An 82,668-nucleotide genomic window follows, 5' to 3' on the forward strand; every position below is an offset into this window, starting at 1 on the left:
GGCGGGTCCAACCCGAGCGTGCTGGCCTACAAGCGGACCTGGATCCGGCCGGACGGGCGGCTCGACATCGTCCTGTGTGTGAATCTGCGCCGGCCCCACGCCCCTCGGCCTACTGGCGAACCGCGGGCGCCGTACCAGCCCGGCGGATCAGCCGGGGCGCGATCAGATGATCCAGGCTGAACCGTCCCCCGCCGACCGCGGCGAGGATGAGGGCCGCCGCGGCGAGCGTCAGTACGAGCTCGAAGCCGTTGCCGCTCACAAACACGCCGTTGCCCGCGTGAACCAAGACGAACGCACCCACCATGTCGAGGGCGAGCAGCAGACCGGCGACAGGGACCGCGAGCCCGGCGACCAGCGCGGCGCCCCCTGCCAGTTCAACGAGGGCCGCGAACCAGGCGCTGACCGACGGCAGCGGGACGCCCATCTGCCCGAACGCGGCAGAGGTGCCGGCAAGGCCCCACTCGGTGAACTTCTGCCACCCGTGTGCGACGAAGATCAGGCCGACGGCGGCCCGGGCCACGAGCACGGCAAGGTCGCGCAGAGCACTCTTGTTCATCGAAAACGCCTCCGTGATACGCCCTGGTCAGGAGATGACGGCGAAGCCGCCGGTCCAGGCCACCTTGTCGGCGGCCGCCAACGTGATCTGCAGGAAGCCGATGGCCTCCAGCTCGCGAGCCCGCTTGAGCGCGCCGGCATCGATCGCGCGTAGGCCCGCACCCGTGGCCAGCTCGGCCACCGCTGTTTTGGCACCGGCGTCGTCGCCGGCGACGAGCACGGTGGCCGGCGTGCCGCCGACCGTGCCGTCGGCCAGGGTGGCCGCGAAGGTGGTGTTGAACGCCTTGACCACGCGGGCGCCCGGCAGGGCCGCGGCGATCTCGGCGGTCGCGGAGCTGTCGGCCGGAACAGTCAGCTCGTCGAAGGTCTCGAAATTCAGCGGGTTGGTGATGTCGACGACGATCTTGCCCTCGAACTGGCCGGCGCGCTGCGCGAGGACGTCGGCGACCGCCGGATAGGGCACCGCGAGCACCACGATGTCGCCGGTCACCGGCTTGCCGGAGTCGGTGCTGCCGAACACCTCCGCCGTGTTGCCCGACTTCTCCACCAGGCCCGCGATGGCCTTCCCCATGTTGCCGCTGCCGATGATGCTGACGTGCGTCATCCCGGATCCCTTCTGCTAGCTCATTGGTTGTTGCTACAACTATCTCCTCTCAACTCGGTTGTAGCAACAACCATTCCGATGGCATCCTGTGAGGGTGAACACGGAATACCTCGACCGCGACCAGTTGGCCGCATGGGTGCGCCTGGTGGCGATCCTGGAACTGCTGCCAGGCGTTTTGGACACCCAGCTTCGACGCGACGCCCAGCTCACCCATTTCGACTACTACGTCCTGGCGATGCTGTCGGAAGCGCCGGGCCGCGTTCTGCGGATGACCGCCCTGGCGCAGCAGACGGGAGCGACCCTCGCCCGCCTGTCCCACGTCGTCCAGCGGCTCGAGACCCGTGGACTGGTCGAGCGTTTTCCATGCCCAGAGGACAAGCGCGCCACGAACGCCCGCCTCACCGACGCCGGGCGGCAGAAGGTCCAGGACAGCGCCCCTGGCCACGTCGCCACCGTCCGGCATTACGTGATCGACGCGCTCACCCCGGAGCAGATCACGCACCTGACCAGCATCGGCGACGCCATCCTGAACCGCCTCGACCCGGACGGCAACCGCGTCGCGTTCTACCGCCGGTACGACACGCCGTAGGCGTCACCACCCTGCCCAGCCGAGCGCGCCGCCACCGCACGCGGCCTCCGGCCAACACGCCGTTTCCTGCGGCCAGCCGAAGTCGTCGCCCCACAGCATGGCGGGGTCCTGCGCGGTGAGCCTGTTCACTGCGTCCACTACCCACTCCCTTCACAAAGTGCTGGGGCTCCACCCCCGATGCAGAAAAGATCGCGGCGGCGCGGTCAGCGCTGACCGCCGAAGGTGGCGGAGTGCACGTGGCAGGATGGCTCGGATGCTGCCCGGAGCAGCCCGTCGGCGTCGAGCGGCTCACCCGAGCGCCGCTCCGCGCGGCAGGGACACCCGGCGACGGGCGGGCCAGACACCGCGCAGGCAGGTCTTGACCGGCGATTCCACGCGAACGGCACCGCGCGATCCGCCGGCAGCCGCGACGACCTCACCCATCGCGCTGCGCTACCCCTGTCAGAAGGCCGGGCCGGTCAGCGGTCCAATGGGGAGTGCTGACCGTGTCGCAGCGTCTCGTAATCGCGCCGGTAGGTCGGCTCGTCGATCTCGCCGCGGGCGAAACGGCCAGCAGCTGCTCCGGCGTCGGACGGCTCCGGCCCTCCGGTTCGGACCGACGCTGCACGGCGCGGAACAGCGTCACGACCGCCACGATCATCAACGCCGACAGGGCCACATTGCCGAGGGTCATGAGGGCGATGCCCCAGCCGCTCATCCCGCTTCCGGACCAATACATCTTCGCCGGCTCCTTTCCGAGGCGCTCTCCAGCGTGCGCGTCTCCCTCAACGGCCGGGGATGGGCCAAGGTCGCAGCCGTGGGGAACACAAGGGCCCGACAGCGGACGCGTACCGCCTGATCTGCAAGATCTCGAACTCGACGATCGCTGCCCGGTGGGGTCACGACCGCCCGGTGGCGACCTTGATACCCCCGGGGGTACCGTGGACGCCAGCGGACCAAGGAGGTTCACCGATGTGTCGTCGTGTGACGTGTGGCCGGTGCGGCAAGGCCACCTACGCTGGGTGCGGCCAGCACGTGGAAGAAGTGCTTGCGGACGTGCCGGCCGGGCAGCGCTGCCGGTGCGAGCCCGAGGAGCGGGGCGGGGCGCTGCGGCGCCTGTTCGGGCGATGAGCGCGCGGCAGGCGGAGGTGGCCTGATGGAGATGGGACCCGAACTGACCGGCGACGCCCTGGTGCGGCTGCGCCGCGCGCAGGGCCAGCTGGCCGCGGTGATCAGCATGATGGAGAACGGCGGGGACTGCCAGGAGGTGCTGACCCAGCTGGCCGCGGTGTCCCGCGCCCTGGACCGCGCCGGGTTCAAGATCGTCGCCAGCGGGATGCGGCACTGCCAGGCCGCACGCGACCGCGGGGAAGAACCCCCCATGACCGAGGCCGAGCTGGAGAAGCTCTTCCTGGCCCTGGCCTGACCCCCGGCGCCGTTCCCGCGGCGCCGGGGTGTCGTCGTCGCATACCCCCCGGGGTACAAACCAGGACGAACCGAAGGAGGAAGGCCATGCTGGATGTACAGGTGATCGAGACGTCGTCGCTGGGCGACCGCAGCTACCTCGCCCACGACGGAGAACTCGCGGTGGTGGTGGACCCGCAACGCGACATCGACCGAATCGCCGCACTGGCGGGCCGGCTCGGGGTGCGCGTCGCGTGGGTGCTGGAAACCCACGTGCACAACGACTACGTGTCGGGCGGGCTGCACCTGGCCCGGCTCACCGGCGCGCGCTATGGGGTCTCCGCGGCCGACGACGTGCCGTTCGAGCGCGCACCGGTGCGCGAGGGGGACGTGATCGAGGTGTCCGAGCGGATGCGGATCCGGCCGGTCGCCACCCCCGGCCACACCTTCCACCACCTGTCCTACATTCTCGACGGACCGGACGGGCCGGAGGGCGTGTTCACCGGCGGCTCGCTGCTGCTGGGCACCACCGGCCGCACCGACCTGCTGGGCCAGGACCACGCGCACGAACTGGCCCGCCACCAGCACTCGTCCGCCCACCGCCTCGCCGACCTGCTGCCCGACGGCGCGGCCGTGTGGCCCACCCACGGGTTCGGCAGCTTCTGCTCGGCCACCCAGGCCGACAGCGAGGCCTCCACGATCGGCCGCGAACGACGGCACAACCCGGCGCTCACCTTGGCCGAGGGCGAGTTCGTCGAGCAGACCCTGGCCGGTTTGGACGTCTACCCGGCCTACTACGCGCACATGGGCCCGCACAACGTCGCCGGCCCGGACCCGATCGACCTCAGTCCGGCCCGCACCGCGGGCCCGGACGAGCTGCGCCGGCGGATCGACGACGGCGAGTGGGTGGTGGACCTGCGCTCTCGCAAGGCGTTCGTGCACTCGCACCTGGCCGGCACGATCAGCTTCGGCCTCGACGGGCCGATGGCGACCTGGCTGGGCTGGCTCATCGACTGGGGCGCGCCGATCACGCTGCTCGGCGACACCCCGGACGAGGTCGCACGGGCGCAGCGGGAACTGGCCCGCATCGGCATCGACCGGCCCGCCGCCGCAGCCAGTGGCGGTCCCGGGGAGTGGTCCGGCGGCAGGCCCGAGCGGCTGGCGAGCCTGCCCGCCGCGTCGTTCGCCGACCTTGCCGCGGCCCTGCAGCACGGTCACGCCGGTGGCTACCCGCAGCCCGCGGTGGTACTGGACGTCCGCCTGCCCCATGAATGGCGGGACGCCCACGTGCGCGACGCCGTGCACATCCCCCTGCCCGAACTCCCCCGGCGCCTCAGCGAACTCCCGGAGGGTCCGGTGTGGGTGCACTGCGGCAGCGGCTACCGCGCCACCGCGGCGGCCTCACTGCTCGCCCGCGCCGGACGGACCGTCGTCCTCATCGACGACCTGTTCGCAAGCGCCGCCCACGCGGGCGTGCCGATGGCGGCCTGACCGGTGCTGGTCGTCGTCGCCTTGGCCGGGCTGCTCATCGGGGTGGCGCTGGGCGCGCTCGGTGCGGGCGGATCGATCCTCGCGGTACCCGCCCTGGTCTACCTCGCCGGGCAGCCCCTCGCCGCCGCCATCCCCACCGCGCTGATCGTGGTCGGGCTGTCCTCCGCGGCGGCGTTGGCGCCCAGGTTGCGGGCTGGCGTGGTGCGGTGGCGGGTGGCGCTGGTGTTCGGCGTGGCCGGCGTCCCCGCCGCATTCGGGGGCGCCGCGCTCGGGCGGTCGCTGTCCCCGCGGCTGCTGATGCTCGGGTTCGCCGTGCTGATGGCGGTCGTCGCGGTGCGCATGCTGCGGGACCGCGCGGGCAGCGGCGGTGCGTGCCGCACCACGAGCGGGCGTGTCAACTGGCGCACTTGCTTGCCGTCGGCCGTGGGCACCGGCGCCGTCGTCGGCCTGCTGACCGGGCTGTTCGGGGTCGGCGGCGGGTTCCTCATCGTCCCCGCGCTGACCCTGCTACTCGGCCTGGACGCGGCCGCGGCGGTCGCGACCTCCCTGGTCGTCATTGTCATCAACTCGGCGGCCGGGTTGCTGGCTCACGCCGGAGCCCCCATCGACTGGGGCGTCGCCGCCGTCTTCGGTCTCGCGGCCGCGATCGCGGCGGTGACGGGCGGGCGCCTGACCCGCCGCCTGCCCTCGCACCTGGTCCGACGGGCGTTCGCCTCGGTGGTCCTGCTCGTGGCGGCCGGGCTCGCCGTAGCGGTCACGATCGCCCCGGGCTCCCTGCCGGTGAGCTGACACCGGGTGATCCGCCGTGGTGAGCCGGAGGTGCGGGGTGAACAGTCGTCGGCGTCGGCAGGCTGACTTAGGTCCCTGCGATCGGAGCCGTAGGTCCATTTCTGCCCAGGCCTCTCGCCGCCCACGCTGGACGTGCACGTGAGGCGGAGTGGACATGGCACAGAAACACCGGCACTGGCGCGACCTGAGCCGCACCGAACAGGGAGCGATCGTGGCCGCGGCCACCCTGCGGGTGGCACTGGCCGCCGACGCGTGGTGGGACCTCTCACGACGGCCCGCGGAATCGGTGCGCGGCCCGAAGGGCGCCTGGGCGATGGCAATTGCCGTGAACTTCATCGGCCCGCTCGAACACCGGCGCTTCGGGCGCAAGCCCGTCGTCGAGCCCGAACCGGCCCACCCGTGAAGGGCCAGGTCCTGGGCCTGGCCCTGATCCTGACGGCCACCCTGGTCGTCGCCGCGTGCGCGGCCGGGCCGAACGACGCCGTGCAGTCCAACCCGCCCGCCCCCGCCGGGTTCTGGCTGGGCGTGTGGCACGGGATCATCTGCCCCATCGCGTTCATCGTCTCGTTGTTCAACGACAGCGTCGGCATCTACGAGGTGCACAACAACGGCAACTGGTACAACTTCGGCTTCGTCGCCGGAATCGCCCTGATGGGCGCGATCTTCAGCCGACCCGCGGTCGCCACCCCCGTACGGGCACGCAGGCGGAAGCGATGAACAGAAGTCCCCGCCGCTGGACCGAAAGTCCCGTCCGAGGGAGGCGCAAAGGCCACAGAATCTCGGGAATTCCGGCCGTGTCGGCGGACACGCCGGCGTGGGGAGATTGGGTGTAGCACCTCGTCGAGAGGAAGGACCGGGACGATGTCGACCCCCATCACCACCGCGCACACCCGCCACACGCCCGACCACTATCCCGACCTCGCAGACCGGCACCTCGCAGCCACGTTGCCGGCGGAGAACCGGGCGGAGGACCCACGGCTCGATCCGTTCGAGCGTCACCTGTCGGACGCACCTCCGCCGGCTGCACCAGTGCGTCGCGTCGCGCAACACTTCGTGGTCGTCACCGGGCACCGGTGGTGCCGGGAACGTGCCTGTGCCGCCACGGTGATCGTGGACGAACTGACCGGCGTCTGCCTACGCTGCCACACCACACCCGACACCCGGGCGGCCCGCCAGCCGGTGTGCTCCTGCCGAGGGAGCCTGGCCGCCGCCACCGAAGCGCGGAGTTGGTGAAGGAGAATCGATGCTTTCCCACGAACCCCTGCCCCATCGAACGGCATGGCGCGCCGTAGCTTCCTGTGCCGCAGAGACCGCGCGCATGCTCGCGAGACGGGAGATCCACTTGTCACGGCGGCACCTCGGCGAGCGGCTCACTTTCGCCGACGGGAGTTCCGGCGTCGTGTACCGCGAGACCACAGTGGACAGCCGGCCGGCGGATCCCTGCGTCCTCGTCGTCGTGTTCCGGTTGCGGTGGATACGCGGGCGCGGCCACACCCTGTTCCGCTGGGAAAGCCTGCTGAACACTCCCCTGTTCGTGGGGTTCCCCGGTTTCGTGTCCAAGCTCTGGCTAACCAACGACGATCAGGACCGGTACCGCGGGGTGTACGATTGGGACGGTCCGGAGCGGGCGAAGCGCTACGCCCGGTCGTTATGGCGAGTGCTCGCCCTGGTCAGCGTCCCCGGTTCCATCGACTACCAGGTGCTCCCCGGGCAGCGGTGCGACGACGTGCTCGCCCACTCCGACCGCCTGGGCGCCCCGGCCGAGCGGAACTCCTGGTGGCGACCGGTCTGACGGCAGACGTCCTCGTGGCCGGCGCCGGGCCGACGGGGCTCACGGTCGCATTGCAGCTGCACGACCACGGCGCAGGCGTCCGGATCGTGGACCGGCGGCCGGAGGCGTTCCGGCCCTCCCGCGCGATGATCGTGCAGCCGCGCACGCTCGAGGTGCTTCGGCCGCTCGACGTAACGGACGCGCTCCTGGACCGTGGCGACCGGGCCCCGCAAGCCTTGCTCCACCTCGGCCGCCGCCAGGTGCCGGTCTCGCTCGGCGACCTCACCCTGCCGGACACGGCCTTCCCGCACCTCACGCTCCTGCGTCAGATGGACGTCGAAGAGGTCCTCATCGAGGCGCTGGCGCGGCGCGGTGTGGCCGTCGAACGCGGCACCGAACTGGTCGGCATGCGGCCCGATCCCGGGTCGGTGCTGGCGACACGCCGCTCCCTGGCGGGCACGCAAGAGGCCCGCTTCCGGTTCCTCGCGGCGTGTGACGGCCAGGCCAGTAGGGCGCGGACGCTGGCCGGCATCGGCTGGCACGGCGGCCCCTACCGGGAGGACGCGGTGCTGGCCGACCTCGAACTGGACACCGAACTCGCCCCCGGCGTCGGGCACGTCGTGGCGCCGCGCGGGGCGCCGGCTGTCCCGTAAACCCGCACGACCCGCTCGCCGGCCGCCATGGTGGCCTCGGCGACGACGCGGTCGGCACGGGCGGGCACGCGCAGTGCCAGGTGCACGCTGTCCACCGGCTGGGGATGATGCGACGGGAGGTGACGTAGCTGGTCGAGGGCGTAGCCGAGGGCAGCGGGACCCACCTGGCCGGCAATTTCCACGTGCCCGCCCGGCTCGCCAAGTCCGGGCGCGGGCAGGCCGCAGAAGCAGATCCGTACGGTCACGCCTCCACAGCCCTGGACCGTTGTGGTAGCGGTCAGGGGAATTGGTCAGTGCGTGGCAGGGACTTTCGTCCACCCCGGCCCCATTGGTGACCTTGGTCCCTGGCGGAGGTGACTTCCGCCGTGCCCGGTGCGGCGCCCGGGACCCTACCGTGGGGAGATCACCACTCCCAGGAAGGTGAAACTGCCGTGATCACAGTGTTCCTCGTCGACGACCACGAGGTCGTCCGCCGCGGCGTCGGCGACCTGCTCGAGGCCGACGCCGAGCTGAAGGTCATCGGCGAGGCGTCGACCGCCGCGCAGGCGATGGCCCGGATTCCGGCATTGCGGCCGGACGTGGCGGTTCTGGACGTGCGCCTGCCGGACGGCAACGGCATCGAGCTGTGCCGCGAGCTGCGATCGCGGCTGTCCGAGCTCAACGTTTTGATCCTCACCTCCTACACCGACGAGGAGGCGATGCTCAACGCGATCCTCGCCGGTGCCGGTGGCTACGCCATCAAGGACATCGCAGGCATCCAGCTGGCCGCCGCCGTGCGCGAGGTGGGTTCCGGCCGTTCTCTGCTGGACACCCGCGCGGCTGCGACCCTGATGGCCAGGCTGCGTGCGAACGCCGCCGACGACGGCCCGCTGGCCGGCCTCACCGACCGGGAGCGGACCCTGCTCGACCTCATCGGCGAGGGACTGACCAACGCGCAGATCGCGAAGCGGATGTTCCTCGCCGAGAAGACGGTCAAGAACTACGTGTCGCGGCTGCTGGCCAAGCTCGGCCTGGAACGCCGCACGCAGGCCGCTGTGCTGTCCGCGAGGCTGAGCGCGCGGGAGCATGCCGACGGCCCTCGCTGCGACACCTGGTCACCTGTGGCGCGCTGAGGCGGCGCCCGCCGAAAGGGGCTCCGGCCGCGGCCGGAGCTCACGTGCTCTCAGCTGGCCTCGAGGGCCGCTCGAGCGCCCCGTAGCGTGAGTGTGATCAAGTGATCGGTGACCTTCGCCCCGGCGGCGAGCTCCCGGTAGGTGTCGTCGACGATGGCTCGCACCCGCGCCGGGTCGGCGGCGGGAAAGGCCCGCCGCAGTTCCTCCGCGACGGCGCCCAGCTCGTCGGCGACCAGGTGGGAGCCTGCCGGAGCGGGCGGGCGCTGGCGGTAGGACTCACTGGCGAAGTACCGGCGCATCGACGCCTCGGCCAGGTCGACCGCCCCATGACGGTCCGCAGAATCCCCTGCCGGCGCGTGCCAGGTGCGCAGCGCCGTGACCGAGGTGCCGTACAGCGCGGCCATTTTCATCGCGTACCGGGCCGCGGCGACGCTGCCGTCGACCCCGGCGACGATCGATCCCGCGTCGGTGACGCGGCCGCGGACCACCACGACCGGGCGGCGGCCGTGCACGGCCAGCGCCAGGCCGCAGGATCCGAACAAGAGCCTGCTGGCCCCACCGTCGCCGTCGTGCCCGAGGACCACCTCCGCGGCCCGCCGCGACTCGCGGCGCAGCACGACCCGGGGATCGCCCTCACGCAGCCGCTGCTCCACCCGCACTCCGGGTGCTGTGTCCCGCGCCACCGCTTCGGCGGTGCGGCGGCGGTCGGCGCCCCAGGCGCGCAGCTCCGCGCGTACTTGCTCGGCTGTCAAGCGCAGGGCGGAGTAGTCCCGCTCGCCGCGGGGGTAGGCGTGGACCAGGCGCAGCGGCACGCCCAGGCGGGCGGCGTCACGGGCGCCCCAGCGCACCGCGTCGAGCGCCGAGCCGGAGCCGTCGACGCCGACCGCGGGCGCGGAGCCGGCGGTGAGCGCGCCGACGACGGCGGGCACCGCGAACCCGGCGGACTCGGCCAGGGTGACGATCCAGAACCAGCTCCGCGTGAAGGCCCGGCCGTGCACCGGCTTCCACTCCGACAGGTCGATCGCGACCAGCGGCGCCTCCAGGAGCGCGGGCACGAGCAGCCAACGCTGCCGGTACACCGCCACCGCTGCGGCGCGCTCGGCTTCGTGCAGCATCCGGCCGGTCCCGGCCGACCACCCGTCGGACAGCCGCACGCCGACCGGTACCGCCGCGCGGAAGTGGCGCCAACACGACTTGCCGGCGGCGCTCCCGGCGACGACCAGCACCCGGTTCCCGGCCCGGGTGTACTGCACCGGGAACACGACCGGCTCACGGGCGGGGCGCGAGCGGTACCGCAGAGCGCACAGCCGCCCGGCGGCCAGCGGGGCGCGCGGGGCGAGGGCGAGCGCGGAGTTCAGCAGCCGCAGGATCATCCGGTGGACCGCGGGGCCGCGGACTGCCGCGTGCCGGTGGACCGCCGGCACGGAGGTGCTCACTTCGATTTCCCCGCACTGGCCGGGATTGTGGCGCGAGCGGGCGTGGCGGTGACCGGGTAGCCGATCCGCAGGATCGCCTGCGGGTATCCGGGGAGGTCGAGCTTTTCGATCAGCCCGGCGCGCACCTCGGGCAGGTGCAGCGGCTGGGTCAGGACTGAGCCCACGAGGCCCGCGGCGATGGCCGCCAGCCACGCCCGCTCGAGCGCGGCGCCGGCCTGCAGGTGGTCGCGGCGGGTGTCGTCCGCGGTGAGCACGATCAGCAGGGATTCCGCCGCGATCCGCTCGGTCAGGGTGACCGTGTCGGGCAGGTGGGTGTCCGCCCGCACGAGACCCGACCAGGGCAGCGTAGTCTCCTTCGACGGCCGGTGCCGGAACCCGGCGGACCAGGCGGTGAGTTCCCGCTGGTAGGCCCGGTCGGCGCGGAGCACCCCGCCGGCGTGGGTGAGCAGCTGGGCCAGCGGCGCCGCCTCGGTGCGGGACTGGACGAGGCGCGCTTCGGTGCCCGGCCCCGCCGCGGCGTCGCCGAGCAGGCGCAGGACCCGGGGCGGCACGTGGTGCAGCGCGAACGGCGAGCGGTAGCTGCTGCGCTGGAAGATCGCCGAATAGTGGTCGATCTCCGCGGGGAGGGCGTCCCGGCGGTCGGCGACGCCGATTTCGGCGACCAGGTCCGGTCGTGTCGCCGACGGCAGCAGTTCGACCTCGGGCCGCCAACCGAGCACCCGCACCGCGAGGTCCAGGTTGGTCAGCGCGGTGCCGCACGAGAGCACCCGGTCCTGGCCGGTGGGGTCGTGCCGGGGCAGCGACACGTCGAACCGCTCGTACAGCCCGAGGACGTCGCCGGCGACCTCGAGCACCCAGGGTTGCGAGTTGTGGACGGACGGGGCGCAACTCGCGGCGCGTGCGAGCGCCCCGACCTCGACCTGGGACCAGTGCATGTCTCTCCTTGGAACTTCGTCAGCGGACCAGGGCGACCGGGCACGGGCTGTGGTGGAGCAGGGCCTGGCTGGTGGAGCCGAGGCCCATGCCGTCGGGGGCGTGCCGCCCGCGGGAGCCGACCACGATCAGCTGAGCGTCGCGGGCCTCGGCGAGCAGGCCGCGCACGGGTCGGTCCCGCACGGCGCGCTGCCCCAGGTCCACGTCGGGGAACTTCTCCCGCCACCCGGCGAGCCGTTCGGCCAGCAACCGGCGCTCGTCCTCGGCGACCTCGGCATAGTCGACGTCGATCGGCAGCACCGACCAGGTCTCGCCGAGGGTCATGTCGGTCCAGGTCCAGGTATGCAGGGCGATCAGCGGCGCCTGCCGCCTGGCGGCGGCGTCGAAGGCGATGGCCGCGTCGCTCGACGCGGAGGCGTCCACCCCCACCACCACGGGACCCCGTTGCGGCGGCGCGTCCCGCACCACGACGACGGGACAGGGCGCGTGGGTGGCGAGCGCGGAGGAGACCGAGCCGAGCAGCATGCCGGGGAAGCCACCGAGCCCGCGAGAGCCGAGGACCATCAGGCGGGCGGTTTCCGCCTCGTCGATCAGGGAGGCCGCGGCCGCCCCGGTCCGTAACCGGGTGTGGATCCGGACGCCGGGTTCGGCCGCCTGCGCCTGCTCCTGAGCTTCCCCGAGGCAGGCGCCGGTGGTGCCGACGTGCACAAGCCGGAGGGGCAGTGGCCGCAGCGCCGCCTCGTGCGCTGCCCACCGCGCCGCGTTGAGCGCGGAGGGCGACCCATCCACACCGGCGACGATGGCAGGTTCGGTCGATTCGGTCATGTCTCGATCGTGTCCGGCGCGCCCGGCCGGCGGGCAGAGCAGACGGACCCCAGCGGCGGGGCACTTCGGCTCTTTCCGGCGTTCTGATCGCCAGAGCACGCTGGCCCCATGCTGCGAACCCAAGCCACGCCCGTGGTTTCCCCGCCGGTGACAGCCGGCGCGCCGTGGGCGGACGTGCACGAGACCCACATCGGGGCGGTCTTCCTCGTCGGCGACCGTGCCTACAAGCTGAAGAAGCCCGTGGATCTGGGGTTTCTCGACTTCACCACACGGGAAGCCCGCGAGCGGGTCTGCCACCGCGAGGTCGAGCTGAACCGCCGGCTGGCGCCCGATGTCTACCTGGGCGTGTCGGACGTGCGCGATCCCTCCGGCGAGGTGTGCGACCACCTCGTCGTCATGCGCCGCATGCCCGAGGGACGCCGGTTGTCGTCGCTGGTGCGGGCGGGCGAGCCGCTCACCGGCACCGTGCGCGCCCTCGGCCGGCAGCTGGCGGCCTTCCACGCCGGGACCCGGCGGAGTCCGGAGATCACCGCGGAGGGGTCGCGGGATGCGATCCGGCGGCGGTGGGAGGCCAGTTTCGCGCAGGTCCGCCCCTTCCACGTCGTCCTGCACCCGGAAACCGCCGCGGAGACCGAACGGCTCACCCGGGAGTTCCTCGCCGGGCGCGAGGCCCTGTTCACCCGCCGGCAGAGCACCGGGCATGTCGTCGACGGGCACGGCGACCTGCTCGCCGACGACATCTTCTGCCTCGACGACGGGCCGCGTGTGCTCGACTGCCTGGAGTTCGACGACCACCTGCGCTGGGTCGACGGGCTCGACGACGTCGCGTTCCTCGCGATGGACCTGGAACGCCTGGGGGCCGGCGAGTTGGCCAGGACGCTGATGGACAGCTACGTCGAGCACTCCGGCGACCCCGCGCCGCCCGCGCTACGCCACCACTACACCGCCTACCGCGCGTTCGTCCGCGTCAAAGTGGCCTGCCTGCGCTTCGCCCAAGGCGACGACGTCGCCGCCGAACTCGCGCGCAGGTACGCCGCTCTCGCCCTGAGGCACCTGAGGCTCGGGCGTCCGCGGCTGATCCTCGTCGGCGGGCTGCCAGCGTCCGGGAAGTCCACGCTGGCCGACGCGAACGCCGGGCGGCTCGGCGCGACGGTCCTGCGCACCGACCGCATCCGCAAGGAACTCGCCGGCATCACGCCCGGGGACAGCGCCGCCACCGGGTACCGGGAAGGGCTCTACGACCAGGCGCGGACCGACCGCACCTACGCGGAGATGCTGCGCCGGGCCGCGGATCTGCTCGCCCTGGGCGAGACGGTCGTCCTGGACGCCTCCTGGTCCGACGCGCGGCAGCGGCTGGCCGCGGCTGAGCTGGCGCAAGCCGCCAGCTCCCCCGTCCTGCCGCTGCGATGCTGGGCGCCGGAAGCCGTCGCCGCGCACCGGCTGGCCACCCGCACCGGCTCCATGTCGGACGCGACCCCGGAGATCGCCCGCCACATGGCGAGCGACGTGCACCCGTGGCCGGAGGCGCACACCGTGCTCACCACCGGGACACCCGAGGACTCACTCGTGCAGGCTTTGTCCTATCTGGACTGATACGTCCGTGGCCGGGCGGCGGGGCACCCGCGGTGCCGGAAACCCGTAGCCGATGCGCAATAGCGTGTGCGGCTCGCCCTCGTCGCGGAACAGGGTACGCAGGGAGGCCCGCGTGGCCGGGACTTCCAGCGGCTGGGACAGGAACGAGGCGCTCAGCCCGAGTCGGGTGGCGGTGAGCAGCACCCGCTGCATCGCGAACCCCGCGCTGACCTGCGCAGCGGGGCCGTCGGTCCGGGTCAGCACCGCACCGAGCAGCGGTTGCTGCTCATACTCGCGCTCGCGCAGTTCGGACTGGCCGGCATAACGCCGCAGTGCCAGCACCGGCTCCGGGATCGGCGGCGGCCCGGCGGCCCGTGCCGGCACCCCGTCGGGCTCGCCGGGGCGGCGGCCGGTCCACCGCCGGGTTTCGGCGAGGAACCGCTCGTCGGTGCCCTGGAGGTGGTCGGCCGTGCGCACCAGCTCCGCGATCCGGTCGTAGCGCGCCCAGTCCACCACCAGGTGCAACGTGGCCCCCTCGGCCGCCGCTGCAGCGGCCAGCTCCTTCCGCACCGGGTCGGGCAAGCCCCGTTCCAGGAAGGGGCGGCGATTGGTGCGGCGCTGGGCGATGTAGCGGCCCAGCCCGGTTTCCGGCGCCGCGGTACCGGTGATCCGCACCCGCACCAGCAGCTCGGGTCGCTGGGGATCGGGCATGACCCGGGTGGTCACCCGTCGGCCGGAGGCGCGCAGGCTCAGCGTGAGGTTGCACGCGGCCGCCCCGCACGCGAGCCTCGCTTCTCGGCCGTCGGGGTCCGCGACGGGCAACACCCGCGCCGGATCGAGCAGGACGTCGACCCGGTCGCCGCACACCTCGAACAGCCAGGGTTGCGTGTTGTGCGGCGACGGCGCTTGAACGGCGGCGGACAGGGCACGCTCGACGAGCGTGCCCTGGTCCGTGGTCACCGCTGCCCCGCCAGCGACGCGCCCCACTCACGGGCGCGTTCGCGTTCCCCGGCGTGCAGATCGCCCGGTTCGGCGCCGTCGACGAAGAAGCTGGCCGGTTCGGCGGCGAGCGCGTATCCCTTGCGGCGCAGCCCCTTGGCCGCACCGTGGGCGGCGGAGCCGACCAGCCACGCCGGCTTGTCGATCCGGGTGTCGAAGGTCGCCGCTCGCGTGCCAGGTGTGGGCGGAGCCAAGCCGTCCATCCACTCGCGCAGTCCCGAGCGGGACCGGATGTCCGTGACGGCCTGTTTCCTGGCGCTTTCTCGCGTCGAGGCACGGCTCATCCCGTGCACGTGGGTCGGCCCGCCTGCGACGACGAGATCAAACCCCTCCGGCTGCTCCGGGGCGTCGTCGACGTTGGTCACCTCGACCTGCATCGCGGCGGAGAGTCCTTTCGCGATCTCCCGGGCGATGTCCTCGGTGCTGCCGAACATCGATTCGTACACGACGAGTGCTCGCATGGTGTCGTCCTTTCTCGGTCAGGATGTGGTCCGGGCGGGCCGCTGGGCGGTCCGGCGAACGGGGACGGCGATGAGCGCGACCCCGCCGGCCAGGAACAGCAGCCCGGCGCCCAGCAGGGCCCACGCGATGGGTTCCAGCCCGGGCAGGGTGGCGCCGATCTCGGCGCGGACACTCACCACGGGTGAGCCGTCGGCGTTGGTGACGACCACCGTCCAGTCGCCGCTTTCCATCGGCCACACCACGGTCTGCGTGCCGGGACCACTGGCCTGCGCGGCCCAGATGCCGGCGGTCCGCGGTGCGGCGAGCGTCCGGTTCCCGGTGTTCTGGATGGCGGCACCGCCCGCCCAGTCGGTCACAGTCGTGTACTGGGAGCCAGCGAGAAAGCCGTCAGCCGCGGTGGCCGGGGCGATTCCGACGAACACCGGCGTGGCCGGGTCGGTCGAGGTGACCCGCAGCCGGACGTCACCGACCACCTCGGCGATGCGGTCCCAATCGGCGGGCGTGCCGGCCAGCTCGATGTCCTCACCCGCGATCGCGTACCCGGTGGAGGTGACCGTGCGGGAGGTCGTCACGTAGCCCTCGGCGTCACGCTCGGATCGGTCAGCCCACAGCAGCGTGCTGCCACCGGTGACCAGTCCCATCGCGCCGAGCGCCAGCACCGCGCCCACGACCACGGACACCACGCGACCGGGGGTCCAGCGGTGGGCTGAGGGCTGCCAGGGAGCGGGTGAGGTCGTCACGCGCCCGGACGGGTCGTGCCCGCCGGGGTCGAACCGGAACGGCGGGTAGGCGTCGGTCATCAGGGCCGCGTAGGCGGCGACCCGCAGCACCCAGCGGTCCATGCCGAGCACGAAGTCGAAGATCGACCGCGGGTAGCGGCCGGTGAACAGCAGCGCGACCGCGGCGACGAACACCAGGATGGCGATCAGGCCGCCACCACCCCAGGTGAAGCCGTTGTCGTCATAGCCGGCCAGCCACAGACCGCCGCCGGCGAACAGACCGATCACCAGGTAGTGCGGCAGGGCGAGCAGCCACCACTTCACCAGCACCAGGCCCCGCGACAGCCGCCCGGGGTAGTCCACCTCGATGCGTGCGGGGTAGCCGGGCACGTCGGCGAGGGTGAACGGCGGGTAGAGGTCGGTGCCCAGGGCGGCGTAGGCGTAGAACTGCACACGCCAGGTCCATCTCAGCACGCCGACGTTGAAGTCGAAGATCGACCGCGGGTACCGACCGGTCAGCAGGATCGCGAAGAACGCGACGACGGTCAGGACGCAGAAGGCCGGCCACAGCAGGGCCAGCACCACCGCGTGCGGGAAGACCAGCAGCCACTTCACCAGCCACTGCCACCGCGACACGGCCGGGTCCAGGTTCCCCTCGACACGGACGGGATAGGACATCGGAGAACTCATCGGGCAACTCCTCACTTGACGTCTGGTGTCCCGACGCTCCCCCGGCGCGCGCGGTGGTCACCAGGACCGAAAGTCCCCTCAGCACGGGGATTCCGGCCCCTGCCCGGGCGGAACGACCATCACCGGGCACGCCGCCGCTCCGGTCACGATGCGCCCGGTCGAGCCCAGAAGCAGCCCCGGCAGTCCCGACCGGCCCCGGCTGCCGACGACCACCAGCTGGGCCCGATGACTCCAGCGCACCAGGTGGTGCGCGGGCCGGTCGGGGACGACGACCCGCCGCACCTCGACGTCGGGATGACGCTCCTGCCAGCCGGCCAGGCGCTCCGCGACCGAGCGGTGGTGCTCCTCCGCCGCCCGTTCCCACTCCAACCTCGGCGTCGCGGGAGTAGTCGCGGTGCGGTACTCGGCACTACTGCGCGCGTGCAGGGCGACCAGCGGGACGCGCCGGTGCGCCGCCTCCGCGAATGCCGCGGCGATCGCGTGCTCCCCGAAGCCGTCGGCGTCCACTCCGGTCACTACCGGACCGTCCGGGCCGTCCCGGCCTCGCACGACCACCACGGGACATCGTGCGCAGGGCGCGGCCACAAGCGTGGGCGAGTGCAGGGCGCGATCGAACACACCGCTCCGACCCGACGCGCCCAGAACCAGCAGGCGCGCCCTAGCGGCCCGGTCCACAAGCACCGTTCCCACTGGCCCCGGCACGGCCTCAGCCCGCACCGGTGCGGCGCCCCGCGCGGACGCGCTCATGACCGCGTCCGCCAGCGGCCGCTGCCCCGCATCGGGAACGCCCGCGAAAAGCAGAACCAGGGGCAATCGCCTGGCCGCAGCGAAATCCGCAGCCCAAGCCACCGCTCGCACTGCTGCGGCGGAAGCAGTCACCCCGACGACGACCTCACCGCTCATGCGGACCCGGCGCCCCGAAATCCTTCAGCCCCGCGACCAGCACGGCCAACCCCGCGAGCGCACACGCCGGCTGCAGCACGTTGTACGTGCGGATCACGCCGATCTCCACGACGATCCAGCCGATCAGGGCAGCACCGGCCAGCACGGCGGCCGGACTGGTACGGGTGTCGCGCCGGGCACCGAGGACGGTCACCACGGTCATCGGGACACCCACGATCAGCGCGAGGGACAATCCGGCGAAACCCGTGCTGTGGAACGGAAGCCGCTCGATCACCACGGCACCCAGGTCGACCGCACCCGTGACCAGGCCGATGGCCCCCGCCCAGGCGAACACCGCGAGCAAAGCGGTGCACGCGGCGAGCCACGGTCGGCGGCGGGCGATCCGGCTGTCCCTGCGCCACAACGGTTTCCAGTCGAGTTCCGGCATGGTGGCCTCCTTCATCGGGTGCGCTTGGCCCGGACGACTTTGTCGAGTTCGACCAGCACGAACGCGGCGATCGCGGCTCCCGCCACGGGCAGCCACGAGCCGAGCCCGAGCGGCGCGGTGTGGAAGACCGCGTTCATCGCGGGCAGGTAGGTGATCGCGGCCTGCAGCAGCACCGTCAGCCCGATACCCACGGCGAGCAGCCGGTTGCGCCCCGGCCAGGCGCGCAGCACGGTGCGGTCCAGGGAGCGGCAGCTGAGCAGGTAGGCGATCTGCACGGCCACGAACACGTTGACCGCCACCGTCCGCGCTTCCTCCAGCGACGCGCCAGCGGCGAGCGCCCAGTGGTAGCCGGCGAACCCGGCGGCCACCAGCAACGCGGACACCAGCCCGGTGCGGCGCATCAGCGCGCGCGTCAGCAACGGCCTGGACGGCGGCCGCGGCGGACGGCTCATCAGGCCGGCCTCCGTCGGCTCGAAGGCCATGGTGAGCCCGAGGAACACCGCGGTGGTCATGTTGATCCACAGGATCTGCACCGGCACGATCGGCAGCACCGCGCCCAGCACGACGGCGACGAGGATAACCAGGCCCTCACCGATGTTGGTGGGCAGGGTCCAGGCGATGAACTTGCGCAGGTTGTCGAACACCGCGCGGCCTTCCTCGACGGCCGATTCGATCGCGACGAAGTCGTCGTCCAGCAGCACCATGTCCGCCGCCTGGCGGCCGCATCGGTACCGCCCCGGCCCATCGCCACACCGATGTCCGCCCGGCGCAGCGCCGGGGCGTCGTTGACCCCGTCGCCGGTCATCGCCACGACGTGCCCTTGCCGCTGCAGGGACCGGACCAGACGGAGTTTCTGCTCCGGCGAGACCCGCGCGAACACGTTCGTGCGCGGTACCGTCTGGTCCAGCGCGTCGTCGCCAAGTTCGTCGAGCTGCCGTCCGGTGAGGACGGTCGCGGAACCGGCGAAGCCGACCTGCTGGGCGATCGCGCGAGCGGTGCCTGCGTGGTCGCCGGTGATCATCTTGACCGCGATCCCGGCGTCGTGGCACGCCCCGATGGCCCCGATCGCTTCCGGCCGCGGCGGGTCCTGCAGAGCTTGCAGACCCAGCATCGTCCAGTTTCCGCTCGCCTCGAGCGGACCGGCCGGGGTGAGGCGGGCGAAGGCCAGCAGACGCAGCCCCCGCGCCGAGAAGCCCGACAGCGCCCGGTGCACCGCGTCGCGGTCCATGGGACGCAAACCGTCGTCAGTCAGCTCGCTGTCACAGCGGGCCAGCACCTCCCCGGCCGCGCCCTTGACGTAGCCGACATCGCCATGAGCGGTGATCATCATGCGCCGTTCGGAGTCGAAGGGCACCACACTGGTGCGCGGCCACCGGCGCCGGACCTCCCCCGGCGTCAGTCCGGCGTTGTCCGCGGCCGCCAGCAGCGCGGTCTCGGTCGGGTCACCTTCGAACCCGCCCGACGGCGACAGCCCGGCGTCGTTGCAGAGGACCCCCGCGACGAGGCACTCGCGCAACGCCGAGGATCCCGCATCCGGGCCGAGCATCCGGCCACCCGCGTAGACGGCGGTCACGGTCATCCGATTCTGGCTCAGCGTCCCGGTCTTGTCGGTGCAGATCACGGTGGTGCTGCCGAGGGTCTCCACCGTGGGCAGGTGCCGGACGACCGAGCGGCGGCGGGACATCCCGACCACGCCGATCGCGAGCACGATCGACACCGCAGCGGGAAGCCCCTCCGGGATCGCCCCGACCGCCAGCGCCACCGCCGCGGTGAACATCTCGGCGACCGGCGTGCCGCGAACGATGCCGAGCGCGAACGCCGCGGCGGCCACCAGCAGGATGCCGACGCTGAGCTGGCGGGAGAACACGCCGAGCTTGCGGGTCAGCGGGGTGGCCACGGTCGCCGTGGTGTCGACCAGCCGCTGGATGCCGCCGAGTTCGGTCCGCGCGCCGGTGCCGGTCACGACGGCGCGCCCGGAACCGCGGGTCACCAGGGTGCCGGAGAAGAGCATGCCGGTGCGGTCGGCCACGACGGTGCCGTCCGTCACCGCGCCCGCCGTCTTGGACACCGGAACGGACTCGCCGGTGAGGGCGGACTCGTCGGCTTCGAGCGGGTTCGCCTGCCACAGCCGGGCGTCCGCGGGCACCCGGTCCCCCGCGGCGACCTCCACTCGTCCCCGGGGACGAGGTCCCGGGCCGGGAGGCGGCTGGTGGCGCCGTCGCGGACGACCGTCACCTCGGCGGGCACGAGCCGGGCGAGCGCGTCGAGCGCCCGCTGCGCCCGCGATTCCTGAACGTAGCCGATGATGGCGTTGAGCTGGACGACCGCGCCGATGACACCGGCGTCGACGTAGCCGCCGAAGACGGTCGTGACCGCCGCGGCGCAGAGCAGGATGTAGATGAGCGGGCTGTGGATCTGGCGCACGAACCGTCGCACCGGGCCCGGCCCGCGGGCCGCGGACAGGGCATTGGGTCCCATCCGCTCCAGCCGCGCTCGCGCCTCGGCGCTGGACAACCCGCGCGTGAGATCAGTGCCCAGCGCGGCGGCGACGTCCTCGGCCGGCTGCGCGTACGGCGGCGCGACCGCGGTCACGTGCTCCCCGACGTGGGTCATGACCTGGCGCTCCGGGTGTCGAAGCGCCGCCAGTCCTCGTCCCAGTTCGCCGCACGGCGCCGGTCAAGCCACATCCGCACCAGCCAGTACACGGCACCGCACAAGACGATCACGCCGAACCAGCTCGCGAAAGCGACGGTCACCGCGTTGCTGATGGCGACGCCGGCGGTGATCGGCTCGGTGACGACCCGCCCGTCCCGGTCGAGCCGGATGGTGACCGTGTCGCCCGCCTGCGCGCCGCGGGTGGCCGTGACCTCACCGGTGACGAGCAGCCCGTCACGCCCCTGCCAGGTGGCCTCGACGCGGGCTGCCCCGCCGTAGGGCGCGCCGTGCGGGTTGGCCGCCTGCGGCGGCGCGTCCGCCAGCAGGGTCGCGGTGGCCGGGTAGCGCGTGGCCTGCTCGATCCTCATCTGGTCGCGCTGCTGGCCGTAGATCTGCCCGCCCAGGAGACCGGCCACCGGCGCGGAGAGCAGCACGACACCGAGCAGCACCAGCAGCAGGCGGCGTTCCGTCCGGTCCGACACGCGGGCCAGGGGGTTGCGGCGCGAACGGAAGATCCACCGCGCTTTCGCTGCCATGTTCATCGGGACTCCTCCAGTCCGCGGGACCTCCAGTGCCCCCAGGCTGGTCCCCCCGGGTGCCCGCGCGAAGGGCCGTCCGTCCTCGCCAAGGTCCTTCGCGTCCGGGACGTTGTGCCCTGTCGGGGCTTCCTCGCGGAAGTGAGGATCGGCGCATGCGGATCAGCGACTTGATGAGCTCACCCGTTGTGGGGGTCACGCCCAATACCACACCGGAGGAGGCGGCCGCGACGATGCTCGAGCGCGGGTACACCACGTTGCCCGTACTCACCGAGTCCGGTGAGCTCGTCGGCCTGGTGACCGAGTCCGACCTCGGCGCCGCACGGCTCCTGGCCCGGGGCGGACCCGACGACGGCGCCATGCTCGGCACGGTCCCGGTGTCGGTCGCGGCGATCATGCGGCGGCCGGTGGTCACCGCCGATCCGGACGCGGAGGTGGCCGATGTGGCCGCCGCCCTGGTCGACTCGCGTCAGCGCTGCCTGCCGATCACGCACGCGGGACGGATCGTCGGCATCGTCAGCTGGCGTGACCTGCTGGCGCATCTGGTCGCCGCGCACCGCTGAGCAGGGCCTCGGCGCCGCGGGCGAGTTCGAGGTCCTCCCGTGCCGTCAGGATCAGCACCGGGACTTCGCCCGTGCTGACCACGCGATCGCCTTCCGCCGCCAGCTTCCCGGGATCGGCCGTCAGGCCCAGCAGGGCGCAGCCGGCCACGATCTCGCCCACCACCGCGGGCTGGTGTTCGGCCACCCCGCCGGTGAACACGACCGCGTCCAGCCGCTCGAGGCTCATCGCCATCGCGCCGATCTCGCGGCGGAGCCGGTGCCGGTAGACTGCCAGCGCGGTGTGCGCGTTCCGGTCACCCGCGCGATCGGCCGCCAGCACCTCCCGGAGGTCGCCGGACGTGCCGGTCATCCCCGCCAACCCGGACTCGCGGTACAACGTGTTCCTCAGCTGCGGGAGGGTGACCTCACTGGTGCCCAGGACGTGCAGCAGCAGACCCGGATCGACCGAGCCCGACCGGGTGGCCATCGCCGCACCCTCCAGCGCGGTGAACCCCATCGAGGTGTCCACACTGGACCCGTCGCGGATCGCGGTCACCGAGACGCCGGCGCCGACGTGCGCCACCACCAGGCTCAGCTGTTCCTCCGCGCGGCCCAGCAGCTCGGCGGCGTGCCGCAGGGCGTGGCGGCAGGACAATCCGTGGAACCCGTAGCGCCGCAGCCGGTTCTGGCTCGTCCATGCGTGCGGCAGGGCGTAGCGGGCGGCGGCGTCCGGCAGCCCGCTGTGGAACGACGTGTCGAAGCACGCGATGACGGGCGTGCCCGGCAGCAGCGCCCGGACCACCCGGGCGGTGTGCACCGACAGCGGCTGGTGCAGCGGCGCGAGCGGAGTCAGCCGTTCCAGCTCGCCCAGCTCGTGCTCGTCGAGCACCACGGGACGCGGCCGTGAACCGCCGTGCACGAACCGGACCGCGACGGCGTCCGGTTCCGGCCATTCCTCCAGCGCCCGAGAGATCGCCTGTTCGTCGGCCGTCGCGTCGGCGGCTTCCCACGTCCGTGTGGCGGTCGCGGCGCCGTCGGCGTGCATCGCGGCCTTAAGACTGGACGAGCCTGGGTTCAGCGTGAGGATCCGCATCACTGCTCCCATGTCCAGTTCCGCACCTCGGGCAGGTCCTCGCCGTGTTCGCGGATCCAGCGGTGATGCCGGTGCCGGGCCGCGGTCATGGCCTGCCGGACGGTGCCCGCGGTGCGCACCAGGCCGGGCACGCGGTCGATCACGTCGATCACCAGCTGGAAGCGGTCCATGTCGTTGAGCACCAGCATGTCGAACGGCGTGGTGGTGGTGCCGCGTTCGGTGTAGCCACGCACGTGGAACTCGTCGTGATTGGTGCGGCGGTAGGCCAGCCGGTGGATCAGCCACGGGTAGCCGTGGTAGGCGAAGATCACCGGCCGGTCCGGGGTGAACAGCGCGTCGAACTCGCGGTCGGTCATGCCGTGCGGGTGCTCGGTGCCGGGCTGCAGCCGCATCAGGTCGACCATGTTGACCACGCGGACAGCCAGCTCCGGCAGGTGCTCGCGCAGCAGGGTGACCGCGGCCAGCACCTCCAGCGTCGGCGCGTCACCGGCGCACGCGAGCACCACGTCCGGCTCCCGGTCGGGGTGAGTGCCCGCCCACTCCCAGATGCCGGCGCCCTGGGCGCAGTGCACCGCCGCCTGCTCGACGTCCAGCCAGTTCGGGGTCTGGTTCTTGCCTGCCACGATCACGTTGACGTAGTCGCGGCTGCGCAAGCAGTGTTCCGCCACCGTGAGCAGGGTGTTGGTGTCCGGCGGCAGGTAGACGCGGACGACCTCGCTGCTCTTGTTCGCGACGTGGTCGATGAACCCTGGGTCCTGGTGCGAGAAACCGTTGTGGTCCTGCCGCCACACGTGCGAGGTCAGCAGGTAGTTCAGCGACGCCACCGGGCGCCGCCACGGGATTTTCCGGGAGCTGCGCAGCCACTTGATGTGCTGGTTGACCATCGAATCGACGATGTGCACGAACGCCTCGTAGCAGGAGAACATCCCGTGCCTGCCGGTGAGCAGGTAGCCCTCTAGCCAGCCCTGGCACAGGTGCTCCGAGAGCACCTCCAGCACCCGCCCGTCGCGGGACAGGTGTTCGTCGATGGTTTCGAGTCCCGCCTGCCAGCCCTTGCCGGTGGCGCCGTAGACGGCGTCGAGCCGGTTGGAGGCCGTCTCGTCCGGGCCGAACAGCCGGAAGTTCCGGCTCCGCGCGCTGCGCTCGAACACCGCACACAGGTAGCGGCCCAGTACCCGGGTCGGCTCGGCGGACGTCGCGCCGGGCCATTCGACCGATTCGGCGAACTCCCGCGGATCGGGCAGATCGAGGGGGCGCAGCAGAAGACCGCCGTTGACGTGGGGGTTGGCGCCCATCCGCCGGTCGCCACGCGGGATGAGCGCGGTGACGTCCGGGCGCGGGCGGCCGTCGGCGTCGAACAGCTCATCCGGGCGATAGGACCACAGCCAGTCCTCCAGAGCCCGCAGGTGATCCGGGTTCTCCCGGACCGCGGGCAGCGGCACCTGGTGGGCGCGCCAGGTCCCCTCGACCGGCACACCGTCCAGGTGGGACGGCCCGGTCCAGCCCTTGGGGCTGCGCAGCACGATCATCGGCCAGTGCGGCCGTCCGGTGGCGGCACCGGTGCGAGCTGAGTGCTGGATGTCGCGGATCTCCCCGACCACGTCGTCGAGCGCTGCCGTCATCGCCTGGTGCATCGCCTCCGGCTCGTCGCCCTCGACGTAGCGTGGCGCGTAGCCGTAGCCGCGCAACAGCTGGTCCAGCTCCTCGTGCGGAATCCGGGCCAGCACGGTCGGGTTGGCGATCTTGTACCCGTTCAGGTGCAAGATCGGCAGCACCGCGCCGTCGTGCACCGAGTCGAGGAACTTGCCGGCGTGCCAGCTCGTCGCGAGCGGGCCGGTCTCGGCCTCACCGTCGCCGACCACGCACGCGACCAGCAGGTCCGGGTTGTCAAAGGCAGCACCGAAGGCGTGGGCGAGGGAGTAGCCCAGCTCGCCGCCTTCGTGGATCGAGCCGGGCACCTCGGGCGCCACGTGGCTGGGCACCCCGCCCGGGAAGGAGAACTGCCGGAACAGCCGGGCCATGCCCGCGGCGTCCTGCGCGGCACGGGGCTCCACCTCGGGGTAGCTGCCCTCCAGCCACGTGCTCGCCAGCAACGCGGGGCCACCGTGGCCGGGACCCGGTGACGAAGATCGTGTTCAGGTCGTGGGCGAGGATCGCGCGGTTGAGGTGGGCGTAGACGAAGTTCAGGCCGGGCGAGGTCCCCCAGTGGCCGAGCAGTCTCGGTTTGATGTGCGCGGTTACCAGCGGTTCGGTCAGCAGCGGGTTGTCCATCAGGTAGATCTGGCCCGCCGTCAGGTAGTTCGCCGCTCGCCATTGACTGTCCACCTGGGACAGCTCGCCCGCGGTCAGCGGCTGGCGGACCGCCGTGGCGGTCACTGCGCCGGTCCCGGACGCACGATCATCACCGGGCACTGCGCGTGGTGGATCAGGGCCTGGCTGGTCGAGCCCAGCAGCAGCCCGCTGAACCCGCCACGGCCCCGGCTGCCGACCACGACCAGTTGCGCCCTGGTGCTCCAGCTCAGCAGCTGGTGCCGGGGCCGGTCGCGCACGACGACGCGCTCGACCTGCACGTCCGGGTACTTCTCCTGCCACCCGGCCAGCCGCTCGGCCAGCACCCGATGCTCGTCGGCCTCGACCTCCGCCCAGTTTACGGCCAGCGGCATCGTCGCGTAGTAGGCGGTGAACTCGTCGTCGCTCCACGCATGCACCGCCACCAATGGTGCGTTGCGCCAGCATGCCTCCTCGAACGCCATCTCCAGCGCTCGCTCACCACCGGGACTGCCGTCCACGCCAACGACCACGGGTCCCTCGTCAGTGTCCCGCCCGCGGATCACGGCGACGGGGCAGGCGGCATGGGCCGACACCTGCACCGTGGTCGATCCGGCGAGCATGCCCGTGAAGCCCCCGGTGCCGGAGCACCCGAGGACGACCATGCGGGCACGGCGGGCACGGTCGAGCAGCACGGGAGCCGGAGGATCGTTCGGCATATCCGAGGTGATCCGCACCTTCTCACCGGCGGTTTCCCGCGCTGTCCGCACGGCGTCCTCCAGCATCGTCCGTCCGGCGCGCAGCAGCTCCTCGTAGGCGCTCTGCCGCACCGGCAAGCCGGCACCGTAGGCCCCGGCCAGCGGCGCGAAGGCGTACACGAGGTGCAGAGGCTCGTGGCGTACCCGCGCGGTCCGGGCCGCCCACCGGACGGCCCGGAGGGATTCTTCGGAACCGTCGATGCCGACCACGACGGCGGCGTCTCCTGCGTTGCTCATTCCCGGTCTCCCGTCGCCGTGACCGTGCGCGCCTCCACGACCCCGGGCACGGCCTCGGCCAGCAGGGTCGCAACGTGACGGTCGGTTTCGTCGTCGTAGTCGTCGGCGATCCGCACCACGCCGTCGCACACATCCACCTGCCACCGGTCCGGTCCGCCGTAGATGCTCAGGTGCCGCCGTACGTCGGCGGCGATCTCGCGGTCGCTGCGGGCGAAGACCCGGACGATGTCACCTCGGGTCACGATGCCCACGACACGTCCGCCGTCGGCGATGGGCATGGCCCGGATGCCGGCGTCGAGCAGTGCCCGGCTCAGCGTGGCCAGGTCGCAGCCGGGTGCCATCGCGGTCGCCGGGCTCGACATCACCTCGCCGACGGACGCGCCGGCGTGGCGCTGCTCGCCGGCGGGGCGCGGGAACCGGGGATCCGGCGGTACGCGGTCGCCGATCAGGTCGGCTTCGGTGACGATGCCGACCAGGCGCTCGTCGTCGACCACGGGCAACGCGGTGAACCCGTGCGCGGCCAGGATCCGGGCGGCTTCCTTCGCCGGGGCATCCGGGATCACCGTGACCACCGGCCTGCTCATGATGTCGATCGCTCGCATGGGTCCGACGCTACGACTGACAAGCCGCCGGGACAGCAGGCCATGGTCACCGCCGGGAGGGACTTCCGGCCCTGCCGGGTGCAGGAGCGCGGACCGCGCCAGCGCCACCGTGCTCACCACGATCACCGCCGCGGCGACCACCTCGGCCGCGACCCACACCCCGTCCCGGACCTGCTCGCCGGACACCGCGAGCCCCCGGGCCACCGCCACCAGCGGGCTGGCCAGGGTGAGGCCCGGCTGAGACACGACCAGCGGGCCGGCGCGCAGCATGTTCTGCAGCAGGAAGAACCCCAGCGGCCCGGCGACGAGCATCCCGTAGATCTGCCAAGTGATGAACAGGGCACCGTGCCGCGCAGCGCTGGTGACCGCCGACATCAACACGGCGCTGAACCCGAACCACGCCCCGGCGGCGACACCCAGCAGCGACGCCGGCCCCACCCCGGGCCGCATCCGGGCGCTCACCCGGACCAGGAGCGCCACCACGCCGACCGTGGCGGCGCACCCCACCACCCAGCCGCCTCCGGGCACCTGGAACGGATCGGTGTCGGTCGGGCGCATCGAGACCATGAGCGTGGTCACCCCCGCGGCAAGGCAGGCGATCGGCAGCCATTCCCGCGCGCGCAACGGCGTCCGCCGGTGCACGCCGGTCAGGACCAGGACGAAGGCCAGCTCGCCGATGAGGATCGGCTGTACGAGCACGATCGGCCCGATCGCCCCCGCCGCGGCCTGCAGCGCGGAGCCGAGCAGCATCACCCCGATGCCTGCGCCCCACCGTGGCTGCCGGGCCAGGTCTCAGAGCATCGCGACGGTGAGACGCCCGTCCGGGCGTTCGTGCCGCGCCGCACCGCGCTGCAGGATGGTGCCGCCCGCGTTGGCCGCCGCCGCGAGCGCAGCCAGGATCGCGCTCAGCAGCATGGTGTCGCCCCGGGCTCACGCCGGAGATCCTCGGCGTCGGGAGGCACGGGCAGGGGGAACATCGTTCTCGCGATCTGTGCGGGCTGCGGCTGTCTGGTCCGACCGTGCGGCACGAGCCCCATAGGCACCAGTGACTTTCCTCCCCGCCGCGTGCCCGATGGTCTCTCGCCGGATCGGATCGGCCTTGCTGGACTCGTTGACGATGACCGGCCACGAGGACGGACAGGGACATCATGTCCAGACCACCAAGCACGTCCACGCGCCCGCCGGCGCGCTGGCACCACTGGCCCAGCGGCGCCGCTGGCCCGGCGGCACCGCCTGATCGTCACCACGGCACCGGCCCGCCGGTGGGCCTGCTCGCGGTGGGTACCGCCGGCGACGGCTGGCAGGTGCACCCGGACGGCTCCTCCTAGCAGCGGGTCGTGCCGTCGCCCGAACCGGCCGACGGGTTCGGACGCCCCCTGATCCGGCTCGTCGCGGACAGCGGCGCGACCGTCGGCTGCGCCGGAGGTGGCGGGGTGCCGGTCGTGGCCGGCGCCGACGGGCGGCCGCACGGCGTGGAAGCGGTGGTCGACAATGGCCTCGCGGCGGCGCTGCTGGCCTCGGCGCTGCGCGCGGACGCCCTGCTGCTGCTCACCGACGTCGCCGCCGTCGAGGACGGCCACGGCACGCCGCCGCGCGCCCCATCCGCCACGTCCGACCCGCCGACCTGCGGGCCCACACCTTCCCTGGTGGGTCGAGGAGCCGAAGGTGGAGGCCGCGTGCCGGTTCGCCGACTCGGCGGCGCGCTAGCGGCGATCGGGCGCCTGTAAGACGCAGAAGCGGTGCTCGCCGGCACCACGGTCTCCGCCGACCGCGACCGCTAGGAGATCGGTGCCGCCCAGGTCAGCCGAGTCCCGCCGTCCTCGCCCGGCGCGATCGACAAGGTGCCGCCGGCCTGGGCGGCGCGTTCGGCGAGGTTGTGCAGTCCACTGCGGGCCACCTTCTCCGGCATGCCGAGGCCGTTGTCGGCTATCTCGATGACCAGCTCGTCGCTGGCGGAGACGGTCACCGTCAGCGCGGTGGCCCGGGCGTGCCGCACCGCGTTGGACAACGCCTCCCGCAGCACCGCTTCCGCGTGCTCGGTGAGCTCCGGCCCGGCGACGCCGACCGGACCGGACATCCGCACCGTGGTGCGCAGGCCGGTGTCGCCGGTGACCTCGGCGATGATGTCCTTGAGCCGTTTGCGCAGCTGCCCGGTGCCCTGCAGGCCGCCGTGCAGGTCGAAGATCGCGGTGCGGATCTCGGCCACGATGTTCTGCACGTCGTCGATCATGTCGGCCAGCCGCCGCTGAATGTCCGGGTTGCGTGACCGCATCTGGGTGCTCTGCAGCGCCAGCCCGTGGGCGAACAGCCGTTGGATGACGTGGTCGTGGAGGTCACGGGCGATGCGGTCGCGGTCGGAAACAACCTTGAGCTCGTTGATGGAGCGCTGGTCCTCGGCCAGCTGCAACGCCAGCGCGGCCTGATCGGCGAACGCCGCCGCCAGCGGCACCTGGGTGGAGTCGAACGCGTCGTCGCCCTTGTGCCGGGCCACCACCAGCACGCCCGAGACCGAGGTGCGGGACGCGCGCAGGGGCAGCACGAGCGCCGGGCCGAACGCCGCGGACAACTCGAACTCCAGGTTGCTCACGCGCCGCGGCTGGGCATCGGTGAACGCCGCCCCGCAGGAGGACGCCTCGACCGGAATCCGCCGCTCGCGCAATCCGCCGCGATCGAGCCCGGCGTGCACGGTGACAACCAGTTCCCTGACGTCCTCGACCGGGACGTCAGGGTCCTCGGGCTGCGCGATCAGCGCGTAGTCTGCGCGCGCCAGAGTCAAGGCGCGGTCGGCGATGAGCGCGAGCACATCGGCCGGATCGGCGGCGGCGAGCAGTTCGGCGCGGACCTCGCTGGTGGCCTCCTGCCACCGCTGCCGCAGCCTGGCCTCTTCGAACAGGCGCGCGTTCTCCACCGCGATTCCGGCCGCGGCGGCCAGTGCCTGCACGACAACCTCGTCGTCCTCGGTGAACGGCTGCCCGTTCGCCTTCTCGGTCAGGTAGAGGTTGCCGAACACCTCCTCGCGTACGCGCACGGGCACCCCGAGGAAGGTTTTCATCGGCGGGTGGTGCGCCGGGAACCCGGAGGACGCGATGTGCTGGGACAGATCGTCCAGCCGGATCGGCTTGGGCTCCTGGATCAGCAGTCCGAGCAGGCCGTGCCCAGTGGGCAGGTCACCGATCTCGCGGCGGGCGGCCTCGTCGATGCCCTCGTAGACGAACTCCGCCAAACCTTCACGGTCCTGGTTCAGCACGCCCAGCGCCCCGTAGCGGCAGTCCACCAGGTCGATGGCCGCGTGCACGATGCGCCGCAGGGTGGCGTCCAGTTCCAGCCCGCTCGCCACCGCCAGCATCGCCTCGAGCAGCCCGTCCATCTGGTCGCGGGACTGCACCAGCTCCTCGATCCGGTCCTGCACCTCGCGCAGCAGCTCCCGCAGCCGCAGCTGCGATAGCGTCTCGCGCAGCGGCCGGTCCTGGGCGCGCTGATCCTGTCCCGCCATGAGGACATCGTGCCCCACCCGGGCACTCCCGTCACGCGCCGTGACTCCAGACCTGGCGGAGGCCGAAGGTCCCCGGCAAGCGGGACTACGGCCCGTAGTGGCTAACCAGGCGCGCACGGCCGCTGGTGGCGACAGGAGGTGGTCACCGTGACCGATATATCGAATCCGAACGGCGCGAGCACGCCGTGGCGCGGCTCAAGCAGAAGCGCGACTACTACCAGCACGTGGCCGTGTTCGTCCTCATCAACGGTCTCCTGGTCGGGATTTGGGCGTTGACCGGCACGGTTTTCTTCTGGCCGGTGTTCCCGATCGACATCTGGGGCGTCGGCTTGATCATGCACACGTGGAACACGTTCTCGCCCGGCTCACCCAGCGAGAGGCGCATTCGGCGGCAGATGGAGCGGATGGACTAGCCGGCGACGCGCGACGACCGCCCCGGTTCCGGCCGGAGCGGTCGTCCTTGTCGTGCCGGAGTTGCGCAGGCCGAAGGGCCCGGTGCCTGCCGGACGGTGGTCGAACGCAGCACCCGGACCACCGGCTTGCTCATGATTTCCCACGCGTGCGTCGCCTGCTCCTCGCTCTCACGTGACGTCCTTTCGCCAGGCTCGTCCCGAGCGGCCCGGCAGGGCCCAACAGCACCGCGCCCAGGGACCTTCGCCGCTCCCCGCGCCGGGCCGGTCGCGCTTAGCTGGAGCACGCAACCGAAGAAAGACATCCCAGGAGCTGGAATGCCAAGCCGCAATGTTTTCGGCGTGATGCGACCAGGCGGTCGTCTCGTCGTAGCGGGTGCTGGTTTTGAGGCAGCCGTGCAGGATGCCCACGAGGCGGTTGGCGAGTTGGCGCAGGGCGGCGTTGTGCCCGGCTCCACGGGCGTGCTGCCGGTCGTAGTAGGCCCGCGCGCCGAGCGAGGCTTTCAGTGCGGCGAATGCCTGGGTCATCAGTGTGTCGATCAGCCGGTCGTTGTGGACGAACCGGGCCAGGGCGACCTTCTTCGTGCCCGACGCGCTGGTGATCGGCGAGGTGCCGGCGTAGTTCTTGCGGGTCTTGGCTGTGGCGTAGCGGTCGGGGTTGTCGCCGAACTCTGCGAGCACCCAGGCGCCGAGGACCGGTCCCAGGCCGGGCTGGGAGGCGATGATCTCAGCGGCCGGGTGCTGCCCAAAATGGGTCTCGACCTGCCCCTGCAAGGTCTCCACCTGCGTGTTCAGCACGGTCAGGACCGCGATCAGCGCCTGGACCGAGGCGGCGTAGGCGTCCGCCACGATCTCGGGCTGGCCGAGGTACTCGGCCCGCAGCGCGGCCTGGATCGCGCCGGCTTTCTCGGCGACGTTGCGGCGGCGCGCGCGTGTCAGCGCGCCGCTGATCTGCGCAGTGCTCAGTCGGGCGGCCCGCGCCGGAGTGGGGGCCTTGGCCAGCAGTTCCAGGGCGTCGGCGGCGTCGAGGTCGGCAAAGGCGACCAGCGCGGCCGGGAAGTAGTCGCGCAACGCGTGCCGCAGCCGTTGGGTGTGACGGGTGCGCTCCCAGATCAGCGTCTTGTGGGTGCGGGTCACAACCTTCACCGCTTCGGCCAGCGCCGAGTCCCCAGCGACCGGCCGCAGCTCGTGAGCGTGAGTGCGGACCATGTCGGCCAGTACGTGAGCGTCCCCGGCGTCGCTCTTAGCGCCGGAGACCCCCAGCCGGTCACGAAACCTGGCCGCCTGCAACGGATTCACCGCCAACACCGTGTACCCGGCGGCGACCAGCGCGGCCACCCACGGACCCAGGTCGGTCTCGATCCCGACCAGCACCTCCACATCCTCGTCGTTGGCCTCGCCCAGCCGCTCGCCGATCATCGCGTGCAAGCGGGCCTCCCCGCCACGCCCTCGGTCAGCCGGGCTTTGCCAGCAGGCACCCGAGCCGTCCATCAGCTCGACTTCGTGATGGTTCTCGGCCCAGTCATCCCCTACGAACAGTCGCAACGGTCCTCCCCTCTCGATGCCGATCACCCTGCGCAGCCCGCGGGAGAACTATCAGCGACCTAATCAAGCAGTGCTTCCCGCCACGAACACGCGGGGCACGACATCCCAGAAGCGATCAACTCTCCCGGCCTACCGGCAGGGGCACTGTCTTTCATCAGAACTCGACGTCCAGGACACACGAGTGCTCACCCACCGGCCGGCTACCACCAGGAGTGTGCCGGATGACGCACTCCCAGAACTGATTAGGACAACCACCATGCGCACACCCCTGATCACGATCGCGGCCGCCGGGCTCGCGCTGGTGGCCGCCTGTGGCGGCGGCGGGCCCGCCACCGCACCCCCCCGCGGCCTCCAGCAGCGCGTCCCCCATACTCGGCACCAGCGGCCCCGCCGCGCCCCATGGACCGATGGGCCGCGGCCCCCCGCGGACCGCGACCCCGGCCCCCGGCGGCTGCGGCACGACCGCGGGCTGGAACACCGCACCTCAGGAGTCGAGCGCGATGGCGCCGGAGGCGCTGTACCTGGTGCGGGCGGGCCGGCACGGCTGCTTCGACCGGCTGGTGTTCGACATCAACGGCCCGGAGGAAGCGGGGTACGCGGTGCACTACGCCGACGTGGTAACAGCCGACGGTTCCGGTGAACCGATCCCGGTGGCGGGCGGCGCCGCACTGGAAATCGTGGTACGGGCACCCGCGCTCGGTTACGACATCTCAGGGCACGCACCGGGAGGTCTCCTCGCCATCGTCGGCGAGCGCCTTTACCCGGCAAGCCAGTTGCGGGGCTGGACCGCGTTGCGCGAGGTCCGCTTCGCCAGCTCGTTCGAGGGGCAGAGCACCTTCGCCGCCGGCGTGCGCGAGCAGCTGCCGTTCCGTCTGTTCACCGTGCAGGACGACTCCTACCGCCGGGTCGTCGTCGACATTGCCCACTGACGTGCGCCATGGACCTGGCTCAACCCGCTGGACGCGTTGTTCCTCGCCATCGAGGACGACGGCCCGTCAGCCTCGCTCGCCATCGGCTCGAGGCGATCTTCTGTCCACGTTCGTGATGATCGGGCAGAACCGGCAGGCGGCCTTCCAGCAGATGAAGGCCGGCCACGATTTCGTCCAGCAGAAACTGGAACTCAAGACCAACACCGAACGGCCCCGGTCCATCCACGCCATGATGCCCGAGCTGCACCGGCGGTTGCTGGCCGGCGAAGGGTTCCTCACCGTCGCGCCCGACCTGTACTACTGGGGCAGCAGGCTCAGCTGCCTGCGCACGATCATGCGGGACATCGGCGCCCGGCGGGGGCGGACCTTCCACGACATCGAGACCGCCCGCAGTCTGCTCGCCGCAGACGACCGGTGCACTGGCGCGGTCGGTGTCATCGGCTTCTGCATGGGCGGCGGGTACGCCCTCGCGCTGGCGCCGGACCACGGTTATGCGGCCGCGGCAGTCAACTACGGCGGCTGCCCCGCTGACGCCGAAGCGTGGCTCTCCGGCGCCTGCCCGGTCGTCGGCAGCTTCGGCGGCGCGGACCGGTCCCCCCTGGGCGCCAAGACCGGACTCCGGCTCGACGACATCCTCACCCGGCTCGGCGTGCCCCACGACGTCAAGATCTACCCCGGCGCCGGCCACGGGTTCATGAACGACCACGACCAGGCCGACCTGACCTTGATGTTGCGGGTGCTGGGGCGCATGTCCGGCACCCGGTACGACCAGGCCGCGACCGCCGACACGCGACGGCGGATAGTCACCTTCTTCCGCAACCACCTGCGCTGACGAGGGGCACCGGCCCTGCTCGACCTCATCGGTGAGGGCTGACGAACCGGCAGCTCGCTCAGCGCATGTTCCTGGCCGATCGTGAAGAACTACGTCTCCCGCCTGCTGTCGAAGCTCGGTATGGAACGGCGCACGCAGGCGGTTGTGCTGACGACGAAACTGCGCGAGGACCGGCGTACCCCGGACTGACGCGCTGACACACCCGCCGCGTGCGCCACAAGCCGGCCGGCCTAACACGGGGGGCTCAGCGGACCCGGCCGGCGCTGCCTAGCACGATCATGCGAGCGTTGCGGGACCGTTCGACGAGTAGCGGCGCGGCCGGCTCGTTGAGCATCTCGGAGGTGATCCGCACGTGCTCGTCCGTGATCTCCCTGGCCGCGCCGACTGCCTCCGCCACCACGCGCTCGCCGGCCCGCACGAGGTCGTCGTAAGCGTTCTGCAGCATTGGCATGCCGGCCCCGTAGAAGCGCGACAGGGGCGCGAACCCGTAGACGATGTGCAGTGGCTCGTGACGCAGCCGCGCGGCGGCGACTGCCCAGCGGACGGCCGGGAGCGACTCCCCGGAGCCGTCGATCCCAACGACGATCGCGTACTTCGCGTTGCTCGTGTTCATGGCACCGACGCTAGGAACAGCGGGCCGGGCGCCGCTGCGGGCCATGGTCATCCGCGGCGAGGACTTCCGGCCCTGCTCATCCGCACGTCGCGCGAGCCCGTTGCGGACGCACCGGCAGGCGCAGCGACTCCCGGGCTCAACCCGCCGCGGGGATCCTGCTCACCGACCTCCACCCCGAACACTCCGCAACGGCTCGCACCCTGGCGCGGCAATGGGACGTTCCACTCTGCCTCAGCGCCGCGGAACTGCCGCCGCTCGCGGCCGGTTTCGGCCCTCCTTCCACATGCCCCGAGATGCAGAGTGATAACCGGTGCCGTCCGGGGGGACGCAGGATGCCATCCGCCCAGCGATGACACCCCTTCCCCTACGACAGCTCAAAACGTTTTCGCTGGTAGAGCGCGTGTGCGTAATGGTCAATACGCCCCTCGGACACACTTTCGTGGCAGTTCTGCCACATCTGACGTACCAGTGCCTGAGTGCACTCCACCACCTGACTGCGGCATGTAGGCCGCGTCGGTGTGTCTTCTGGCGGTGGTCCTCGTGACCGGCGCCGTGATCAAGCCGGTCATCCCGGCTACTCCTTCCCCCCACGATGGCTGTACCGCTGTCGGCATCGGGACGACCCGTCGAACGCTGCCACTCCCCGCCATGCCGGCGCCCCGAACGAACAGCGTCGTCTACGGGATGGCGGCCGTGGACTGTCGGGGCCGCGTCGCCGACCGGGCCACTCTGACCGCACTCTCCTGGACGCCAGGCACTCGCTTGGACATCCGCGAAGCGCGCGACCTCCTCCTCATCCGCCGCGACGACTACGGCATGTTCACGGTGACCAAGCAGGGCCACCTCCGCCTGCCCGCCACCATCCGGCACCGCTGCCGCCTGATCGCCGGCGACCGCGTCCTCCTGGCCACTCACCCACAGCTGAATTTGCTCATCATCCACCCGCCCGCAGCGCTCGACGACCTCCTCGCCCAGCGCCACACCGAGGTACTGCGCGGTGATCCCGCATGACGACACCGTCCTCAGCCGACCTGGACGCCGCGCGCCTGCTGCTAACCCGCATGGGCCTGTCCCCCGAGGACCTCCTCGCAGCGCCCGCCGCACGGCCAACGGTGCCCACCTTCGCCGAGTACATCCCGATCGTCTCAGCCGCGGTCACCGACGGCACCCGCCGGGTCTACGGCTCCTACTGGAACCGCATCGACGCCCACTGGGGACACCGCCGTCTCGACGAGCCCACCCCATCGGAAATCAAGCAACTCGTCGAGCACGTGAAGATCAACGTCGTACCCCGCCGCAATGCGCGCGGCGGACGCAGCGCCGGCGAACACCTCATCGCCGCCCTGCGCTGCCTCTACCGCCACGCCGAAGACGACCGACTGATCGATCCGGCCGACAACCCCGCCAGCAAGGTCGCCAAACCCCGCCGCCTGCCCTCCACCCGCCGCGCCGTCGCCGACACCCGCCTCGCCGAGATCAACCACATCGCCGCCACCACCGGCAACGACCCCGCCCTCGACACCCTGATCCTGCGCCTGCACACCGAAACCGCCTGCCGCCGCGGCGGCGCACTCGCCCTCCGCCCCCAAGACCTCGACCCCGACCAATGCCTCATCTTCCTCCGCGAGAAAGGCGACACCGTCCGCTGGCAACCGGTCTCACCAACCCTCATGACCCACCTCCAACAGCACGCCACCCACCGCCACGCCCCACGCGACGGGCAACTCCTCCGCTACATCGACGGCCGGCCGATCACCACCCGGCGCTACGACCACCTCTGGACACGACTCGGCAAACACCTCCCCTGGGTCGCCACCCAGCAAATCTCCACCCACTGGCTCCGCCACACCACCCTCACCTGGGTCGAACGCAACTTCGGCTACGCCATCGCCCGCGTCTACGCCGGACACACCAACCAACACAACGACGCCGGAACCACAACCACCTACGTCCGAGCCAGCATCCACGAGGTCGCCGCCGCGCTCGCCACCCTCACCGGAGAACCACACCCCCTCGCTAGCCCACGGACGTCGTGACCCTTTAGGTGTGAACTATGTACGTAGTACCGCGCTGGCCTGCGGAGATTCCACTCCTGCAGGTCAGCGCGGGTCGTTCAGGTCCGTTGAGCCTCGCTCCGGACCGTTCAGCTCGCAGTCCTGCTCCCAAGTTGCTCCCCACAGTGCTCCCCGCGCCCGTGTGGGCTTTTGGCGGGCTTCGGACGCCGATGAGCACGTCCTCTGAATTAGGACCGTTGAGGTACCGACACCACCTCGGCTCCCGCTACGACTCGCCCCCTCCCCTGGACATCTGAAACACCTCGACCGGAGCGCCGCCGTTACCGACGCCTAAACGCTGCGAGCCGCGCCGCTGGACAGGTGAGCGTTCGCGACGCAGCAGTAATGTGGGCCGAACACCGCACCGATTCCCGAGCCGGAGCCCCTCAGTGGCACGATGCGCATCCAGCTCCATAACGTGCCTATCGTGTGCGATACTCAAGCTGTGCCGGAGGTCCCGCAGCTTGATCTCGGCGCCGGAGATCTTCTCCCGCGCTGCGATAAGTGCGTACGGTCGCCGACCTCACTGGATGAGGTCAGGTCGACACTGAATCTGACGGCGGCGGTTTCGGGTATGGGGTTGCGGCAGGTCCACGACGCAATCTACGCAACGTTGGCCGACTCCGCTGTTTCGCCACTTCGTCCTTGACCAGATTCCGGCCGGACTTCCGCTCACTTCCGGACAGTCGAGGTACCTCTGTCGACGGTCGTCGACCGGCACGGATCCAACTTGGCTCCGGCGCCGGGAAGACACATTCGGCACTATTCACCCTACTGTCCTGGGCGCAGAACTCTACGTACGTGCGTTTCGCGACCGATCTGAAAGACCGGCGAGACGTCGGTCAAGCTTTCACGCCGCTGCGCGTCCGGTTACTCAGTGCCGCAGACGCCTTCAAGGCCGCAGCATCCTCCTTGGTCACGCTCGCCCGCCGCGCAGCAACACCCCTGCTGTGGCGGCGTTTGCTTGCTGCGGTGAAGCGAAGGTTGTATCTCGTTTCCTGGTCCGCCGAGCCACCCGGACAACACGTTGCAGCGTCACGCCGTCCGCCCCGTGGCCCCGACTTCGCGCGCATGACCCCAACCGTCATCCGCGGAGTCCCGCACCTGCCTGCCCGTATAGGCGGATCGGCTCTCCCGCATCATCCCGAGGGAGCCGACCGCCATGGAAAGCAAGACAATTCCCAACTTTCTGGTCGCCGCAGGTGCGCCGCCCTGGCTAGCGGTTGTTGTCGCTTGCCTCGGACTCTGCTCATTGCGCTGGTGCGCACGATCCGCTACATCTCACGAATTTCCCCTGACCTCGCGAAAGAGATCATCGGCTATCTGGGGCGCCGCCGATATCGGATGGCAAAACCACTGCGCACCACCCGAGGTGTACACAATGGAGGAGCCTGCCCGTCACCATGCCGAGCCTAAAAGCAGGCACTTGCCCGGAGAAACCCGGGGAACCCACGAAATCCTCGTGCACGGTGCTTGGCCAGGTGGTGGAAAACCCTTGTGGCCCCGGACATTCCGATCAGTATTCGTAGGGATCGGCGGGAACGGGAATCGGCGTCACGCTCGCTGCGATGAGGGTCGGGTGTAGTTGTTCTCCGGTATCGCGGTGCCGGGCACCACCGTGCCGGTCACTTCGACCCACTGGTCCTGGACCAGCGGCGGCAGCCGGTCCCCGCGCAGGGCGATGGTGAGCGGGAACGCGTCGGCGGCACAGCAGTTGAGCGCGACCTTGGCGAGGTAGGTGGTCTTCGGGCGCGGGATGACGAACCCGGTGACCCGGACCGTGCGGCCGGTCAGCGAGCCGGTGGCGTCCCACCCCGCCCGGGTCACCACGTCCTTGACGCGCATGGGCAGCACGTCGCCCGCCGGCAACGGAGGGAAGTCGCCCTTGGCCGTGCGGGCGCCGGCCGCGCTGGTGTTGTCCGGCCGGAGCGGTCGACGGCGTCGGAGCCCAGCGCCGGGGGCGCGATCAGGAAGATCGCCAGGACCGGCAGGACCAGCATCCAGGTGCTGCGCGTCGGGCCGTGCGTGTGCCCGTCGTGCGTGACCGCGGCCTCGGCGCGGGCGTTGGCGATGTCGCGGCCGATCGCGACCGCCGCGAGCACCAGGATCACCGCACCGGCGCCGAGCAGCCACGGCTGGTGCGCGGACCTCACATAGCGCAGGTAACTGCCGTCCAGGCCGATCTTGAGCAACGCGCCTCCGAGCAGGAGCAGGAGGATGTTCTGGGTCTCGCGGCGCACGGGTGGAGGCGTCCTTTCAGCCGGCCGCGTGGCCGGTGTCCTCATCGGTGGTGATGTGGTGCTGGTGGTGCGGGATGCCGCGCACCGCGTGGTCGGCGAAGTCCCGGCTCGCGCACGAGGTCGAGCACCGGCTCATTCACGAGGTCCCGCGCCTGACCGCGGCCGTGGTGCACACCGAACCCGTCACCGGCGCCGACACCGCCCACGAACTCCTCGCCCACCACTAGCCGGACCTTTCCCGCCCCCGTCGGCGACCAGCGCAGTGGCCCGCTCCGCCGCCCGTCCGCGCACGGAATCGGCGGCGCCGCCGCGGGCACGAGCGCGTGGGAGTGCATCCCCCTCGGCATCGAGCACGTGCTCCTGGGCCGGGACCACCTGCTGTTCAACGCCGGCGTCGTGGTCCTGGCCGTCGAGCTGCGCCGCGGCGCCAAGCTGGTCTCGGTGTTCGTGCTCGGCCACAGCACCACCCTCATCGTTCAGTTCCTGCCCTGCGGCTTACGCCGCCGTCGCGTTGGGGCCCTCGGAATCTGGCGCCTCGGTCATCTCCTCATTCACCGCGCTTTCCACACGTTCTTGGTGAACGGGCTTCAACAGCCCGTTCGGGTCCCCCTCCGCTGCCGGGCCCGGCGTGTGGGTCAGACGGGTTCCGAGTTCCGGTGCTCGCTGGGCCGGGTGCCGCGCAGCCGCTTGAACGCCACGCTCAGCGCGTAGGCGTTGGCGTAGCCCACCTTTCGCGCGATCGTGTCTACCGTGTGGTCGGTCTCCCGCAGCAGGTCCGCAGCCAGGGTGATCCGCCAGTTCGTGAGGTAGGCCATCGGTGGTTCGCCGACCAGCGTGGTGAACCGCCGGGCGAGCGCCGCACGCGATACTCCGACCTCGGCTGCCAGCTGCGCCACCGTCCAAGGGTGGGCGGGTGCGTCGTGCAGCAGCCGTAGCGCGGTGCCGACCACTGCGTCGTCCAGCGCGCGGCACCAGGCCGGGACATCGGCGTCCGGATTGTCGAACCAGTTGCGCAGCGCGGAAACCAGCATCAGGTCCAGCAGCCGGTCCAGCACCAGCTGCTGTCCCGGTCGGTCTCTGGCGATTTCCGCGGCCACGGTTCCCACCGTGAAGGGACTGTCCTTCGTCGGCGCCACCAGCACGGCCGGCAGGGCCTGCAGCAGTCGTTCGCTGAGCTCTCCCCGGCGCTGGAAGGCTCCGCTGAGCAGCACCGCGGCCCCGTCGACCGGCGTTCCGCAGGTCCGCGCGGCCCCGGCGGCGCGCTCGACCCCCTCAGCCGATGAGCAATAGTCGGCGGTGGTCACCAGCAGCGAGGGTGTGGTCACGGGGTCATCGGCCACCACGTAGGGCACGTCGCCGCGGACGACGGCGACATCGCCAGTCTCGATGAGCACCGGTTCGTGCTGGTCAGGAACAATTCACGCGTGACCGCGCAGCATCGTGGCCAGCGTCAGCGGGGCCCCGACGGCCATCCGCAGGGCCCAGGGAGGTCGCATGATCGCCTGCCGGAAGACGGCGCCACGAGCCCGTACGTCCGACAGCAGCTCCGACACGACGTCCATGCCCTCAGCGTAGACGGCCAGACATCAAGTGGAGCTTCCTGGCCATTGAGGATCTCAATGCCGGCTGATTGGCTGAGGTCATGCCAGACCATCCGATTCTTGTCACCGGCGCGACCGGCAAGTCCGGTCGCCGCGTCGTCAGCCGACTGCGGGCCAAGGGGCTGCCGGTTCGCGCGGCGGCCCGCAACGGCGAGCACGTCTTCGACTGGACCGACAGCGGCACCTGGGATGCCGCTCTGGAGGGCGCACGGTCCATCTACATCGTGCAGCTGGACGGCACGAGGTTGGTTCGCCCATTCGTCGAGCGGGCCGTGCGACACGGGGTTGAGCAGATCGTGCTGGCCTCGGGGCGCGGGATCGACAACCCGGACTACGCGAAGGACAGCGGCGGAATCTTGGAGGGCGTCCTTGACAGCGAGGCCGCTGTGCGGGAAAGCGGTCTGAAGTGGACGATCAGCAGGCCGGGCTGGTTCTCGCAGAACTTCAGTGAGGGCTTCTTCGTCCGTGACATCCGCGCCGGTGAGCTGCGGCTGCCCGGTGGCGACGGGGCGGTCAGCTTCATCGACGCCGAGGACATCGCCGAGGTGGTGGTCGCTGCGCTGACCGAGGACGGGCACTCGGGACAGATCTACGAGTTGTCCGGCCCCAGGGCAGTGACGCTGGCCGAGGCGGTCGCCACGATCTCTGAGGCCGCCGGCCGCGAAATCCGCTACGTGCCGCTCTCCGTCGAGAACTACGTCGCGGAACTCGTTCAGCAAGGGCTGCCGCGGGCGGACGCCGAAGCCTTCGCGGACGTCATCGCGCCGATCAGGTCGGGTGCGGACGAGTACGTCTCCGACGGCGTGCAGCGCGCCCTCGGGCGCCCGCCGCGGACCTTCGCCGAATTCGCCAAGTCCACTGCTGCCGCAGGCGGTTGGTCGGCCTGACCGCCTTCACCGGAACCGACACGGTGAGGCGGCGTCGCATCGGACGGCGGGTACCCCTCACACTTCCGCGTAACCCTCCCGGTGCCCCGCGGATCCAGCCATGGCGCGGCGTGCCGCGCGGTCAGCGTGTGAGCGTGGGCTGCGGCGGCGGCACGTAGCACCCCTCCCGCTCGGCACGCACGGCTGCCAGGGTCCTCGTCGAGGTGTCCAGCTTGTGCAGGATGTGCTCCACGTGAGCGGCCACGGTGCGCGTGGCGATGGCGAGCTGCCTCGCGATCTGCTGGTTCGACCGCCCGTTCACCAGCAGACCCAGCACCTGCAGCTCGCGCGGCGTGAGGCCCCGGCAATCGGCATCGGGGGTGAGCAGGAGGGTGCCCAGGACGAAATCGGGGACCTCCGTCGCGGTCAGCATCGTCATCCGAACGTGGCCGGTCGCCGCGGCGCCATCGTCCGCCGGCCACAGGAACGACCGGTACACCTGACCGGCCAGGAGCGTCCCGCGGGCGATCTCCACGACGGGCGAGTCCCGGGCCAGGAGCGAGTGGTCTTCGAGTCCTGGCAGTGGATGGGTGGTGCCGTCGCGGAACAGGGCGGCACCCGATGTGGCGCCCTGGACCAGTCGCGCGGTACCGAGTAGGGAGCGCATGGGCGACACACAGCGGGCGACCAGCGGCGCGAGCTGCCCGATGCGGTCGCGGAGACCGTCGGACGGTGCGCCCCGGCCGGAGAAGAGCAGGGTGAGCAGCCCCAGGTACGGGCCACCGGGCTCGAACAGCGGCACACCCAGACCGTCGCGGAATCCGGCCTGGATGAGGCAGTCCGCCCAGGTGGGCAGCTCATCGGCCGGGACGGCGAGCTCGGCCAGGCTGACCGATGGCCGGTTCCGGTCGAGGTCGGCCAACCGGATCTCGTGCGAGACCGACGGACGGTCGAGGTAGTCGAGGACGGATCGCTGCAGCCCTGTGCTGCCGACCGTCGCGTAGGCGTTCGTCCCCGGGGCGGTCAGAGCCAGCCAGCTCGCTTCGGCGGGCAACCGCCGCTGAAGCGTGTCCAACAGGGTCTGAGCTCGCTCGAACAAGGGGATGTCGGTGGCGGCGATCTCGATCATGTCGGCAACGATCGGATCGTCCGGCATGGCAACTCCCTTCGACGGCGCGCGAGCAGGGGCGTACGGAGCACCGGCGATCGGACGCTCTTGATCCGCTGCGACCGTCGCGACTGGATTTGCCTTGCGGTACCCACTACGACGACGCCCAACCCGCCCGGTCTGGGTGGATGCCAGGCCGGTATGGGCATGTCTGCCGATACCGGCCCGCGCGTCCGCTCCGTGTAATGGAAACTGCCGCCCGACCGCGGGCGGCTGGAACCATCCGGCACGAGGGAGCAGGCACGATGAAGGCAGTGGTGTACGAAGGGCCGCGGCAGGTGAGCGTCAAGGACGTGCCGGACGCGAGGATCGAACGACCCACCGACGTCCTGGTTCGCATCACCTCGACGAACATCTGCGGCTCCGATCTCCACATGTACGAGGGCAGGACCGACTTCGAGCCCGGTCGCTGGTTCGGGCACGAGAACATGGGGCAGGTCGTCGAAGTGGGCGACGGGGTCGACAAGGTGCAGGTGGGTGAGTACGTCGTACTGCCGTTCAACATCTCCTGTGGACACTGCAAGAACTGCGAGCGTCAGCTCACGAACTACTGCCTGACCGCGCAGCCGGAACCGAAGATGGCCGGCGCCGCGTACGGCTTCGCGGACATGGGGCCGTGGGCCGGAGGACAGGCCGAGCTGCTGCGCGTGCCGTGGGGCGACTTCAACTGCCTGCGGCTCGGCGAGGACGCGGAGGAGCGCCAGAGCGACTACGTGATGCTCGCCGACATCTTTCCGACCGGCTACCACGCCACGGAAATGGCCGGCGTGCAGCCCGGCGACCAGACCGTCATCTACGGCGCGGGCCCGGTGGGGTTGATGGCCGCCCTGTCGGCGAACCTGCGCGGCGCGAGCAAGGTCATGATCGTCGACCGGCACCCCGACCGGCTCCGGTTGGCCGAATCGATCGGCGCGATCGCCATCGACGACTCGAAGGTCGACCCGGTGCAGGCCGTCCTCGACGAGACCATGGGGCTGGGAGCGGACAACGGCTGCGAATGCGTCGGTTACCAGGCGCACGAGCCGGACGGTCAGGAGCAGGCGAACCTGACCATGAACCGGCTGGTCGGCTCGGTCCGCTTCACCGGGAGGATCGGCAACGTCGGTGTCTTCGTCCCGCAGGATCCCGGCGCCAGCGACGACTTGGCCAAGCAGGGCCAGCTCGCCTTCGACTACGGCCTGTTCTGGTTCAAGGGCCAGCACATCGGCAGCGGCCAGGCGCCGGTCAAGAAGTACAACCGGCAACTGCGCGACCTGATCGCGGGGGGCAAGGCCGAGCCGTCGTTCATCGTGAGTCACGAGCTTCCCCTGGACCGGGCGCCGGACGCCTACGAGCACTTCGACAACCGCGACGACGGCTGGACGAAGGTCGTCCTGCACCCGGCGATGGCCGCGGCGGGTGCCTGAGATGGCCGGAACGCTGGATGGGGCGCAGGGTGGCCATCCTCGCCGCCGACGGGGTGGAGCGGGTCGAACTGGAACAGCCGCGGCGGGCGCTGGAGGACGCCGGCGCGCGGACCGACGTGGTTTCCCTCGGCAACGGCGAGATCCAGGCACGGGACCACGACCTCGAGGATGCCGGCACCTTCCCCGTCGACCGCGTGGTGAAGGAGGTCTCCCCCGACGACTACGACGCGCTGCTCCTGCCAGGCGGGACGGTGAACCCGGACAAGCTGCGGATGGAACCCGCCGCCGTCAAGTTCGTCCGCGACTTCGTGCAGTCCCGCAAGCCGGTCGCCTCGATCTGCCACGGTCCGTGGAACTTCGTGGAAGCCGGCGTCGCGCGGGGCCGGCGGCTGACCTCGTGGCCGAGCGTCCGCACCGACCTGCGCAACGCCGGGGCGGAGGTGGTTGACGAGCAGGTCGTCACCGACGGCAACATCACCACCAGCCGGTCACCGGACGACCTGCCGGCGTTCTGCGAGCGCATCGTGCAGGAGTTCGCCAAGACCCCGGAGCCCGCGGGCGGCGGAGGCGGCGCATGACCTCGTCGGCCGGGAAGCTGGTGTTCCATGCTGTTCACGCCGGCGGAACACTCGTCCGTGGTGTCCGGGCGGCCATCGACCCGTCGGCACGAAACCCGGCCGCCGCGGGCCGTCCGGCGTCGGGCTGGCTGGCGGTGACCGTGTACCGCGAGTGCTCCGAACTCGAGTCGGCGGCGCTGCCCGCGCCGCTGGCGGAGTTCGGTGACCGGATCGAAGTGCGGGTCCGCCCAGCTCCCGGAGGCAAGGGCACCGAACTCGCCGCACGGATGCGTGACGGGCAGCCACCGGGCAAGGCGCTCAACCGGCTGAGCGGGAGCGACCCGCAGGCCGACCTGCGGGCGGCTCTCCGGCGCGCGAAACAGGTCTTCGAGGTGGGTGAGGTGCTGGCTGTGGATCCGGCGCCGCACGGAAAGCGGTCCGCGACGCCCGGCGGGGCGCTGCTCGAGGCGTGGACCAGGGTGGCGCCCAAGGGAGGTGTGCGGTGAAGGCGGTGACCTGGCGCGGCGTGAACGAGATCGGCGTCGAGGACGTCGCGGAGCCCGCGATCCTCAACGACCACGACATCATCGTCGAGGTGGGGCTGAGTGCGACCTGCGGCTCGGACCTGCATCTGGTCGGCGGCTACATCCCCGCCATGCGTGCGGGTGACGTGCTCGGCCACGAATTCATGGGCACGGTCGCCGAGGTCGGCTCCGGCGTGACCAAGCACCAGGTGGGTGACCGCGTGGTGGTGGTTTCGTTCACGAGCTGCGGGCAGTGCTGGTACTGCCGGCAAGGGCTCTGGTCGCTGTGTGACAACGGCAATCCGAACCCGGGGATCACCGAGGCGCTGTGGGGCCAGTCGATCGGCGGCTGCTACGGCTACTCCCACGCGATGGGCGGATGGGCGGGGAGCCACGCCCGCTACATCCGGGTGCCCTACGCCGATCAAGGGGCCTTCGCCGTCCCCGACGGCGTCTCCGACGAGCGAGCGCTGTTCGCCTCCGACGCGGCGCCCACCGGTTGGACCGGGGCGCACCAAGCCGGTGTGCGACCGGGGGACGTGGTCGCGGTGTGGGGTGCCGGAGGAGTGGGTCAGATGGCGGCCCGCGCCGCCATGCTCATGGGAGCCGAGCGGGTGGTGGTGATCGATCGGTACGAGAACCGGCTGGAGCAGGCCCGTACCTTCGTCGGGGCGGACACGCTCCACTACGAGGAGGTCGAGGTCCCCGCGGAGCTGCGCGAGATCACCGGCGGCCGCGGACCGGACGTCTGCATCGAAGCGGTCGGCATGGAGGCGCACTCCCCGGGCCCGCAGCACCTCTACGACCAGGTCAAGCAGCAGATGCGCCTGCAGACCGACCGGCCGGCCGCCGTGCGCGAGGCGATCTACGCCTGCCGGAAGGGCGGGACGGTGTTCACGCTCGGCGTGTTCGCCGGCCTGGTCGACAAGTTCCCCCTCGGCGCGGTGATGAACAAGGCGCTGACCCTGCGCGGCGCCCAGCAGCACGGGCACCGCTACATCGCGGAGATCCTCGATCACATGTCCCGCGACGAGGTGCGGACCGAACATCTCGCCACCCACGTGATGTCGCTGGACGACGGACCGAAGGGATACCGGATGTTCAAGGACAAGGAGGACGGATGTGTCCGCGCCGTGTTCCGCCCCGGCGCATGAGACGGTGACTGCCCTCCGCCACGGACCGGAATGCTTCACCCGGTCGGGTCCGCGCCGTCCGGCTCGCGTCGCGGAGCTGGACGGCGCGGCCGCGCCTCACTCGGTGGGCAGCAGTGGTGACTCGTTCCGGGTCGCCGCTCCCGGCCGGTCGGCCAGGTCCGATCCCCTGGTTTCACGCAGGGCGAACGTGCACACCAGCGAGAGCACCGCGGTGCCGACCATGTACCAGGCGATGGCCGTGGTGCCGCCGGTGCGGTCCAGCAGCCAGGTGGCGATGACCGGCGCCAGCGCGCTGCTGGCCAGCGTGCCGAGGGTGTAGCCGAACGAGATGCCGGAGTACCGGATCCTGGTTTCGAAGGCCTCGGCGAAGAACGCGGCCAGTGGGCCGAACGCGGCGGAGAAGCCGGTGCAGATCAGCAGGTAACCGAGCACGGCGAGCAGGAACGAGCCGGAGCCGAGCAGCCAGAACCAGGGGAACGCCAGCGCCCCCATCGCCACCGTCCCCGCGGCGAAGACCGGCCTGCGGCCGAAACGGTCGGAGAGCGCGCCGAACAGCGGCAGGGTGACGAAGGTGAGCGCCATCGCGGCCAGCACGATCCACAGCATCGAGTTCCGGCTGAAGCCGATCTGCTGGGCGCCGTAGCTCAGGCCGAACACCGTGGTCAGGTAGAAGGTGACGCCGATCGAGAGGTAGGCGCCGCCGGTCAGCAGGACCTGTTTCGGGTAGTGCCGCAGCACGACGGCGATCGGCAGCTTGACCACGTTCTCCTTGTCCTTCAGGCGGTCGAAGCTGGGGCTCTCACCGATCTTCAGCCGCACGACCAGTCCGACGAGCACGAACACGCCGCCGATCAGGAACGGCACTCGCCAGCCCCAGGACAGGAAGCTCTCGGGCGACATCGCGCCGAAGGCGAGGAAGACCGCGTTGCCGAGCATGAGGCCGGCCGGCACGCCCATCTGCACCCAGCTCCCGTAGTAGCCGCGACGGTGGGCCGGCGCGTGCTCGACCGTCATCAGCACCGCGCCGCCGTACTCACCGCCGAGCGAGAGGCCCTGGATGAACCGCAGCGTGACGAGGATGATCGGGGCGGCCACCCCGATGGTCCCGTAGCTGGGCAGCATGCCGACGGCGAAGGTCGTGGTCCCCATGATGCTCAGGGTGAGCACGAGCATGGACTTGCGGCCGATCCGGTCGCCGAAGTGCCCGAAGAGGACACCGCCGATCGGCCGCGCGACGAATGCGGCGGAAAACGTCGCGAACGACAGCAACGTGCCGATCACGGCGTCGAACTGGGGGAAGAACTGGGTGTTGAAGACAAGTCCGGCCGCGGTGCCGTAGATGAAGAAATCGTACCATTCCACGGTCGTGCCGACGGCGCTGGCGAATCCTGCTTTTCCGCTGCGCGAGATCAGGGACATCGGTGTTCCTTTTCGTCGGGAGGTTCTCTCCGAAAGCTTCTTCGTGGCGGGCACCCCGTGGTACCTCCACCTGGAGGGGTCAGAAAGCGCCGGGAAAAGTCGCGCAGGTCGTCAGCACCTCGGCGGGCGCGGGACCGGGGTGTATCCACAGGCCCTTCTGCCGGAACCACGCGCGGGCGGCGCCGGCGTCCGGTTGCGCACCGGTGGCGAGCACGCGGCGCAACGACGAGTTCCGCAGACCACGCAGATCCGTTCGAGCGAGATCCACATAGGACGATCCGGGCGCGGCGACGGTGGTCACCGGGAAACGTTCCAGCAGGCCGCGGACCCGGGTGGGGTCACAACCGGTTTCCCCGACCAGGATCGCCGCCCCCGCCGACCACGGCTCGATCAGGCCGAGCAGGACGCCGGTCGCGGTGTGCCGCGGGGTGAGACTCAGGTGCAGGTCGTCGCGGTGCCGGTCCAGCCACGCCAGGCCGAGTCCGTCCGCCAGCCGCCGCAGGTCTTCGTGGCTGTACCGCTCGTCGTCGGCCAGCAGGACCAGGCTTTCCGGTGGCGCCGGTGCGGGTTCGGTCTCGGTCTCGGCCAGGAACATCATGGCCCGGTAGTTCATCGCCTCGGCGTGCGGCAGGCCGCCGACGCCGACCACGTGCCGCACCACGCCCGCCCGCCGCAGGGCCAGCGCGGGTTCGAGGTGTGCCTCGTCGACCACGACGACGGCCGCTCCGGCGGCTCGCAACCGGCCGCCGTCCGGCACCCCGCCCGGCATCGGCGCGAACGGGATCCCGGCCCGCATCGCCCCGGCGGCGACCTCCCACCATTCGGGCACCGGTGGCAGCAGCACCGCGACGGACTCCCCCGCCGCCAGCCCGAGTCCGTCCAGGAGGCAGGCGAACCGCGCGGCGCGGTCGGCGAAATGCGAATACGGGAGCAGGCGATGGCGACCACACCGGTCCACCCAGATCATCGCCGGCCTGCCGGCGTGTTTTCCCCAGTAGTCCAGGAACGCACTCATGACGAAACACCTCACCGATTTCAGGGCAGCGCGAGAATCGCGGAAATCGCCCGGGAAAGGGGAATTGACTAGAGCAGCCGGAGTTCGTGGGCCTTGGCGATGGCCTCGACCCGGTTCCGCGCGTTCAGTTTCTGCATCGCGGTCTGCAGGTACGTCTTCACGGTGTTGCGGGCGAGCGCGAGCCGGTCGGCGATCTCCGGATTGCTGTGTCCCATCGCGGCGAGCCGCAGCACCTCGTACTCGCGCCTGGTGAGACCGACCCGGAACAGCAGTTCCGGGGTCGCGGAAGCGTGACGGCCGGTCAGCCGGGGATCGACGACCCGGACACCGCGGGCCACCCGGCGCACCGCGGTGGCGAAGTCACCGCCGGTGACGTCCTTGACCAGGCAGCCGTCCGCACCCGCCTCGATCAGCACGTCGATCGCCCCGTGATCGGCGAACGCGGTGAACAGCAGGATCTTCACGCGCGGTGCGACGCGCCGCAGCTGGGCGACGAGTTCGGGAGCCGGCATGTCCGGGAGGCGCAGGTCCAGCAGGATGACGTCGGTGGCCACCTCCTGCGCGACCTTGATCGCCTCGTGCCCCGTGCTCGCGCCGCCCACCACGGTGATCGCCGGGTCTTCGGCGGCGAGCAGTTCGACCCCGCCGCGGATCACCGGGTGGTCGTCCACCACGAGCACCCGGACGCCGGCGTCAGACATCGTCGGCGCCCTCGGCCACGCAGGGGACCCAGGCCCGCACGGTCGTGCCGCCGTCCTCGTTGCCGATGATCGACATGCCACCGCCCACCCGTTCCATCCGGCGCAGGGACAGCGGCAGGCCGAGGTGACCCACCTTGTCCAGGTCACCGCCGGCCCAGCCGTTCCCGTCGTCGGCGACCGCGACGGTGAGCCGCCCGCCCGCCACCACGAGGCTCACGACCACGGTGGACGCCTGGGCGTGCTTCTCGACGTTGACCAGCGCTTCACGCACGACGCTGGTCAGCGCCTCCGTCCGGCCCGGCCCCAGCTCGGGGACGTCCGCGAGCGCCACGAACGAGGCCGGCAGGCCGGTCCGCTCCTCGAAGGCCTCGCAGTCCTCCTGGATGGCCACCGCGAGCCGGCGTTCCGGGGGTTGTTCGTTGAGGTCGGCCAGGGAGTTGCGCAGCAGCGCGCTCACCGAGGCCACCTGCCGCTGCACCTCGTCGAGCCGGTCCCGGATCCGGTCGAGGTCGTCCATCGCCCGCAGGCTGCGGAGCTCGGCGCCGATGCGGAAGAGCACCGGGCTGACCGAGTCGTGCAGGTCGGCAGCCATCCGCCGCCGCTCGGCGTCCAGCGCCATCCCGGTCTGCAGCTTCGCCCGCTCCGAGCTGACCAGGGTCACGGAGGCGACGGCCGCCGCCTCCTCCAGCCGCGCGATGACCTGGTCGCCGAAGGAGGCCTGGGCGCGGATGCCGACGTACACGGCGCCGAGTACTTCCCCGTCGTAGATCATGGGGACGGCCAGCATCGCACCCAGCCCCTCCCGCGCGACCAGCTCGTCGAAGTCGTGCGTGATCGCGTCCGACGTGCAGTAGTCGCGGACCCACACCGGCCGCCGCTGGGCGATGCTCTTGCCGCCCAGTCCGACGCCCTCGGGCACGACGAGCCGGTGCAACGCCGTGCTCGTCGTGCCCTGCCAGCTCCGGTGCACCAGCCTGCGCCCCGGCTCGAGCCGGCCGACCAGGGACATGTCGAACTCGCCCAGCTCCCGGATCCGCCGGGCCACCGTCTTCATCGCGAGCGAGCTGTCCGACAGGACGAGCAGCTCCGAATGCCGCGAGGCGAGCTGCTCCAGCAGCCCTTCCGCGGGGGTTTCCGGCGCAGGCGTCATCACGTTCTCTCCTCGTCGAGGTGCGGCCATGGTAACCCGGGGTGATCTACAGGTCCGCCGGATCGAGCACGCCCCGCAGCCCCAGCAGGCTCTCCAGCAGGAAGTAGTCACCCCACACCAGCTCGGCGTCGGTGGCCACCCCGCGCCGCGGGTCGAAACAGCCGCCGGTGAGCATGCCCGGCCTGCGGTGGTCCCCCGCCTCGGCCGGGGTGACGAACGTGGTGAGGGTGTCCACCATCGCGGCGGCGTGCTCCCGGTACCGCGGGCGGTCCGGGACCAGCGCGGCCAGCTTGAGCAGGGCGGCCGCGGCGATGGCGGTCGCCGAGGTGTCCCGCGGCTCTTCCGGTCCGGCGCTGAAGTCCCACGGCGCGACGTGGTCGGCGGGCAGCTGCTCGATCCACCAGTCCGCGACCGTCGTCGCAGGCCCGGCGAACTCCGGTCCCACCCAGTGCGCGGCCTGGGCGAAACCGAGCATCGCCCAGGCCTGGGCGCGGGCCCACGTGCTGTCGTCGGAGCGTCCCTTGTGGGTGTAGCGCCGCAGCAGGGTCCCGTCCCACTCGTCGAAGGCGGCGGACTGGCACACCGAACCGTCCTCGCGCAGGCAGTACTCGACGTGGCGCCGCGCGTGCGCGCGTGCCATGTCCGCCAGCTCCGGCCGGTCCGTCTCCCGTGCGGCCCAGGCGAGCAGCGCCACGGTGCCGGGCACGGCGTCGATGTTGGCGGCACCGGCGCCGACGGCGCCGGACTCCTCGGCCTGACTGCCGAGCGGGATCAGCCCCGCGTCGTGGTTGAAACTCGCCGCGAGCCCCCGCGCACCGGCGAGTGCCGCGTCCCGTGCGGTGCCGCTCTTGCCGGTCAGGTGCGCGACTCCGGCGCCGTAGAAGAACAGGAACCCGCGGAACGCGGTGTCCGAGCTCGCCCGCACCGTGAGCCGCTCCGCCACGTCGTCGGCGAGCCGCGCGTAGCGCCGGGAACCGGAGTCGGCGGCCGACAGCGCGAGGAGACCGCCCCAGAAGCCGCCGGTCCAGAACCCGTCCGCGCTGCAAGTCCAGACGCCGGTGTCCGTGTCGGCGTAGTTGGGGAAGCCCGTCGCCACCTCGGCCGCGGTCTCGTCGATCCGCAGCCGCATCCGCCGGGAAGCTTCGTCCCACCGCGCGCTCACGACCGGTCCCCGTTCACCAGCACCGGCTTGAGGGCCCTGCCTGCGCGCATGTCCGCCAGCGCCTCGTTGGCCCGCTCCAGCGGATAGGCGGTGACCAGCCGGTCCAGGTCGAAGCGCGCGGCGAGGCTGGGCAGGGCCAGCACGTAGTCCAGGTGGTTCCGCGGCGAGAACGCCCAGCTGCCGAGCACCCTCAGCTGTTTGCGGGTGATGTGGTGCGGGTTGATCATCGTCGGCCCGTGGTCGGTGTACTGGCCGACCACCAGGTACTTGCCGCCGCGCCGGGTCATGTCCATGCCCTCGGCGACCGCCGAGGGCACCCCGGTCGCCTCGATCACGAGATCCGCGCCGCGCCCGTCCGGGGTTTCGGCCAGTACCTTCGCCAGCCGGGCCTCCTGGTCGGTCTCGGTGAAGATGTCGATGCGCACGTCGCCGATCCCGATCTCCCGCGCGACGTCGAGCCGGTTCGCCGGGCCGCCGACGATGATCACCTTGCCCGCACCGGCCACGGCGGCGAACATGGCCGCCGCCATGCCGACCGGCCCACTGCCCTGGACCACCACGACGTCGCCCGCACGGGGCTTGCCGATGTCCAGCACCGCGTGCACGACGGTCGGGCCGGCACAGCCGAGCGCGATCACCTGCTGCGGGCCGATGCCCTCGGGCAGTTTGACGATGGTGGAACCCGGCTGCAGGTAAATCTGCTCGGACCAGCCGCCGGACAGGTGCGGGGGCTCCGCGCAGCTCTGGTTGATGCCGTAGACCTTGCGGGTCTCGCACAGCGACGGCTCGCCCTCGGTCGCGCAGTGGAAGCAGGTCCCGCACGGGATGTTCGACGCCCACGACACCAGGTCGCCCTCCCGTAGAGGGGCGCCGGTCGCATCGGCCGACACGCCCGCACCGAGTTCCCGGATGCGGCCGACCGCTTCGTGGCCGAGCACGACCGGCAGGGGGATCGCCATCCGGCCCTGCTGGAGGTGCATGTCGGTGCCGCAGACACCGGCGTGGGTGACATCGGCGACCACCGCACCGGGTCCGGGACGGACCCCGGGGAACCGGGTGATCTCCAGGTCGGCGCCGAACTCCTTCAGCACCACGGCATTGTGTTCGTTCATCGGGATCCTCCTCGCAGCGTGGGGCCGACCGTCCTCATCGGATGCCCCCGCTCGCGCGCAGCCGCGCGAGGTCGTCGTCGGTGAAACCGGACTCCCGCAACACGGGTTCGGTGTGCTCGCCGACGTCGGCGACGCCCCGCCTGGTGGTGGCCGGGGTCCGGGAAAGCTTGACCGGGTTGCCGAGGATGCGCGTCGTCCGGCCCCCGCCGACCTCGACCTGGGTGATCGTGCCGTTCTCCAGCACCTGGGGGTGCGCCAGTGCCTCCTCGAGGGTCAGCAGCGGCGCGGAGAGCAGATCGACGGCGTCGAACCGCGCGATCGCCTCGTCGGTGGAGAGGGCGCGGACGGTACCCCGCAGCACCTCGTTGGCCTTGTCCTTGTTGCGGGCCTGCAGCTCCGCCGTGGCGAACTCCGGACGGCGGCTGAGGTCCTCCACCCCGAGCGCCTTGCACACCAGGTGCAGCGCGTTGTCCCGGAACAAGCCGAGCACGGTGACCATGCCGTCGGTGGTTTCGAAGATCCCGCTGTACCAGTCGGTGACCCAGTTCGTCTCACGCTGGTGCATCAGCAGTGACGCGCTTTCCAGCGTCTGCAGCGCCAGCGCCGTGTCGAGCAGGTTGACGCTCACCCGCTGCCCCCGGCCGGAGCGTTCCCGCTCCAGCAGGGCCGCGAGAATGCCCTGTGCCAGCGCCATCCCCGACGCGTAGTCGACCACCGGAACCGGCAGGATGTGCGCCCTCAGGTTCGGGTCGCCCACGGTACGGGCCATGCCGCTCAGCGACTGGGCGAGCATGTCCTGCCCCGCCTTGTGCGCGTACGGTCCGGTCTCCCCGAAGCCGGAGGCCGAAGCGTAGACCAGCTTCGGGTAGCGCTCGGCCAGGTCTTCGTAGGTCAGGCCGAGCCGCCGCACCGCCGCCGGCCGGTAGCTGTGCACCAGCACGTCGGCCTCCGCCAGCAGCCGGTGCAGCGCCGCCATGCCCTCGCGGGTCTTGAGGTTGAGCGAGACGCTGCGCTTGTTCCGGTTGACGGCGACGTAGTAGGAGCACGGTTCGCCCGTCTCCGCCGCCACGCGGTCCAGCGACCGCATCATGTCGCCGCCGATCCCGCGCTCGACCTTGATCACGTCGGCGCCGAAGTCACCGAGCACCTGCGCGGCGAGCGGGCCCTGCATGACTTCGCCGAGGTCGAGGACGCGGATCCCCTCCAGTGCCCGGGTCATGACCGGGCCTGCCGGGCGTAGACGTCCTTCGCGATGACCAGCCGCTGGATCTGGTTGGTCCCCTCGTAGATCTGGGTGATCTTCACGTCCCGCATCATGCGCTCCACCGGGTAGTCGCGGGTGAATCCGTAGCCGCCGTGCAGTTGCAGGGCATCCGTGGCCACCGACATCGCGTTGTCGCTGCAGAGCAGCTTCGCCATGGAGACCCGGGATCGCGCCCGCGGGTCGCCAGCGGAGATCAGCGCGACCGCGTCGTAGAGCAACGCGCGGGCGGACTCGATCTTCACCGCCATGTCGGCGACCATTCCCCGGAGCATCTGGAACCGGGACAGCGCCTGCCCGAACTGCCGGCGATCGCAGGTGTAGGCGACGGCGGCGTCGAAGGCGCCCTGCGCGATCCCGAGCGCCTGCGCGGCGATCAGGGCGCGGCTGGTGTTGAGTTCGCCGTTGATGTAGCGGTAGCCCTGCGCCGGGTCGGCGACGACACGGCCGCCGGGGATCCGGCAGTCCTCCAGGAGGACGTCGGTGGTCGGGCTGCCCCGCATGCCCATCTTCTTCTCGTGCGGGCCGAAGGAGATCCCGGCGTCGTCGTTGCGGACCATGAAGACGCCGAAGTCCTTCTCGCCGGTCCGGGCGAGCACGGCGTACCACTCGGCCCACGGCGCGTTGCTGATGAACCGCTTCTGTCCGTTGAGGACCCAGTCGTCGCCGTCCCGGGTCGCCGTGGTCCTGATGCCGGACAGATCGGAGCCCACGGTCGGTTCGGTCATGCACCAGGCGGCACCCGCCTCACCCGCGGCGACCCGCGGCACGACCTCGGCACGCAGTTCGTCCGAACCGTGGCTGACCACAGTGGACGTGCCGGCCCAGTTGACCAGCAGCACCAGCGCGGAGCTGGCACAGGCCGCCGCCACCTCCTCGACGGCGATCACCTGGGACAGCAGGTCGGCGCCGGCCCCGCCGAGCTCCTCGGCGTAGGGCAGGCCCGGCAGGTCCGCCGCCCGCAGTGCGGCCCAGGCCTCTTCGGGGAAACGCTCCTTGTCGTCCACGTCCGCGGCGTGCGGCGCGATCTTGTCCGCCGCCAGCCGGCGCACGCTGGACCGGAAGTCCTCGTACTCGGTGTTCACGTTCTCTTGCTCCTCAATGCTTTTCTCGGCTACCGGTTCACATCGGTGGCCAGCGCAGACCGGTGACGGCGCTGCCGTCGCGGGGTCCCGCTGCCTTGTCCGCTTCTTCGGCGGAGAGTCCGAACCGGGCGAGCACCCGCTCGGTCGCGTCGGCGGTGTCGGTCCGGCCGGGCGTCGCCGCGGTCCGGGAGTACACCGGCACCGCCGGCACCGACCCGGGGTCGAATCCCTGGTAACGCTCGGCGATTTGGTCGAACTCACCCAGCTCGTGTGGTTCGAGGACCGGGGTGACGCACGCGTCGATCCCGGCGAAGAACTTCGTCCACTCCGCCATCGTCCGCTGCCGGAAGGCGTCACCGAGCCGCGCCTCGATCGTGGCGAAGTTGGCCGGGTCGAAGTGGTCGGGCACGGCACCGAGGTCCAGTGCCTGCCAGAGGTTCGCGAAGAACGCCTTCTCCAGCGCGCCGACCGCCACGTGACGACCGTCGGCGCACTCGTAGCAGCGGTAGGCCGGCAGCGTCCCGGTGAGCACACCCTCACCGCGCCGCGGCAGTGCTCCTCCGCCCCAGTCGGCGAAGTTCATGCCCATCATGGACAGCACCCCGTCGACCATGGCGGCGTCGAGGTACTGTCCGCGGCCGGAACGCTCCCGTTCGTAGAGCGCCCCCACGATGCCGAACGCCGCGAGCAGCCCGCCCCCGGCGAAGTCGGCGACCAGGTTCAGCGGGGGCGCCGGCGGACCGTCGGCCGGACCGAAGGTGCCCAGCGCGCCGCCGATCGCGAGGTAGTTGATGTCGTGGCCGGCGCGCTGCGCGAGCGGGCCGGTCTGGCCGTAACCGGTGACGCTGCAGTAGACCAGGCGCGGGTTGAGCGCGCTGAGCTCCGCGTACCCGGCGCCGAGCCGGTCGGCCACCCCGGGCCGGAAGCCCTCCATGAGCACATCGGACTCGGCGACCAGCCGGTGCAGGGCGGCGCGGCCCTCGGTGGTCTTGAGGTCGAGCGTGATGAATTCCTTGCCCCGGGACAACGCGGGCACCGGCAGACCGGAGCGGCCGCCGCCGATCGCGATCACTTCGGCGCCGAGATCGGCCAGCAGCATGCTGCCGTACGGGCCCGGAGCGAGCCTGGTCATGTCGAGCACCCGGATTCCGGCGAGCGGTCCTGCCGCCCGGCCCGTCACCGGACGCCTCCGGCAGACCGGGAAAGTACTGCGGTTCGAAGCAAAACGGTCCTCCTCAGCGAGGTCGCGGGTCGCCGCGATGGATCGATGCTCGCCCGGGCCGCCGCCGCGCCGGTACCTCCACCTGGAGGTACCGGTTTCCGCGGGCCGGCGGTGATCGTGGGGAGCCACGGATTCCCGTGCGGCCGGAACTTCCGGCCATTCCGGCGAACAGAAGGAGCGACGATGCCTGCCCCCGCGATCGCGGACACCACCTGCCAGGAGTACGAGGAGGTGCTGACGGCGGCCCGGTCGGCCGCGCCGGTGCTCGCGGCGATGCCCCTGACCGAGCGCGCCGGCCTGCTGCGCGCCGTCGCCGGCGCTCTGCGCGCGCAGGCGGACGAGCTGGTGCCGCTGGCCGACGCGGACAGCTCGCTCGGCACGCCCAGGCTCACCGGCGAGGTCGAGCGGACCGCCGGGCAGCTCGAGATGTTCGCCGACGCCGTGGAGGAGGGCTCGTGGCTGGAGGCGGTCATCGACCGCGCCGGCCCGGATCTGCGGCGGATGCTGATCCCGCTCGGCCCGGTCGCGGTGTTCGGCGCGAGCAACTTCCCGTTCGCCTTCGGGCTGGCCGGGGGCGACACGGCGTCGGCGCTGGCGGCGGGGTGCCCGGTGATCGCGAAGGCCCATCCGGCCCAGCCCCGGCTGTCGGGTGCCTACGCGCGGGTGGTCGTCGACGCGTTGCGTGCGGCCGGCGCGCCCGACGGTACGTTCGCCGTGGTTCACGGGATGGAGACCGGACGCGAACTGGTGACCGACGCGCGGATCACCGCCGTCGCCTTCACCGGTTCGACGGCGGGAGGACGGGCTCTGGCGGACCTGGCCGCGGCCAGGCCCTCCCCCATTCCCTTCTACGGGGAACTGGGCAGCCTCAACCCGGTGTTCGTCACCCGCGAAGCGGCCCGGGTACGCGGCGGGGACATCGTCGACGGCTTCCTGGCGTCGATGTCACTGGGCGCCGGGCAGTTCTGCACCAAACCGGGTGTGCTGTTCGTGCCGGCGGGGTGCGGGCTGGAGGATCGGATCGCCACCGGCGCGCCCAAGGCTCCGATGCGGTTGCTGCACGAGGGCATCGGCGCCGCGTTCCGGGCCGGGGCCGCGCGACTGGCGGCCCATCCGGCGGTGCGGTCGCTGAGCGTCCCCGAGCAGGACGCCGCGGACGAATCGGTCGTCCGGCCCGTTCTGGTCAGCACCACCGCCGCGGAATTCGCCCGATGTTCCGGGCAGTTGCTCGTGGAGTGTTTCGGCCCGTTCGCGCTGGTCGTGATCTATGCCGACGAGGCGGAACTGCCTGCCGCGGCGGATCTGCTGGAGGGCAACCTCACCGCCACCGTGCACGGGGAACAGCGCGGCGACGCGATCGCACCGGCCCTGCTGCACGCTCTGACCGGCAAAGCGGGGCGAGTCATCTGGAACGGCTGGCCGACCGGCGTCGCGGTCGGCTGGGCGCAGCACCACGGCGGCCCGTACCCGGCGACGACCTCGGTGCACACCTCGGTCGGGGCCACCGCGATGCGCCGGTTCCTGCGCCCGGTCGCCTACCAGTCGGTGCCGGACGCGCTGCTGCCGCCCGCACTCCGGGACGCGAATGAACTTCGCATCCCGCGGCGGGTGGACGGTGCGCTCACGGCCGCACCGGTGGCCGCGACGCGGTAGCGCTCCCGTCCGGGCCGGTGGCTACCGGGCAAGACACAGTCCGAGCTGCAGCATGGGCGAATCCTGCGGCCGGGTGTGGTCGGCGATCCCGCGGGGAGAGAGGACCTGCTCGATCGCCGGCACCATGCCGCCGATGAGACACGCTTCGTCACCCAGCGAGCTGTGCACCACCTCGCGGACCTCGCTGACGGTGTTCGCCTCGCCACGGACCACCGAAGCCAGCAGGTGGTCCTCGCTCAGCCCGAGCCGCGACGCGATGGCCCCGGTCGAGGCGATGGCTTCGAGGCAGCCGTGGTTTCCGCAGCGGCACAACGCGTCGGGCAGCTCGGGCACGCGGATGTGCCCGATGTCCGCGGCGGCGTCGTCCGCGCCGTGCCGGAGCCTGCCGTTCTCGCCGACGGACCCGCCGTCGACGCCCGGTCCGATGTGGACGTGTCCAGTGTGGTCGGCGCGAGCCAGTGGCCTCCCCTGGCGGGGCGACCGCCTAGCGGCGAAAGCCGCGTGTTGCGGGCCGTCAGCGGCTCCGCCAGGCGGGAGGGCCTGTGGTGCGCGCCGGTGTCGATGTCGGCAGGACGGTTCCGGCCGCGGCCGAAGGAGGAGGACGTTCGATGGTGTCCCTGCGGTGCCGCCATCGGCTGCGGGCCAGCCTGTGGGTCACGCCGTTGCTGTGCGTCCTGGCTTCGATCGCGCTGTCGCTGGTGACGGTGGCGATCGACCGGCGGTTCGGCGACCGGCTGGTTCCGTGTCGATCACGGGGTCACCGGACGCCGTGTCCAACATCCTCAGCACCATCGCCTCCGCGATGGTCACCCTGACCACGCTCGTGCTCACGGTGACGACGGTGGCCGTCCAGCTCGCGATGGGCCAGTTCTCGCCGCGCATCGTGCGGGCGCTGCTGCAGGACCGCAGCAGCCAGCTGGCCTACGGGCTGTCCGCCTCGACGTTCACCTTCGCGATCCTGGCGCTGCGCGAGGTCAACGCCGTGGACGGGAGCGCCGTGCCCGGCCTGACCGTGCTGGTGGCCTACGCGCTGATGCTCTCCAGCATCGCCGCGTTGTTCCTATACATCCACCACTCGGGCAACGCGCTGCGCGCCGCGGGCCTGATCGACCTGGTCGGGGACCACCTGCGTGAGCAGCTGAACCGCAAGTACCCCGCCATGGCGCCACCGCCGGCGCGGCCCGGAGTCGTGGCCTCGCCGGAACCCGGGCTCGTGGTCGACCTGGACCACCCCGCGCTGGTCGCGGCGGCGTCGGAGGCCGGCTGCGCGCTGGAGATGGTCCCGCTGATGGGGGACTTCGTCCCGGCGGACGCCCCGCTGTTCCGTGTGAACGGCGACCCGGACCGTCTCGACCACACCCGCGTCGCGGGGCTCGTCGTCCTGGCCGCGGAGCGGACCCACGGCGACGACCCGGCGTACGGCTTCCGCAAGCTGGTCGACATCGCCGAGCGGGGTCTGGCGCAGCCGTTCACCGATCCGACCACCGCCGTCATGGTGATCGACCGACTGCACGACTGCCTGCGCCACCTCGCCACGCGCGACTTCCCCGCCGGCCGGAACCGTGACGGCGGCGGCGAGGTCCGGCTCATCGAACGCACCCTCGACTGGGACGGCTACGTGCGGCTCGCGTTCGACGGGGCATCGGTTCGGGCGACGACCTCGCGGCGGACGCCGTCCGCCGGGACTGAGATCCCGCCGCCGGGCGGTGCGCACCGGCCCACCCGGCATGACCGTCGCGCTGTCCGGCCACTCCATGATCACCCGCGGGCCGGTGGTGCGCCACCCACGCCGCCGAGCGCGTGCTCGACCAACCGGCCGGAACCCTGAACCTGACCGTTCGGGCGCCGGGAACTCGCCAAGGCGACCCTGCCGGCCTGATGCCGCCCCGGCCGGTCTCGACCCGTTGCGCTTCCACATCCGGTAGGTGGTGTCCTCGATCTCGCCGAGGTCGAAGACCGCCCGCGTCACGCGATCCTCTGCGTGATCACGTTGCGGTACTCCCCAGTGTGACCGTCCCCACGTCCCCGGCCACGACTCGCAGCTGGTCCTGGCACTCGTCCTTCTTCCGCGCACTCGGGGTTGACTTCTGTTTGCAGTAGACATTACTTTGCTCCTCGCAAGCTGAAAAGCCTTGCGGTGACATCGACGTCCAGGAGGTGCACGTGCCGCTCCACCAGCTCACCCGCCGACGAACGGCGGGACCGGCTGCGCATGCGGCACGCCACTGTGGAGGGTGATCTGGACGCCGCGCTGACGCGGGTGACCGTCCCGCTCGGCCGAGCGGAAGATGTTCGCCCGCCACACCGGCAAGCCCCTGACCGCACCATCCACCTGGGACGAATCCGGTCGCCGCACCCGGACGGGCCCCTGGACCACGCGATCCCGCTCGCCACCCTGCGGCGCGCCGGAGTCGCCGGGTAGCCGCGGTCCGGTCCTGGTCATCCGGCCTTTTGGACACAGCGAACGAAAACGTGCACACCATCATCGACAGCGGTCTCGGGAGGACGCGATGCGGCTCGGTTACCACACGATCACCTGGGGCGGCGTGACGGGTGACCCCACGGGGGTCACGAGCGTCAAGGACCTCGTCTACCGCGTTCCGGGCTCCATGCCCCGCGCGCTGCGGGACATCGCCGCCGCGGGTTACCAGGGCGTGGAACTGTTCGACGGCAACCTCGCCGACTTCGCCGCCGAACCCGGGCGCCTGCGGGACCTGCTCGCGGAGACCGGCCTGGAGCTCGTGAGCGTCTACACGGGAGCGAACTTCGTCTACTCCGAACTCCTGCCCGACGAGCTGCACCGGGTACGCCGGGCGGCGGAGCTCGCCGCGGAGTTCGGCGCCGAGCACCTCGTCGTGGGCGGCGGCGCGCGCCGGGCCGTCGGCACCCCGGACAGCGACTACGACCGCCTCGGCGAGGCACTCGACACCGTCGCCGGCCTCGCCGAGGACCACGGGTTGTCGGCCTGCTACCACCCGCACCTCACCACGATCGTCGAAAGCCCGGACGAGGTGCACCGGTTGTTCGATCGCTCCCGCATCGGCTTCTGCCCCGACACCGCGCACCTGAAGGCGGGTGGCGGAGACCCGGCCGGGCTCATCCGCGCGCACCGGGACCGCGTCCGCCACGTGCACCTGAAGGACATGCGCGACGGCCGGTTCCTGCCGCTGGGGCAAGGTGATGTCGACTTCGACGACGTGTTCGCCGCGCTGCGGGAAATCGGATACGACGGGTGGCTGCTCGTGGAACTCGACCACTACGACGGCGATCCGGCGGAAGCCGCGCGGCTCAGCAAGTCCTTTCTCGACGAACGGACCGGCAGGCCCGACGCGCCGGCGGGGAAGAAGTGATGGCGGATCAGGTGCGCGCCGGGATCATCGGCGCGGGGTTCATCGGTGCGGTGCACGCCCAGGCGGTGCGCGTGGGCGGCGGAACGGTGACGAAGGTGGCGGCGTCCAGTCCGGACAGTTCGGCGGCGGCTGCGGCGCGTCTCGGCGCCCTCGCACCGGCGGCGGGCGCCGAAGAGCTCATCGAGTCCGATGACGTCGACGTCGTGCACATCTGCACCCCGAACTCGCTGCACGTGCCGCTTGCCCGCCGCGCGCTCGCCGCGGGCAAGGCGGTCGTCTGCGAAAAACCACTGGCGACCTCCCTGGCGGACGCCGCGGCACTCGCTGCCGAGGCAGGCGACGGGATCGCGACCGTGCCGTTCGTCTATCGGTTCTATCCGGCGGTGCGCGAGGCCCGTGCCCGCATCACGGCCGGGGAGGCGGGCGAGCTGAGCCTGTTGCACGGCGCCTACCTGCAGGACTGGCAGGCCGGCGGCGCGAGCGCGGGCTGGCGCGGGCATCCGGCCGAGGGCGGGGCCCACCGCGCGTTCGCCGACATCGGGGTGCACTGGTGCGACCTCGTGGAGTTCGTGACCGGTCACCGGATCGCCCGTCTGTGCGCACGGACCACCGGCGGGGGGACGACCACGACCGTCCAGTTCGAGACCATGGCCGGGGCGGCCGGCGCCGTCGTGGTGAGCCAGACCGCGATCGGACGGCGCAACTCACTGCGCTTCTCGCTCGACGGCACCAGCGCGTCGTACGCCTTCGACCAGGAACACCCGGAGCAGCTGCACATCGGTGGCCTTGGTGCGAACACCGTGCTCGACCGCGGCTCCGCCACGATGTCACCGGCGGCGGCGAGGTATTCCACCCTGCCACCCGGCCACCCGCAGGGCTACCAGGACTGCTTCAACGCCTTCGTCTCCGACACCTACCGGGCGCTGCGCGGAGACGTCCCGGACGGCCTGCCCACCTTCGCCGACGGCGTCCGGGCGGCCGCCCTCACCGACGCGGTCGTCGCGTCCGGCACGTCCTCGACCTGGGTGGAGGTTCCCGCGTCATGAAGCTCGGCTTTCTCACCGCCTGCCTGCCCACGCGGCCGCTGGCCGAGATCGCGGAATGGGCCGCGGCGCACGGCTACGAGGCGCTCGAGGTGGCCGCGTGGCCCGACCTCGGCGACCGCCCGTTCACCGCCACGCACCTCGACGTCGCGAACCTGGGCGAGCGCGGGGCAGACGAGACCCGGGCGCTGTTCGACGGGCACGGGCTCACGTTGTCGTCGCTGGCGTTCTACGACAACAACCTGCATCCGGACCCGGACGAGCGGACAGCGATCAACGAACACGTGCTGGCGTGCGTCGAGGCCGCCGCCAGGCTGGGCTGCCCGACGGTCGGCACGTTCGTCGGCCGCCATCCCGGCCGGACGGTGTCGGAGAACCTGGAGGACGCCGAGCGGGTGTTCGCCCCGCTCGTGGACCGCGCGGGTGAGCTGGGCGTCAAGCTCGTCGTCGAGAACTGCGTGATGGAGGGCTGGCACCCCGACGGCTATCCGGGCAACCTGGCCTACTCGCCGGAGCTGTGGGAGTGGATGTTCTCCCTCGGCCTCTACCTCAACTACGACCCGAGTCACCTCGTCTGGATGGGCATCGATCCCGTCGCCGCGCTGCGGCCCTACGTCGAGAAGATCCCGCACGCGCAGGCCAAGGACATCCAGCTGTTCCCCGAGCGCCGGCACCGCTACGGCTGGCCCGGCAAGGCCATCGGCCGCACCGATCCCTTCGACGTGGGCTGGTGGCGCTACCGCGTGCCCGGCCTCGGCGAGGTGGACTGGCGGGCCGTGGTCGATGCGCTCTACGAAGGCGGCTTCGACGGCGTGCTGTCCGTCGAACACGAAGACCCCGTGTGGGGCGGCACCGACGACAAGGTCCGCAAAGGCCTGGAGGTCGCCCACCGCACGCTCCGTCCCCTACTCATCAGCTGAGGAGAACTCTTGACCGAGCACTACAACGTGGTAGTCGTCGGAGGTGGAACAGCGGGCTGCGTCGTCGCGGCCCGGCTGAGCGAGGATCCGGACCGGACAGTGCTGTTGCTGGAGGCCGGTCCCGACTACCCCACCGAGGAAGCGATCCCGGACCCGGTACGCGACGGCCGGTACGTGCCCATGCGGGGGCACGCGCCCGAAGCCGACCCGCGCCACGACTGGGCGCTGACCGCCGAAGGGCACAGCGACGTCCCGATCTCCGTGCCGCAGGGCCGTCTCGTCGGTGGCGGCTCGGCGATCAACGGCATGATCTCACTGCGCGGCGCCACCGCGGACTACCGTGAGTGGGCCGCGCTGGGCAACCCGCACTGGGACTGGCCACACGTCCTCGCCGCGTACCGGGCGCTGGAGGACGACGCGGCGCCCGGCGACGACATCCACGGCCGTTCCGGTCCGTTCCCGCTCGTCCGCGCCCGTGAGGACGAATACGGCCCGCTGCAGGCGGCGTTCGTCCAGACCTGCCGCAAGCTCGGCGTTCCCGACGCCGGCGACTTCAACGCCCCGGACGCCGAAGGGGTCGGCCCGGTGCCGATGAACCGGCGCGGCGCGCTGCGGATGTCCACCGCGCTGACCCACCTCGCACCCGCCCGCACCAGACCCAACCTCACGGTGCGGGGCGAGGTCCTGGTCCGGCGCGTCACGTTCGACGGCACCCGGGCGACCGGCGTCGAACTGGCCGACGGAACCCGCGTCGGCGCGGGCGAGGTGATCCTGTGCGCGGGCGCGATCCAGAGTCCCGCGCTGCTCCAGCGATCCGGCATCGGTCCGCGGGTCGTGCTGGCGCGCCTCGGCGTGCCCACGGTCGCCGAGCTTCCCGCCGGGCACCACCTCGGCGACCACTTCTCCGTCCCGCTCGTCGCTCCCCCGCGGGAGGGCGCGTGGTCGCCGGAGGACTTCAGCCTGCAGACCGCCCTCCGCACCTCGACCACCGTCCAGCCGGGGTCGCTCGACGCGCAGCTGACGATGTTCGCCTACCTCAACGTCGCCACCACCGGGGACGGCGCCCGCGGTCTGGCAGGCAAGAGCAGGCCGGACGTGAGCCACGTCGCCGGAATCGGCTGTGTGCTCAACAAACCGCGCGCGACCGGCACGGTGAGTGCCAGGTCGCTCGACCCGGCCGAACTCCCGCGCGTGCGGCCGAACTACCTCGGCGAGCAGGTGGACCGCGACGCCATGCGGGAGATCGTCCGGCTCGGCTGGCAGGTGATCACCAGCGACCCGCTGTCCGGCCTGCTGCACGAGCCGATGGGGATCGACGAGGCGACGATCGCCGACGACGCGGCGCTCGACGCGGCGATCAGGGACATGGCGGCCTCCGGCTACCACTTCACCGGTACCTGCCGGATGGCCCCGCCCGAACACGACGGCGTGGTGGACGAAGCCGGTCTCGTGCACGGCTGCCAGAGCCTGCGGGTCGCGGACGCCTCCGTGATCCCGGTGACGCCGGCCGCGAACACCATGCTGCCCACGGTCATGACGGCGGAACGGCTCGCGGCCGCCGCTCGTGGCACGACGTTCGGGGAGCCCCGATGACTGCACCGTTCATCACCCTCACCGGGATCGCGAAGCGCTTCGGCGGGGTGACCGCCCTGCGCGACATGACCATCGAGTTGTACCCGGGCGAAGTGCACGCGCTGCTCGGCGAGAACGGCGCCGGCAAGAGCACCCTCGTCAACATCCTCGCCGGGGTGCACCGGCCGGACGCGGGCACCATCGCGCTCGGCGGGACCGAAGTGACCATCCCCCACCCCCGTGCGGCACGGGCGCTGGGCATCTCGGTGGTGCACCAGCACCCCGTGGTGTTCCCGGACCTGACCGTGGCCGAGAACATCATGTTCACGCAGTCCCCGCCCCGGCGCGGCACTCGGCTGCTCGACTGGCCCGCGGTCGAGCGCGACGCCCGTGCGGCGCTCGGCCGGCTCGGCGCGAACCTCGACCCGCGCACTCCCGTGAACCAGCTGTCCAGCGCCGACCAGCAGTTGCTGGAAATCGCCAAGGCACTGCTCGGGGAGACCCGGCTGCTCGTCCTCGACGAGCCCACCGCCGCGCTGTCCGCCCGGGAGGTCGACCGGCTGATGGACATCGTCCGGCGGCTGAAGGCCGACGGGGTGGCCGTGCTGTTCGTCGGCCACCGGCTCAACGAGGTGTTCGAGCTGGCCGACCGGGTGACGGTCTCGCGCGACGGCGCCACCGTGATCAGCGGACCGGCGAGCGAATTCACCCCGGACAGCGCGGTCCGGCACATGGTCGGCCGGGCCGTGGAGAACGTGTTCCCCAAGGCCGAGGTCGAGCTGGGCGAGGTGAAGCTGGAGGTGCGCGGCCTGACCCGCCGGGACGCCTACCACGACGTGTCGTTCCAGGTCCGGCGCGGCGAGATCCTGGGGCTCGCGGGGCTCGTCGGCGCCGGGCGTACCGAGATCGCCCGCGGGTTGTTCGGGCTCGAACCGGCCGACTCGGGCGACATCCTCGTCGACGGCACGCCGGTGGTGATCCGTTCGCCACGGGACGCGATGGCGCGGCGCATCGCCTATGTCCCCGAGGACCGGCACGCCGAAGGCGTCGCCCTGGACCATTCGATCCGGTTCAACCTGCCGCTCGCCGCCCTCGACGGGATGCGCCGCTTCGGGCTGTTGTCCGCACGACGCGAAGCCGAACTGGCGGCGGACGCCATCGACCGGTTGCGGATCCGCACCAGCGGACCCGACCAGCAGGTGGCGGCACTGTCGGGCGGTAACCAGCAGAAGGTCGTCATCGGGAAGTGGCTCGCCACGGACCCCGAGATCCTGATCCTCGACGACCCGACGAAAGGCATCGACGTCGGCGCGAAGGCCGAGGTGCACCAGCTCGTGTCCGAACAAGCCGCCCGCGGGCTGGCCATCATCCTGATCAGCAACGAGCTCGAGGAGCTGCTAGCGGTGTCCGACCGGGTGATCACCTTCTACCGCGGGCGGCAGGGCCCGGAGTTCGCCCGGCGCCCGTTCGACGCCGAGCAGGTGCTGGGTGCGATGACGGGGCAGGTGGCCCATGAGCTCGCCTGAGTTGCTGCCCGCGCCCGCCGCGCGGCGCCGCTGGTCGCTGTTCGCGCAGCGCGAATTGAGCCTCGCCGGGGTCCTGCTCGGTCTGCTGGTCGTGTTCTCCGTGCTCGTGCCGCGCTTCGCCGGCTTCGACACCCTGCGCCAGGTGCTGGCGGACATGGCGATCGTCGTGATCGTCGCGGCCGGGCAGGCGCTGGTGCTGTTCACCCGCAACATCGACGTGTCCGTCGGTTCCACCGTCGGCCTGACCGCCTACGCCGCCGCGTCCATCATCGCCGCGTACCCCGGGCTTCCCGTCGTCGTGCCGATCGGGGTCGCCATGCTGCTCGGGCTCGTGCTCGGCGCGCTCAACGGGGCGCTCGTCGCCACGCTCAAGGTGCCCTCGATCATGGTCACGCTCGGCACGCTCTACGTCTTCCGCGGCGCCACCTCGGCACTGGCGGGCAGCCAGCAGATCACCGCCCAGAACATGCCGTCGTCCTACACCGCGCTCGCGTCGTGGTCGGTCGCCGGGATCCCGGGCATGTTCGTCTACGCGGCGGTCGTCGTCGTGGCCGCGCACCTGGTGGTCCGGCACACGCTGACCGGCCGGGCGCTGCTCGCGACCGGCAGCGCGCCGGCCTCCGCGCAGCGGATGGGCATCAAGTCCGGGAAGCTCGTGTTCGGCGCGTACGCCGTGACCGGCCTGCTGTGCGGGCTCGCGGGCGTGCTGTGGGGCGCCCGGTACGGCACCGTGGATTCCTCGGCCGCCAACGGGTACGAGCTCGTCGTCCTCGCCGCTGTCGTGATCGGCGGGGTCAGCATCACCGGCGGCGCCGGCTCGATCCCCGGCGTCGTCCTCGGCGCGGCCGTGCTCACCGTGATCGGCATCGGGCTGGCGCTGCTCGACGTCTCACCGTTCTGGCTGCAGGCGATCCAGGGCTTGGTGATCATCGTCGCGATCACCCTCGACCTGGTCCTGCGCCGCCGCCTCACCGCCCGAAGGAGGGCAGCATGACCGACTCCACCGCCCCGGTCCGCAACCGCCGCCTGCCCGCCTGGCTGGGTCCGTGGGAGCTGATGCTCGCCGCGCTGGTCGTCCTTGCCTTCGTGCTGGCGTCGGTGACCAACCCGTACTTCGCCACCGCGGACAACTTCGCCATCACCGCGATCGGCGCGCTCGGCCTGTGCCTGATGGTGGTCCCGATGGCGTGGCTCATGGTCGCCGGGGAGATCGACCTGTCCGTGGCGTCGATCTTCGGCCTGTCGGCGGCGATCTTCGGCCTGACGCTGCGCGCCGGACTGCCGCCCTGGCTTGCGATCATCACCGGCATCCTCGCCGGCACACTCGCGGGCCTGGTCAACGGGCTGCTCGTGGTCGACATCGGATTGCCCTCGCTCATCGTCACGATCGGCACGCTCGGCCTCTACCGGGGCGGCGCGTACATCCTGCTGGGCAACGAGGGCATCAGCGACCTGCCGCCCGCGCTCACGTCGTTCGCGCAGGACTCCGTGCCCGGAAGTCTCGTGCCCTACGGGTTCCTCCTGTTCCTGGTGCTGGCCGTGGTGGCGGCCGTCCTGCTGCACCGCGGCGCGATCGGCCGCAAGGTCTTCGCGATCGGCAGCAGCGCGGAGGTCGCCCGCTTCTCCGGGCTGGCGGTCCGCCGGATCAAACGCGGCCTGTTCCTCTTCTCCGGCACGGTCGCCGGGGTCGCGGGCATCGCCTACAGCGGCTACATCAGCACGGTGCGCGCGACCAACGGCACCGGCCTGGAGCTGGTGGTGATCGGCATCGTGCTGATCGGCGGGGTGAGCATGTACGGCGGACGCGGCTCGTTCGCGGGCGTGGTGCTCGCACTCGTCCTCGTCACGATCCTCACCAGCTGGATGACCCTCGACGATGCCGAAACCGCGGTGCAGTACATGGTCACCGGACTGCTCATGGTCGGCGCCGTCGTCGTTCCCGCCCTCGCGGCGCGCATCCGCGCCGCCCGTGGCCGCCAGACAGGAGCCCGTTCATGACCGCCCGCCGCACCGCACTCACCGCCGCGCTGGTGCTGACGCTGCTGGGAGCCTGTGCCCCGGCCGCGACCACCGGCCCGGCCGGGCCGAAGTCCATCCGTGACTGCAACCTGACGATGATCCCGAAGTCGACCGACAACCCGTACTTCGCCGCCGTGCACACCGGGATGGCGGACGCGCGACGGGAGCTGGGCGGCGACCTGTCGTTCGTCGGCCCCGCCGCCGGTGACGTCACCGGGCAGATCCAGCGCATCCAGAGCGGACGGCAGCGCGGCTCGTGCCTGATCGGACTGTCCGCTGTGGACTCGGCCGCCGTCGCGCCCGCGCTGAACGCGGCGCGCGAGCACGGCGCGAAGATCATGGCGTGGGACGGTGACGTCGCCCCCGGCTCCCGCGGGATCTTCGTCAACATGGCCGCCACCGACGCCATCGGGCGAGCGCAGTTCGACATCCTCGCCAACGCGATGCAGCGGACCGGTCAGTTCGGCATCGTCTCCTCGCAGGCCACCGCCGAGGTCACCAACAAGTGGATCGCGGCGATGCACGCGGAACTGGCCCGGCCGGAGAACAAGGGCATGACCCTGGTCAAGACGTCCTACGGCGACGACGACGCCAAGAAGAGCTACGACGCGGCCGTCGCGCTGATCCGGGCGTACCCAGACCTGCGGGGAATCATGGCGCCCACGCCGATCGCGCTCGAAGCGAGCGTCAAGGCCGCCGCCGACCTGGGCGCGGCGAACCGGATCGTGGTCACCGGCCTCGGCAACCCCAGCGCCGACGCGCAGCTGCTCCACAACGGTCAGGTGCCGGCGTACGTCCTGTGGAGCCCGCGAGAGCTCGGCTACCTCGCCTACTACGCGGCGGCGGCCTACATCTCCGGCGAGATCAGCGGCCGGCCCGGCGAGTCGTTCGCCGCCGGTCACCTCGGCCGCCGCACGGTCGGGGCCAACGGCGAGATCGTGCTGGGCGATCCGATCACGTTCACCAAGGACAACGTCGACGACTACACCCACGACTTCGAGACGACGGATTGAGGCGACACCGATGTTCCGCTACACCTACAACACGCTCGTCTACGGGCGGGAGCCGCTCTCGGAGGGCATCGCGCGGATCGCGAAGTACGGTTACGACGGCGTCGAACTCGTCGGCGAACCGGCGCGGCACGACCCCGGGGAGGTCCGCCGCGAGCTGGCGAAGCACGGCGTGCGCGCGTCGTCGGTTATCAGCGTCTTCACCCCGGAACGCGACGTGGTCAGCACCGACTCCGCGATCCGCCGCAACGCGCTGGATTACCTGCGGGGCAACGTCGACTACGCGGCGGCGCTCGGCGCGGACGTCGTCACCTTCACCCCGACGGCCTGCATGAAGATCACCCCGGGGACGGACCGGGAACGCGAGTGGGCGTGGGCGATCGAGACCGCCCGCGCGATCGCCGCCTACGCGGACGACCACGGCGTGCGGATCGCGGTCGAGCCGTGGAACCGCTACGAGACGTACCTGATCAACCGGATGGACCAGGCGATCGCCTTCGTCGACGAAGCCGGGAGCCCCGCGCTGGGCTGCATGGCCGACACCTTCCACATGTCACTGGAGGAGCGCGACATCGCCGCGGCGATCCGGCGGTGCGGCCATCGTCTGGTCCACGTGCACCTGGCCGACAGCAACCGCGCCGCGCCGGGCTACGGGCACACCGACTTCCGGCCGATCGTCCAGGCCATCGCCGACATCGGCTACACCGGGTGGATCTCCTACGAGCTGCTGCCCGCGGCCGGTGACGTCTGGGGTGTGCTGTCCGGCGCGGGCGCGCCGGAGTTCCTCGACCCCTACACGGAGGCCGCCATCGCCCACACCAAGAAGCTCGAGACCGAGCTGGGCCTGGTGTGACGATGCGAAATCCCCTCGGACTGAGCACGTTCACCCTCGCCTCGCCGTTCTCCGACGCCGACTGCCCGGCGGCCTTCGCCAAGGTGGCCGGGCTCGGCTACGACGTGATCGAGGTCTGCGTCGAGGACCCGCGGCTGCTGTCGGCGCGGGCGCTGCGCGACGCGGCCGCGGAACACGGCCTCGGCGTCGGAATCTGCGGCGCCTTCGGTCCCGGCCGGGACCTGTCCGCGGGGGACCCAGGTGACCGCGCCGTGGGCCTGGACTACCTGCGCCGCTGCGTCGAACTCGCGGCGGCGGTCGGCTCACCCCACGTGGCGGGGCCGATGTACGCGCCCACCGGGCAGGCCCGGCTGCTGCCGCCGGACGAGCGCGCACGGCAACGCGAGCGGGCGGCCGAGAGCCTCCGCGCCGCCGCGGACCACGCGGGCGAGCACGGCGTGCGGCTGGCGCTGGAACCGTTGAACCGGTTCGAAACAGATCTCGTCAACACCGTCGAACAGGGCCTGGAACTGTGCGCCGCCACCGGTCGCGACAACGTCGGCCTCCTGCTCGACACCTTCCACCAGAACATCGAAGAGAAGGACATCGGGGCCGCGATCCGCTCGGCAGGCGACCGGCTCTTCCACTTCCAGGTCTCGGAGAACGACCGCGGCACCCCCGGCAGCGGGCACATCCCGTGGCCGGAGGTGTTCGCCGCACTCGACGACCTCGGCTACACCGGGCAGATCGTGGTCGAATCGTTCCTGCCCACGGTCGCCGAGATCGCGCGGGCGGTGTCGCTGTGGCGCCCGGTCGCCCCGTCGATGGACGCGCTGGCCGCCGACGGCCTCGCCTTCCTCCGCGCCGCACTGCACAACCACTGAAAGGAGCAAGCACAATGGGACAGCTCGACGGGAAGGTCGCCGTCATCACCGGAGGCGGCCGCGGCCAGGGACGCTCGCACGCGGTGCGGCTCGCCGAGGAGGGCGCGGACATCGTCGTGTGCGACATCACCGAGCAGGTCGGCTCCGTGCCGTTCCCGACTGGGCGCCCGGGAGACCTCGAGGAGACGGTCGCCGCGGTCGAGAAGACCGGACGTCGTTGCATCGCAGTAGAAGCCGACGTGCGCAGCACCGCGGACATGACCCGGCTCGCGGACACCGCGATGGGCGAATTCGGGCGCATCGACATCCTGCTCGCCAACGCGGGCATCCTCAGCCTGTCGGAGAACACGTGGGAGCTGACCGACGAGGCCTGGGACGACATGATCGACATCAACCTCACCGGCGTGTTCAAGGCCGCCAGGGCGGTGATCCCGCACATCCGGGCCGGCGGCCGCGGTGGTTCCCTCGTCTTCACGTCGTCGATCGCCGGGCTCAAGGGGGTCGCGGGCTGCACGCACTACGCGGCCGCGAAACACGGCATCGTCGGTCTCATGCGGACTCTCGCGCGCGAGCTGGCGCCGGAGTCGATCCGCGTCAACACCATCCACCCCACCGGGGTCGACTCCCCCATGTCCAACAACGAGTTCTTCCCCAAGTGGCTCGACGAGCACAAGGAACTCGGCGACGCGATGCGCTACAACCTGATGCCGGTCGACGCGATGCCGGTGCGCGACGTGTCCGATGTCGTCTTGTTCCTGGTGTCCGACGCCGGCAAGTGGATCACCGGCACCACCCAGCAGATCGACGCCGGCTTCATGCTGAAGTGAGCTGTGGCCGGCCCCGCCCCACACAGGGCGGGGCCGGTCAGCCTTCAGGCGGGCGTGACGTCGTCGGCGACGGTTGTCCGCGCATCGCGCTCGCGGTCGAGGGCGCCCCGGGTTTCCGGGCTGGCGAGGACCGCGAGGACGAACACCACGGCCGCGCCCACCAGGAACATCGCGAGCCGCGAGGGGACGTCCGCCAGTTCCGGGCTGAGGAGGCTCACCAGGGTCGGCATCAGCCCGCCGAGCATGAAGCCCAGGTTCCAGCTCACCGCCGTGCCCCTGGCCCGCAGTCCGGTCGGGTACCGCTCGTTGAGGAAGATCATCAGCGGCGAGTACGCGGCGTTGGACAGCATCACCATGACCACGCACAGCAGCGCCACGACCGTCCCGCGACCGCCTCCCGCGGAGGCGATGCCCCAGGTGAGCACCGGCAGCGCGACGAGGTTGCAGAGGCCGAACCCGAGCATGGTCCGGCGGCGGCCGAGGCGTTCGCTCAGCTCGCCCGCGCCGATCGCGGCCCCGACCACCACGACACTGCTGACCAGCAGGACCGTGCCGCGCTGGGCGGCCGGGAGCCCGACCACTTCGCTGAGCAGGGTGGGCAGGTACCCGGAGGTCAGGTAGTACTGCGCGCCACCGCCGGCGGCCACCGCGATGTTCAGCGCGAGGATCTTCTTACCGCGCCCCCGGAGCAGCTCCCGGAACGGCACCGGCGCCTGCCGCCTGCCCCGGAACTCCGGCGATTCGTCGACCTTGCGCAGCACGAACAGGCTCAGCAGCGCGCTGAGCAGCCCGCAGAAGAACAGCACCCGCCAGCCCCACTGGTCGAACGCCGGGCCGGGGAAGAGCGCCGTCACCACGATGTAGGCCAGGCTGGCCAGCGCGGAACCGAGGCCGGCTCCCCCGGCCCCGATCAGCCCGCTCATCAGCCCACGCCGGCGGGGACCGATGCTCTCCGTGCCGAGTGTGTGCGTGGTGGCGGTGACACCGCCGACGAACAGTCCCTGCGCGATCCGCAGTGCCAGGAACAGGATCGGGGCGAGCACCCCGACCGTCGCGTGGGGCGGCACCAGGCCCATCGCGGCCGTGGTGAGGCCGACGCCGGCCATCACGAGCACCATGGTCGCCTTGCGCCCCTTGCGGTCGGCCAGCTCGCCGAAGATCGCCGCGCCGGCCGGGCGCATCACGACGGTGACCGCGAACGAACCGAACACCGCGGCGATCCCGAGGGTGGGGCTGGTGCTCGGGAAGATGTTCTTGCTGATCGGTCCGGCCACGTAGAGCAGCAGGAACAGGTCGAACAGGTCGAAGGACCAGCCGGCGACGGAAGCGAATACCGCGGCACGAGGCGACTTCGACCGTGGTGCGATATCGGGTTTCACGGTTTCCCCTCACGGGTGACGGAACAGGGACCTGGGCGGGCACCCGCGCTGGGCGCGGACACGGGTCAGCCGGACCTCCGGTGCGAGCGGCGCAGGGCTGTCCGGATCCGGTCGAACAGCGGGGCGAACAGGAGCTTCAGCGCGCTCGGCGGTTCGACCGGGCCGCCGGGAGCCTGCCCGGAGGTCGCGGCTTCGCGCAGGGCGTCCGCGAACTGCTCGAACATGCGCCGGCTCACGTCACCGGCCAGCGCGCGGCCGAACTGCGCGATGCGCCCGGTGAGGTACACCCCTGCCTCGGCCCGCATCATGGTGCCGGTGGCCGTGGCCTCGGTGCGCAGCACGATGTCGGCCTGGGTCTGCGCGCCACCGGTGTCCTGCCCCTGCGCGAGCACGCGCAGGCGCTGACCGGCACGGTCGTGCTCGACGACGTGCGCGACGCCCTTGAACGCGAGCTTGACCGGGCCCACCGACACGCGCGCGCGGCCGGCGTAGTGGTCCTCGCCGAGGTCTTCGGTGAGCTCCGCGCCGGGCAGGCAGCGGGCGAGCAGGGACACGTCGTCGAACACGCGCCACACCGCGTCCACGGGAACGCCGATCTCGGTCCCGATGTCGACCGCGATCGTCGGATCGCCGTCCGGGAGCACGATGTCGATCCGGCGGGTGGTCCCGGTTTCCTCGGCGGCCTCACGGCCGTCGGTGCTGCCGCCCGCCTGGCCGGTGGCCCGGCCGACGAGCGCGCGGTGCGCGCAGTTGCCCGGCGCGGGGATGCCGTCCGGGTGTGCCTGCCTGGTTTCCCTGACCGCGGTGAGGATGTTGCGGTACCCGGTGCAGCGGCAGATGACCCCGGACAGCTCCGCCGGCAGTTCCTCCTCGGTCACCCCGGGCCGGTTGCGGAGCAGGTCGTAGGAGCTCATCAGGAAGCCCGGTGTGCAGAAACCGCACTGCAGCGCGTGGTTGCGGCCGAAGGCCTCCTGCAGCGGGTGCAGGTCGTCCGGTCTGCCGAGGCCCTCCACGGTGACGATGTCGGCCCCGTCGAGCTGGACCGCGAACAGCAGGCAGGCCCGCGCCGCCTCCCCGTCCACGAGCACCGTGCACATTCCGCACACGCCGTGTTCGCAGCCCACGTGCGTGCCGGTGAGCCCGAGGTGGTCGCGCAGCGCGTCGGCGAGCGTGACCCGCGCGGGCAGGCTGAGCACGGCGGGTGTGCCGTTCACGGTCATCCTGACTTCGACGAGATCGTCGGCCGCGGCCTTGACGGCCCGGGGTTTTCCGTGCTGTGCCGACACTTCGGTCACGAGTCCACCTCACCGGCGCTCCGGCGAGCGCGCTCGTATGCCTTGCTCAGTTCCCGGCTCGCCAGCGTGCGGAACAGGCGGCGGCGGTAGTCGCGTGACGCGTGGGCGTCACCTTCGGTGTCGACCAGCTCCTCCGCCACGGCGGTGAGCGGATCGGACAGTGCGCCCGGCAGGCGGCTCACGTCACCGCCGCTTTCGCGCAGTGCGGCGGCGAGCTCACCGGCGGCCGAGCGGGTGACCGGCCGGTCGGACACGCCGAAGCCGGTCAGTTCCGCGTCGGTCTCCGTGCCGCGCACGCGAACCCGGGCGACGACCCCGGCGAGTGCGAAGTCACCGTGCCTGCGCGCGATCTCGGCGAACCCGAAACCCTCACCCTCGCCGGCGACGGGGAAGCGCACCGCGGTCAGGACGTCCTCGGGCCCGAGCGCGGTCGTCATCGCGCCGGAGAAGAACTCCCTGGCACGCACCCGGCGGGCACCGCCGGTGCCGGTCACGGTCAGTTCGGCGTTCAGGCAGCACGCCACGGCAGGCAGCTCGGCGGCCGGGTCGGCGTGCGCGAGGCTCCCGCACACGGTGCCGCGGCTGCGCAGTTCCCGGTGCCCGACCCACGGCAGCGCCATGCCCAGCAAGGGAACCGCGCCGCTCACCGGGTCCCGCTCGACCCGGCGCTGGCGTACCGTGGCGCCGATCTCCAGGTGCCCGTCCGCGGTGCGGAGCCGGTCGAGCTCCGCGACGGCGTTGATGTCCACCAGGGTTTCGGGGCGGGCGAGCCGCATCGCCAGAACAGGCACCAGCGACTGCCCACCCGCGATGACCTTGCCGCCGCCGCCCGCGCTCGCGAGTTCGGCGATCGCGTCGGACAGACTCGACGGCCGGACGTAGGCGAATGGTGCGGCTTTCACGGCTCAGCTCACCGGCCCTGGAACTTCGGCGCCCGCTTCTCGGTGAACGCGGCCACACCCTCGGCGAAGTCGTTGCTGGAGCGCAGCATCGAGTACGCCTTGCGCTCCAGTTCGATGCCGGAGTACAGCGGCGCGTCCACGCCCTTGTCGAGCACCTCCTTGGCGGTGCGGGCGGCCAGCGGGGAGAACCCGAGCAGCACGCCCACGATCCGTTCCACCTCGGCGTCCAGCGCGGCGCGGTCCTCGACCACGTTCGCCACCAGGCCCCAGTCCCCGGCCTGCCGCGCGTTGATCCGCGACGCGGTCATCACGTGGTACTTCGCCCGGGAGAGGCCGATCAGCCGGGCGAGGCGCTGCGTGCCGCCGGAGCCGGGAATCATGCCCAGGCGCATTTCCGGCAGCGCGAACTCGGCGCGCTCGGTCGCCACCCGGATGTCGGTGGACAGCGCGAGTTCGAGCCCGACGCCGAAGCAGTAGCCGTCGATCGCGGTGATCACCGGCTTCGGGCTGCGCGCCGGGGCGGTGACGTTGTGCCCCAGGTCGGTGAAGTCGATCGGGTCGACCTCCATGAACCCGGCGATGTCGCCGCCGGAGGAGAAGTGCTCCCCCGCGGCCTGGATCACCACGACCTTGATGTCGTCGTCGGCGTCGATCTCGGTGAACCGGTCGGCCATCACCTGGCGGGTCTCCCAGGTCATGATGTTGTACTTGCCGTGATCGAGGGTCAGGTAGGCGACCCGGCCGTCGTGACCGCGGTCGAACCTGATCTCGCCTCCGGTGAGTGCCATGGTCAGTGGTTCCTTCCGTTTTCCGGTGCGCTGCCGTTCAGCAGCTCGTGGAGCACGTTTCCGTGCAGGGGCAGGCTCGTGATGTCCACGCCGGCCGGGGCGAGCGCGTCCGCGACGGCGTTGGCGATCGCGACCGGCAGGCTCATGCAGCTGCCTTCACCACAGCCCTTCGCGCCGAGCCTGGTCAGCGGGGACGGCGTTTCCAGGTGGTCGCTGTCGAGCTCGAAGGTGGTCTCGGCGCTGGTCGGGCACAGGTAGTCCATGAAGGTCGCGGTGGGCTGCCCGGCCTCGGTGTAGCGCATCTCCTCGAACAGCGCGCCGCCCAGTGCCTGCGCGAGCGCGCCGTGCACCTGGCCCTCGAGCAGGGGCGGGTTGAGGATGGTGCCGGCGTCGTGCACCGTGACCACCCGCTCGAGCTTGATCTCCCGGGTTTCCGGGTCGATCCGGACGACGGCCAGTTCGGCCACGAAGCCGTAGCACAGGCTGGAGTTGATCTGGTCGGTGCGGCTCGCCGCCTTCGACTGCGGAGGGGTGAACGCGGCCTCCTCGTACAGCCGCGCGGAGGTGCCCGCCGGCAGCGCGCCGGGGTCCCAGTGCACCAGCCCGGCCGCGTGCTTGAACGGGACCGCCCTGGCCGGTTCGGCGCGCAGCCGGACCTGGCCGTCGGCGAGTTCCACCTCCTCGGCGGTGACACCGAGCAGGGTGGCACCGGCGATCTTGACGGTCTCCGCCAGCTTCTCCGCGGCCTCCACGAGCGCGCTGGTCAGCAGCGGCGCGAAGCGTGAGGAGTAGCTGCCGGAGCTGATCGTCCACGGCGTGGTGGCGGTGTCCATCTCGACGATCGGGCGCACCTGGTCCAGCGGGAGCCCGAGCTGGTCGGCGACCACCTGCTGCGCGACGGTGGCGTGGCCCTGGCCCTGCGGCACGGTCCCCAGCAGCACCGAGACCAGCCCGCTGGGGTCCACGCTGATCCGGACGTGTTCGGTGGAACCGGACTTGCCGCGCCCGGACGCCCGCTGCTCGGCCGGGGTGGCCAGGCCGACGTAGCCGATGTTGGTCGCGGACGGGTCGACGATGGTGGCCACGCCGAGACCGAGGTACTCGCCCCGCGCCCGCGCGGCCCGCTGCTTCTCGCGCAGGGCCTGGTAGTCCGCGTTCTTCACGACCATGTCCAGCGCGCGGTGGTAGTCGCCGGAATCGTAGATGCCGCCGCTCGGCGTCGCGTACGGGAAGTCCTCGTGCCGCACGAAGTTCCGCCTGCGCAGCTCGACCGGGTCCAGGCCGCAGGTCCAGGCGACCTTGTCCATCAGCCGTTCCAGGCCGAAGTACAGCTGCTGCCCGCCGAAACCGCGGTTGAGCCCGGTGGGCGTCTTGTTCGTGACGACGGCACGCGACCGGATCTGGACGGCGTCGATCTTGTAGGCGCCGGTGATGTTGCCGAAGCAGCGGTACAGCGTGCTGGGTTCCGGCGGGCGCAGGTAGGCGCCCACGTTGTCCACCAGGTCGGCACGCAGCGCCCGCACCGTGCCGTCGGCCGAGACGGCGGCCTCGAACCACATGGCCCGGTCTGATCCGGCGGAGCTGGCCAGCATGTGCTCGATGCGGTCCTCGGTCCAGCGCACCGGCCTGCCCGCGTGCTTGCTCGCCAGCGCCATCAGCGCGACGTAGGGGTAGATGCCGGCCTTGATGCCGAAACTGCCGCCGTTGTCGGCGGGGATCATCAGCCGGATCCGTGACGCGGGCAGGCCGAAGGCGCCGGCCAGCACCGCCACCATCGAGAACGGTCCGTGGAAGTTCGCCCAGGCCTGGATGGCCGGTCCGTCCACTTCGTCCTGCCAGTCGGCGACGACCGAGTAGCACTCCATCGGGGTGGAGGAGTAGCGCGGGAAGTCGTACTTGCCTTTCACCACGTGATCCGCCTCGGCGAACGCGCGGTCCACGTCGCCGAAGGTGAAGGTGCGGTCGGTCGCGACGTTGCCGTCCGCGTCCTCGTGCAGCCGCGGCGCGTCCGGCCGGAGTGCCTTCTCCACGTCGACCACCGGCGGCAGCGGCTCGTAGTCGACCTCGACGAGTTCCGCGGCGTCCTCGGCGAGATACCGGTCGGCGGCGACCACGACCGCGACCGGCTCGCCCACGAACCGCACCTTGTCCGTCGCCGTCGGGTAGTACGGCATGGGCGCCTTGAGCGCCAGCGGGAACGGGCGCAGGGCCGCCGTGACCTCCTCGGGGCCGATCACCGCGGCGACCCCGGGATGCCGTCGCGCGCGCTCGAGGTCGACCCGGCGGATCCGGGCGTGCGGGTGCGGGCTGCGCACCACCGCCGCGGTCAGCGTGCCCGGCAGCGGGTCCATGTCGTCGAGGAACCTGCCGCGGCCGGTGAGCAGCGCGGGGTCTTCCACCCGTGCCGTCCTCCTGCCCGGCGTGCCGGCGACTGCGGTCATTCGGCTCACCTGCCTGCTTCTGCGGCGCTGTCGGACAACGCGCGGTAGTTTCCGGAGCTCAGTTCGCGGCGGAGAACCTTGCCCACCGCTGATTTGGGAATGGTCGCCACCGCGACGAACCGCTTGGGGCGCTTCAACGACGGCAGTCCGGACTGCTCGCGGGCGAAGGCCTCCAGCACCTCCGTCGCGTGCCCGGGGGTCATGCCCTCACCCGGGACGAAGAACGCGGTGGCGGCCTGGCCCCACCTGTCGTCGGCCATGCCGACCACGACCAGTTCGCGCACCGCCGCGCAGCGGATCAGCGCGTCCTCGATCTCGTCCGGGTAGATGTTCTCGCCGCCGGAGTTGATCATGTCGTCGACCCGGCCTGCCACCCAGAGGTCCCCGTCCTCGTCGGCGATCGCCAGGTCGCCCGGGAAGTACCAGCCGTCCCGGATGGATCTGGCGTCGGCGTCGGGACGGCGCCAGTACCCGGCGAACGCCTCGGGACTGGACATCGAGATGGCGACCTGGCCCTGCTCCCCCGGCCCGACCTCCGCGTCCGGCGTCGTGGCGGGGTCCGGGTCCACGAGCCGGACCCGGGAGAACACGCCCGCGCGGCCCGCCGAGCCCGGCTTCGCGATCACGTCCGGGCCGACGGTGAAGGTGTAGATCTCGGTGCTGCCGAAGTGGTTGACGAAGGATTCCGGTTCCAGCGCGCCGGTGAGTTGCTCGGCCAGCGCCGGGGTCATCGAGGAGCCCGCGTAGGCCAGTCTGCGGACGGTCCGCGCCTCGGGCAGCCTGCCGGTGCGCACCAGCGACCAGTAGATCGTCGGCACCAGGTACAGGGAACCGATCCCCTCGGCGGTGATGAGCTCGAGCGCCTCGTCCGCGTCGAACCTCACCTGCGGCACCCAGGTTCCCGCGCCGATGAGGGTGGCCAGCAGGGTGCGCAACCCCATGGTGTGGAACAGGGGCATCACGCCCAGCGTCGCGTCGAAGCGGGACTGTCCACTCTGGATCAGGTGCGCGACGGCCGCGTAGTGCTCCGCGGAGTGCGTGCGCGGCACGCCCTTCGGCTTTCCGGTGGTACCCGAGGTGTAGAGCATGACGCTGAGGTCCTGGCCGGACACCCGGACGTCCGGGGAGCCGCCCGGCTGGCGCAGGGCGAGGCGTTCGACGGTGTCCTCGTCCGGCGGGCCGGAGGCGATCCGGGGCACCGGGGGCAGTTCGGCCAGCGCCTCGTCCGCGAGAGCGGCGGTCGAGGCGTCGGTGATCACCAGTGCGGGCTCGGCGTCGACGACGCAGTAGGCGAATTCGGGCGGCGCGAACCGGAAGGACAGCGGCACCGAGACGGCACCGAGTTTCTGCGCGGCCAGGTGCAGGCTGGCCAGCGGCTCGCCGCCGGCGAGCGAGAGCACCACGCGCCCGCCGGGCCGGACGCCGAGCGCGGCCAGCGCCCGTGCCAGGCGGTCGGTGTGCGCGTCCCACTCGGCGTAGGTCATGGGGCTTGCGCCGCCCACCGCGCGGCGCCCGGGATAACGCTCGGCCGTCCAGCGCAGAACCGTGCCCAGATCCATGACCGTCCCTCCATCGCGACAGTGATCGTGCCGAGCAGAGCTAACCGTCCGTAACAAACGATATGAGACTGACCATCTGTTTCGGACGGTTGTGAACCTACGATATGGTTCGGAGCATGTCAACGGTTCGGCTGTCGACGACGTCGTACGTGGTGCTCGGCATGATCGCGCTGCGCGGTCCGTCCACGTCCTACGACCTCAAGCGCGCGATCGGCCGGTCGGTCGGGTACTTCTGGAACTTCCCGCACGCGCAGCTGTACTCGGAGCCCAAGCGCCTCGAGGAGGCCGGCCTGCTGGAACTCGACGAGGAGGACTCGGGGCGCCGTCGCAAGACGTTCTCGATCACCGACGCCGGCCGCAAGGCGCTGCGCGACTGGATGGCCGAGCCGGTCAACGAGCACTTCGAACTCCGCGACGTCGCGGAGATCAAGCTCTTCTTCAGCGAGCTGGCCGGACCGGACGACGTCGCGCGGCTCGCGAAGGAGCAGGTCGAGCAGCACGAGCGCAGGATCGCCGAGTACGAGGAGATGCAGCGCCGCTTCGGCCACATCGAAGAGGTCGCGGGCCGGATGATCACCCTGGAACTCGGGCTGGGCATGGAATACGCCGCCCTCGAGTTCTGGCGCCGCGTACGCGAGCGCGCGGCCCGCGGCGAGTTCGACACGGAAAAGCGCTCACGTCAGGACCAGACGAGTAAGTCCTGAATACGGGTGGTGTCTGGAGATCGGTGACCACCTCGGCAAGTCCGCTCGCGCCGGCAGGCCACCGCGGCTGTCGGATGCTGAACTGCTGCAACCGCACCCCGCCAAGCACAACCTCGCCACGGGCTGACCGACCACCCGATCCGGCCACCTACGACCACTGATCAAGTACGGACTTACTCGTCCAGCGGCGCCGGATCTCTCGCCGGCGCCAGGCGTCCTGTCAGCCCGTTTGCCTGAGGGCGCATCGGGAACCCTGGCGATCTCACGCCCAGAGATCGAGGGAAGGCCCCAGCATGACTGCTCAGCGCACGCCGGACGCCGTCTCGGTAGGCCTCCTGACCGATGACGGACTGCCCAGGCAGCTCGCCGGGCGAATCGCGGAGGGCCTGCCCGCCCGTCTGGCCGACGACTTCGGTGATGAGACGAGCTGGCACGTCGAGCACGAGGCGCGCTCGTTGCCACTCGACGAGGAAGGCAACATCCCGATGCTCGCCCTCGCGGAGGAGCACCGGGCCGAGCACGAGTGGGACCTCCTCGTGCTGATCACGGATCTCCCGCGGCGTGCAGGCACGGTCCCGATCGCCTCGGACTACAACGTCGCTCACGGCGTGGCGATGGTGTCCCTGCCCGCGCTCGGCGCCCTGCGTCTACGTGGCCGGGCGTGCCGGCTGATCATCCACCTGATCCACCACCTGATGTCCCCTCGCTCGGCGAAGGCGGCAGATCCGCCGCGGCGGGCACTCGACCGGCTCCGGGAACTCGTGGCGCCGATGCGGCACATCCGCGACCGCGGCGCCGCCGACCAGCACCTGGCCCTGGTCGGCGTGCGCGGTCGCCTGCGGTTGCTCGCCGGGATGATCCGGGACAACCGGCCGTGGCGGCTGGTGCCCAACCTCGCCGGAGCCACCGCGGCCGCGGCGGCCACCGCCGCCTACGGCATCATCACTACCTCGTTCTGGCGGCTCGCCGAAGCCCTGCCCGCGCTGCGCCTGGCGGGGATCACGGTCCTGGCGATCGTGGTCATGTCGGGCTGGCTGATGCTGCACAACCACCTCTGGGACTCGCCGTCGGGGCACCTCGAACGACGGAAGGCCCTGTTGTACAACGCCTCGACCGCGCTGACTCTGACGATCGGCGTCGCGTGCATGTACGCCATCCTCTTCGGGCTGGCCCTGCTGGCGGCGGTCGTGCTGGTCGAAGGCACCTACATGGCGCAGGTCCTCGGCCATCCGGCCGGCCCCGCCTCGTACCTCAAGCTGGTGTGGCTGTCCGCCTCCGTGGGAATCGTCGCCGGGGCGATGGGTTCGAGCCTCGAGGACGAGGAGAGCGTCCGCCGGGCGACCTACAGCCGGCGCGAACAGGAGCGGCAGCAGCGCAACCGCGAACGCGCCGAGAGCGGTTCGTGATCCGAGCCTCCACGGCACTCGCACCCGTACCGGGTGCCAAGGTCCAGCGAAGCGCGGAGGCCCCGCGAGGGCGGGACCTCCGCCCAAGCGCCACCTTCAGAGCACCGCGCGCTGGTGCTCGACCACCGCCTGGTGGATCTCCGCTCCGCGTGGGATGGCGGCCGTCGCCCAGTAGGTGGCGTGCGCCAGGCCGTCCATCCGCACCGCGCGGGCCTCGGTGCCCGCGGCGCTCAACGCGGCCGCGAAGGCCTCGCCCTCGTCGCGGAGCGTGTCGTACTCCGTGGTGATCACCAGGGTCGGCGGGAGGCCGCTCAGCTCGTTGCGGTCCAGCGCCAGCCGCGGGTCCACGGCGTCCTCCGGGCTGCCGCAGTACTGCGCGCCGAACCACCGCAACGCGTCCAGGTGCAGCAGGTAACCCTCGGCGTACTCGCGCCG

The 82,668-nt window shown here is 71.5% G+C and carries 83 protein-coding genes and 6 pseudogenes; 42 read left to right on the forward strand and 47 right to left on the reverse strand.

Annotated features, from left to right (window positions below):
• Window positions 1-109: 109 nt before the first annotated feature.
• Together ABZ215_RS14405 and ABZ215_RS14410 are read right to left on the reverse strand one after the other, a co-directional pair.
• Window positions 110-556 carry a DoxX family protein gene (locus tag ABZ215_RS14405; RefSeq protein ID WP_354949832.1) on the reverse strand — a complete coding sequence of 149 codons (447 nt, stop codon included), beginning with the start codon at window positions 554-556 and terminating at the stop codon, window positions 110-112.
• A gap of 27 nt (window positions 557-583) precedes the next feature.
• On the reverse strand, window positions 584-1,159 hold the full coding sequence (locus ABZ215_RS14410) for an NADPH-dependent F420 reductase (RefSeq protein WP_354949833.1): 576 nt from the start codon (window positions 1,157-1,159) through the stop codon (window positions 584-586).
• A 94-nt stretch (window positions 1,160-1,253) separates the two neighbouring features.
• Here ABZ215_RS14410 and ABZ215_RS14415 point away from each other — a divergent pair, with 94 nt between their 5' ends.
• Window positions 1,254-1,748: a MarR family transcriptional regulator gene (locus ABZ215_RS14415; protein WP_354949834.1), complete on the forward strand. Its 495-nt coding sequence runs from the start codon at window positions 1,254-1,256 to the stop codon at window positions 1,746-1,748.
• Between the two features lie 3 nt (window positions 1,749-1,751).
• Here ABZ215_RS14415 and ABZ215_RS14420 read toward each other — a convergent pair whose 3' ends face one another.
• Together ABZ215_RS14420 and ABZ215_RS14425 are read right to left on the reverse strand one after the other, a co-directional pair.
• Complete coding sequence (locus ABZ215_RS14420; protein WP_354949835.1) at window positions 1,752-1,886, reverse strand: hypothetical protein; 135 nt, start codon at window positions 1,884-1,886, stop codon at window positions 1,752-1,754.
• Window positions 1,887-2,163: 277 nt separating this feature from the next.
• On the reverse strand, window positions 2,164-2,466 hold the full coding sequence (locus ABZ215_RS14425) for a hypothetical protein (RefSeq protein WP_354949836.1): 303 nt from the start codon (window positions 2,464-2,466) through the stop codon (window positions 2,164-2,166).
• 417 nt (window positions 2,467-2,883) lie between these two features.
• On the opposite strand from ABZ215_RS14425, the gene ABZ215_RS14430 reads away from it, so the two are divergent.
• The 9 genes from ABZ215_RS14430 (at window position 2,884) to ABZ215_RS14470 (ending at window position 8,947) form a co-directional block, all read left to right on the forward strand.
• Entirely contained in the window at window positions 2,884-3,153 is a 270-nt protein-coding gene (locus ABZ215_RS14430) for a metal-sensitive transcriptional regulator (protein ID WP_027929553.1), read from the forward strand.
• 86 nt (window positions 3,154-3,239) lie between these two features.
• Complete coding sequence (locus ABZ215_RS14435) at window positions 3,240-4,622, forward strand: MBL fold metallo-hydrolase (RefSeq protein WP_354949837.1); 1,383 nt, start codon at window positions 3,240-3,242, stop codon at window positions 4,620-4,622.
• Window positions 4,623-4,625: 3 nt separating this feature from the next.
• The gene (locus ABZ215_RS14440; protein WP_354949838.1) at window positions 4,626-5,411 is read left to right on the forward strand and encodes a sulfite exporter TauE/SafE family protein; all 786 of its coding nucleotides are present in this window, start codon (window positions 4,626-4,628) and stop codon (window positions 5,409-5,411) included.
• A gap of 154 nt (window positions 5,412-5,565) precedes the next feature.
• Window positions 5,566-5,814 (forward strand): hypothetical protein, encoded by a 249-nt coding sequence (locus tag ABZ215_RS14445; RefSeq protein WP_354949839.1) that lies wholly within the window; start codon window positions 5,566-5,568, stop codon window positions 5,812-5,814.
• Entirely contained in the window at window positions 5,811-6,128 is a 318-nt protein-coding gene (locus tag ABZ215_RS14450) for a hypothetical protein (protein ID WP_354949840.1), read from the forward strand. The genes ABZ215_RS14445 and ABZ215_RS14450 overlap by 4 nt, the downstream gene beginning before the upstream one ends.
• 144 nt (window positions 6,129-6,272) lie before the next feature.
• Window positions 6,273-6,644 carry a hypothetical protein gene (locus ABZ215_RS14455; RefSeq protein ID WP_354949841.1) on the forward strand — a complete coding sequence of 124 codons (372 nt, stop codon included), beginning with the start codon at window positions 6,273-6,275 and terminating at the stop codon, window positions 6,642-6,644.
• A gap of 85 nt (window positions 6,645-6,729) precedes the next feature.
• Complete coding sequence (locus tag ABZ215_RS14460) at window positions 6,730-7,203, forward strand: hypothetical protein (protein ID WP_354949842.1); 474 nt, start codon at window positions 6,730-6,732, stop codon at window positions 7,201-7,203.
• Window positions 7,188-7,835 (forward strand): FAD-dependent monooxygenase, encoded by a 648-nt coding sequence (locus ABZ215_RS14465; RefSeq protein WP_354949843.1) that lies wholly within the window; start codon window positions 7,188-7,190, stop codon window positions 7,833-7,835. Before ABZ215_RS14460 ends, ABZ215_RS14465 begins: the two co-directional genes overlap by 16 nt.
• 431 nt (window positions 7,836-8,266) lie before the next feature.
• Window positions 8,267-8,947 carry a response regulator transcription factor gene (locus tag ABZ215_RS14470; RefSeq protein ID WP_354949844.1) on the forward strand — a complete coding sequence of 227 codons (681 nt, stop codon included), beginning with the start codon at window positions 8,267-8,269 and terminating at the stop codon, window positions 8,945-8,947.
• A 50-nt stretch (window positions 8,948-8,997) separates the two neighbouring features.
• Here the strand turns inward: ABZ215_RS14470 and ABZ215_RS14475 are convergent, their stop codons facing one another.
• From ABZ215_RS14475 to ABZ215_RS14485, 3 genes are read right to left on the reverse strand one after another with little or no spacing between them, the layout of a single operon-like run.
• Window positions 8,998-10,383, reverse strand: a complete 1,386-nt coding sequence (locus ABZ215_RS14475) for a universal stress protein (RefSeq protein WP_354949845.1) — start codon at window positions 10,381-10,383, stop codon at window positions 8,998-9,000.
• Window positions 10,380-11,318: a hypothetical protein gene (locus tag ABZ215_RS14480; protein WP_354949846.1), complete on the reverse strand. Its 939-nt coding sequence runs from the start codon at window positions 11,316-11,318 to the stop codon at window positions 10,380-10,382. The genes ABZ215_RS14475 and ABZ215_RS14480 overlap by 4 nt, the downstream gene beginning before the upstream one ends.
• 19 nt (window positions 11,319-11,337) lie before the next feature.
• The gene (locus tag ABZ215_RS14485; protein WP_354949847.1) at window positions 11,338-12,141 is read right to left on the reverse strand and encodes a universal stress protein; all 804 of its coding nucleotides are present in this window, start codon (window positions 12,139-12,141) and stop codon (window positions 11,338-11,340) included.
• Between the two features lie 108 nt (window positions 12,142-12,249).
• Between ABZ215_RS14485 and ABZ215_RS14490 the strand changes: the two genes are divergently transcribed.
• Complete coding sequence (locus tag ABZ215_RS14490) at window positions 12,250-13,734, forward strand: AAA family ATPase (RefSeq protein WP_354949848.1); 1,485 nt, start codon at window positions 12,250-12,252, stop codon at window positions 13,732-13,734.
• Here ABZ215_RS14490 and ABZ215_RS14495 read toward each other — a convergent pair.
• From ABZ215_RS14495 to ABZ215_RS14535, 9 genes are all read right to left on the reverse strand, one after another.
• Entirely contained in the window at window positions 13,702-14,673 is a 972-nt protein-coding gene (locus ABZ215_RS14495; protein WP_354949849.1) for a hypothetical protein, read from the reverse strand. The two genes, ABZ215_RS14490 and ABZ215_RS14495, sit on opposite strands and share 33 nt — an antisense overlap.
• Complete coding sequence (locus ABZ215_RS14500; protein WP_354949850.1) at window positions 14,670-15,173, reverse strand: flavodoxin domain-containing protein; 504 nt, start codon at window positions 15,171-15,173, stop codon at window positions 14,670-14,672. Before ABZ215_RS14500 ends, ABZ215_RS14495 begins: the two co-directional genes overlap by 4 nt.
• 18 nt (window positions 15,174-15,191) lie before the next feature.
• Window positions 15,192-16,583, reverse strand: coding sequence for a DUF4389 domain-containing protein (locus ABZ215_RS14505; protein WP_354949851.1), 1,392 nt, complete (start codon window positions 16,581-16,583; stop codon window positions 15,192-15,194).
• Window positions 16,584-16,661: 78 nt separating this feature from the next.
• On the reverse strand, window positions 16,662-17,099 hold the full coding sequence (locus ABZ215_RS14510) for a universal stress protein (RefSeq protein WP_354949852.1): 438 nt from the start codon (window positions 17,097-17,099) through the stop codon (window positions 16,662-16,664).
• 376 nt (window positions 17,100-17,475) lie between these two features.
• Window positions 17,476-17,913, reverse strand: coding sequence for a hypothetical protein (locus ABZ215_RS14515; RefSeq protein WP_354949853.1), 438 nt, complete (start codon window positions 17,911-17,913; stop codon window positions 17,476-17,478).
• An 11-nt stretch (window positions 17,914-17,924) separates the two neighbouring features.
• Window positions 17,925-18,425 (reverse strand): cation transporting ATPase C-terminal domain-containing protein, encoded by a 501-nt coding sequence (locus tag ABZ215_RS14520; RefSeq protein ID WP_354949907.1) that lies wholly within the window; start codon window positions 18,423-18,425, stop codon window positions 17,925-17,927.
• Window positions 18,422-20,059, reverse strand: coding sequence for an HAD-IC family P-type ATPase (locus tag ABZ215_RS14525; protein ID WP_354949854.1), 1,638 nt, complete (start codon window positions 20,057-20,059; stop codon window positions 18,422-18,424). The genes ABZ215_RS14520 and ABZ215_RS14525 overlap by 4 nt, the downstream gene beginning before the upstream one ends.
• On the reverse strand, window positions 19,957-20,526 hold the full coding sequence (locus tag ABZ215_RS14530) for a cation-transporting P-type ATPase (protein ID WP_354949855.1): 570 nt from the start codon (window positions 20,524-20,526) through the stop codon (window positions 19,957-19,959). Before ABZ215_RS14530 ends, ABZ215_RS14525 begins: the two co-directional genes overlap by 103 nt.
• Entirely contained in the window at window positions 20,523-21,110 is a 588-nt protein-coding gene (locus tag ABZ215_RS14535) for a hypothetical protein (protein ID WP_354949856.1), read from the reverse strand. Before ABZ215_RS14535 ends, ABZ215_RS14530 begins: the two co-directional genes overlap by 4 nt.
• 149 nt (window positions 21,111-21,259) lie before the next feature.
• Here ABZ215_RS14535 and ABZ215_RS14540 point away from each other — a divergent pair, with 149 nt between their 5' ends.
• A complete protein-coding gene (locus tag ABZ215_RS14540) occupies window positions 21,260-21,667 on the forward strand; it encodes a CBS domain-containing protein (protein WP_354949857.1) in 408 nt (135 codons plus the stop codon).
• On the opposite strand, the gene ABZ215_RS14545 is transcribed toward ABZ215_RS14540, so the two are convergent.
• The 6 genes and pseudogenes from ABZ215_RS14545 to ABZ215_RS14570 form a co-directional block, all read right to left on the reverse strand.
• Complete coding sequence (locus ABZ215_RS14545; protein ID WP_354949908.1) at window positions 21,621-22,739, reverse strand: acetate kinase; 1,119 nt, start codon at window positions 22,737-22,739, stop codon at window positions 21,621-21,623. The two genes, ABZ215_RS14540 and ABZ215_RS14545, sit on opposite strands and share 47 nt — an antisense overlap.
• Window positions 22,739-25,115 (reverse strand): annotated as a pseudogene (locus ABZ215_RS14550) (phosphoketolase family protein). Before ABZ215_RS14550 ends, ABZ215_RS14545 begins: the two are co-directional and overlap by 1 nt.
• Window positions 25,112-26,002, reverse strand: a complete 891-nt coding sequence (locus ABZ215_RS14555; protein WP_354949858.1) for a universal stress protein — start codon at window positions 26,000-26,002, stop codon at window positions 25,112-25,114. The pseudogene ABZ215_RS14550 and the gene ABZ215_RS14555 overlap by 4 nt, the downstream one beginning before the upstream one ends.
• On the reverse strand, window positions 25,999-26,604 hold the full coding sequence (locus ABZ215_RS14560) for a CBS domain-containing protein (protein ID WP_354949909.1): 606 nt from the start codon (window positions 26,602-26,604) through the stop codon (window positions 25,999-26,001). The genes ABZ215_RS14555 and ABZ215_RS14560 overlap by 4 nt, the downstream gene beginning before the upstream one ends.
• Window positions 26,605-26,754: 150 nt before the next feature.
• Window positions 26,755-27,354: pseudogene (locus ABZ215_RS14565) on the reverse strand (DMT family transporter); the annotation flags it as partial.
• A 42-nt stretch (window positions 27,355-27,396) separates the two neighbouring features.
• Complete coding sequence (locus ABZ215_RS14570; protein WP_354949859.1) at window positions 27,397-27,519, reverse strand: hypothetical protein; 123 nt, start codon at window positions 27,517-27,519, stop codon at window positions 27,397-27,399.
• A gap of 184 nt (window positions 27,520-27,703) precedes the next feature.
• Here ABZ215_RS14570 and ABZ215_RS14575 point away from each other — a divergent pair, with 184 nt between their 5' ends.
• Entirely contained in the window at window positions 27,704-27,841 is a 138-nt protein-coding gene (locus ABZ215_RS14575; RefSeq protein ID WP_354949860.1) for a hypothetical protein, read from the forward strand.
• A gap of 100 nt (window positions 27,842-27,941) precedes the next feature.
• Entirely contained in the window at window positions 27,942-28,331 is a 390-nt protein-coding gene (locus ABZ215_RS14580; protein WP_354949861.1) for a hypothetical protein, read from the forward strand.
• 50 nt (window positions 28,332-28,381) lie between these two features.
• Here ABZ215_RS14580 and ABZ215_RS14585 read toward each other — a convergent pair whose 3' ends face one another.
• Window positions 28,382-30,097, reverse strand: coding sequence for a GAF domain-containing sensor histidine kinase (locus ABZ215_RS14585; protein WP_354949862.1), 1,716 nt, complete (start codon window positions 30,095-30,097; stop codon window positions 28,382-28,384).
• Window positions 30,098-30,282: 185 nt separating this feature from the next.
• Here ABZ215_RS14585 and ABZ215_RS14590 point away from each other — a divergent pair, with 185 nt between their 5' ends.
• Complete coding sequence (locus ABZ215_RS14590; RefSeq protein ID WP_354949863.1) at window positions 30,283-30,510, forward strand: 2TM domain-containing protein; 228 nt, start codon at window positions 30,283-30,285, stop codon at window positions 30,508-30,510.
• Window positions 30,511-30,852: 342 nt separating this feature from the next.
• Here the strand turns inward: ABZ215_RS14590 and ABZ215_RS14595 are convergent.
• Window positions 30,853-32,046: pseudogene (locus ABZ215_RS14595) on the reverse strand (IS110 family transposase); the annotation flags it as partial.
• A 413-nt stretch (window positions 32,047-32,459) separates the two neighbouring features.
• Between ABZ215_RS14595 and ABZ215_RS14600 the strand changes: the two are divergent.
• The 3 genes and pseudogenes from ABZ215_RS14600 to ABZ215_RS14610 all read left to right on the forward strand — a co-directional run.
• Window positions 32,460-32,981, forward strand: coding sequence for a hypothetical protein (locus ABZ215_RS14600; RefSeq protein ID WP_354949864.1), 522 nt, complete (start codon window positions 32,460-32,462; stop codon window positions 32,979-32,981).
• 115 nt (window positions 32,982-33,096) lie between these two features.
• Entirely contained in the window at window positions 33,097-33,813 is a 717-nt protein-coding gene (locus tag ABZ215_RS14605; protein ID WP_354949865.1) for a dienelactone hydrolase family protein, read from the forward strand.
• 35 nt (window positions 33,814-33,848) lie between these two features.
• Window positions 33,849-34,002, forward strand: a pseudogene (locus ABZ215_RS14610) (LuxR C-terminal-related transcriptional regulator); the annotation flags it as partial.
• A gap of 55 nt (window positions 34,003-34,057) precedes the next feature.
• Here the strand turns inward: ABZ215_RS14610 and ABZ215_RS14615 are convergent.
• Window positions 34,058-34,426 carry a universal stress protein gene (locus tag ABZ215_RS14615; RefSeq protein ID WP_354949866.1) on the reverse strand — a complete coding sequence of 123 codons (369 nt, stop codon included), beginning with the start codon at window positions 34,424-34,426 and terminating at the stop codon, window positions 34,058-34,060.
• Between the two features lie 540 nt (window positions 34,427-34,966).
• Here ABZ215_RS14615 and ABZ215_RS14620 point away from each other — a divergent pair.
• Both ABZ215_RS14620 and ABZ215_RS14625 read left to right on the forward strand, forming a co-directional pair.
• A complete protein-coding gene (locus ABZ215_RS14620) occupies window positions 34,967-35,437 on the forward strand; it encodes an AbrB/MazE/SpoVT family DNA-binding domain-containing protein (RefSeq protein WP_354949867.1) in 471 nt (156 codons plus the stop codon).
• Entirely contained in the window at window positions 35,434-36,462 is a 1,029-nt protein-coding gene (locus ABZ215_RS14625; protein WP_354949868.1) for a site-specific integrase, read from the forward strand. The genes ABZ215_RS14620 and ABZ215_RS14625 overlap by 4 nt, the downstream gene beginning before the upstream one ends.
• 1,572 nt (window positions 36,463-38,034) lie before the next feature.
• Here ABZ215_RS14625 and ABZ215_RS14630 read toward each other — a convergent pair.
• Entirely contained in the window at window positions 38,035-38,325 is a 291-nt protein-coding gene (locus ABZ215_RS14630) for a hypothetical protein (protein WP_354949869.1), read from the reverse strand.
• On the reverse strand, window positions 38,304-38,720 hold the full coding sequence (locus tag ABZ215_RS14635) for a DUF1980 domain-containing protein (RefSeq protein WP_354949870.1): 417 nt from the start codon (window positions 38,718-38,720) through the stop codon (window positions 38,304-38,306). The genes ABZ215_RS14630 and ABZ215_RS14635 overlap by 22 nt, the downstream gene beginning before the upstream one ends.
• A 107-nt stretch (window positions 38,721-38,827) precedes the next feature.
• Here ABZ215_RS14635 and ABZ215_RS14640 point away from each other — a divergent pair.
• Both ABZ215_RS14640 and ABZ215_RS14645 read left to right on the forward strand, forming a co-directional pair.
• Window positions 38,828-38,947, forward strand: a pseudogene (locus tag ABZ215_RS14640) (cation diffusion facilitator family transporter); the annotation flags it as partial.
• Window positions 38,948-39,065: 118 nt separating this feature from the next.
• Window positions 39,066-39,431 (forward strand): HupE/UreJ family protein, encoded by a 366-nt coding sequence (locus tag ABZ215_RS14645; protein WP_354949910.1) that lies wholly within the window; start codon window positions 39,066-39,068, stop codon window positions 39,429-39,431.
• Here ABZ215_RS14645 and ABZ215_RS14650 read toward each other — a convergent pair.
• Both ABZ215_RS14650 and ABZ215_RS14655 read right to left on the reverse strand, forming a co-directional pair.
• The gene (locus ABZ215_RS14650) at window positions 39,356-39,751 is read right to left on the reverse strand and encodes a helix-turn-helix transcriptional regulator (RefSeq protein ID WP_354949911.1); all 396 of its coding nucleotides are present in this window, start codon (window positions 39,749-39,751) and stop codon (window positions 39,356-39,358) included. The genes ABZ215_RS14645 and ABZ215_RS14650 overlap by 76 nt on opposite strands.
• Window positions 39,731-40,282, reverse strand: a pseudogene (locus tag ABZ215_RS14655) (cupin domain-containing protein); the annotation flags it as partial. The pseudogene ABZ215_RS14655 and the gene ABZ215_RS14650, both read right to left, overlap by 21 nt.
• 80 nt (window positions 40,283-40,362) lie before the next feature.
• Here ABZ215_RS14655 and ABZ215_RS14660 point away from each other — a divergent pair.
• Complete coding sequence (locus tag ABZ215_RS14660) at window positions 40,363-41,208, forward strand: SDR family oxidoreductase (protein WP_354949871.1); 846 nt, start codon at window positions 40,363-40,365, stop codon at window positions 41,206-41,208.
• A gap of 121 nt (window positions 41,209-41,329) precedes the next feature.
• Here the strand turns inward: ABZ215_RS14660 and ABZ215_RS14665 are convergent, their stop codons facing one another.
• Complete coding sequence (locus ABZ215_RS14665) at window positions 41,330-42,343, reverse strand: LuxR C-terminal-related transcriptional regulator (RefSeq protein ID WP_354949872.1); 1,014 nt, start codon at window positions 42,341-42,343, stop codon at window positions 41,330-41,332.
• Window positions 42,344-42,600: 257 nt separating this feature from the next.
• On the opposite strand from ABZ215_RS14665, the gene ABZ215_RS14670 reads away from it, so the two are divergent.
• From ABZ215_RS14670 to ABZ215_RS14685, 4 genes are read left to right on the forward strand one after another with little or no spacing between them, the layout of a single operon-like run.
• Complete coding sequence (locus ABZ215_RS14670) at window positions 42,601-43,761, forward strand: glutathione-independent formaldehyde dehydrogenase (RefSeq protein ID WP_354949873.1); 1,161 nt, start codon at window positions 42,601-42,603, stop codon at window positions 43,759-43,761.
• 17 nt (window positions 43,762-43,778) lie between these two features.
• The gene (locus ABZ215_RS14675; RefSeq protein WP_354949874.1) at window positions 43,779-44,339 is read left to right on the forward strand and encodes a type 1 glutamine amidotransferase domain-containing protein; all 561 of its coding nucleotides are present in this window, start codon (window positions 43,779-43,781) and stop codon (window positions 44,337-44,339) included.
• Window positions 44,336-44,824 (forward strand): hypothetical protein, encoded by a 489-nt coding sequence (locus tag ABZ215_RS14680; RefSeq protein ID WP_354949875.1) that lies wholly within the window; start codon window positions 44,336-44,338, stop codon window positions 44,822-44,824. Before ABZ215_RS14675 ends, ABZ215_RS14680 begins: the two co-directional genes overlap by 4 nt.
• Window positions 44,821-45,996 (forward strand): zinc-dependent alcohol dehydrogenase, encoded by a 1,176-nt coding sequence (locus ABZ215_RS14685; RefSeq protein ID WP_354949876.1) that lies wholly within the window; start codon window positions 44,821-44,823, stop codon window positions 45,994-45,996. The genes ABZ215_RS14680 and ABZ215_RS14685 overlap by 4 nt, the downstream gene beginning before the upstream one ends.
• A gap of 96 nt (window positions 45,997-46,092) precedes the next feature.
• Here the strand turns inward: ABZ215_RS14685 and ABZ215_RS14690 are convergent, their stop codons facing one another.
• The 9 genes from ABZ215_RS14690 to ABZ215_RS14730 form a co-directional block, all read right to left on the reverse strand.
• The gene (locus tag ABZ215_RS14690; RefSeq protein WP_354949877.1) at window positions 46,093-47,415 is read right to left on the reverse strand and encodes an MFS transporter; all 1,323 of its coding nucleotides are present in this window, start codon (window positions 47,413-47,415) and stop codon (window positions 46,093-46,095) included.
• A gap of 79 nt (window positions 47,416-47,494) precedes the next feature.
• A complete protein-coding gene (locus ABZ215_RS14695) occupies window positions 47,495-48,430 on the reverse strand; it encodes an AMP-binding protein (protein ID WP_354949878.1) in 936 nt (311 codons plus the stop codon).
• A gap of 68 nt (window positions 48,431-48,498) precedes the next feature.
• A complete protein-coding gene (locus tag ABZ215_RS14700) occupies window positions 48,499-49,131 on the reverse strand; it encodes a response regulator transcription factor (protein WP_354949879.1) in 633 nt (210 codons plus the stop codon).
• Window positions 49,124-50,281 (reverse strand): GAF domain-containing protein, encoded by a 1,158-nt coding sequence (locus ABZ215_RS14705; protein WP_354949912.1) that lies wholly within the window; start codon window positions 50,279-50,281, stop codon window positions 49,124-49,126. Before ABZ215_RS14705 ends, ABZ215_RS14700 begins: the two co-directional genes overlap by 8 nt.
• A 46-nt stretch (window positions 50,282-50,327) precedes the next feature.
• Window positions 50,328-51,443, reverse strand: coding sequence for a glucuronyl hydrolase (locus ABZ215_RS14710; protein WP_354949880.1), 1,116 nt, complete (start codon window positions 51,441-51,443; stop codon window positions 50,328-50,330).
• The gene (locus tag ABZ215_RS14715) at window positions 51,440-52,555 is read right to left on the reverse strand and encodes a zinc-binding dehydrogenase (protein ID WP_354949881.1); all 1,116 of its coding nucleotides are present in this window, start codon (window positions 52,553-52,555) and stop codon (window positions 51,440-51,442) included. Before ABZ215_RS14715 ends, ABZ215_RS14710 begins: the two co-directional genes overlap by 4 nt.
• Window positions 52,556-52,589: 34 nt before the next feature.
• Window positions 52,590-53,774: a CaiB/BaiF CoA-transferase family protein gene (locus ABZ215_RS14720; RefSeq protein WP_354949882.1), complete on the reverse strand. Its 1,185-nt coding sequence runs from the start codon at window positions 53,772-53,774 to the stop codon at window positions 52,590-52,592.
• Complete coding sequence (locus tag ABZ215_RS14725; protein ID WP_354949883.1) at window positions 53,771-54,901, reverse strand: acyl-CoA dehydrogenase family protein; 1,131 nt, start codon at window positions 54,899-54,901, stop codon at window positions 53,771-53,773. The genes ABZ215_RS14720 and ABZ215_RS14725 overlap by 4 nt, the downstream gene beginning before the upstream one ends.
• A 37-nt stretch (window positions 54,902-54,938) precedes the next feature.
• Window positions 54,939-56,252, reverse strand: a complete 1,314-nt coding sequence (locus ABZ215_RS14730; protein WP_354949884.1) for a CaiB/BaiF CoA-transferase family protein — start codon at window positions 56,250-56,252, stop codon at window positions 54,939-54,941.
• A gap of 54 nt (window positions 56,253-56,306) precedes the next feature.
• Here ABZ215_RS14730 and ABZ215_RS14735 point away from each other — a divergent pair, with 54 nt between their 5' ends.
• Window positions 56,307-57,776, forward strand: coding sequence for an aldehyde dehydrogenase (NADP(+)) (locus ABZ215_RS14735; RefSeq protein ID WP_354949885.1), 1,470 nt, complete (start codon window positions 56,307-56,309; stop codon window positions 57,774-57,776).
• Between the two features lie 21 nt (window positions 57,777-57,797).
• On the opposite strand, the gene ABZ215_RS14740 is transcribed toward ABZ215_RS14735, so the two are convergent.
• Window positions 57,798-58,235, reverse strand: coding sequence for an ROK family protein (locus ABZ215_RS14740; protein ID WP_354949913.1), 438 nt, complete (start codon window positions 58,233-58,235; stop codon window positions 57,798-57,800).
• Between the two features lie 283 nt (window positions 58,236-58,518).
• Here ABZ215_RS14740 and ABZ215_RS14745 point away from each other — a divergent pair, with 283 nt between their 5' ends.
• The 12 genes from ABZ215_RS14745 (at window position 58,519) to ABZ215_RS14800 (ending at window position 71,759) form a co-directional block, all read left to right on the forward strand.
• A complete protein-coding gene (locus ABZ215_RS14745) occupies window positions 58,519-59,604 on the forward strand; it encodes a DUF2254 domain-containing protein (protein WP_354949886.1) in 1,086 nt (361 codons plus the stop codon).
• Window positions 59,605-60,286: 682 nt separating this feature from the next.
• A complete protein-coding gene (locus ABZ215_RS14750; RefSeq protein ID WP_354949887.1) occupies window positions 60,287-61,126 on the forward strand; it encodes a sugar phosphate isomerase/epimerase family protein in 840 nt (279 codons plus the stop codon).
• Window positions 61,126-62,172 carry a Gfo/Idh/MocA family oxidoreductase gene (locus ABZ215_RS14755; protein WP_354949888.1) on the forward strand — a complete coding sequence of 349 codons (1,047 nt, stop codon included), beginning with the start codon at window positions 61,126-61,128 and terminating at the stop codon, window positions 62,170-62,172. The genes ABZ215_RS14750 and ABZ215_RS14755 overlap by 1 nt, the downstream gene beginning before the upstream one ends.
• Entirely contained in the window at window positions 62,169-63,089 is a 921-nt protein-coding gene (locus ABZ215_RS14760) for a sugar phosphate isomerase/epimerase (RefSeq protein WP_354949889.1), read from the forward strand. Before ABZ215_RS14755 ends, ABZ215_RS14760 begins: the two co-directional genes overlap by 4 nt.
• Window positions 63,090-63,098: 9 nt before the next feature.
• Window positions 63,099-64,682: a GMC family oxidoreductase N-terminal domain-containing protein gene (locus tag ABZ215_RS14765; RefSeq protein ID WP_354949890.1), complete on the forward strand. Its 1,584-nt coding sequence runs from the start codon at window positions 63,099-63,101 to the stop codon at window positions 64,680-64,682.
• Window positions 64,679-66,187: a sugar ABC transporter ATP-binding protein gene (locus tag ABZ215_RS14770; protein WP_354949891.1), complete on the forward strand. Its 1,509-nt coding sequence runs from the start codon at window positions 64,679-64,681 to the stop codon at window positions 66,185-66,187. The genes ABZ215_RS14765 and ABZ215_RS14770 overlap by 4 nt, the downstream gene beginning before the upstream one ends.
• A complete protein-coding gene (locus tag ABZ215_RS14775) occupies window positions 66,174-67,181 on the forward strand; it encodes an ABC transporter permease (protein ID WP_354949892.1) in 1,008 nt (335 codons plus the stop codon). Before ABZ215_RS14770 ends, ABZ215_RS14775 begins: the two co-directional genes overlap by 14 nt.
• Window positions 67,178-68,185: an ABC transporter permease gene (locus tag ABZ215_RS14780; protein WP_354949893.1), complete on the forward strand. Its 1,008-nt coding sequence runs from the start codon at window positions 67,178-67,180 to the stop codon at window positions 68,183-68,185. The genes ABZ215_RS14775 and ABZ215_RS14780 overlap by 4 nt, the downstream gene beginning before the upstream one ends.
• A complete protein-coding gene (locus ABZ215_RS14785) occupies window positions 68,182-69,219 on the forward strand; it encodes a substrate-binding domain-containing protein (RefSeq protein ID WP_354949894.1) in 1,038 nt (345 codons plus the stop codon). The genes ABZ215_RS14780 and ABZ215_RS14785 overlap by 4 nt, the downstream gene beginning before the upstream one ends.
• 10 nt (window positions 69,220-69,229) lie before the next feature.
• The gene (locus ABZ215_RS14790; RefSeq protein WP_354949895.1) at window positions 69,230-70,069 is read left to right on the forward strand and encodes a sugar phosphate isomerase/epimerase family protein; all 840 of its coding nucleotides are present in this window, start codon (window positions 69,230-69,232) and stop codon (window positions 70,067-70,069) included.
• Window positions 70,070-70,071: 2 nt separating this feature from the next.
• Window positions 70,072-70,932 (forward strand): sugar phosphate isomerase/epimerase, encoded by an 861-nt coding sequence (locus ABZ215_RS14795; RefSeq protein ID WP_354949896.1) that lies wholly within the window; start codon window positions 70,072-70,074, stop codon window positions 70,930-70,932.
• Window positions 70,933-70,946: 14 nt separating this feature from the next.
• Window positions 70,947-71,759 (forward strand): mycofactocin-coupled SDR family oxidoreductase, encoded by an 813-nt coding sequence (locus ABZ215_RS14800; RefSeq protein WP_354949897.1) that lies wholly within the window; start codon window positions 70,947-70,949, stop codon window positions 71,757-71,759.
• 44 nt (window positions 71,760-71,803) lie between these two features.
• Here the strand turns inward: ABZ215_RS14800 and ABZ215_RS14805 are convergent, their stop codons facing one another.
• From ABZ215_RS14805 to ABZ215_RS14830, 6 genes are all read right to left on the reverse strand, one after another.
• A complete protein-coding gene (locus tag ABZ215_RS14805; protein ID WP_354949898.1) occupies window positions 71,804-73,138 on the reverse strand; it encodes an MFS transporter in 1,335 nt (444 codons plus the stop codon).
• 65 nt (window positions 73,139-73,203) lie between these two features.
• On the reverse strand, window positions 73,204-74,433 hold the full coding sequence (locus tag ABZ215_RS14810) for a 2Fe-2S iron-sulfur cluster-binding protein (protein ID WP_354949899.1): 1,230 nt from the start codon (window positions 74,431-74,433) through the stop codon (window positions 73,204-73,206).
• Entirely contained in the window at window positions 74,430-75,335 is a 906-nt protein-coding gene (locus tag ABZ215_RS14815; RefSeq protein WP_354949900.1) for an FAD binding domain-containing protein, read from the reverse strand. Before ABZ215_RS14815 ends, ABZ215_RS14810 begins: the two co-directional genes overlap by 4 nt.
• Before the next feature lie 8 nt (window positions 75,336-75,343).
• A complete protein-coding gene (locus ABZ215_RS14820; protein ID WP_354949901.1) occupies window positions 75,344-76,123 on the reverse strand; it encodes an enoyl-CoA hydratase/isomerase family protein in 780 nt (259 codons plus the stop codon).
• 2 nt (window positions 76,124-76,125) lie between these two features.
• Window positions 76,126-78,564 carry a xanthine dehydrogenase family protein molybdopterin-binding subunit gene (locus ABZ215_RS14825; protein WP_354949902.1) on the reverse strand — a complete coding sequence of 813 codons (2,439 nt, stop codon included), beginning with the start codon at window positions 78,562-78,564 and terminating at the stop codon, window positions 76,126-76,128.
• Window positions 78,565-78,569: 5 nt separating this feature from the next.
• Window positions 78,570-80,123: an AMP-binding protein gene (locus ABZ215_RS14830; protein WP_354949903.1), complete on the reverse strand. Its 1,554-nt coding sequence runs from the start codon at window positions 80,121-80,123 to the stop codon at window positions 78,570-78,572.
• A gap of 116 nt (window positions 80,124-80,239) precedes the next feature.
• On the opposite strand from ABZ215_RS14830, the gene ABZ215_RS14835 reads away from it, so the two are divergent.
• Window positions 80,240-80,827 carry a PadR family transcriptional regulator gene (locus tag ABZ215_RS14835; RefSeq protein ID WP_354949904.1) on the forward strand — a complete coding sequence of 196 codons (588 nt, stop codon included), beginning with the start codon at window positions 80,240-80,242 and terminating at the stop codon, window positions 80,825-80,827.
• Window positions 80,828-81,120: 293 nt separating this feature from the next.
• Window positions 81,121-82,233 (forward strand): hypothetical protein, encoded by a 1,113-nt coding sequence (locus ABZ215_RS14840; RefSeq protein WP_354949905.1) that lies wholly within the window; start codon window positions 81,121-81,123, stop codon window positions 82,231-82,233.
• 96 nt (window positions 82,234-82,329) lie between these two features.
• Here ABZ215_RS14840 and ABZ215_RS14845 read toward each other — a convergent pair.
• A partial coding sequence (locus ABZ215_RS14845) for an alpha/beta hydrolase fold domain-containing protein (RefSeq protein ID WP_354949906.1) occupies window positions 82,330-82,668 on the reverse strand: 339 nt, incomplete at its 5' end.

Source organism: Amycolatopsis sp. NPDC006131, assembly GCF_040614175.1.
GTDB classification, from domain to species: domain Bacteria; phylum Actinomycetota; class Actinomycetes; order Mycobacteriales; family Pseudonocardiaceae; genus Amycolatopsis_E; species Amycolatopsis_E tucumanensis.

What these genes read in the sequence shown, in the direction of transcription:
- ABZ215_RS14615 (WP_354949866.1), bottom strand. Translation starts at nt 34,426, where the DNA reads ATGAACACGAGCAACGCGAAGTACGCGATCGTCGTTGGGATCGACGGC.
- ABZ215_RS14675 (WP_354949874.1), top strand. Translation starts at nt 43,779, where the DNA reads ATGGGGCGCAGGGTGGCCATCCTCGCCGCCGACGGGGTGGAGCGGGTC.
- ABZ215_RS14480 (WP_354949846.1), bottom strand. Translation starts at nt 11,318, where the DNA reads ATGCACTGGTCCCAGGTCGAGGTCGGGGCGCTCGCACGCGCCGCGAGT.
- ABZ215_RS14700 (WP_354949879.1), bottom strand. Translation starts at nt 49,131, where the DNA reads ATGTCTGACGCCGGCGTCCGGGTGCTCGTGGTGGACGACCACCCGGTG.
- ABZ215_RS14530 (WP_354949855.1), bottom strand. Translation starts at nt 20,526, where the DNA reads ATGACCCACGTCGGGGAGCACGTGACCGCGGTCGCGCCGCCGTACGCG.
- ABZ215_RS14520 (WP_354949907.1), bottom strand. Translation starts at nt 18,425, where the DNA reads ATGACCACCGCGGTGTTCCTCGGGCTCACCATGGCCTTCGAGCCGACG.
- ABZ215_RS14825 (WP_354949902.1), bottom strand. Translation starts at nt 78,564, where the DNA reads ATGACCGCAGTCGCCGGCACGCCGGGCAGGAGGACGGCACGGGTGGAA.
- ABZ215_RS14430 (WP_027929553.1), top strand. Translation starts at nt 2,884, where the DNA reads ATGGAGATGGGACCCGAACTGACCGGCGACGCCCTGGTGCGGCTGCGC.
- ABZ215_RS14830 (WP_354949903.1), bottom strand. Translation starts at nt 80,123, where the DNA reads ATGGATCTGGGCACGGTTCTGCGCTGGACGGCCGAGCGTTATCCCGGG.
- ABZ215_RS14800 (WP_354949897.1), top strand. Translation starts at nt 70,947, where the DNA reads ATGGGACAGCTCGACGGGAAGGTCGCCGTCATCACCGGAGGCGGCCGC.
- ABZ215_RS14840 (WP_354949905.1), top strand. Translation starts at nt 81,121, where the DNA reads ATGACTGCTCAGCGCACGCCGGACGCCGTCTCGGTAGGCCTCCTGACC.
- ABZ215_RS14560 (WP_354949909.1), bottom strand. Translation starts at nt 26,604, where the DNA reads ATGCGAGCGATCGACATCATGAGCAGGCCGGTGGTCACGGTGATCCCG.
- ABZ215_RS14820 (WP_354949901.1), bottom strand. Translation starts at nt 76,123, where the DNA reads ATGGCACTCACCGGAGGCGAGATCAGGTTCGACCGCGGTCACGACGGC.
- ABZ215_RS14770 (WP_354949891.1), top strand. Translation starts at nt 64,679, where the DNA reads ATGACTGCACCGTTCATCACCCTCACCGGGATCGCGAAGCGCTTCGGC.
- ABZ215_RS14540 (WP_354949857.1), top strand. Translation starts at nt 21,260, where the DNA reads ATGCGGATCAGCGACTTGATGAGCTCACCCGTTGTGGGGGTCACGCCC.
- ABZ215_RS14605 (WP_354949865.1), top strand. Translation starts at nt 33,097, where the DNA reads ATGATCGGGCAGAACCGGCAGGCGGCCTTCCAGCAGATGAAGGCCGGC.
- ABZ215_RS14535 (WP_354949856.1), bottom strand. Translation starts at nt 21,110, where the DNA reads ATGAACATGGCAGCGAAAGCGCGGTGGATCTTCCGTTCGCGCCGCAAC.
- ABZ215_RS14735 (WP_354949885.1), top strand. Translation starts at nt 56,307, where the DNA reads ATGCCTGCCCCCGCGATCGCGGACACCACCTGCCAGGAGTACGAGGAG.
- ABZ215_RS14485 (WP_354949847.1), bottom strand. Translation starts at nt 12,141, where the DNA reads ATGACCGAATCGACCGAACCTGCCATCGTCGCCGGTGTGGATGGGTCG.
- ABZ215_RS14665 (WP_354949872.1), bottom strand. Translation starts at nt 42,343, where the DNA reads ATGCCGGACGATCCGATCGTTGCCGACATGATCGAGATCGCCGCCACC.
- ABZ215_RS14490 (WP_354949848.1), top strand. Translation starts at nt 12,250, where the DNA reads ATGCTGCGAACCCAAGCCACGCCCGTGGTTTCCCCGCCGGTGACAGCC.
- ABZ215_RS14425 (WP_354949836.1), bottom strand. Translation starts at nt 2,466, where the DNA reads ATGTATTGGTCCGGAAGCGGGATGAGCGGCTGGGGCATCGCCCTCATG.
- ABZ215_RS14660 (WP_354949871.1), top strand. Translation starts at nt 40,363, where the DNA reads ATGCCAGACCATCCGATTCTTGTCACCGGCGCGACCGGCAAGTCCGGT.
- ABZ215_RS14460 (WP_354949842.1), top strand. Translation starts at nt 6,730, where the DNA reads ATGCTCGCGAGACGGGAGATCCACTTGTCACGGCGGCACCTCGGCGAG.
- ABZ215_RS14625 (WP_354949868.1), top strand. Translation starts at nt 35,434, where the DNA reads ATGACGACACCGTCCTCAGCCGACCTGGACGCCGCGCGCCTGCTGCTA.
- ABZ215_RS14775 (WP_354949892.1), top strand. Translation starts at nt 66,174, where the DNA reads ATGAGCTCGCCTGAGTTGCTGCCCGCGCCCGCCGCGCGGCGCCGCTGG.
- ABZ215_RS14790 (WP_354949895.1), top strand. Translation starts at nt 69,230, where the DNA reads ATGTTCCGCTACACCTACAACACGCTCGTCTACGGGCGGGAGCCGCTC.
- ABZ215_RS14515 (WP_354949853.1), bottom strand. Translation starts at nt 17,913, where the DNA reads ATGCCGGAACTCGACTGGAAACCGTTGTGGCGCAGGGACAGCCGGATC.
- ABZ215_RS14630 (WP_354949869.1), bottom strand. Translation starts at nt 38,325, where the DNA reads ATGCGCGTCAAGGACGTGGTGACCCGGGCGGGGTGGGACGCCACCGGC.
- ABZ215_RS14600 (WP_354949864.1), top strand. Translation starts at nt 32,460, where the DNA reads ATGGGCCGCGGCCCCCCGCGGACCGCGACCCCGGCCCCCGGCGGCTGC.
- ABZ215_RS14715 (WP_354949881.1), bottom strand. Translation starts at nt 52,555, where the DNA reads ATGAACGAACACAATGCCGTGGTGCTGAAGGAGTTCGGCGCCGACCTG.
- ABZ215_RS14835 (WP_354949904.1), top strand. Translation starts at nt 80,240, where the DNA reads ATGTCAACGGTTCGGCTGTCGACGACGTCGTACGTGGTGCTCGGCATG.
- ABZ215_RS14545 (WP_354949908.1), bottom strand. Translation starts at nt 22,739, where the DNA reads ATGCGGATCCTCACGCTGAACCCAGGCTCGTCCAGTCTTAAGGCCGCG.
- ABZ215_RS14755 (WP_354949888.1), top strand. Translation starts at nt 61,126, where the DNA reads ATGGCGGATCAGGTGCGCGCCGGGATCATCGGCGCGGGGTTCATCGGT.
- ABZ215_RS14780 (WP_354949893.1), top strand. Translation starts at nt 67,178, where the DNA reads ATGACCGACTCCACCGCCCCGGTCCGCAACCGCCGCCTGCCCGCCTGG.
- ABZ215_RS14680 (WP_354949875.1), top strand. Translation starts at nt 44,336, where the DNA reads ATGACCTCGTCGGCCGGGAAGCTGGTGTTCCATGCTGTTCACGCCGGC.
- ABZ215_RS14405 (WP_354949832.1), bottom strand. Translation starts at nt 556, where the DNA reads ATGAACAAGAGTGCTCTGCGCGACCTTGCCGTGCTCGTGGCCCGGGCC.
- ABZ215_RS14455 (WP_354949841.1), top strand. Translation starts at nt 6,273, where the DNA reads ATGTCGACCCCCATCACCACCGCGCACACCCGCCACACGCCCGACCAC.
- ABZ215_RS14760 (WP_354949889.1), top strand. Translation starts at nt 62,169, where the DNA reads ATGAAGCTCGGCTTTCTCACCGCCTGCCTGCCCACGCGGCCGCTGGCC.
- ABZ215_RS14445 (WP_354949839.1), top strand. Translation starts at nt 5,566, where the DNA reads ATGGCACAGAAACACCGGCACTGGCGCGACCTGAGCCGCACCGAACAG.
- ABZ215_RS14435 (WP_354949837.1), top strand. Translation starts at nt 3,240, where the DNA reads ATGCTGGATGTACAGGTGATCGAGACGTCGTCGCTGGGCGACCGCAGC.
- ABZ215_RS14795 (WP_354949896.1), top strand. Translation starts at nt 70,072, where the DNA reads ATGCGAAATCCCCTCGGACTGAGCACGTTCACCCTCGCCTCGCCGTTC.
- ABZ215_RS14695 (WP_354949878.1), bottom strand. Translation starts at nt 48,430, where the DNA reads ATGAGTGCGTTCCTGGACTACTGGGGAAAACACGCCGGCAGGCCGGCG.
- ABZ215_RS14785 (WP_354949894.1), top strand. Translation starts at nt 68,182, where the DNA reads ATGACCGCCCGCCGCACCGCACTCACCGCCGCGCTGGTGCTGACGCTG.
- ABZ215_RS14505 (WP_354949851.1), bottom strand. Translation starts at nt 16,583, where the DNA reads ATGAGTTCTCCGATGTCCTATCCCGTCCGTGTCGAGGGGAACCTGGAC.
- ABZ215_RS14585 (WP_354949862.1), bottom strand. Translation starts at nt 30,097, where the DNA reads ATGGCGGGACAGGATCAGCGCGCCCAGGACCGGCCGCTGCGCGAGACG.
- ABZ215_RS14670 (WP_354949873.1), top strand. Translation starts at nt 42,601, where the DNA reads ATGAAGGCAGTGGTGTACGAAGGGCCGCGGCAGGTGAGCGTCAAGGAC.
- ABZ215_RS14555 (WP_354949858.1), bottom strand. Translation starts at nt 26,002, where the DNA reads ATGAGCAACGCAGGAGACGCCGCCGTCGTGGTCGGCATCGACGGTTCC.
- ABZ215_RS14650 (WP_354949911.1), bottom strand. Translation starts at nt 39,751, where the DNA reads ATGCTGGTTTCCGCGCTGCGCAACTGGTTCGACAATCCGGACGCCGAT.
- ABZ215_RS14410 (WP_354949833.1), bottom strand. Translation starts at nt 1,159, where the DNA reads ATGACGCACGTCAGCATCATCGGCAGCGGCAACATGGGGAAGGCCATC.
- ABZ215_RS14705 (WP_354949912.1), bottom strand. Translation starts at nt 50,281, where the DNA reads ATGACGCCTGCGCCGGAAACCCCCGCGGAAGGGCTGCTGGAGCAGCTC.
- ABZ215_RS14720 (WP_354949882.1), bottom strand. Translation starts at nt 53,774, where the DNA reads ATGACCCGGGCACTGGAGGGGATCCGCGTCCTCGACCTCGGCGAAGTC.
- ABZ215_RS14750 (WP_354949887.1), top strand. Translation starts at nt 60,287, where the DNA reads ATGCGGCTCGGTTACCACACGATCACCTGGGGCGGCGTGACGGGTGAC.
- ABZ215_RS14570 (WP_354949859.1), bottom strand. Translation starts at nt 27,519, where the DNA reads ATGCTGCTGAGCGCGATCCTGGCTGCGCTCGCGGCGGCGGCCAACGCG.
- ABZ215_RS14500 (WP_354949850.1), bottom strand. Translation starts at nt 15,173, where the DNA reads ATGCGAGCACTCGTCGTGTACGAATCGATGTTCGGCAGCACCGAGGAC.
- ABZ215_RS14690 (WP_354949877.1), bottom strand. Translation starts at nt 47,415, where the DNA reads ATGTCCCTGATCTCGCGCAGCGGAAAAGCAGGATTCGCCAGCGCCGTC.